Source organism: Algisphaera agarilytica (assembly GCF_014207595.1).
Lineage (GTDB): Bacteria > Planctomycetota > Phycisphaerae > Phycisphaerales > Phycisphaeraceae > Algisphaera > Algisphaera agarilytica.
In genome coordinates, this window is the sequence record NZ_JACHGY010000001.1 from 346028 (window position 1) to 461370 (window position 115343).

General features: G+C 64.0%; 97 protein-coding genes, 1 tRNA gene and 1 pseudogene (2 of these 99 running past the window's edge). 53 read left to right on the plus strand and 46 right to left on the minus strand.

The window, feature by feature from the left end; genetic code table 11:
• The 3 genes from HNQ40_RS01495 to sucD all read right to left on the minus strand — a co-directional run.
• Positions 1-888, minus strand: partial view of a hypothetical protein gene (locus HNQ40_RS01495; RefSeq protein WP_184675678.1) — the 5' portion only. It extends 1023 nt beyond the left edge of the window; 888 of the gene's 1911 nt are visible here — the first part of the coding sequence; its start codon is at positions 886-888; the stop codon falls past the left edge of the window.
• Between the two features lie 124 nt (positions 889-1012).
• The gene (locus HNQ40_RS01500) at positions 1013-2776 is read right to left on the minus strand and encodes an ATP-dependent nuclease (RefSeq protein ID WP_184675680.1); all 1764 of its coding nucleotides are present in this window, start codon (positions 2774-2776) and stop codon (positions 1013-1015) included.
• A 42-nt stretch (positions 2777-2818) separates the two neighbouring features.
• Positions 2819-3775: a succinate--CoA ligase subunit alpha gene (sucD, locus tag HNQ40_RS01505; protein ID WP_184675682.1), complete on the minus strand. Its 957-nt coding sequence runs from the start codon at positions 3773-3775 to the stop codon at positions 2819-2821.
• 215 nt (positions 3776-3990) lie between these two features.
• Here sucD and HNQ40_RS01510 point away from each other — a divergent pair, with 215 nt between their 5' ends.
• From HNQ40_RS01510 to HNQ40_RS01525, 4 genes are all read left to right on the plus strand, one after another.
• Positions 3991-4959 (plus strand): hypothetical protein, encoded by a 969-nt coding sequence (locus tag HNQ40_RS01510; RefSeq protein WP_184675684.1) that lies wholly within the window; start codon positions 3991-3993, stop codon positions 4957-4959.
• Positions 4960-4974: 15 nt separating this feature from the next.
• Positions 4975-5541: a DNA-3-methyladenine glycosylase I gene (locus HNQ40_RS01515; protein ID WP_184675686.1), complete on the plus strand. Its 567-nt coding sequence runs from the start codon at positions 4975-4977 to the stop codon at positions 5539-5541.
• A 198-nt stretch (positions 5542-5739) separates the two neighbouring features.
• The gene (locus HNQ40_RS01520; protein ID WP_184675688.1) at positions 5740-7683 is read left to right on the plus strand and encodes a putative bifunctional diguanylate cyclase/phosphodiesterase; all 1944 of its coding nucleotides are present in this window, start codon (positions 5740-5742) and stop codon (positions 7681-7683) included.
• A 107-nt stretch (positions 7684-7790) separates the two neighbouring features.
• Positions 7791-8264: a hypothetical protein gene (locus tag HNQ40_RS01525; RefSeq protein WP_184675690.1), complete on the plus strand. Its 474-nt coding sequence runs from the start codon at positions 7791-7793 to the stop codon at positions 8262-8264.
• Positions 8265-8503: 239 nt separating this feature from the next.
• Here HNQ40_RS01525 and queF read toward each other — a convergent pair whose 3' ends face one another.
• Positions 8504-8932 carry a preQ(1) synthase gene (queF, locus tag HNQ40_RS01530; RefSeq protein WP_184675692.1) on the minus strand — a complete coding sequence of 143 codons (429 nt, stop codon included), beginning with the start codon at positions 8930-8932 and terminating at the stop codon, positions 8504-8506.
• Between the two features lie 230 nt (positions 8933-9162).
• Here queF and gatC point away from each other — a divergent pair, with 230 nt between their 5' ends.
• The 5 genes from gatC (at position 9163) to HNQ40_RS01555 (ending at position 14094) form a co-directional block, all read left to right on the plus strand.
• Positions 9163-9471 (plus strand): Asp-tRNA(Asn)/Glu-tRNA(Gln) amidotransferase subunit GatC, encoded by a 309-nt coding sequence (gene gatC / locus HNQ40_RS01535; RefSeq protein WP_184675694.1) that lies wholly within the window; start codon positions 9163-9165, stop codon positions 9469-9471.
• Positions 9472-9555: 84 nt separating this feature from the next.
• The gene (locus HNQ40_RS01540) at positions 9556-10515 is read left to right on the plus strand and encodes an ROK family protein (protein WP_184675696.1); all 960 of its coding nucleotides are present in this window, start codon (positions 9556-9558) and stop codon (positions 10513-10515) included.
• Positions 10516-10934: 419 nt separating this feature from the next.
• The gene (locus HNQ40_RS01545; protein ID WP_184675698.1) at positions 10935-12137 is read left to right on the plus strand and encodes an NAD(P) transhydrogenase subunit alpha; all 1203 of its coding nucleotides are present in this window, start codon (positions 10935-10937) and stop codon (positions 12135-12137) included.
• 63 nt (positions 12138-12200) lie between these two features.
• Positions 12201-12521, plus strand: coding sequence for an NAD(P) transhydrogenase subunit alpha (locus HNQ40_RS01550; RefSeq protein WP_184675700.1), 321 nt, complete (start codon positions 12201-12203; stop codon positions 12519-12521).
• A 100-nt stretch (positions 12522-12621) separates the two neighbouring features.
• Entirely contained in the window at positions 12622-14094 is a 1473-nt protein-coding gene (locus HNQ40_RS01555; RefSeq protein WP_184675702.1) for an NAD(P)(+) transhydrogenase (Re/Si-specific) subunit beta, read from the plus strand.
• 104 nt (positions 14095-14198) lie between these two features.
• Here the strand turns inward: HNQ40_RS01555 and HNQ40_RS01560 are convergent, their stop codons facing one another.
• A complete protein-coding gene (locus HNQ40_RS01560; protein ID WP_184675704.1) occupies positions 14199-14585 on the minus strand; it encodes a DciA family protein in 387 nt (128 codons plus the stop codon).
• A 133-nt stretch (positions 14586-14718) separates the two neighbouring features.
• Here HNQ40_RS01560 and HNQ40_RS01565 point away from each other — a divergent pair, with 133 nt between their 5' ends.
• Positions 14719-15249, plus strand: coding sequence for a shikimate kinase (locus HNQ40_RS01565; RefSeq protein ID WP_184675706.1), 531 nt, complete (start codon positions 14719-14721; stop codon positions 15247-15249).
• Positions 15250-15385: 136 nt separating this feature from the next.
• On the plus strand, positions 15386-16417 hold the full coding sequence (locus HNQ40_RS01570; protein WP_184675708.1) for a DUF2235 domain-containing protein: 1032 nt from the start codon (positions 15386-15388) through the stop codon (positions 16415-16417).
• Positions 16418-16433: 16 nt separating this feature from the next.
• On the opposite strand, the gene upp is transcribed toward HNQ40_RS01570, so the two are convergent.
• From upp to HNQ40_RS01600, 6 genes are all read right to left on the minus strand, one after another.
• The gene (gene upp / locus HNQ40_RS01575) at positions 16434-17078 is read right to left on the minus strand and encodes a uracil phosphoribosyltransferase (protein ID WP_315852758.1); all 645 of its coding nucleotides are present in this window, start codon (positions 17076-17078) and stop codon (positions 16434-16436) included.
• A gap of 379 nt (positions 17079-17457) precedes the next feature.
• Positions 17458-19581, minus strand: a complete 2124-nt coding sequence (locus HNQ40_RS01580) for a hypothetical protein (RefSeq protein WP_184675710.1) — start codon at positions 19579-19581, stop codon at positions 17458-17460.
• Complete coding sequence (gene hemA, locus HNQ40_RS01585) at positions 19574-20959, minus strand: glutamyl-tRNA reductase (RefSeq protein ID WP_184675712.1); 1386 nt, start codon at positions 20957-20959, stop codon at positions 19574-19576. Before hemA ends, HNQ40_RS01580 begins: the two co-directional genes overlap by 8 nt.
• Complete coding sequence (gene ccsA, locus HNQ40_RS01590; RefSeq protein ID WP_184675720.1) at positions 20959-21843, minus strand: cytochrome c biogenesis protein CcsA; 885 nt, start codon at positions 21841-21843, stop codon at positions 20959-20961. Before ccsA ends, hemA begins: the two co-directional genes overlap by 1 nt.
• A 5-nt stretch (positions 21844-21848) precedes the next feature.
• Positions 21849-22505: a precorrin-2 dehydrogenase/sirohydrochlorin ferrochelatase family protein gene (locus HNQ40_RS01595; protein ID WP_184675722.1), complete on the minus strand. Its 657-nt coding sequence runs from the start codon at positions 22503-22505 to the stop codon at positions 21849-21851.
• A 96-nt stretch (positions 22506-22601) separates the two neighbouring features.
• Positions 22602-24641 carry a methyl-accepting chemotaxis protein gene (locus tag HNQ40_RS01600; RefSeq protein WP_184675724.1) on the minus strand — a complete coding sequence of 680 codons (2040 nt, stop codon included), beginning with the start codon at positions 24639-24641 and terminating at the stop codon, positions 22602-22604.
• Between the two features lie 381 nt (positions 24642-25022).
• Here HNQ40_RS01600 and HNQ40_RS01605 point away from each other — a divergent pair, with 381 nt between their 5' ends.
• Complete coding sequence (locus HNQ40_RS01605) at positions 25023-26426, plus strand: replication-associated recombination protein A (RefSeq protein ID WP_184675726.1); 1404 nt, start codon at positions 25023-25025, stop codon at positions 26424-26426.
• A gap of 163 nt (positions 26427-26589) precedes the next feature.
• Entirely contained in the window at positions 26590-27795 is a 1206-nt protein-coding gene (locus HNQ40_RS01610) for a L,D-transpeptidase (protein WP_184675728.1), read from the plus strand.
• Positions 27796-27884: 89 nt separating this feature from the next.
• Here HNQ40_RS01610 and HNQ40_RS18020 read toward each other — a convergent pair whose 3' ends face one another.
• From HNQ40_RS18020 to cysH, 4 genes are all read right to left on the minus strand, one after another.
• Entirely contained in the window at positions 27885-29243 is a 1359-nt protein-coding gene (locus HNQ40_RS18020; RefSeq protein WP_221435332.1) for a carbohydrate ABC transporter permease, read from the minus strand.
• A 4-nt stretch (positions 29244-29247) separates the two neighbouring features.
• Positions 29248-30132, minus strand: coding sequence for a carbohydrate ABC transporter permease (locus HNQ40_RS01620; RefSeq protein ID WP_184675730.1), 885 nt, complete (start codon positions 30130-30132; stop codon positions 29248-29250).
• Positions 30122-31543: an ABC transporter substrate-binding protein gene (locus HNQ40_RS01625; protein WP_184675732.1), complete on the minus strand. Its 1422-nt coding sequence runs from the start codon at positions 31541-31543 to the stop codon at positions 30122-30124. The genes HNQ40_RS01620 and HNQ40_RS01625 overlap by 11 nt, the downstream gene beginning before the upstream one ends.
• A gap of 109 nt (positions 31544-31652) precedes the next feature.
• Positions 31653-32423 carry a phosphoadenosine phosphosulfate reductase gene (cysH, locus tag HNQ40_RS01630; protein WP_184675734.1) on the minus strand — a complete coding sequence of 257 codons (771 nt, stop codon included), beginning with the start codon at positions 32421-32423 and terminating at the stop codon, positions 31653-31655.
• 110 nt (positions 32424-32533) lie between these two features.
• On the opposite strand from cysH, the gene folK reads away from it, so the two are divergent.
• The 3 genes from folK (at position 32534) to queD (ending at position 34433) form a co-directional block, all read left to right on the plus strand.
• The gene (gene folK, locus HNQ40_RS01635) at positions 32534-33082 is read left to right on the plus strand and encodes a 2-amino-4-hydroxy-6-hydroxymethyldihydropteridine diphosphokinase (RefSeq protein WP_184675735.1); all 549 of its coding nucleotides are present in this window, start codon (positions 32534-32536) and stop codon (positions 33080-33082) included.
• Positions 33079-33960, plus strand: a complete 882-nt coding sequence (locus tag HNQ40_RS01640; RefSeq protein WP_184675736.1) for a 7-carboxy-7-deazaguanine synthase QueE — start codon at positions 33079-33081, stop codon at positions 33958-33960. Before folK ends, HNQ40_RS01640 begins: the two co-directional genes overlap by 4 nt.
• Before the next feature lie 98 nt (positions 33961-34058).
• Positions 34059-34433 carry a 6-carboxytetrahydropterin synthase QueD gene (gene queD / locus HNQ40_RS01645; protein WP_184675737.1) on the plus strand — a complete coding sequence of 125 codons (375 nt, stop codon included), beginning with the start codon at positions 34059-34061 and terminating at the stop codon, positions 34431-34433.
• Positions 34434-34493: 60 nt separating this feature from the next.
• Here the strand turns inward: queD and HNQ40_RS01650 are convergent, their stop codons facing one another.
• Positions 34494-36347, minus strand: coding sequence for an SLC13 family permease (locus HNQ40_RS01650; protein WP_184675738.1), 1854 nt, complete (start codon positions 36345-36347; stop codon positions 34494-34496).
• Positions 36348-36814: 467 nt separating this feature from the next.
• Entirely contained in the window at positions 36815-37399 is a 585-nt protein-coding gene (locus HNQ40_RS01655) for an FHA domain-containing protein (RefSeq protein WP_184675739.1), read from the minus strand.
• A gap of 63 nt (positions 37400-37462) precedes the next feature.
• On the opposite strand from HNQ40_RS01655, the gene hemW reads away from it, so the two are divergent.
• Positions 37463-38761, plus strand: a complete 1299-nt coding sequence (gene hemW, locus HNQ40_RS01660) for a radical SAM family heme chaperone HemW (RefSeq protein ID WP_184675740.1) — start codon at positions 37463-37465, stop codon at positions 38759-38761.
• 23 nt (positions 38762-38784) lie between these two features.
• Complete coding sequence (locus tag HNQ40_RS01665) at positions 38785-39240, plus strand: nucleoside deaminase (RefSeq protein ID WP_184675742.1); 456 nt, start codon at positions 38785-38787, stop codon at positions 39238-39240.
• Positions 39241-39268: 28 nt separating this feature from the next.
• Here the strand turns inward: HNQ40_RS01665 and HNQ40_RS01670 are convergent, their stop codons facing one another.
• The 4 genes and pseudogenes from HNQ40_RS01670 to HNQ40_RS01680 all read right to left on the minus strand — a co-directional run bounded on the left by HNQ40_RS01670 (position 39269) and on the right by HNQ40_RS01680 (position 44989).
• Positions 39269-40357, minus strand: a complete 1089-nt coding sequence (locus HNQ40_RS01670) for an alkaline phosphatase D family protein (protein WP_184675744.1) — start codon at positions 40355-40357, stop codon at positions 39269-39271.
• Positions 40358-40418: 61 nt separating this feature from the next.
• Entirely contained in the window at positions 40419-41654 is a 1236-nt protein-coding gene (locus tag HNQ40_RS18680) for a hypothetical protein (RefSeq protein WP_390675666.1), read from the minus strand.
• A 57-nt stretch (positions 41655-41711) separates the two neighbouring features.
• A pseudogene (gene secA / locus HNQ40_RS01675) lies at positions 41712-44495 on the minus strand (preprotein translocase subunit SecA); the annotation flags it as partial.
• A gap of 116 nt (positions 44496-44611) precedes the next feature.
• Positions 44612-44989, minus strand: a complete 378-nt coding sequence (locus tag HNQ40_RS01680) for a hypothetical protein (RefSeq protein WP_184675748.1) — start codon at positions 44987-44989, stop codon at positions 44612-44614.
• A 127-nt stretch (positions 44990-45116) separates the two neighbouring features.
• Here HNQ40_RS01680 and HNQ40_RS01685 point away from each other — a divergent pair, with 127 nt between their 5' ends.
• The 3 genes from HNQ40_RS01685 to HNQ40_RS01695 all read left to right on the plus strand — a co-directional run bounded on the left by HNQ40_RS01685 (position 45117) and on the right by HNQ40_RS01695 (position 48503).
• The gene (locus HNQ40_RS01685; RefSeq protein WP_184675750.1) at positions 45117-46352 is read left to right on the plus strand and encodes an alkaline phosphatase family protein; all 1236 of its coding nucleotides are present in this window, start codon (positions 45117-45119) and stop codon (positions 46350-46352) included.
• Positions 46353-46425: 73 nt separating this feature from the next.
• On the plus strand, positions 46426-47625 hold the full coding sequence (sucC, locus tag HNQ40_RS01690) for an ADP-forming succinate--CoA ligase subunit beta (RefSeq protein WP_184675752.1): 1200 nt from the start codon (positions 46426-46428) through the stop codon (positions 47623-47625).
• A 137-nt stretch (positions 47626-47762) separates the two neighbouring features.
• A complete protein-coding gene (locus tag HNQ40_RS01695) occupies positions 47763-48503 on the plus strand; it encodes an SDR family oxidoreductase (RefSeq protein ID WP_184675754.1) in 741 nt (246 codons plus the stop codon).
• A gap of 115 nt (positions 48504-48618) precedes the next feature.
• On the opposite strand, the gene HNQ40_RS01700 is transcribed toward HNQ40_RS01695, so the two are convergent.
• Entirely contained in the window at positions 48619-49461 is an 843-nt protein-coding gene (locus tag HNQ40_RS01700) for an AraC family transcriptional regulator (RefSeq protein ID WP_184675756.1), read from the minus strand.
• 77 nt (positions 49462-49538) lie between these two features.
• Here HNQ40_RS01700 and HNQ40_RS01705 point away from each other — a divergent pair, with 77 nt between their 5' ends.
• The gene (locus tag HNQ40_RS01705) at positions 49539-50498 is read left to right on the plus strand and encodes a phytanoyl-CoA dioxygenase family protein (RefSeq protein WP_184675758.1); all 960 of its coding nucleotides are present in this window, start codon (positions 49539-49541) and stop codon (positions 50496-50498) included.
• Positions 50499-50556: 58 nt separating this feature from the next.
• Complete coding sequence (locus tag HNQ40_RS01710; protein ID WP_184675760.1) at positions 50557-51384, plus strand: sugar phosphate isomerase/epimerase family protein; 828 nt, start codon at positions 50557-50559, stop codon at positions 51382-51384.
• 1 nt (position 51385) lies between these two features.
• Here HNQ40_RS01710 and HNQ40_RS01715 read toward each other — a convergent pair whose 3' ends face one another.
• The 10 genes from HNQ40_RS01715 to HNQ40_RS01760 form a co-directional block, all read right to left on the minus strand.
• Complete coding sequence (locus HNQ40_RS01715) at positions 51386-52510, minus strand: agmatine deiminase family protein (protein WP_184675762.1); 1125 nt, start codon at positions 52508-52510, stop codon at positions 51386-51388.
• Positions 52511-52530: 20 nt separating this feature from the next.
• Complete coding sequence (locus HNQ40_RS01720) at positions 52531-53256, minus strand: ABC transporter ATP-binding protein (protein WP_184675764.1); 726 nt, start codon at positions 53254-53256, stop codon at positions 52531-52533.
• 24 nt (positions 53257-53280) lie between these two features.
• Entirely contained in the window at positions 53281-54126 is an 846-nt protein-coding gene (locus HNQ40_RS01725; protein WP_184675766.1) for an ABC transporter permease subunit, read from the minus strand.
• A complete protein-coding gene (locus HNQ40_RS01730; protein WP_184675768.1) occupies positions 54120-55079 on the minus strand; it encodes an ABC transporter ATP-binding protein in 960 nt (319 codons plus the stop codon). The genes HNQ40_RS01725 and HNQ40_RS01730 overlap by 7 nt, the downstream gene beginning before the upstream one ends.
• 48 nt (positions 55080-55127) lie before the next feature.
• Positions 55128-55721, minus strand: a complete 594-nt coding sequence (locus HNQ40_RS01735) for a hypothetical protein (protein ID WP_184675770.1) — start codon at positions 55719-55721, stop codon at positions 55128-55130.
• Between the two features lie 57 nt (positions 55722-55778).
• Positions 55779-57242 carry a DUF4139 domain-containing protein gene (locus HNQ40_RS01740; protein WP_184675771.1) on the minus strand — a complete coding sequence of 488 codons (1464 nt, stop codon included), beginning with the start codon at positions 57240-57242 and terminating at the stop codon, positions 55779-55781.
• A gap of 85 nt (positions 57243-57327) precedes the next feature.
• Positions 57328-58551, minus strand: coding sequence for a hypothetical protein (locus HNQ40_RS01745; protein ID WP_184675773.1), 1224 nt, complete (start codon positions 58549-58551; stop codon positions 57328-57330).
• A 144-nt stretch (positions 58552-58695) separates the two neighbouring features.
• Entirely contained in the window at positions 58696-60129 is a 1434-nt protein-coding gene (locus HNQ40_RS01750) for a metal ABC transporter permease (protein WP_184675775.1), read from the minus strand.
• A complete protein-coding gene (locus HNQ40_RS01755; protein ID WP_184675777.1) occupies positions 60101-60895 on the minus strand; it encodes a metal ABC transporter ATP-binding protein in 795 nt (264 codons plus the stop codon). The genes HNQ40_RS01750 and HNQ40_RS01755 overlap by 29 nt, the downstream gene beginning before the upstream one ends.
• A gap of 115 nt (positions 60896-61010) precedes the next feature.
• Entirely contained in the window at positions 61011-61967 is a 957-nt protein-coding gene (locus tag HNQ40_RS01760) for a metal ABC transporter substrate-binding protein (RefSeq protein WP_221435333.1), read from the minus strand.
• Positions 61968-62049: 82 nt separating this feature from the next.
• On the opposite strand from HNQ40_RS01760, the gene HNQ40_RS01765 reads away from it, so the two are divergent.
• The gene (locus HNQ40_RS01765; RefSeq protein WP_184675781.1) at positions 62050-62730 is read left to right on the plus strand and encodes a metal-dependent transcriptional regulator; all 681 of its coding nucleotides are present in this window, start codon (positions 62050-62052) and stop codon (positions 62728-62730) included.
• 9 nt (positions 62731-62739) lie between these two features.
• Here the strand turns inward: HNQ40_RS01765 and HNQ40_RS01770 are convergent, their stop codons facing one another.
• Entirely contained in the window at positions 62740-63666 is a 927-nt protein-coding gene (locus tag HNQ40_RS01770; RefSeq protein ID WP_184675783.1) for an AAA family ATPase, read from the minus strand.
• Positions 63667-63908: 242 nt separating this feature from the next.
• Between HNQ40_RS01770 and cdaA the strand changes: the two genes are divergently transcribed.
• The 8 genes from cdaA (at position 63909) to HNQ40_RS01810 (ending at position 73331) form a co-directional block, all read left to right on the plus strand.
• Complete coding sequence (gene cdaA / locus HNQ40_RS01775; protein ID WP_184675786.1) at positions 63909-64811, plus strand: diadenylate cyclase CdaA; 903 nt, start codon at positions 63909-63911, stop codon at positions 64809-64811.
• Positions 64812-64833: 22 nt separating this feature from the next.
• On the plus strand, positions 64834-65871 hold the full coding sequence (locus tag HNQ40_RS01780; RefSeq protein WP_184675788.1) for a hypothetical protein: 1038 nt from the start codon (positions 64834-64836) through the stop codon (positions 65869-65871).
• 103 nt (positions 65872-65974) lie between these two features.
• Positions 65975-67264 carry a glutamate-5-semialdehyde dehydrogenase gene (locus HNQ40_RS01785; protein WP_184675790.1) on the plus strand — a complete coding sequence of 430 codons (1290 nt, stop codon included), beginning with the start codon at positions 65975-65977 and terminating at the stop codon, positions 67262-67264.
• Between the two features lie 5 nt (positions 67265-67269).
• Complete coding sequence (locus tag HNQ40_RS01790; RefSeq protein ID WP_221435334.1) at positions 67270-67959, plus strand: HAD-IA family hydrolase; 690 nt, start codon at positions 67270-67272, stop codon at positions 67957-67959.
• A 63-nt stretch (positions 67960-68022) separates the two neighbouring features.
• Positions 68023-68850: a hypothetical protein gene (locus HNQ40_RS01795; protein WP_184675794.1), complete on the plus strand. Its 828-nt coding sequence runs from the start codon at positions 68023-68025 to the stop codon at positions 68848-68850.
• A gap of 135 nt (positions 68851-68985) precedes the next feature.
• On the plus strand, positions 68986-72105 hold the full coding sequence (locus HNQ40_RS01800) for a phosphoribosylformylglycinamidine synthase subunit PurS (RefSeq protein WP_184675796.1): 3120 nt from the start codon (positions 68986-68988) through the stop codon (positions 72103-72105).
• A gap of 164 nt (positions 72106-72269) precedes the next feature.
• Positions 72270-72677, plus strand: coding sequence for a DUF4332 domain-containing protein (locus HNQ40_RS01805; RefSeq protein WP_184675798.1), 408 nt, complete (start codon positions 72270-72272; stop codon positions 72675-72677).
• 78 nt (positions 72678-72755) lie between these two features.
• Positions 72756-73331, plus strand: a complete 576-nt coding sequence (locus HNQ40_RS01810; protein ID WP_184675800.1) for a DUF3465 domain-containing protein — start codon at positions 72756-72758, stop codon at positions 73329-73331.
• A 41-nt stretch (positions 73332-73372) separates the two neighbouring features.
• Here the strand turns inward: HNQ40_RS01810 and HNQ40_RS01815 are convergent, their stop codons facing one another.
• The gene (locus HNQ40_RS01815) at positions 73373-74035 is read right to left on the minus strand and encodes an O-methyltransferase (protein ID WP_184675802.1); all 663 of its coding nucleotides are present in this window, start codon (positions 74033-74035) and stop codon (positions 73373-73375) included.
• A gap of 165 nt (positions 74036-74200) precedes the next feature.
• On the opposite strand from HNQ40_RS01815, the gene HNQ40_RS01820 reads away from it, so the two are divergent.
• The 5 genes from HNQ40_RS01820 to HNQ40_RS01840 all read left to right on the plus strand — a co-directional run bounded on the left by HNQ40_RS01820 (position 74201) and on the right by HNQ40_RS01840 (position 80356).
• A complete protein-coding gene (locus tag HNQ40_RS01820; protein WP_184675804.1) occupies positions 74201-74698 on the plus strand; it encodes a methyltransferase domain-containing protein in 498 nt (165 codons plus the stop codon).
• Between the two features lie 227 nt (positions 74699-74925).
• Positions 74926-75903, plus strand: a complete 978-nt coding sequence (locus HNQ40_RS01825; RefSeq protein WP_184675806.1) for a tetratricopeptide repeat protein — start codon at positions 74926-74928, stop codon at positions 75901-75903.
• Complete coding sequence (locus HNQ40_RS01830) at positions 75900-77810, plus strand: hypothetical protein (RefSeq protein WP_184675808.1); 1911 nt, start codon at positions 75900-75902, stop codon at positions 77808-77810. Before HNQ40_RS01825 ends, HNQ40_RS01830 begins: the two co-directional genes overlap by 4 nt.
• A 31-nt stretch (positions 77811-77841) precedes the next feature.
• Positions 77842-79518: a carbohydrate ABC transporter permease gene (locus tag HNQ40_RS01835; protein WP_184675810.1), complete on the plus strand. Its 1677-nt coding sequence runs from the start codon at positions 77842-77844 to the stop codon at positions 79516-79518.
• 1 nt (position 79519) lies between these two features.
• Positions 79520-80356: a carbohydrate ABC transporter permease gene (locus HNQ40_RS01840; RefSeq protein WP_184675812.1), complete on the plus strand. Its 837-nt coding sequence runs from the start codon at positions 79520-79522 to the stop codon at positions 80354-80356.
• Positions 80357-80476: 120 nt separating this feature from the next.
• Here HNQ40_RS01840 and HNQ40_RS01845 read toward each other — a convergent pair whose 3' ends face one another.
• From HNQ40_RS01845 to HNQ40_RS01865, 5 genes are all read right to left on the minus strand, one after another.
• Entirely contained in the window at positions 80477-80977 is a 501-nt protein-coding gene (locus tag HNQ40_RS01845) for an MOSC domain-containing protein (RefSeq protein ID WP_184675813.1), read from the minus strand.
• Between the two features lie 135 nt (positions 80978-81112).
• Complete coding sequence (lnt, locus tag HNQ40_RS01850) at positions 81113-82783, minus strand: apolipoprotein N-acyltransferase (protein ID WP_184675815.1); 1671 nt, start codon at positions 82781-82783, stop codon at positions 81113-81115.
• Between the two features lie 138 nt (positions 82784-82921).
• Positions 82922-85717: a beta strand repeat-containing protein gene (locus HNQ40_RS01855; RefSeq protein ID WP_184675817.1), complete on the minus strand. Its 2796-nt coding sequence runs from the start codon at positions 85715-85717 to the stop codon at positions 82922-82924.
• 268 nt (positions 85718-85985) lie between these two features.
• Complete coding sequence (locus HNQ40_RS01860) at positions 85986-86819, minus strand: anti-sigma factor family protein (protein WP_184675819.1); 834 nt, start codon at positions 86817-86819, stop codon at positions 85986-85988.
• A complete protein-coding gene (locus tag HNQ40_RS01865) occupies positions 86816-87418 on the minus strand; it encodes an RNA polymerase sigma factor (protein WP_184675821.1) in 603 nt (200 codons plus the stop codon). The genes HNQ40_RS01860 and HNQ40_RS01865 overlap by 4 nt, the downstream gene beginning before the upstream one ends.
• A 377-nt stretch (positions 87419-87795) precedes the next feature.
• On the opposite strand from HNQ40_RS01865, the gene rpmF reads away from it, so the two are divergent.
• From rpmF to fabF, 7 genes are all read left to right on the plus strand, one after another.
• Complete coding sequence (gene rpmF, locus HNQ40_RS01870; RefSeq protein ID WP_184675823.1) at positions 87796-88005, plus strand: 50S ribosomal protein L32; 210 nt, start codon at positions 87796-87798, stop codon at positions 88003-88005.
• A gap of 99 nt (positions 88006-88104) precedes the next feature.
• Complete coding sequence (plsX, locus tag HNQ40_RS01875) at positions 88105-89142, plus strand: phosphate acyltransferase PlsX (RefSeq protein ID WP_184675825.1); 1038 nt, start codon at positions 88105-88107, stop codon at positions 89140-89142.
• 1 nt (position 89143) lies between these two features.
• A complete protein-coding gene (locus HNQ40_RS01880; protein ID WP_184675827.1) occupies positions 89144-90148 on the plus strand; it encodes a beta-ketoacyl-ACP synthase III in 1005 nt (334 codons plus the stop codon).
• Between the two features lie 57 nt (positions 90149-90205).
• Complete coding sequence (gene fabD, locus HNQ40_RS01885) at positions 90206-91123, plus strand: ACP S-malonyltransferase (RefSeq protein WP_184675829.1); 918 nt, start codon at positions 90206-90208, stop codon at positions 91121-91123.
• A gap of 135 nt (positions 91124-91258) precedes the next feature.
• Positions 91259-92008, plus strand: coding sequence for a 3-oxoacyl-[acyl-carrier-protein] reductase (gene fabG, locus HNQ40_RS01890; RefSeq protein WP_184675831.1), 750 nt, complete (start codon positions 91259-91261; stop codon positions 92006-92008).
• 159 nt (positions 92009-92167) lie between these two features.
• Positions 92168-92413 (plus strand): acyl carrier protein, encoded by a 246-nt coding sequence (gene acpP, locus HNQ40_RS01895; protein ID WP_184675833.1) that lies wholly within the window; start codon positions 92168-92170, stop codon positions 92411-92413.
• Positions 92414-92634: 221 nt separating this feature from the next.
• Positions 92635-93882, plus strand: a complete 1248-nt coding sequence (gene fabF / locus HNQ40_RS01900; protein ID WP_184675835.1) for a beta-ketoacyl-ACP synthase II — start codon at positions 92635-92637, stop codon at positions 93880-93882.
• Positions 93883-93988: 106 nt separating this feature from the next.
• Here fabF and HNQ40_RS01905 read toward each other — a convergent pair whose 3' ends face one another.
• Positions 93989-94918 carry a hypothetical protein gene (locus HNQ40_RS01905; protein ID WP_184675837.1) on the minus strand — a complete coding sequence of 310 codons (930 nt, stop codon included), beginning with the start codon at positions 94916-94918 and terminating at the stop codon, positions 93989-93991.
• 810 nt (positions 94919-95728) lie between these two features.
• Between HNQ40_RS01905 and HNQ40_RS01910 the strand changes: the two genes are divergently transcribed.
• The 3 genes from HNQ40_RS01910 to HNQ40_RS01920 all read left to right on the plus strand — a co-directional run bounded on the left by HNQ40_RS01910 (position 95729) and on the right by HNQ40_RS01920 (position 97667).
• Complete coding sequence (locus HNQ40_RS01910) at positions 95729-97081, plus strand: PP2C family protein-serine/threonine phosphatase (RefSeq protein WP_184675839.1); 1353 nt, start codon at positions 95729-95731, stop codon at positions 97079-97081.
• Between the two features lie 154 nt (positions 97082-97235).
• Positions 97236-97532: a Sec-independent protein translocase subunit TatA/TatB gene (locus tag HNQ40_RS18475; RefSeq protein WP_184675841.1), complete on the plus strand. Its 297-nt coding sequence runs from the start codon at positions 97236-97238 to the stop codon at positions 97530-97532.
• A gap of 61 nt (positions 97533-97593) precedes the next feature.
• A tRNA-Val gene (locus HNQ40_RS01920) sits at positions 97594-97667 on the plus strand.
• A gap of 76 nt (positions 97668-97743) precedes the next feature.
• On the opposite strand, the gene HNQ40_RS01925 is transcribed toward HNQ40_RS01920, so the two are convergent.
• From HNQ40_RS01925 to HNQ40_RS01935, 3 genes are all read right to left on the minus strand, one after another.
• Complete coding sequence (locus tag HNQ40_RS01925) at positions 97744-99594, minus strand: glycerophosphodiester phosphodiesterase family protein (protein WP_261356899.1); 1851 nt, start codon at positions 99592-99594, stop codon at positions 97744-97746.
• Between the two features lie 92 nt (positions 99595-99686).
• Positions 99687-102443, minus strand: a complete 2757-nt coding sequence (locus HNQ40_RS01930) for a phosphoenolpyruvate carboxylase (protein ID WP_184675845.1) — start codon at positions 102441-102443, stop codon at positions 99687-99689.
• Positions 102444-102688: 245 nt separating this feature from the next.
• Complete coding sequence (locus tag HNQ40_RS01935; protein ID WP_184675847.1) at positions 102689-104362, minus strand: sulfatase-like hydrolase/transferase; 1674 nt, start codon at positions 104360-104362, stop codon at positions 102689-102691.
• Between the two features lie 383 nt (positions 104363-104745).
• Between HNQ40_RS01935 and HNQ40_RS01940 the strand changes: the two genes are divergently transcribed.
• Together HNQ40_RS01940 and HNQ40_RS01945 are read left to right on the plus strand one after the other, a co-directional pair.
• Positions 104746-107181, plus strand: coding sequence for an NAD(P)-binding domain-containing protein (locus HNQ40_RS01940; protein WP_184675849.1), 2436 nt, complete (start codon positions 104746-104748; stop codon positions 107179-107181).
• Between the two features lie 59 nt (positions 107182-107240).
• Positions 107241-108029 (plus strand): hypothetical protein, encoded by a 789-nt coding sequence (locus HNQ40_RS01945; protein ID WP_184675851.1) that lies wholly within the window; start codon positions 107241-107243, stop codon positions 108027-108029.
• A gap of 127 nt (positions 108030-108156) precedes the next feature.
• Here HNQ40_RS01945 and dnaK read toward each other — a convergent pair whose 3' ends face one another.
• A complete protein-coding gene (gene dnaK / locus HNQ40_RS01950; protein ID WP_390675669.1) occupies positions 108157-110091 on the minus strand; it encodes a molecular chaperone DnaK in 1935 nt (644 codons plus the stop codon).
• A gap of 334 nt (positions 110092-110425) precedes the next feature.
• On the opposite strand from dnaK, the gene HNQ40_RS01955 reads away from it, so the two are divergent.
• The 3 genes from HNQ40_RS01955 (at position 110426) to HNQ40_RS01965 (ending at position 113359) form a co-directional block, all read left to right on the plus strand.
• The gene (locus HNQ40_RS01955; RefSeq protein ID WP_184675855.1) at positions 110426-110767 is read left to right on the plus strand and encodes an HU family DNA-binding protein; all 342 of its coding nucleotides are present in this window, start codon (positions 110426-110428) and stop codon (positions 110765-110767) included.
• A gap of 325 nt (positions 110768-111092) precedes the next feature.
• Positions 111093-112358, plus strand: coding sequence for an aspartate aminotransferase family protein (locus HNQ40_RS01960; protein ID WP_184675857.1), 1266 nt, complete (start codon positions 111093-111095; stop codon positions 112356-112358).
• A complete protein-coding gene (locus tag HNQ40_RS01965; RefSeq protein WP_184675859.1) occupies positions 112355-113359 on the plus strand; it encodes a hypothetical protein in 1005 nt (334 codons plus the stop codon). Before HNQ40_RS01960 ends, HNQ40_RS01965 begins: the two co-directional genes overlap by 4 nt.
• A 57-nt stretch (positions 113360-113416) precedes the next feature.
• Here the strand turns inward: HNQ40_RS01965 and metF are convergent, their stop codons facing one another.
• Entirely contained in the window at positions 113417-114325 is a 909-nt protein-coding gene (metF, locus tag HNQ40_RS01970) for a methylenetetrahydrofolate reductase [NAD(P)H] (RefSeq protein WP_184675861.1), read from the minus strand.
• 124 nt (positions 114326-114449) lie between these two features.
• Here metF and HNQ40_RS01975 point away from each other — a divergent pair, with 124 nt between their 5' ends.
• The gene (locus HNQ40_RS01975; RefSeq protein WP_184675863.1) at positions 114450-115187 is read left to right on the plus strand and encodes a glycosyltransferase family 2 protein; all 738 of its coding nucleotides are present in this window, start codon (positions 114450-114452) and stop codon (positions 115185-115187) included.
• Positions 115188-115271: 84 nt separating this feature from the next.
• Here HNQ40_RS01975 and HNQ40_RS01980 read toward each other — a convergent pair whose 3' ends face one another.
• Positions 115272-115343: the end of a DUF2203 domain-containing protein gene (locus HNQ40_RS01980; protein ID WP_184675865.1), read on the minus strand. 366 nt of this gene lie beyond the right edge of the window; 72 of the gene's 438 nt are visible here — the last part of the coding sequence; its start codon lies beyond the right edge, outside the window — the gene reads right to left on this strand; it ends in the stop codon at positions 115272-115274.

Consider the following 115343-nt stretch of genomic DNA (forward strand, 5'->3'; position numbering starts at 1 on the left):
GTAGCGCTCGGCGAACATCGTGTCCGAGTAGCTGCTGCCCGCGATCGGCACGAGCTGGTCGTTGCCCGTCTGCTTGCCGATCTGCCAGATCGCTTCGCACACCATCATCAGTCGGCCGAGCGTTTCGGGCACCTCATCATTGAGCACCCACGCGCGCAGCTCGGGCGTGTCGACGACGTAGCCGGTCTCGGCATCGCCGGTGCGGTCCCAGACCAGGTCGCGGTACCACGACGGCTGCGGGCTCTGCTGCATCGCCTCGACGAGCAGCGCCTTGGCGTCCGCGAAGAGGTTCTCGTTGTAAAAAATCTTGACCGAGCCCACAAAGCTGGTGGGCACCGCATAGAAGTCCTGCAGCTCGAGCACGTAGCTCGCCTGCATGCCATCAATCAACGTGTCCCGCCAGGGCCCGTTGGACAACGCGTCGGCGAGCTCGGGATCGAGCCCTTCGGGCAGGTACTGCGGCGCGTTGTACGGGTTGGGCTCCAGCCCCGCATCGCCCAGCGAGTCGAAGTACTGCGCGATGCCCGCCCCCTGCGCGATCGCCCCCTTGTCCGGCCCGCCCCGCCCGCAGATGTCCGGCGCCGTCCCGCTCACCGCGTGCACATTCAACACCTGGGCGTAGACCCGCTCGGTGATGTCGAGCTGCCGCAGTTCGACGTTGGCCTCCTTGACGTGCGGCAACGCGTTGTACTCATCCATCACATCCTGCATCGCCTCCCGGAACCCCGGCTCGAGCGACCAGTGCATGAGCTGCACCACCTTCTTCCCATCCCCCGCATTCTGGCTGAGCGCCCCCTCATCAAACGACCGCGACACCACCGAAAACAGGCTCACAACAAACCCACCCACCAGGAGCACCAGCCCGACCAGATTCATGTTGAACTTCATGCCGTTCCTCAGAGGGGAAAAGTTCGAGGGCGGCATCGCCGCTTTGAGCATGATATCCGGCCAGATGTCTGCAAACGTTAAGTTTTGCGATAGATTACTGATTCAATCATTACTGCAAGAAGAGTCACGCGTCTATCCATTCAATAAACGATTCTAGAGAATCAAAATGCGCAAGTAATTCAGTCAAGTCCGACTGTGGATTCAGAATGTCATGCGCCAACCGATTCCAGACTTTCTCATTCTTGCCCCTCTCCCCTAAATAATCCTCAATACAGCCCTTCTTCCATATCCAAACATTATGCTGCAAAAGTGATTCATGAATACTGTCAATCGCTGAAAACGCCTCTTGTGTTGATCCGAGCAATGAAAATGCTTGGGAAGCGCTCATCGATCCACCTTTACAAGGAAGCCCCCTACCATCCAGGTTGAAATCATTGCTAGCACAAAGATCTGAAAAAATTGCGACACACTTTTGGATTTCGTCGTAACAGTTGTCCAACCACTCGCAATTTTCTGCACGAAATGCAAAATCCAAATCAACAACTGCCTTATGCGGAACTGAAATCGCATCCAAAACCTTTGAGCATTTATGGACGCCGCCCGAACCGTCTGGCACCACTAAGGCTTTTTTTGCAAGTGCAAGAGTTTTTCCTGTAACCCGCTCGTACAAGGGCGGGAGGATGCGTTTTTCAGTTTTACCCTCGGCTAAAACCACGCTATCTGAAAAAAGAACCTCACTTGCATTACTCAACTCAAATATTGTTTGAGTTTGACTTGGATTGTCTTGCAGCACACCAGAAATCGCATCAGCCAATCTTTTCTTTGATCGAGTCCCATTGAGTCTGTCTCGACGAACTACCAGGGCATTAGGCACATCGTCGCGTTGAATCATTGATGCGGAATGTGTTGAAAAAACAATCTGGAATGAAGTTTCAGAAAGCGTAACCAATGCTTGCCTTACTTGTTCAACGCCCTGCGGATGCAAATATAATTCCGGTTCATCGATAAGCAGCAACGGTGCTGGCTTACTCGAATCAAAATTCTTTGCTGCCAAATAGCAAATTAATGCCATTTGTATTGTTCTCTGAGCCCCATGCCCCATATTTACGACATCACGCCAAACATCTGAGCCTTTATCCCTAACTTTCAGTGTGCCAGATTTAAAAATTTGCGATATCTCAGGCGCAGGAATATGGGCCGCAATCTCCACACCAGGAAAAAGAGCGCTGACTTGAGCGTTCGCATGCGTATCGAAATCGATGATTTCTTGCGGCCTCTGTAGTCCGTCTGCTTCAAGGCGATCACGTATGCCTTCAAGTATCTCACTCAGTTCATCGCCTTGCGATTCGCGAATCGGATCAACTATCAAGCCTAACAACTTAGAAATAGTTGTTCCCGACTTACTCTTTGCAACATCTTCAGCAGCATCATCCATCGCATCAATTGGGATGGGCTCTGGAAACATAGCTTGTATGGCTTGACGAATACCTGAAACATTCTTCCATGCGTCAGGATCATCCTCATCCGCGACGTCTAAATCACGGATCTCATATGCCGTTTTTGCTGCTGATATTCCTGGCTCTGAATGAATGGTTCTAAATCTAATAATTCCGTTTGCACAGAATGGTTCAATTTTTTTTCGATGCGTCGCTCCAAGATTAGATAGCACCTGCTCTGACATACCCTCAACCGTACCACGCACCTCAACAGCTTGATTAATATCAAAAAAATCGCCCGTTCCTAATGAGAACGGGCGAATAAGCCAAGTAATAGCCGACAGGATATTGGATTTACCTGCGTTGTTATAACCTACAAGTGGCGTAAATCGTTCTAGCGCGAAAGACTGTTTCGTTATTGATCGATAATTAAGAACATCGATCTGGGACAATCTGTAAACCGTCATTGTTCCTCCGGAAGTAAGGGAGTGAGTCTAGAGCCCCAACGCCTTCACCATCGTGCTGCCCAGGTCGGCGGGGCTTTCGGCGATGTGGCAGCCTGCTGCACGGAGGGCGTTGAGTTTGTCTTCGGCGCCGCCTTCGCCGCCGGAGATGATGGCGCCGGCGTGGCCCATGCGGCGGCCGGGGGGTGCGGTGCGGCCGGCGATGAAGGCGGTGACGGGTTTGGTGACGTTGGACTTGATGAACTCGGCGGCGGCTTCTTCGTCGGTGCCGCCGATCTCGCCGATCATGACGATGCCGTCGGTCTCCGGGTCGGCCTCGAAGAGCGGGAGCAGGTCGATGAAGTTCATGCCGCGGACGGGGTCGCCGCCGATGCCGACGGCGGTGGAGTGGCCGACGCCGCGTTCAGCGGTTTGCCAGACGGCTTCGTAGGTGAGGGTGCCGGAGCGGGAGATGATGCCGACGTTTTTGCCGGTCTTGGATTCGCTGGCGGCGACGTGGATGTAGCCGGGCATAATGCCTATCTTGCAGCCGCCGTTGGTGAGGGGCTGGTCTTTGGAGCCGGTGCCGGTGGCGCTGGGGTTACGCGGGCCGGGGGTGATGACGCCGGGGCAGTTGGGTCCGACGAGGGTGACGTCGGGGAAGCTGGCGAGGGCCTTCTTGACGCGCATCATGTCGAGGACGGGGATGTGCTCGGTGATGCAGCAGATGAGGCTGATGCCGGCGTCGGCGGCTTCGAGGATGCCGTCCGCGGCGAACGGCGGGGGCACGAAGATCATGGTGGCGTTGGCGCCGGTGGCGTCGACGGCCTCTTTGCAGGAGTTGAACACGGGCAGGCCGTTGGCGTCGGTCTGACCGCCCTTGCCGGGGGTCACGCCGCCGACCATCTGGGTGCCGTATTCGAGGCAGCCGGTGGTGTGGAACTGGCCGGCAGAGCCGGTGATGCCTTGGCAGATGACTTTGGTGTCGGCGTTGACGAGGATGCTCATGGTGATTTAGGGGCTTGGGGGCTTAGGGATTGGAGGCCTGGATTTAAGGCGGGCATCGTAGCATTCTGACGGGGGGTTGGGGGGCGGGATCGGGGAAGTCTTTGGGGACAGCGGGGTTGGGGAGGGCCGGGATGGAGAAGGGTAGGTCGCCGTGGCGGCCCCGGGTCAATGACCCGGGGCTAAAGTTGGGGCGAGGCGGGTATGCTGGCGGGGGTATGGATGACGCGATGATCCAACTCGGGAGCCGGCTGCTGGGCGCGATGGCGGAGCGCCAGGGGCTGCCGCGGCCGGACTGGCAGCGGGTGCAGATGCGCTGGTGGGCGCTGCCGAGCGAGGCGCAGCCCGCAGCGTGGACGGCGGTGGAGTGGGTCTGGCAGCACACGCTGGCGGCGTCCTGGGGCGGGGACTTCCGCGTCGTGCAGCAGGGCGAATGCATCATGACGACCGACCTGCCCGAGGAAGAGGCCCAGCGGGCGGTGGCGTTCATGGAGCGGGCCTTGGCGACCATCGAGCGCTGCGTGACGGGGTTGGGGTTGGACGACTATTCGGATGGCGGGCCGGGGCTGGACGTGGCGGTGGTGTGCCGGGAGGTGGAGGACTATCTGGATTACGTGAGCGATGCGCACGAGCCGGACTACGTCGGCGCGGTCAGCGGCGGGATGTGCCTGCACCAGGGCTCGGTGCACGTGGCGGCCCACGGCAAGACGGCGGCGACGCTCGAGCCGGTGATGGCCCACGAGCTGGCCCACAGCCGACTCGCGGGGCTGGGTTTGCCCGTGTGGCTGGAGGAAGGGCTGGTGGTGCACCTCGAAAAAGCCGTCGCGCCCAACGAAGACTTCGCCAACGACCTGCACACCATCGCGCTGCACCGCGCGTTCTGGACGCCGCGTCGGCTGGCCGATTTTTTCACCGGCGACGCGTTCTGCGGCCCCGACGATGCGCACGGCCTGCCGTATGCCTTGGCGTACCAAATGGTCGGCGAACTCATGCAAGACGACACCACGAAGCTTGCGACGCTGCTCGAAGCCGCGGCGTGGGAAGACCAGGGCATCTCGGCGTGCGAAGCGGTCTACGGCGTCCCCCCCATCGAGCTGATCCCCCGCTTCATCCGCGATGCTGCCGAGGCAAACGCGGCGGACGAGGCGATCAACGAACCGCCCCATCCCGACGACGACCCAGAGTAAGACGAGGACCGAACCATGCCGCGATGCGAATGGGCCAAGGGCGAGATTTACGAGCAGTACCACGACGAGGAATGGGGTGTGCCCTCGCGGGACGAGCGTCACCTGTTTGAGATGTTGATCCTCGAAGGGGCCCAGGCGGGGCTGAGCTGGATCACGATCCTGAACAAGCGCGAACACTACCGCAAGGTGTACGACAACTTCGATGTGAAGAAGGTCGCGCGCTACACCGAGGCGAAGCAGAAGAAGCTGCTGGCCGACCCCGGGATCGTGCGCAACCGGCTGAAGGTCGCCGCGTCGGTGCAGAACGCCAAGGCATTCCTCGCGGTGCAGGATGAGTTCGGCAGCTTTGCCGACTACGTCTGGGCATTCGTCGATCACAAGCCCATCCAGAACCGCTTCAAATCCCTGAGCGAAGTCCCCGCCAAGACCGACATCTCCGACTCACTGTCGAAAGACCTCAAGAAGCGCGGCTTCAAGTTCGTCGGCTCGACGATCATGTACGCCTTCATGCAATCCGTCGGCATGGTCAACGACCACGTGATCGATTGCCCCCGGCACCGGGCGTGTGCCGAGCTCGGTTGAGGTTTTATCGGCCGATCGCTTCAGCGCATGCGTTCTGCTGTGTGAGCGAATCGTTATCAATGTGAATAACGGGTTGTGGAGTCTCCTGTTCAAAAAAAGGGTTCTCCCTTAGCCGATAGCCATCGTTGGGTGGGCGTGTCTGCCGCGATGGGCAGCATCGAGCGCGGTGTATAGCCGCGGGCCTTGAGTGTTTCTGTTATGCCAAACGAATCCGAATCGACGCATCCCTCTTTGGCTCATGGCCGAGGACACGAAGGCGAGATGGACCTTAAACCCAACCGGCTGAAGTTGACCTGGCTGCGGGATATCTGTCGGGAGTATTGCATCCAGACCCGGGTGCAAATTCGAGAGCCGCTTGATCAGGTCATGAAGCGTTTCGAACAATCGCCGGAGCTGTTCGGCGTGCTGCTTTACGACGGCGACCGGTTCGTCGGGCCGTTGGCACGGGCGACGATCTACACCCAGCTCGCCAAGGCGTTCCAGCGTGACCTGTACCTCTACCGCCCCGTCGGCTTGTTTTACGAATACCAGGCCACCGAGCCCGCGGAGATCCTCTCGGCCGACCTCTCCCTGACCGAGGCGATCGAGCGGGTCATCGAGCGTCCCGCGTCGCGGCGGTACGACCCGGTTGTCGTCGAATTCGAAGACGGTTCGCTCTGCCTGATCGATGTGCGCGACCTGATCGGCCAGCAGTGCGGCCAACTGACTCACGCCATCAACGAAGTCGAGAACCAGCGACGCGAAGCCTACTGGGCCGCCCGTCACGACCGCCTCACCGGGCTGCCCAACCGCAAGTACGCCCTCGAGCGGCTCGAGTCCGCGCAGATCAGCGAACAGGAACGGGCGTTGCTGTTCCTGGACTTCGACCGCTTCAAACTCATCAACGACAGCCTGGGCCACGACGCGGGCGACGAGCTGTTGGTCTCGATCGCCCGGCGGATGGAAAACATCCTTGCGCCCTATGAGTCGATCGACCTGCCCGGCGTCAAGGACACCGAAGAGGCTGCGGGTCCGTGCTGCTCGATCGATTCGCCCAACGCCCGGGTCACGCCGATCCGTCTGGGCGGGGACGAGTTCTTGGTCATCGTCGATCCGATCCGGGACCACGAAGAACCCAAACGGATCGCCGAGGCGCTCCTGCGCACCATGGGCGAGCCGCACCTGATCAAGCAGCAGTCGGTGACCTCGACGCCCAGCATCGGCGTGACGTGCAGCTCGATCAGCGGGGCCGACGCGCACACGCTGATCCGCGACGCGGACACCGCGATGTACCACGCCAAATCGGAGGGCCGCAACTGCTACTGCGTGTTCGAAGCCGCGATGCACGCGGCGACCGCGCGCAAGGCCGAGGTCGAGGTCGCGCTGCGGGGGGCGATCCAGAACCGCGAACTCGAGCTGCACTATCAACCGATCATCGAGACCGACACGGGCCGGCTCAAAGGCTTTGAATCGCTCTGCCGGTGGCACCACGAACAGCTCGGACGCGTCACGCCGGGCGAGTTCATCCCGATCGCCGAAGACGCGGGGCTGATCGATCAAGTGGGCCGGCAGTGCCTGGAGCTCGCCGCCGAGCAACTCGCGTCGTGGCGGAGCCAGGGCCTGGTTGACCCGAACCTGTACATCAGTGTGAACGTGTCCAAACGTCAACTGCTGGTGCCCGACATGATCGATCACCTGGAACGCGTGATGGCCAACGCGGACCTCCCGTGTTCGTCGATCTGCCTGGAGATCACTGAGACGGCACTGGGCGATAACCGCGTGCCCGTCACGCCGATCCTCAAGAAGCTGCGTCGGCTGGGCTACCGGCTGTTCATCGACGACTTCGGCACGGGCACCTCGTCGCTGACTTCGCTGCACGATGTACCCGCCGACGTCTTGAAGATCGACCGCGGCTTCATCCTGCAGATGCAGCGCGACCTCAGCTACACCGCCATCGTCGACGCGGTGATCAACCTGGCCCGCAACCTCAAGATGACCGTGATCGCCGAGGGCATCGAGGAGTCGGCCCAGTTCATGCAGGTCCAGACCCTGGGCTGTGACGCGGTGCAGGGCTACCTGTTCTCCGCGCCGCTCCCCGCCGACAAGGCCACCGCCCTGCTGGCCGAAGGCAAGACCTTCGCCCCGCAAGACATGGCCGCCTGAGCTCGAAAAATCTGAAGCGCTCCTGCAATACGCTTGCCCCTCCCGCGTTGGACCAGCAACAGCCCCCCTTTTTTCCTTCACAGGAGCCTGCCATGATATTGCGAACTTTGTCCCTGTCTATCGCTGCGCTCGTTGCCCCCGCGTGCCTCGCCGCAGCCCCCCTTTCGGTCTCCGCCGCCTCCCCCGCCGCCATCACCAGCCCGACCGACGGCCTCGTTGCGATGGCCGAGAAAGGCGACCGGGCCGACAAGCGTGAAGACCACCGCGACCGCCGTGAAGACAAGCGCGACCGCGCGGAGGACCGGCGGGACAAGAAGGAAGATGTCCGCGATCGCCGGGAAGACGTGCGCGACAAGCGCGAAGATGTTCGTGACCGGCGCGAAGATCGCCGGGACGCCCAATCCGACGACGGCAAGCGTGACCGACTCGAAGACCGCCGCGACAAACGCGAAGACGTCCGCGACCGCCGCGAAGATCGGCGGGATGCGCGAGAAGACAAACGCGACCGTGCGGAAGATCGGCGGGACAAGCGTGAAGACGTCCGTGACCGCCGTGAAGACCGCCGCGACCGCAACGACTGATCACACGTCGAGAGAAAAGAGTTCCCTTGGTGAAGAGCCCGCGCATCCCCCGCGCGGGCTCTTTGCTTTTGTGTATTGTCTTGCTCCCTCTCCCGCCGGGAGAGGGTTGGGGTGAGGGAACACGGAGCGTGAAAACGCCACAAGCGTAATGCGGACTTACGCTCCCCCCCCGACGGGCTTCGCCCGCCACCTCCCCCGAGGGGGGAGGGGTTTCATAAGCACGCCCCGGTCGATTTGATTCAATACCCGGGCGGCAGGCGGTCGTCGTCTTCCTCGTCTTCGAAGTCGTCGCCTCCGGTGGAGCGTGGCGCGTCGTCGGGGTGTCGGCCGAGTTCCACGGTGATGCGGGAGCGGATGCCGCCACGGCCCTTCCACTCGGTGACGATCTGCATCCAGATCGGGTCCATCGAACGGTCCAGGTCCTCAGCGATCTTGTTGGTCACCGCTTCGTAGTAGATGCCCTCGTTGCGGAAGCTCTGGTAGTAGAGCTTGAGCGACTTGAGTTCGATGCAGGCATCGCGGGGGATGTACTGGAGGATGACCGAGCCGAAGTCGGGGTGGCCGGTCTCGGGGCAGACGCTGGTGAACTCATCGGAGATGTGTTCGATGACGAAGGGCCGCCCCGGGTTGGGGTTATCAAAACACTTGAGCAGGTCGCGATCGGGCATGGCGGGGAAGGGGTTGGGGGCTTAGGGGTTGGGAGTTAGGTGGGGCGATCGGGGTCGCCTCGGGCAGTTCGAAAGTCTACCGCAAGTCCGTGCGGTGGATAAAGCATAGGCCAGGACTCCCCTACTCACCCCTCACTCCTCAATCCTCACCCCTCAATCCCAAATCCCAAATCCCAAATCCCAAATCCCAAATCCCAAATCCCAAATCCGCCCAATGGTATGATTTCCCCATGAGCCAACCCATCACCGAAGACGACGTCCGCCAGGTCGCCAAGCTCAGCCGGCTGGCGTTGTCGGACGACGATATCAAGCACTTCACCGGCCAGCTCGCCGCGGTCCTGGATTACGTCGGCAAGCTCAACGAGCTGGACGTCGAGGGCGTCGAGCCGTTGTTCCACCCCTCGGACCACCACAGCGTGACCCGGGAAGACATCGAGCAGCCCGGCCTTGCCCCCGACGACGCCCTGGCCAACGCCCCCGCCCGGCAGGACAACTTCTTCAAAGTGCCCAAGGTCCTGGGCGACGGCGGCGGGGCCTGATTCCGTAGGGTGGGCACCGCCCACCCGATGGCTGGACACACGTTCGCGGTGGGCACTGCCCACCCTACGCAAGAGACTTGATCTATGGCTCATGAAACGCCCCCCACCCTGGGCATCGATCTCGGGGGAACCAACATCCAGTGCGGCGTCGTAATCGACGGCAAAGTTAAAGAACGCGACGACACCAAAACCAAAGCGGCCGAGGGTTCGGACGCGGTGATCCAACGCCTCGTCAAACTCTGCGACAAGGTGCTCGAACAGGCCTCGCTCAAACGCAAGGACCTCGGAGCGATCGGCATCGGTGCGCCGGGCGCGATCAACATCAAGAAGGGCCAGGTGATCCAGGCCGTCAACCTCGGGTGGAACGACTTCCCGCTGCGTGACGTTCTGAGCAAAGAGCTGGGTGTGCCGGTTGTGGTGGACAACGATGTGAACGTCGGCGCGTGGGGCGAGCACCAGGCGGGCGCGGGGCGCGGGTTCGATGACCTGTTCGCGGTGTTCGTCGGCACGGGCATCGGCGGCGGACTGATCCTGGACAACAAGATCTATCACGGCGCGAAACACACCGCGGGCGAGATCGGGCACACGCTGCTTCGCGCGGATGCTGGCATCGGTCGGCGCAGCGTCGAGGACCTCGCCAGCCGAACCAACATCGTGAACCTGCTCAAGCAGCTCATCGCCAGCGGGCGCGAGTCGGTGATCCCCGAACTGGTGGACGGCGACCTATCGCGTGTGCGGTCGAAGGTGCTCGGCCAAGCGATTAAACAGGAAGACCCGCTGACCATGGAAGTCGTCCACCGCGCCGCGACTTACGTGGGCATCTCGATCGCCAACACGGTGACGCTGCTGAGCCTGCCCTGCGTGGTGATGGGCGGCGGAGCGACCGAGGCGATGGGCAAGACCTGGATGAAGTGGATCCGCGAGGCGTTTGAGGCCTACGTCTTCCCCGAAGAAATGAAATCGTGCAAGATCGTGGCCAGCGAGCTGGGCGACGACGCGGGCCTGCTCGGGGCCGGAATTCTGGCCCAAAACGCCATTCCGTGATTTACATCACTCACAAAACGGGAAAAAATGCGAAAAAAAGTCGCGCCAAGCGTCCGATAGCCAGAAATTAGGCTTCCGTAAACGCTTGCGGGCGCGTAAAATGTAAAGATAGGATGACCTTAATCCTTGATTATCTTTTTCTCATCGAATAAAAATTGATGAGACTCTGCGATCAGAGGCGATAAATTAGGTAATAAAACTGCTTTCTCCCCTCCGCCCCGTTGTCGCTTATGCGGCAGCGGGGTTTTCTCTTAGGTCAATCCCCTCCACGCATCGGCTTCATCTGGCCACAAGGGATAAATCGTACGGCCTTGGTGCGACATAAACCCTTGATATGCAACGACCAGCGCATTGTCATACACTGGCGCCGCCACGCGCTGGGAGCGTGGTCCCGCCCCCCGATCCTCCCCGAGATTGCCATGCTTGTCTTTGCCCCGTTGCCGCGTGACGCCGACGAAACCCGCACCCCGCTGACGCCCAGTGTGGTTAAGAAATTGGTCGGAGAGGGCCTGGACGTGACGGTGGAGCCGGGCCTCGGTGCTAAAAGTTTTATCTCTGACCAGGACTTCACCGACGCCGGGGCGACCCTCGCGGGCCCAGGCCACCACGCCTGGGAGGACGCCGACATCGTGGTCAAGGTCGATGCGCCAACGCCCGAGCAGGTCGGCCGGATGCGTGAAGGCGCGGCGGTGGTGGGTTTGTTGTCGCCGACGTTGGAACACGACGTGGTCCGCGCCGCGGTCGGCGCGAAGGTGTCGGCCGTGTCGCTGGAGTTTGTTCCACGCACCAGCCGGGCGCAGTCGATGGATGTGCTCTCCAGCCAGGCCAACCTCGCGGGTTACAAAGCGGTGCTGCTGGGGGCGAATCATTGCCCGAAGCTGATGCCGATGATGATCACCGCGGCGGGCACGCTGAGCCCGGGACGCGTGATGGTCGTGGGCGTAGGCGTGGCGGGCCTGCAGGCGATCGCGACGGCCAAGCGCTTAGGCGCGATCGTCGAAGCGTATGACGTCCGCCCCGCCACCAAAGAACAAGTCTTGTCGCTCGGTGCACGCTTCATCGAGTTACCCAACGCCGGCGGCGGTGAGACCGAAGGCGGCTACGCCAAAGAACAGACCGACGAAGAACGCGCCCAGCAGGCCGAGCTCATGGCCAAGCACGTGACCGGGTCGGACGTCGTGGTCACCACCGCCGCGGTCTTCGGCAAAGCGCCGCCGGTGCTGATCCCCGCCGACGTCGTCGCCGACATGAAGCCCGGCAGCGTCATCGTTGACCTCGCCGCCAACGAGGCCCACGGCCGAGGCAACTGCGAACTCACTCAGCCCGGCCAGATCATCACCACCGACAACCAGGTCACCATCGTCGGCACGACCAACCTGCCCGGCACGCTCCCGGTCCACGCCAGCAGCGTCTTCGCCAACAACGTGTGGGCCCTGCTCGAAACCATGATCGAGCAACCCGAAGTCGACGAAGAATCCAACGCCGCGCCCAAGCAACCCTCGCTGAAGATCGACCTGGACGACGACATCCACGTCGGCGCCCTCATCACCCACGCCGGCCAGATCGTCAACGACCTGGTCAAAGACATGATCGATCCCGCTCCGGAACAAACAAGCGACTAACCCCCGCTCGCTCCGAAATCCGAAATCACCAATCCGAAATCCCTTTACCCTCGAGCCCCCACCATGCTCACCCACCTCACCCTCGCCGCGACCTACCCGCCCAGCGCCTTTGTCATCGGCATCGTCGTCTTCGTCCTGGCCGTGTTCATCGGCTTCGAGCTGATCTCCAAGGTGCCCTCCCGCCTGCACACCCCGCTGATGTCCGGCAGCAACGCGATCTCGGGTATCACCATCGTCGGGGCCCTGCTCTGCAGCTACTCCGGCAGCGTGTTCGGGGTCATGCTCGCGTTCCTGGGCATCGTCTTCGCCACCACCAACGTCGTCGGCGGCTACCTCGTCACCGACCGCATGCTCAAGATGTTCCAGCACAAAGAAGACAAGTAACCCAAACCCCGTTTAGCCGGCGATCGCAGATCGCCGCTCGCCCCACGCACTCCCTCCACCCGCGGATCACCCATCCGCCGCTAAACGACCAAGGCCCCCCATGACCCTTGCCACCCTCGGCCACGACCTGATCAACCTCCTGTACCTCCTCGCGGCGGTCTGCTTCATCTTCGGCCTGAAGATGCTCGGCAAGGTCGAAACCGCCGCCCGCGGCAACATGATCTCGGCCGTCGGCATGCTACTGGCCACCGTCGTCACGTTCTTCTACATCACCGGCGGCACCTGGCTCAGCCTGCTGTGGATCGTCCCGGCCCTCGCGCTCGGCTGCGTCGCGGGCACCGTCATGGCCAAGCGCGTCGAGATGACGCAGATGCCCCAGATGGTCGCCCTGCTCAACGGCTTCGGCGGCATCGCGTCGATGCTCGTCGCGCTGGCGGATTACTTCAACAAGTTCGGTAAGAAACTCTCCTACACGGACGCGGAGTTTGGTGAGGGTGTGATCTCCGCGGTCGCCGTGCAACCCTGGAGCTACGGCCTGTCCATCGGCCTGGCCGTGGCCATCGGCGGCGTGACCTTCACCGGCTCGATCATGGCCTTCGGCAAGCTGCAAGGCACATCCTGGGCCCCCGACCAGCCCGTGCAATTACCCAGACAACGGGACATCGTCTTCGGGCTGCTTGGCGCGTTGGCGCTGATGGTGTTGTTCATCATGATCTGGCCCGCCGCGTGGCCTTGGATCTTCCTGATGACGATCGTCGCGCTGGGGCTCGGCGTGCTCTTGGTCATCGGCATCGGCGGGGCCGACATGCCCGTGGTCGTCGCGCTGCTCAACAGCTACTCCGGCGTCGCCGCCGCGATGGCGGGCTTCGTCCTCAACAACTACGCCCTGATCATCACCGGCTCGCTAGTCGGCAGCTCCGGCCTGATCCTGACCAACATCATGTGCAAGGCGATGAACCGCTCGCTCATGAACGTGCTCTTCGGCGGCATGGGCGCCGCACCCGCCGGCGTGCCCGCTTCAGCGGGCATGGAAACCCAAGGCACCGCCACCGAGTCCAGCCCCGAAGACGCCGCGATCGTCCTCGAAGCCGCGTCGTCCGTCGTCGTCGTGCCCGGCTACGGCATGGCCGTCGCTCAAGCGCAACACGCCGTGAAAGAGTTCGCCGCCGAGCTCGAATCCAAGGGCATCGAAGTCACCTACGCGATCCACCCCGTCGCGGGCCGGATGCCCGGGCACATGAACGTGCTGCTCGCCGAGGCCGGCGTCGAATACGACGTGCTGCTCGACCTCGAGCCCGCCAACGCCAAGCTCGAGTCGGCCGACGTCGCTTTGGTCATCGGCGCCAACGACGTGACCAACCCCGCCGCCCGCCACGACACAGCCAGCCCGCTCTACGGCATGCCGATCCTCAACGTCGACCACGCCCGCACCGTGTTCGTCATCAAACGCAGCCTCAACCCCGGCTTCGCCGGCATCCAGAACCCGCTGTACTTCCAAGACAACACCCGCATGGTCTTCGGCGACGCGAAGAAAGTCGTCACCGAACTCGTGGGTGAACTCGAACAGCTCTGATTAAAAACTCAAATGATCACCACGAAGCGCCGCGGCTCGGCCGCGAAACGCGGCAAAGCCGCGTCGCTTCCATCCCCGATTCGCTGCCCCGCACACCGAATCGCTTACTCATCATCCATCAACCACCCCGCCGCCTCCACACGCAGCTTCACCTTGCGGAACGCTGCACCCTTGTGCCGGGTGACGAGTTCACGTTCAAGCCCTTCGCGCAGCCGACGATCCACCTCGTACAGCCGTGCACTCGAATCCACCGCCACGGTCAGCACGCCGCGTTGCAGCGCTTCGAGCCGTGTCCCCGCCGCCACCTCTTCGGGCAACAGCTCGTTCCACAACTCCACCAAATCTCCGAGCTGCTTGAACGGCCGAGCCACCTCGCGCTTGAACTGGTCCGCTAAGAACCCCAGTGACAGGTCGGGTTGCGGCTTCACCCGCCGCTCGCGCAACGCCTCCACGTGTCGGCGGGCGGTCTGGTCTTGGGGAGATTCGGACATCATCCCATCATACTGCCCCGCCTCTCCGCGGCCGCTTGCGGCTTAGCGAACAAAGTTTCTCCCGCTAAGCCGCAAGCGGCGAAATCGGATCAACGGTTTACCCCCGCCCCCCGAAATCGCCGATACTCTCGGCATGAACATCATCCTCATGGGCTATCGCGGCAGCGGCAAAACCTCCATCGGCAAGAAGATCGCCGACCAGACCTGGAAAGACTTCGTCGACACCGACACCGAGGTCGTCAAACGGTTCGACGGCCGATCGATCGCCGACATCTGGGAGACCGACGGCGAGCCCGCGTTCCGCGCCGCCGAAGTCGAAGTCGCCAAGCAGTGCCTGGGCCGGGACAACCACGTCATCGCCCTGGGCGGCGGCACGGTGATGCAGGACGGCGTGGCCGATCTGGTCAAGGCCGCGCCTGACGCCATCCGGATCTATCTGAACTGCAAGCCCGCCGTGCTCGCCGAGCGCATCGCCGCCGACGCCGCCAGCACCGCCGCCCGCCCCTCGCTCACCGGCACCGCCGCCGCGAGCAGCGTGGAAGAAATCACCGCCGTACTCGAAGAGCGCGACCCGGTTTACAAAGACGTGGCCGACGTCGTGTTCGACGTGAGCTACGTCGACATCCCCGCGGCGGTGGCGTACCTCACGCGACACCATCTCTAGCGCTTTTCCCGGACGGTGTGAGTTGAATGCGAAGCGCGAGTGTTTTTTCTAGACCTCGGCGTTCGCCCCGTTACAATTCAGTTGTAACCTTCCCTCTCCTTCTGGGACAACTTTCTCACCTATTTCTGGGGCCAACATGAAACGTATTGTGATCTGCGCGGACGGGACTTGGAACTCACCCGAATCTCGTGACGCCACGAACGTCCTCCAACTCGCCAGGGCCATCAAGCCGGTCGCCAACAACGGCACCGAGCAGGTGGTGTTTTACGATTGGGGAGTCGGCAGCGACCGGAAGAAGCTCTCCGGCGGCATCAGCGGCGTCGGTATCGACAAGAACATCATGGACTGCTACCGGTTCATCGTTCAGAACTACCGCAGCGGCGACCACCTGATGTTCTTCGGCTTCAGCCGTGGGGCGTACACCGTACGGTCGCTCGGCGGCTTCATCCGCAACTGCGGCGTGCTGAAACGCGTGCACGCCGACCGGATCGCCGAGGCGTACGACATCTACCGCGACCGCAACCCGCGTTCGTCGCACCCCGACCAACCCAAGTCCAAGGCGTTCCGCAGGAAGTACGCCCACGCCGACCGCACACCGATCGAGTTCATCGGGGCGTGGGACACGGTGGGCAGCCTGGGCGTGCCGATCTTGTTCTGGGGCTCGATCGGCGATGAAAAAATCCTCTTCCACGACACAGAACCCAGCAGCATCATCCGTCACGCCCGCCACGCGATCGCCATCGATGAGACCCGCGAAGATTTCGATTACACCGAATGGGACCACAAGCCCAACATCGATCTGAAGCAGGTCTTCTTCCCCGGGGTCCACGGCAACGTCGGCGGGGGCTACGCCGACCGCGGTTTGTCCGACGGGGCCTTCCGCTGGATCCTGGACGAAGCCAAGGCCTGCGGCCTGGCACTCGAGCCCTTCCTCATGGCCGGCCTCAAAGACCGCGCCGACGGGCACGAGCCCAACTCCCGCCGCAGCATCTTCAAGCTGAGGGGGAAGATCGTGCGAAACCTGGACAAGATCGGTCGCCAACCCGTCTTCCACCGCTCCGCAAAACAACGGTGGGACCGTGAGACTTCGCGGCGCCGCAGCCGTGCGCTCAAAGCCTACTTCCGAGAGACCGGCCTGGATTGGTCGGACGTCGAGATCGTCGGTTAGTCAGCCGACCCGCCCGTCACATCGTGCCGAAATACCGATCCCCCGCATCGCCGAGGCCGGGGACGATGTAGCCGTTGTCGTTGAGCTCACGGTCGATGCCGGCGACGATGACGGGGACGTCGGGATGAGCCGCGGTGAGGGTTTTGACGCCTTCGGGGGCGGCGAGGACGCCGACGAACTTGAGTTGGGTGCACCCGAGTTCCTTGAGGCGTTGCACGGCGGCGACGGCGCTGCCGCCGGTGGCGAGCATGGGGTCGGCGACGAGCACGAGGCTGTCGGCGACGTTGGTCGGAAGCTTCTCGTAGTACGACTCGGGCTCGAGCGTTTCTTCGTTGCGGGCCATGCCGAGGTGGCCGACCTGGGCCCCCGGGAGCAGGCGGAGCATGCCGTCGGCCAGGCCGAGCCCGGCGCGGAGGATCGGCACGATGGTGATCGTCTGGGTCATCCGCGGCGCATCCATCGTCTCGAGCGGCGTCTGGATGGTTTCGTTGGCCAGCGGCGCATCGCGGATCGCTTCGTAGGCAAGCAGGTGCCCCAGCGCCTCGACCGCCTCGCGGAAACGAAGCGCCGGCGTCTCGCGGTCGCGCAGGTCGGTCAGCAACGCCTCGATCAGCGGGTGGTTGGCGAGGGTCACATTGCCTTTGAGTTCGGGGTGGTCCACAGCGGTCCTCGATGAATGATGTCGTTGTGCGCAGGTGACGGTTGGAGTGTAACGGCAAAGCCCGGAGTTGATGAGAGATTCGGCGTCGGGGCTCAGAAAATCAGCGCATTAAAAAACCGAGCGACGCGGGATGAATGGACGAATGAAAATAACAAGGGGGTATGCGTTTGCGTTCGCTCGGCGGGGAAAACTCACCCTGATCTATCGGTGTACATCGCGTCGGTTGGACCTCCTTTCGGGGGGTAAAAGTCGCTGCCTGTCTACAACTATTATCTGAAACAGCCCGGGGCCGATCAAGAAAAATCAACCCTGAAATGCAGATCAGGGGGCAATATCAGCTAAAAAACACGCTAAAACGCAGATTTCAGTGATGGGTTTCTCAATCCGGCACGACCATGAGAACCGTGGGGGATGTCGGGCTACCCACGTGTGTCCAATCTTGAACCAGGCGGTGCAGGCGTGTCGAGGTGACGCCGTCGTCGAAGCCGTAGGTCGCGTGGAGCCGATCGAGTTCGCTGTAGCCCAGCCAGAGGTGGGTGATGCCGTCGGCCCGCAGTCGTTGCACGAGTTGCGCCGGTGTCACGTCGCCCGAAAGCTTCGCGGTGATCGGCGAGGGATCAAACGCGCTAGCGTATTCGATTTCGGGCTGCATGTAGAACAGCGACTGGTTGTTGCCCACGACCATGACCTTGCTGCCCGGGGGCAGGTCGTTGAGTTCGAGGTCTTGCATGGTGTTCATGCCGTGGGGCGCTGGCAGGCCGTCGACGAGGAACCACAGCGGTGCGGTGACGCGTTGGCCGTCGAAGGTGGCGAGTTGGGTCGCCTGGGACCAAGTGGTGATTAGCGCGGCCAGCGTGAGGGGTAGGCCGACGAGGACCGCGATCACCCCGCCTGCGGTGATGCTGGAGCTGAGTTTGCGTCCGTCGAGCTTACCCACGAGCAAGCCCGTACCGACACACAGCGGCACGATCGTCACCACGAGGAAGCGGCTCTGCAGGTGCGTCATCGACAACCACCACACGAACTGCCCGACGAGCACCACCGCCAACACAGCCGCGAGCCAGCGCGTCTTGCGGTTGATCCCCGCGCAGATTACGCCCGCTAACGCGGCGAGCCAGAACACGGGCACGCCGCCCTCGCGTTCGAAGCGTGCGATGTTTTTGGTTTCTTTGGGCGTGGGTGCGCCGCCGAGGGCGCCGTAGCCCGTGTTGCCAAGGGCCTGCCGCCAGATCGAGCTTATGCGTTCGCCCATCGGTTGGTCGAGCATGTGCGCCGCGTCCCAACGCTCGGCCCGCGCTTCATCCCAATGGGCGTAACCCATCACCGACCCCGCAAAGGGAAACACCGGGTTGCCCGTCCACGCCGCGTTGCGGGCCAGGTACGGCGACAACGCCGCAAAACCCACGACGACGCACAACACCGTGGGGGCGATCGTTTGACGGATCGGCCGATCCTTGAGCAGCCGCCACATCAACACCGCGCCCAGGGGCAGCGCCACCGTGAACGCGGCGGTGAGTTTTGCCAAGGTCGCGGCGCCCGCCAGCAGGCCGATCGAAAGCCCGGTGCGTCCACAAGGATGTGCGGACCCCGCGACCAAGCTCAGACCCACCGCCGCGAAGGCGACGACGACCATCTCGTTGTACGCCAGCGACCCCGTGACGATCACCCAGGGCACGAGCAGTACCAACGCGCCGCCCACCGCCGCGCTTGACTCCGATACGTAACTCTTCAGCAGCGACGCCACCCCCGCCGCGGCCAACAGCGCAAACGAGGCGTGAAAGAGTTGGCAGAGGTAGACCGATCCGACCGGATCGCCGCCCCGCATGGTCATCAGCGACGCGTAGGCGGATTCCATCAGCCCGGGCAGGTAGGCGTAGACGTTGTGCTCGAGCTCGACCATCTTCGCCGCAGCGACCCACTCGCGGGGGATCTGCAGGTGGTAGCTGGTCACGTCGTAACCCATCGCTTCGACCTGCCACATCGTGCCCGGCGGGCAGCACGCCGCCACGATCAACATCGCCACACCCGGGATGCCGAGCAGCCACCAGGGCGAGAGCCAATGCATGCGCTGGGTATCGGCCAACTCATCCGCCTTGGATCGCTGGGCAATGACGACCTGCACCACAAGCAACGCCACCCCAACGACACACAACCCCCAAGAGATCGCCCCGGCGTAGCCGACCACATATCCCGCGAGGTATTGCAGCAACAGAAGCACCGCCATGCCCACGCCGACCTGCGCCACGCCGCGTTGCCGCAGCGCAAAGCCAAAGCCCGCGGCACCCAGCCACCACGCGGCGAGCAGGGGCAGCGATTCCAAGACGATGACCGCAAGCCCGATGAGCGAGGCGGTTGAATCCGGTGCCGGGGTGATGCCGCCCTGGTGCACCACCCAGATGCACGCCAAGAGCCACAGGAATCCGGCCGCCGCGATCACCGCCGGCCGGCGGGACGAAGCGCGACCAGACGCCTCGGCGGGCAACGGCGGATCGGCCTCACTCATCGTCCGCTTCCGTTGCTGGGGTCGGAGGGGAAGCCTCGCCCGATCCGGGCACGTCTTCGAGATCGAACAAACGACGCAGCGCCGCCGCGTAGAAGCTGATCGGGGCTTCCTCGTCCTTGTGCTTCTTGAGATCAAGCTGGCTCAGCGGCAGGTGCAGCACCTTGTTGATCAGGCGGTGGGTGTGCTCGTCGATCAGGCTCTCGAGCTTGTCGTACTCCCCCGCCTCGTGCAGGTTCTGCATCTTGCGTTGGGTGCGGGCGCGTTCCTGGTCGCCGATGTCCAGCAGCTTGTTGCGGAGTTGGCGGACCAGCACGCCCAGGTCCTGGTGCTGCGCCGCGCCGACGCAGCGCTCGGCCGCCTCGCGCACCATCGCCTCGCAGCGGTCGATCTTCTCCCGCCGACGCGGAACGTCCGCCAACGCGCGATTCAGGTCATCAATATTGTAGAGGTAGACGTTGGGCAGACTCCCCACCGCCGGCTCCACGTCGCGCGGCACCGCCAGGTCGATGAAGAACACCGGGCGGTTGCGTCGGCGTCGCAAGAGTTTCTTGAATCGCGACGCGGTGATCACCGGCTCGGGCGATGCGGTACCGGTCAGGATGATGTCAGCCTCGACGAGGATTTCGTCGAGATCGCCCCACGGCCGGGCTCCGCCGGGGTGTTCGGCTCCGCCCTCCGAGCCGAGCCCGAGGGTCTTGGCGAGTTGGAGACCCGCCGCGGGCGAGCGGTTCACCACCCAGGTCTTGCCGGGCGACTTGCCGAGCATGCGTTGGAGCGTGGCCTTGGTGATTTCGCCAGCGCCCAGGCCCGCGACGGTCTTGTCGGAGAACGATTCGAAGAGGTTGCCCGCGAATTCGACCGCCATCGAGCTGACCGATTGCTGCAGGCCCGCGACGCCGCTCTGCTGGTGGGCCTGCTTCACGTCACGCAGGGCGCTTTGGAACACACGGTTGAGCGCGGGGCCGACGGTGCCGGCGTTCTGCGCGGCCTCGTAGGCCCGGCGGACCTGGCCGATGACTTGCGTCTCTCCGACGGCCATGGCGTCGAGTCCTGCGGTCACGCGGAACAGGTGGTGCACCGCGGGCTGCTGCTCGCGGTGGATCGACGACGCGGTGATCGTGTCCAGCGCCGTGCCGGTTTGGTCGGCGAGGAATTGCCGGAGCGAATCGATGGTCGGCTCGGAGTGGCTCGGCCGGGCGACGTACATTTCGGTGCGGTTGCAGGTGGACAGCAACACACACTCGCCGCCCGCGCCGTCGCCGTAGGACGCACGGAACGCATCGAGCACCGACGGCAGGCGGTCGGCGTTGATCGCCAAGGCCTCGCGGAGCTCGACCGGCGCGGTGCGGTGATTGATGCCCAGCAGCAGGAGTCGCATCAGGCGGGCCCTCCCGTCACGATGCCGTAGACCACCAGCAGCAGCACGAAGCCGCCGATGGCCAGCCACGCCGCACGCCGCCCGCGGAAGACGCTGGCGTAGCGCACGTTCATGACCACCGCATAGACCAGCCACGCGGCGAAGGCGAACAACACCTTGGGTGAGTACCACCAGCCGGGGCCGAGCACTTCGCCTTCGGTGCGGAGGATGACCACACCCGAGACCAGGCCGACGGTCAACAGCCCGAAGCCCAGCGACGCGGCTTGGGTGATCAGGCGTTCGAGCGATTCGAGGCTGGCCAGCCGTAGCAAGCCGCGGGGGTTGCGTTTGAGTTTGAGCTGTCGTTGGACGAACAGGTACATCACGCCCGCCATGGCCGCGACGGCGCAGCCCAGCGTGCCGAGGTAGACCCCGGCGAGGTGGACGCCGGTCCAGACCGGGCTGAGCGAGTTGAGGTTGAACGGCCGATACGTCCACGCCGAGGCGCAGATCGCCCAGGCGAGGATCAGCGTGAGCATGGGCAGGATGAACACCGCCATCCCGCCGAGGCGCGGCCGGCTCTGGATGTAGAGCCCGACGATCGCCATGAGCGAGGCGATCAACAGCAGGCCGTCGACGTGGGCCGTCAGCGGGTTCCATCCCTCGCCGATCTGCTGCCAGCGGTACACGAGCAGCCCCGCGGAGACGAGCGCAATCACCGCCACGATGGCGTTCATCAGCGCTTTGCTGGGGCGGCGCGAGTCCGGGGCCGGTTCGTTGTCGGCCGAAGGCGGTGACAGGGCCAGGCCCATGGTCGTCCGCAGTCGGACAATCGCCAGCACCGAGGCCCCCGCCGCGAGCAGGGTCAGGATGACCAGGATGGTGTTGGTGAGGGTCTGGATCATGGTGTTCAGTCGTCGGCACGGCCCTCGGCGACGGCTTGCAGCCGGGCCCGCAACGCGGAGACGCCCTGATGCTTGAGGGTCTGCATGGCCGTGTCGTCGGCGAGTTGGCGTAGCCGGCGGGCTCGCTCCGAATCATCGGGAACCGAGCTCTGGATTTTAGCACGCCACGGCCGGGCCTCGGTGAGGAGCGTGATCCAGTCGTCGTCGAGCGCCTCGAGCAACTCGGCCCGGATCGCCTTGGCCGCGGCGGCGGAGGTCTGCCCCGTGTCCACCGCCAGGGTCAGCGGGCCGCGGCGGTCGTGGGCCATCACCGTCAGATCGCCCGCCCCGGCGTTGTCGGCCCGGTTGATCAATACGCCCGCTTCTGCCGCCTCGTCGGCCACCCGCTGGTTCACGGCCGGGTTGTCCGTCGCGATCACCACGAGAAACGCCCCGTCCAGATCCCCCGCCTCGTAGCCGCGCTCGGCCCTCTCGATGAGCAGTTCGTCGAGCTTCGGGTCCATGGCCGGGGCCACCACCACGACCTGGGCCCCGCACGCCACCAGCGACGCGGCCCGACGTGCCGCGACCGCCCCGCCGCCCACGACAACGCAGCGCTGCCCCCGCAGGCGGAGCATCACCGGGAGGCAGGGCAAAACATCTTGGGCGGAACCGTCGCGCATCGGGACAGTGTAAAGCGCAGACGCGGCGCACGAAAAGCGGCGGGCCCTGCGCTCAGGGCCCGCCGCAAACGGGGGTTCTTCATGTCGTGGTTGGCGTTAGCCTTGCTCGACCATCTTCGGGTCGACCTTGAACTTGCAGACCAGACCCTGGAGGCGTTCGGCCCGCTCGGAGAGCTGCTGGGCGGCGACCGCGGCCTGGCGGGTGCCGTCGTTCGACTCCTGGATGACGCTGGCGATGTTCTCGACGTTGCGGGCGACCTCTTCGCTGGTGGCCGACTGCTCTTCGGTGGCGGCGGCGATCGATTGGATCATGCCAGCCACTTCACGGGCGTTGCTGACGATCTGGGTCAGGCTGCGACCGGCGTCTGTGGCCTTGGCCACGCCCGACTCGACCTGTTGGCTGCCGGTGTTCATACGTTCCACCGCGCTGGTGGTTTCGGACTGGATCGCCTGGATCGAGGCACCGATCTCTTCGGTCGCCTGGGTGGTCCGGTCGGCGAGCTTGCGGACCTCGTCGGCGACGACGGCGAAACCTCGGCCGTGCTCGCCGGCTCGTGCCGCTTCGATCGCGGCGTTGAGGGCCAGCAGGTTGGTCTGATCGGCGATGTCGTTGATGACCTCGATGATCTCGCCGATCTGTTCACCGCGTTTGCCCAGCTCGGCAACGCTCTTGGAAGAGGCGTCCACCGCTTCGCGGATGGCGTTGATCTCATTGATGGTCTGGTCGACGACCTCGCCGCCTTCAGACGCGGCCTGGCCGGACTGCTCGGCGTTGTTGGACGCTTCGGCGGATTTGCGGGCGACTTCGATGACCGAGGCGGACATCTCTTCGACCGCGGCGCTGATCTGGGTGACCTGCGAGGACTGCTCGTTCATGCCGGTGGAGATCTGCTCGCTGGTCGCGGCGATCTCGGTGGCGGCGGCAGCGACTTCCGAAACCGTGCAGTTCACCTCGTTGATGATCTTGGAGATGCTTTGGGCCATCTCGTTGAAGTTGCGGCCCAGGTCGCCGACCTCGTCGTTGCTTCGGATATCGACGCGGGCGGTCAGGTCGCCGTCGGCGATGCGTTGGACGGCCTCGGCGGTGCGGGACAGGGGCGGGCAGATCGTGCGACGCAGGAACCAGGCGATGCCGATCGCCGCGATCACGGTCAGCAGCGAGAGCGAGATCATCATGGTCTGCACGAAGTTCGATCGGGTGATCAGGCTGTCGATGTGCGCCTCTGCCGTCTCGGTGGATTGGTGAGCGATCTCACCGATCAGGCCATCAGCCTTGATCGCCAACGGGGTCACGGTGCCGCCGCAGATGTACTGGGCGATATTCCAATCGTCAGCCGACCGGGTCTCGATGACCTTGCCGGCAACGGCGAGGAATTCGTTGCGGTGGCTGATGTAGGCATCGAAGTCGGCACGCTGCGCCGGGGTGAACAGGTGCACGTCTTTCTTGAGCTTCTCGACCGAGCGGGCACACGCGGCGATCTCGCCGTTGAGCACGCTCAGTTGCTCTTCGTTGCCGTCGATCAGGTACTGGGTCAGGGCCGCGGTCACCTTGAGCAGGTGGGCCTCGGCGTTGCCGACGTGGTGGACCATGAGCTTGCGCTCGGCGGTCGTGGGCTCGAGGTCTTCGGCGTCCATGATGGCTTCGAGGTGCTTCTGCATCTTCTTGCCGTAGGGCAGGGCCTCGTCTTCGAAGAGCACGGTCGCCGGGGTGTTTTCGCGCTCGTGAGCGATGGCGACGATCTTGGCCTGGCTGGCCGCGAAGTCTTTGAGGGTGGTTTGGAGCTCGGCCATGGTTTGAATGGCGTGCTCGTCTCCGGCCTCGGTGACGAGGTGGATGAGTTCTTCGGTCTCGGCGTCAATCTGCTTCCAGATGTCCGCCCGCTCGGTTTTGAGCTCTTCGAGGCCCAGGATGATGTAGCCGCGGTGGGCCGAGAGGGCTGCATGGATGTGGCCGCGCAGCTCGAGGGCTTTGACCTCGGTGGGGATATCGCGGTTGACCAGGGTGTCCTGCTCGTGAGCGACGCGACGCACCTGGGTATATGTGATCCCGGAAACCACGATCAGCAACGCCACGATAATGGCAAAGCCCGCGTTCAATTTCTGCCCAACGGTCAAACGGATATTCTTCAATTTCATCGTTTCGGTTTCCTGAATCTTCAAAACGTTGGCACCGTGCCGGCGTCAATTCTTGGATATGAGCGATCCTCCATCGCTTCATGGACTTGTATCGATACTCTGGCCGGGCTCGACCAATCGACCGGATCCATCGATAAGTCAGAATTCGGACGTAACCCTCAAACAGCCGCGGACGGTGTGGACGTTTTCCAATGCTTCTACAAGCTAGACACGAAAATTATGGCGCCTGTTGCCGAAAAATGAGTTGGTTTTGGATGTTTTTCAGCCCTAGGAAGAACCTGTAAATCCAGGACCTGTCAAACGTTGCAATCCCTACGAGTGTTAACGCCGCCCGGCCACGCAATCGGCGCCTCCCTAAGGTTCACCTAATATGATCCATTGATGGCTGACCTTTGGGCCGATCAACACGCAACTAACCTCAAGGCGGCCGAGCCGTTGGCGGTGCGGATGCGCCCCCGCACCCTCGACGAGTTTGCCGGGCAGCAGCACTTTCTCGGACCCGGCATGCTGCTGCGGCGTATGCTCGAAGCCGACCGCATCACGTCGGTGCTTTTCTACGGCCCGCCCGGCACCGGCAAGACCACCCTCGCCGAGCTCATCGCCCAACACACCCAGGCCCACTTCGACCGCGGCAACGCGGCGGTGGTCGGCGTGAAAGATGTCCGGCACGTCCTCGACGGTGCACGGCGACGCCTCGAACAGGACGGCCGACGCACCATCTTCTTCCTCGACGAGATCCACCGCTTCAACAAGGCCCAGCAGGACGTGCTCCTGGGCGACGTCGAACGCGGTATCGTCACGCTCATCGGGGCGACCACCGAGAACCCATACTTCACCGTCAACAACGCGCTGGTCAGCCGTTCCCAGGTCTTCCAGTTCGAACCGCTCACCGAAGACGACATCCTCGGCGTGCTGCGGCGCGCGATCGCGGACGACCAGCGCGGGTACGGCAAGCTCGACCTGCAGATCGACGGCGACGCCCTGGACCACTGGGCCATGGCGTGTGATGGCGACGCGCGGCGGGCCCTGACCGCGCTCGAGATCGCAGTGCTTTCTGAACACGCCGACGCTAAGCCGCAAAGCGGCGAAGCGTCTGGTATCCCCTCCACCCACATCACCCTCGCCACCGCCGAAGCCTCCATCCAGCAGAAGTCCATCAACTACGACCGCGACGGCGATGAGCACTACGACGCCATCTCCGCGTTCATCAAGTCCGTCCGCGGCAGCGACCCGGATGCGGCGATCTACTGGCTGGCCCGCATGCTCGTGGCGGGCGAAGACCCGATGTTCATCGCCCGCCGCATCGCCATCCTCGCCAGCGAGGACATCGGCAACGCCGACCCCCGCGGGATCTCGGTCGCCTCGGCCTGCTACGACATCGTCCACCGCATCGGCATGCCCGAGTGCCGGATCACCCTCGCCCAGGCGACCATCTACCTCGCCACCGCCCCGAAATCCAACGCCTCCTACGCCGCGGTCAATACCGCCATGCAGGACGTCAAGCACCAGCGCACCGTCCCCGTGCCCAAGAAACTGCGTTCAGCGAAGAACCGCAAGGACGGCACCTACGCCTACGCCCACGACTCCGAAACCGGCTTCGTCGACCAGGACTACCTCGGCGTCGACAAGACCTACTACACCCCCACCGGGCGGGGCTACGAGCACCGGATCGCCGAATTTCTCCAGTGGATCGACCAGCAACGCGACGAGCCCAAGCGCGAACCTCCCACCCCTCCCGTGCGTCCCAATAATCGTGGCGAGCCCGCCGAGGTTCAGCCGAAATAACGTTTGATTGGCTGTTCTTCCCCCTCTCCCCCCGGGAGAGGGCCGGGGTGAGGGTAGCCGAGGTACCAACACGCTGGCCTTTGATCAATAAACTCTAAACCGCCTTCACCCTAACCCTCTCACGAAGGGAGAGGGACCAAGCCAACCCCCAAAGACTCCGCCTATGCAATCCCAATCCCCCCGCCGCAACATGAGCTCCCGCCGCCGCAAAGGCATGGGCAAAGCGCCCAAGATCCTCCTGCTCGCGGCGGTCCTGGTCGGGGTGGTGTATTTCTTCTGGGGCGGCGACTCGGGCAACTCCCCCGTGGCCGACGCCGCGGACCGTCCTGCCGAAAGCATCGCCTCGACGGACCTGCCCACGCTCGATTCCCCGCGGACCGACCTGATCATCACCCCCCCGCTGCCGGACGCGAGCCGGGACACCACCCCCACCCCCCGTCCGCAGATCCGCCCGATCGAGCCGCTACCCGAACCCCAGCCCGCCCGCGTCGAGCCGACGCCCGAGCCGCCCGCCCCGGTCGAGGCCGACCCCGAGATCGTCCGTACGGTCAAGGAACTGACCGAAGCGATCCCCGCGCCCAAGCCGTTCACCTCCGGCGCCGACGCCGCGACGCTGTACAACCGCGGCGACGAGCTCATCGCCGACGGCCAACTGATCGAGGGCCGTTCGCTCTTGTCCCGGCTCCTGTTTGCCGAGAACCTCAAGCTCTCCGCCGCCGACGCGGACGCCGTCCGCCAACGCCTCGCCGAAGTCAACCGCGAACTGCTGTGGACCCGCCAGATTACCGACGGCGACACCATCACCAAGCCCTTCCAAAACGACGGCAAGTACCTCAGCCAGATCGGCGTGCAGCACCGCGTGCCCTACCAACTGCTCGAGCGCATCAACAACATGGACGCCCGCAACCTGCAGAAGGACCAGATCATCAAGGTGATCCAGGGCCCGCTGCACGCCCGGGTGAGCAAGACGCGTTTCGTGATGGACGTCTACGCGATCGACGCCCAAGGGATGCCCGTGTTCGTGCAGAGCTTCCCCGTGGGCCTGGGCAAGAACACGCCCATGGGCAACTGGGAAGTCATCAAGGGCAGCAAGGTCCAGAACCCCTCGTGGAAAGACGAACTCAACGGCGACTACTTCGCCTCCGACGACCCGGAAAACCCCATCGGCGAATACTGGATCGCCATCGAAGGCCTCGACGACGACAACCGCGACAAACGCGGCTTCGGCATCCACGGCACGATCGAGCCCGACTCCATCGGCAAGGAAGAATCCCGCGGCTGCATCCGCCTGCTCGACGACGACATCGAGATGGTCTACTACATGCTGACCGACCACAGCCAGGGCAGCACGGTGCAGATCGTTCCTTGATCGAAAACACAGCGACGCGTGGCGTCGCAGCTATTTAGAAAAGCACACAGTTCTATAGATTAGCTGCGACGCCACGCGTCGCTGCCCTTCTATCCCTTCAACCCGCTCATCGAGATGCCCTCGATGAACATGCGTTGGGCCATGAAGAACAGGATGATGATCGGGGCGACCACCAGCGTGCTCGCGGCCATGAGGTAGTGCCACTGCGTGCCGCCCTGCTGGCTCTGGAAGAACTGCAAGCCCAGCGCGAGGGTGTAGTCCTTCTGGTCGGTCAGGTAGATCAGCGGGCCGAGGAAGTCGTTCCACGTGCCCAGGAACTGGAACAACGCCACAACGGTAATCGCGGGCTTGCACAGCGGCAGGATGACCTGCAGAAAGATACGGAACTCGCTGCAGCCGTCGATGCGGGCCGCCTCAGACAATTCCTTCGGGATCGTGCGGAAGAACTGCCGCAGCAGGAACACGTTGAACGCCCCGGCAAAAAACGTGGGCACCCACAACGGCTTGAGCGTGCCGATCCAGCCCAGGTCGCGGAACACGCCGTACAGCGGCACCATGATCACCGGGAACGGGATCATCATCGTGCCGAGCACCACGTAGAAAATCTTGTCCCGGCCGGGCCACTCGATGCGCGAGAAGCCGTACGCCACCACCGAACACGAGCACACCGTGCCGAGCACGGTCAGGAAGCACAGCACCAGCGTGTTACGCAGGTACCGGCCGAACTGCCCCATCTCTTTGATCGACCCGGCGAAGTTGCCCCACTGCGGCACGACCGATTCGTGGATGTCGCCGTAGGGAAGCTCGAGCGTTTGGGTCTTGACATACGCGTGTTCCTGCCGCTGGTTCCACCGCACGTACGCCCGGGTGACCTGCTCACGCGGGAGCGTGAGCGTGACCGAGTCGCTGTACGAGCGATTGACCGCGTCGTGTGTCGTGCCGTAGATCTTGACCAGCTCGGCCTCGGGTACGGTCTGGCGACGCAGCCCACCGTCTTCATCGATCACCGCAACGAGCACCTGGCCCTCGGCTGAGGCCGCGTTTTCTGAATCGTGATCGAGGCGGCGTACCGGGTTGGTCTTGCCCTCGCGGGTCCACTCCCAGTGGTGGCTCATCTCGACGGTGACGGTGTCCGCCTCGGCGTCATCGCGGCGCATCCGCACCGGGATGCGCTGGCCCTCGCGCTCGACGCCCCACTGGAACGCCGCGGTGACCGGCACCGGCGTCTGGTCCGTGGCGTCCTCCGGCACCTTGCCCAGGCCGATCTCCAACGTCTCGCCGTCGACCGTCGCGGTCCACTGCTTGGGCGTCCACTTCGGCGGCATCGACATGGTTTGATCGATCGGCTTCAGGGCCGTGGAGATCATCCACAAGAGCGGCACCATGAAGATCAGCGAGCCGATCGTCAGCACCACGAAGCGGAAGAGTTGTACACCTGTTCGCGGCATGGCTTTACTCTCCGGCGTAGTAGACGTGACGGCCCATGGCCCGCGTCGCGAGCCAGGTCAGGAACATAATGATGAAGAACAACACGATCGCCATCGCACAGGCGTAACCCATGTTGCCGTAGAGGAACGCGTTCTCGTAGATGTAGACCGCAAACAGCAACGCCGAGCGGTTCTCCCCGCCGCCGGGCAGCATCACGAACGGCTTCACGAATTCCTGGATCGACCCGATGATCCCGATGATCAAGTTGAAGTAGATCACCGGCGAAACCATGGGCACGCTGATGTGCCAAAACTGGCCGAGCGGATTGGCGCCGTCGAGATCCGCCGACTCGTACAACGACTTGGGCACGTCCTGCAGCCCCGCCAGGAACAGCACCATCGCCCCGCCCACCTGCCAGACCGACGAAAGGATCAGCGTGGGCTTGGTCCACGACGCGTCGGCCAGCCACTGCGGGCCCTCGATCCCGATGAGCGACAGGCCGTAGTTCATCAGGCCCAGGTCGCCGTTGAACAGCCACATCCACACCATCGCCACCGCGACCAGCGGCACGATCGACGGGATATAGAAAAACGTCCGGAAGAACGACCGGCCCGCGATCGGCCGGTTCAGCAAGACCGCGATGACCAACGCCAACATCAGCCCCAGCGGCACTGAAAACAACGCGTAGAACAGCGTGTTGTAGATGGCTTTCCAGAACACGTCGTCCGACATCATGTCGGTGTAGTTCATCGGGCCGACCCACACCGCGCTGCGCAGCACGTCGTAGTCGCAGAACGAGTAGTACACCGCCATACAGATCGGGTAGATGCCGAACAGGGCGAAGCCGATCAGCCAGGGGCTGATGAACAGCAGGCCCATGCCGAGTTTTCGTCGTTCGTTACGGGTCACCCTGCCTCCATTCGCGCATCCGCATCTCGCCGGTCTGCTCCCAGCGCCGGTTCGAGCGGTCCAGCTTCCACTGCGCCCGCTCCCCGGCGTAACGCAGCGCCTCTTCGGGCGTCGCCAAACCGCCGGCCGCCTTGCTGTAGGCGTTGACCATCTCGATGTTGTATTCCTCGGCCACGGGCACCTTGGGCAGGACCCGGGCGTTAGGGCTGTTGGCCAGATCGATGAACGTTTGGATGTACGGATGCGGGTGCAGGTCGATGAACTCGTCGCTGTACTCGCGCATCGGGCTGAACTTGCGTTGGCCCATGCACAGCTTCTCGATGTTGCGCTGCTCGTTGACGAAGCGGATGAACTCGAACGCCTCGTCGGGGTTCTTCGCACCCTTGGGGATGACCAGGATGTCGGTGTTCACCAGCGTCGTGTTCGGCCGAACCGCGGGGTCTTCCACGGGAAACGCGGTGGCGGCCCACTCGAGCTGCGGGGCGAACTGATCGATAAAGTTGTACATCCACACGCCCTGCAGCACCATGGCGATCCGCTCGTCGAGAAACGGGTTCTGCGGCGAGGCGAAGTTGCCGGTGAACGAAGCACCGAACTTGCGCATGTTGTCGATGCCGTACTTCTCGTAGAAGCCGGCGTACCACTCGACCGCGGCGATGTTCTCGGGGCTGGTGGCGGTGAGGTTGCCCTCGCCGTCCCACAGCTTTGCGCCGAACCAGAAGCCGTTGTACCCCGTCCACCAGCCCGGCTCGTTGGGCGTGAAACCCATCTCGATGATCTCGAAGTCCTTGGCCTGTTTCTCGGCGTCGGTCAGCTCGCTGTAACGCGCCCGCACTGTCTCGCCGCCGCGTCGCAGCTCGACGACGGTGAGCACCTCGTTCATGGCTTCGAGCTCGGCCATGCTCGTCGGCGGCTTCTCCGGATCAAGCCCGGCCTCGCGGAACATGCGTTTGTTCCAGTGCAGCCCGATCGACGCGGGGGTCGAGGGCAGCGCCCAGACGATCCCGCGGTACTGAAGCATCCGCCAGATCGCGGGGATGTACTCCTCGCCGGTGATGCCCGCTTCTTCGAGGTACGGCGTCAGCGGCGTGAGCGCCCCCTTCTCGGCGTAGGGCGCGATCTGCCGTTCCCACAGCCCCGCGACGTCCGGCGGACGACCGCCCGCGGTGGCCAGCACAAACTTCTGATCGATCTGGCTGACGGCGAGCATCTTCACGAAGATGCGGTCCTGCGACGCGTTGAAATCGTCGACCACCGCCTGCATGGCTTCCTTCTCGAAGCCCTGCCAGTGTTCCCAATAGTTCACGATGACCCGGCCGTCTTCGGTAAATTCACGCTCGGCCTCGGAGCAACCCGGCGATCCGCCAAGCAGCAAGGCCAAACACATAACGGCCGAAGGGAAGAACTTCATAGAGAAAACGCGAGCTCCGAACGAGTCTGAGACAGGATGCGTCAGAGTACATCGCTCACCAAAGCCCGGCAAGATGAATTTATGCGACCGATCGGCCGAACCGAGCGGATCAGAGACCCGAGCTGAATCGGCTGTCGTCTTCCTGCTGGGTGGTGGGCAGGTGCAGACCGCACTCCTGCTTCAGCCCGCCGAACCGGCCGGAGCGCTCGTCCTCGCCCGCGGTGATCGGGCGGGTGCTGTGCCAATCGCCGATGCTGGCGTAGCCCTTTTCGTACAGCGGGTGGTACGGCAGGTCGTGCTTCTTGGTGAGGTATTCGTGGACGTCTTTCGTGGTCCACTCGAGGATCGGCGCGACTTTGTATCGGCCGTCCTGCCCCTCGACCCGGCGGAGGTTCGCGCGGTGGTTGGTCTGCTGGCGACGCAGGCCCGCGAGGGTCGCGGTGACGCCGAGCTCTTCGAGGGCACGGTTCATCGGCTGGACCTTGCGGAGCAGGTCGTAGCGGTTGAGGTCCTCGGGGTTGTCCGAGTCCCAGAGCTGGCCGTGGCGGGCGACGAACCAGCTCGGGCTTTCCTGGGCGGCGTAGACCTTGAGGTTCAGTTTGAGACGCTCGGTGAGCTCGTCGGCGAACTGGTAGGTTTCCTGGAAGTGGAAGCCTGTGTCGATGAAGATCACTGGGATGTCGGGGACGACCTGGGTGACCAGGTGCAGCATCACCGCGGACTGGACGCCGAAGCTGGTGGACATAACCAGGCCATCGCCGAAGGTGTCGGCCGCCCACTGGATGGTCTGCTGGGGGGTGGCGTTATCGAGCTGGGCGTTGGCCGCGTCGAGGTCGACGGGCTGGCCGGGGGCGGCGGGTTGGCTGGGGATGCGGGTCATGGGTCTGGCCTTGGGGCGAACGGGACATGATAGCCCAAGCCGTGGCCTTCGGGAATCGGACGATTCTCAATCGATTCCGGGGGGCCGGGCACCGCGTACAATCGTGGGCCATGCCTCCGTATTCCCCCGAACCCGAAAACCCGGCCGACGGCTCGGGCCCCGCCACCGCCTACATCGCCCTGGGCTCGAACCTCGGCGACCGCCGGGCCCACCTCGACGCCGCCCTGGCCGCGATCGGCGAGCTGCCCGGCGTCGGCGAAGTCACGCCCAGCACGTACTACGAGACCGCCCCCGTCGGCCCGCAGGACCAGGGCATGTTCCTCAACGCCGCCGCCCGTGTCGCCACCGCGAGCACCCCGGAAGCGTTCCTGGAGCAGCTCCTCACCCTGGAACGTCGGCTCGGCCGACCGCCCCGCGAGGAACGCCGGCACTGGGGTCCGCGCGAGATCGACCTCGACCTGCTGCTCCACGGCAACACCGTACTGGACCTGCCCGGCCTGACACTCCCCCACCCCCGACTCCACGAACGGGCCTTCGTCCTCCGCCCGCTCTGCGACATCGCCGCGGAAGTCCCCCACCCGCTGTTCCGCCAGACGATGCGAGAGTTGTTGGCCGAGGTCGAGCGTGACGCCGAGGCGCAGGCGGAGGTGTCGCCGTGACCAAGCCCGCGAAATCCCTCGACGAGCAGACGCTGCTGATCAACGAGATTTTTTATTCGGTGCAGGGCGAATCGACCTACGCCGGGCTGCCCTGCGTGTTCGTTCGGCTGCGCGGGTGCCACCTGCGGTGTGCGTATTGCGACACCGAGTACGCCTTCCACGAGGGCGAGAAGCAGAGCTTGCAGGCCATTATCGATGAGGTCGAGTCGGTCTCCGCAACCAACCCCTCCCCCCCCGGGGGAGGTGGCCCGCGAAGCGGGTCGGAGGGGGATGTTGGTGTCGTGATGGCGGCCGGAGATGAAGATCAATCCGAGCCAAACAGCGCTCCGACCGCCCTCACCCCATCCCTCTCCCGGGGGGAGAGGGGGTTAAACCAAACGCAATCAAGCTGCGACCTCGTCGAGATCACCGGCGGCGAGCCCCTGCTCCAACGCAACGTCCACCCGCTCATGACCGCCCTCTGCGACGCGGGCAAGACCGTGCTCATCGAGACCAGCGGGGCGTGCGACATCTCGGTGTGTGACCCGCGCGTCATCCGCATCATGGACCTCAAGACCCCCGGCAGTGGCGAGGCCCACCGCAACGACTGGAACAATATCGCCCACCTCAACGAGCGTGACGAGGTGAAGTTTGTCCTCACCAGCCGGGGCGACTACGAGTGGATGGTCAAGCAGCTTGAGGAGCACCGGCTGCACGAGCGGGTGAATGCCGTGCTGGTCAGCGCGGTGCATAAGGTCGAGCCGGGCAAGGAGATCGCGGGGTGTCTGGGGCTCTCGATCACCGAGCTGGCCGGATGGCTGTTGCAAGACCGGCTGCCCGTCCGCCTCCAGACCCAGCTGCACAAACTGATCTGGGACCCGTCCGCGCGCGGCGTGTAACGCCGCGCCCTTGGCGAGTGATGAGTGAACAGTGACGAGTGATGAGTTCAGTTCCACTCATCACTGCTCACTCGTCACTCATCACTTAAACTACGTTTATGAAGACCCGCATCATCCGTAAGTTCAGTTTCGACGCTGCCCACCAGCTCTTCACCATGCCCGAGTGGCACAAGTGCCGGCGGATGCACGGGCACACCTACCTCTGCGAGGTCGTCTGCGAGGGCGAGGTCGATCCCGAGGTTGGTTTCTTCCTGGACTACGGCGACCTAAAAACCAAGATCGACCCCATCGTTCAGCAACTCGACCACCACTACCTCAACGACATCCCCGGCCTGCAGGTCCCCACCGCCGAGATGATCGCCAAGTGGATCTACGAAAAACTCAAACCCGAATTGCCCTCGCTGGCGATCCTGCGGCTTTGGGAAACGCCGAACAACGGCGTGGAATACGCGCCTTCGGCGAGTGATGCGTGAACAGTGACGAGTGATGAGTTCTTTTTTCACTCATCACTGTTCACTCGTTACTCATCACTCTTATTGGATGGGCCAAACCAGCGGCGCGATGGTGAGGGTGATGATCATCACCAGGATGTTCAACGGCAGCCCGACTCGGACGAAGTCGCTGAAGCGGTAGCCTCCGACGCCGTAGACCATGAGGTTGGTTTGGTAGGCGGTGGGCGTGGCGAAGCTGGCGGCGGCGGTCATCATGAGCGCGATGGCGAAGGGCTCGAAGTTGAGCCCGGCCGACATCGCCGCGGCTTTGGCGACGGGGAACATCAGGGCGACCGTTCCGATCGGGCCGATGAGCGAGGTGAGCATCATCGCGGCGAGGTAGACCGCAGCGAGAATCGCGACCGGGCCGAGCCCGGAGAAGGACTCGACCAGCAGATTGGCCACCGACACCGCGGCGCTCGTGGACTCCAATGCGGCGCCCACGCCCAACGCCCCGCCCATCGCGAGCAGGACGCGCCAGTTCACCGACTGCCGGGCCTGGTCGGGCGTGCAGCAACCGGTGAGCACCATCCCGCCCGCGGCGAGCAATGCCGCGGTCACCAGCCGCATCGGGGTTAGCGTCGTCAGCAGCACCATCGCGGCGAGCAGGCCCAGCGCGATCCAAGCCCGGTCGTGCCGTGCCGCCTCGGAGCCCTCCACCGCGGAGACGAGGATGAAGTCCTGCCGGTTGCGTTGCTGCGAAACGAATCGCGGGTGTGTGTCGAGCAGCAGCGTATCGCCGGCCCGGAGGCGGACGTCGCCCAACCGCTTGTTGAGGTGCGCCCCGCCGCGGTAGGCGGCGATGACCGCAGCGCCGTACTGCGTGCGGAAGCCGCCCTCACGGATCGTCTTGCCGATCATCGGGTGCTGCGGCGCGATGACCGCTTCGACCAACCGGCGGTTGGGGCGGGGGTCGTCGAGCTTGAACACTTCGTCGGTCGCGGGGGCCAGGCCACGGATCTTCTGGAGGTCGACCACCGAGTCCACAACGCCGGCAAAGATCAGGCGGTCGCCCACACGCAGCGTCTGCTCGGGCCCGACCGCAACCATGCGGTCGCCCCCGCGGTCGATCTCGACCAAGTACGCCCCGGGCAGGTTCCGCAGGCCCGCCTTTTCGACGGTCTGCCCCGCGAACGGGGCATCGGCGGTGACCATCATCTCAACGGTGAAGCTGCGGCCGGCCTCGTCGTCATCCGGCTGGAACGCACTGACGCTGGTCCGCCGCTCGGGCAACAACTTGTCGGAGAGCAGCAAGAGATAGCCGAGTCCAACCAGAGCCGCCGGCACGCCGACGAGGCTGATGGTGAACATGCCCAGCGTCATGTCGGCGCGTTGCCCGGTGGTTTCGAGGATGGGACCCAGGGCTTCGCCGTTGGCCTGGGCCGAGCGGACCATGCCGTCGACAAAGACGTTCGTAGCGGTGCCGATGAGCGTGCAGCTGCCGCCCATGATCGCGGCGTAGGACAGCGGGATCAGCAGCTTCGAGGGCGACAGGCCCGTCTTCTTGCACCAGTCGTTCACCACGGGGATGAACATCGCCACGATCGGGGTGTTGTTCAGAAACGCGCTGAGCCCCGACACGGCCGGCAACATGCGCACCTGAGCTCCGCGGACCGACTTGGGCTGGCCAAGCAGCCGACGGGTCAGCAGCTCCATCGCGCCGGTGCGCGAAAGCCCCTCGGCGATGACGAACAGCACGCCGATGGTCACCACCGCCTCGTTTCCGAAGCCCGAGACCGCCCGGGCCGCCGACGGGAAAGCGTCCGAGAACAAACCCATCGCCACCAACAGCGTCATCCCCCCCAGCAGCACCGTATCGGGCCCGGCAACGGCGCGCAGCATCGCGAACGCCATCAAGGCGATCACGCCAAGCGTCAACCACGCTTCCCAACCCATCGCTGTGCTCCACGAGCATCTCTGAAGCTCAGACGACCGCAACGCCGCGGCCGTCACCCGCTATCTATCGGCGATCCCGGAGTTTACCCCCAACCGCAGACGCCACAAACCGCCCCACAGACCAAAAATCGCCCTCCGCCCGCCCCGGCGGGTTAAGTCCACCAGCAGGCGGTTCGATATGCACATTGGTGGTCTATTTTCGAAGGCCCCTGTGAGGCTATTTCTATGTCACCCAGTGCTGTACGGCTTCTGTGCCCGAATCTCAAGTGTCGAACGATTCTCTCCGTGCCCGAGAGCGCCCGAGGTAAGACCGTTCGTTGCCGCAACTGTGGCATGCGGATCCAGGTGCCCGAACCCAAACCGGTTGCCCCGACCCCCGAGGAAGCCGACGCCACGCAGAGCAAATGACAAACCGCGTGCACGGCTATTGCCGGGCACGCTCATGCGTCACGAAACCCAAAAAACAATTAATCGTCGTCGTCCAGATCATCGAAATCGAATTCGATGATGCTGCTGCCGCTGTCGCCCGGTGAGCGCTGGGCCTGCTCTTCCTGGGCCATGGCTTCGAGCGCTTCGAACGGGTCGTTGTCGTCGTCCCCGAGGTCCACCGTTGGCATGGAATCGTCGGCCTGGGCGTCGGCGGCGACGGCCACCTCCGCGTCGCGTGCCGCCAAGGGTTGCTCGGGCGACACCGTGGCCCCCGAGTCGTGCGAGCTGGCCGAGGCCACGATCGTGCGAACCGGGTTGATGTCGGCCGGAACACCGTCAACGACCAGGGTGAACACCACCGGACCCACCACCACCTCATCGCCCGCAGAAAGCTCGGCTTCCTGAACCCGGATACTGTTGTGGTACGTGCCGTTGCTCGAACCCAAATCGCGGAGCTTGACCTGTTCGCCCGACACCGTGATTTCGCAGTGTTGCCGCGATACGCTGGACAGCGGTATCCGAAGCTCGCAACTGTTTTTACGACCGATCACCAGCGAGCCAGCCCGGAGTGGGAAGTCCCGGCGGGTCCCATCGGCTTTAAACATGACCAGTGAGGCTTCCATAACGATCCTAGAGAGACGGGAAAGAACAAAAGACGCCCCGCAGCTATCCTGAAGTGTAACGCCGTGGAACACCCCCAGCAAGCCATCTCGTCCCCTTTCCGCAAGGGTTTCTCGCCCCAGACCGCGGTCGATGCGCTGTACCTGCACCTGCCGTTTTGCTTCCACAAATGCCACTACTGCGATTTCTACAGCGTGGTCGAGCAGCCCGGGCATGACCGCCAGGCCGCATTCACCGAAGCCCTGATCGCCGAGCTACGCCAGTGGGCCGAGCACCTGGACACACTCGCCCCCCAAACGATCTTCGCCGGGGGCGGCACGCCGACGTACCTCCGCCCCGAACTGTGGGGCCAACTGCTCGAAGCGATGCACCGCCTGGGTCTGCTTGATCGGTGCGAGGAGTTCACGGTCGAAGCCAACCCCGAAACGGTGACCCCCGAGCTCATGCAGCAACTCGCCGCCGGCGGGGTCAACCGCGTGTCGATCGGGGCCCAATCGTTTCAGCGTGAATCGCTCCAGGCCCTCGAGCGTTGGCACGACCCCGACAACGTGCCGCGCGCGGTCGAGGCTTGCCGGGCTGCGGGACTCGACAACTTTTCGCTCGACCTGATATTCGCCATCCCCGGCCAAACCCTGGACATGCTGGACGACGACCTGTCCCGACTGGTCGCGCTGAGCCCTAAGCACCTCTCGACCTACGGCCTGACCTACGAGCCCAACACCGCCCTCACCGCCCGCCTCCGCGTCGGCAAGGTCACGCCCATCGACGAAGACACCCAGCGCGAGATGTACCAGCACGTGCTCGACCGCTTGGAAGCCGAGGGGTTTGAGCACTACGAGGTTTCGAACTGGGCGAGGACGGGGATTTCGGATTTGGGATTGGGGATTTCGGATTTACCAGACGCAAGCGTTGGCGTAGAGCAACCGCCAGCGAGCGATTCGGTTCCCGAAATCCGAAATCCAAAATCCGAAATCTCCTCCCGCTGCCTCCACAACCTCGCCTACTGGCAGAACCGCAACTGGCTCGGAGCGGGGCCCGCCGCGGCGTCGCACCTCGACGGCCAACGCTGGCGCAACACACCCAACCTCGCGACCTACCTCGCCTCCTGCCCCGACCCGGAAACCCAGGACCACGAGCAACTCCCCGAACACGAACGCACCGGCGAACGGCTGATGCTCGGCCTGCGGCTTTCGGACGGCCTACCGTTGGATTGGATCGAAACACATCTGCCCGCCGACGACCGCCGACGCCGAGCGATCGATGAGATGATCGACATCGACATGCTCGAACGCACCGACACGCACCTGCGTCTGACCCGCCGCGGCCTGTTCGTTGCCGATAGCGTGATCGCCAAACTCCTCTAGCGCCGGACTCTTTGCACTACGCCATGCCACTTGACGATGACCATTACATGCGTGCCGCGATCCAGGTCGCCCGTGGCAACCCGGCCGCGCCGTTCGGCGCCGTGCTAATCGATCCCGCCACCCACGAAACCCTCGCGGTCGGGCTCAACGACTCCAAGCGCGACCCCACGCAACACGGCGAGATCGACGTGCTGCAAAAAGCCGCCGCGGCCCACGGCCGCGCGAAGATCAAGGGGGCCACGCTCTACACCACCGCCGAGCCGTGCCCGATGTGCATGACCGCCTGCGTCTGGGCCGAGGTCGGCCGGGTGGTGTACGGCACGTCGATCCCGCACCTGGCCGCGACCGGTTGGCGTCAACTCGACCTACGCGCATCCGAGATCGCCGACCGGGCGGGGTGGTCAACCGATCGGGTGGTCGGCGGGGTTCTGGCGGCCGAGTGTGACCCGATGTTCGACGCCGCGATCCGATCCAGTTAGTCCTGGAGCATGACTTCAAAAAACCGAGTTAACGCCCGGCGAAGCCTAGCTCAGACAAGACGATCGACTGCGACGCAAACACCGCCCCGCGGTCGTCGAGCCATTCGAAGGTCAGCGCTGGCTGGTCGGCCCAATCGATGCGGAGCAATGCGAAGTGGCTCATCCGCCGCACCTCGCCGACGCGGTACCGGTTGGGCTCGTTGACGGCCCGCTCCGGCTGATTCATCCCCGACGAGGTCGCGTCCCACATGGGATACGGCGTGGCCGGGTCCGTATCACGGGACAACTCGGCGAGGTGCCGATCGCCGCTGAGAAACACCACGCCCTCGGCCCGGGTCTCGCCGATCAAGCCATACAGCCGTTCGAGTTCGTGCGGGAAGTTGCCCCAGCACTCCCAGCCGTGTTCCCGGGCGACGACCTGGATGCTAGACACGATCACCCGGACGTCGGCGGGCTGGCGCAGCTGCTCTTCGAGCCATGCCCATTGCGCTTCGCCCAGCAGCGTCCGCGAGGTGTCGGCCATCGGGAGATACGGGCCGCCCCGGCGTTGGCTGCGTGGCACCTCGCTGCGTTCGGGTTGGTCTCGGAACCACCGCGTGTCCAGCACGATGAATTGCACCCGCTGGCCTTCGGGCCCGAGCGTTGTGGCGTGGTAGACCCCGTCGCGGTCGGCGGGGATGAGCGCGGCCGAGTCGGGGAAGAAACGGATCAGCTCCGCCCGGCCGGTTTCTTTGAGTTCCCATTCGACACCCGCGTCGTTCTTGCCGAAGTCGTGGTCGTCGTAGGTCGCCAGCACCAGCGGCACCTCGTCCCGAACGCGCGGCCAGTACGGCTGGGCTTCGAGCTCGTCGTAGTACGGACGGAACTGCTCGGCCCGCGTGGGCACCTCCGGGATGTCGACGTACACGTTGTCACCCATCATGACCAAGACGTCGGGCTGCGCCGCGAGCAGGTGGTCGAACGTTGGGGCCGGATAGCGGGTCTTCAGACACGAGGCGAACGCGATCACACTGGGCGGCTCGACAGCCTGCACTTCGGGCCCGGGCTCGGCCGTGCAACCCCAAGCCGTCGCCATGGCGACCAACAGAACACTCAACCGTTCGGTGCATCGGTGCATCGTGGGACTCCGAAAAAGTGAACCCATGTTATACACCCGATTGGCTAATGCATCGTGAGCGTCATCGGCTCTTGCGTTTGCGTTGCTTCCGGGGTGCGGAGCTCTGTTCGTGACGTTCGCGGGCCTCGGCGGCACGGCGCTGTTTACGCGTCATGTTAGCGCCGCTGTCCGGTCGCGTCCCGGCGCGGTCGGCGGCGGCCTGCGCGGCCTGCTGCTCGTCGCTACCCCGCACGGCCGCGGCCGCGGCGGCGGCCATCGACGCCGAGGGAGCTTGCGGAGCGGCGGCACCCGCGCCGGGGTGGCTCGCCTGCTGGTTCTCGCCGTAGGCGTTGTTGAGCCGGACGTTGGGCGTCAGCCGGGCACGGAAGATCAGGTCGGTGACCTGGTCACGCGTCGAACGCTGCATCTCTTCGAATTGAGCCGCGCCTTCGCGCTTGTACTCGATCTTCGGGTCCTTCTCGGCGTAGCCACGCAGGCCGACCGATTCCTTGGCCTGGTCCATCGCGTAGAGGTGGTCCTTCCAGCTCTTGTCGAGCACCTGCAGCAGCACGAACCGCTCGAGCCGGGTCAACTCACTGATAAACGCGGCACGGCCCTTGTCGTAGACGAAGTCTTCGAGCTGTTCCGCAGGCACGGCTTCGAGCTCGCCCTCGCCGAGGACCGCGCCGTAGCGTTCGGCGAGTTTGGCCGTTAGGCCTTCAGGGTCGTTGCGGTACTTCGCGGCGATCTCGTTGGCTTCCTTGTCGAGCTTGCCGTCTTTGGCCAGCCAGGCTTCCTGCTCGGAGATGATCATCTGGAACAGATCCTGGCCGCTCTTCTCTTTGATCTCTTCGTCCGTCACCTCGACCTGGTAGCGCGACTTCATGAGGCCCTTGAGCTGTTCGATCGCCCAGTTCTGGTCCTGTTGTGCGCCCTGCATGATGACCTCCATCGCGAACTCGCAAGGGTAGGTCAACTCACGGCGGGAATAGGTTTCCCGAGCCTTCTCGAGGATCATCGGGCCGGCGGTCGTGACGTCAACTTCTTTGAGTTCTTCGACGGGCAGCTCCAGGCCGAACTTCTGCTGGGCCCACTCCGACAGCTCGCGCTGCGGGATCTCCTTGTCGAGGAACTTGGCCAGACCCGACAGGTCTTTCTGGTCGATCTGCTCCTGCGCCGCCTGGGTCAGCTCGGCCGCGACGTCGGTGGGGTTCATCGAACGCAGCTTGCTGGCGGGTAGGTTCACGTCGAAACGCGACATCGCCCAGCCCGACAGGCCCTTGAGGTCCCAGTCTTCGGGCAGCGAGTCGTTGGACATGTATTCGCCCAGCGTCACGTCGATGATCTGCGCGACGTCGGCCCGGGCCGACTTGCGGACGATGTCCTGCAACTCGTTGAGGTCTTCCAGACGCAGACGTGCCGGGTCAACCGAGACGTCCAGCGTGCTACGGCACCACTCGGCGGCCTGCTGCTGCACGTAGCCCGAGTCGAGATACGTGCCGACCGCGTCGTCCACAGAGTCGCCGATGTATTCAAAGATCATCTCGCTGACGTTTCGGCCTTCGAGCACTTCCTGGCGGGTGCCGTAGAAGGCGTTGCGTTGGTGCTCCATGACCTCGTCGTATTCGAGCAGGTTCTTGCGGATCTCGTAGTTGCGTTCCTCGACCTTGCGCTGGGCCCGGCCGACGGACTTGGAGACCATGCCGTGCTCGATGGCGTCGCCTTCTTTCATGCCAAGCTTCGACAGCAAGACCTTGGTCTTGCCGCCGGCGAACATCTTCATGAGGTCGTCTTCGAGCGACAGGAAGAATCGCGACGACCCCTGGTCGCCCTGACGACCGGCACGGCCGCGGAGCTGGTTGTCGATGCGGCGCGACTCGTGGCGTTCGGTGCCGACGATGTGGAGCCCGCCCATCTTCTCGACGTGGTCCCACAACTCGAGGCGGTGGCGTTTGTAGTCGGGCAGGCCGTCGAGCGTCTGGAGGCAGTCGTCCATGGACATGCCCGCGGACTTCTTGGAGTCGACGTAGGCGTCCTGCTCGCACCAGTGGCGGAGGAGCTTGAGCTTGAGCTCGTCGTCGCTCATCGACTCGGCTTCCTTCTTCGGAACCGCCAGAACGCTGGTGGCTTGGTGGCGGTACGACAGCGCGACGAGTTCGTCGTCGCTCATCGAGGCGTCGGCCTGGCGCGGTAGCAGGTTGCGCGTCTGCCAGTGCTTGACGAGGTCTTCCCGGCCGATGGGCTGCAGCTTGATGTCCGTGCCGCGGCCGGCCATGTTGGTGGCGATCATCACGGCGCCGAGCTGGCCGGCGTCTTCGACGATGTTGCCTTCACGTTCGGCGTTCTCGGCCTTGGCGTTGAGCACCTCGTGCTGGATGCCGTACTTCTTCGAAAGCATCTGGCTGAGCATCTCCGAGCGGTCAACGCTGGTCGTACCGACGAGCACCGGGCGCCCCCAGTCGTGGACGCGCTTGATCTCGTCGACGATGGCGTTCCACTTGTCCTTCTCGCTCATGAAGATCAGGTCTTCGCGGTCGATCCGTTGGATGGGCTTGTTGGTGGGGATGCTGATCACGTCCAGGCCGTAGATCTCGTGGAACTCGGTGGCCTCGGTGATCGCGGTACCGGTCATGCCGGCCAGGCGTTTGTAAAGCTTGAAGAAGTTCTGGATGGTGACCGTGGCGAGGGTCTGGGTTTCCTCTTTGATCTTCACGCCTTCTTTGGACTCGACTGCCTGGTGCAGGCCGTCGGACCATTGACGGCCAACCATGAGGCGGCCGGTGAACTCGTCGACGATGACGACCTCGCCGTTCTGCACGACGTACTGCTGGCCGTTCTTGTACACGGCGTGGGCACGGATCGCGTTGTTGATCAGGTGCGGCAGGTCCATGTTGTTGCCGACGTAGAAGCTGCCGACGCCGGCGACCTTCTGGGCCTCGGCGGTGCCTTCGTGGGTGAGGTGGGCGGCCTTCTTGTCCATCTCGACTTCGAAGTACTGCGTGTGCTGGTCGCGCGCCTCTTCGAGCTTGGGCAGCTCTTCGATGAGCTGCTTCATCTCGTCGCGGTACTTCTGGGCCTGGTTCTTGTCCCGGGCGTTGCGGGCGTCGCCCTCCAGACCCTTGATGCGGTTGTCACAGGCCTCGACCTTCTGGTTGGCCGCTTCCCACTCACGGTTCTTGGACATGAGGTGCTTGGCGATCTGGTTGGCGATGTCGTAGCGCGGGGCGTCGTTGTTCGCGGGGCCGGAGATGATCAGCGGGGTACGGGCCTCGTCGATGAGGATGGAGTCGACTTCGTCGATGATGCAGAAGTCGCGGACCTTCTGGACCTGCTGGGTCGGGTCGGTCTTCATGTTGTCGCGGAGGTAGTCGAAGCCCAGCTCGGAGTTGGTGCCGTAGAGCACGTCGCAGCGATACGCCTCGGCCTTGAGGTGCGGGGGCTGCTGGTGCTGGGGGTGGATGCTGCCGACGGTCAGGCCCAGGAAGTAGTAGAACGGGAAGACCCAGTCTCGGTCACGCTTCACGAGGTAGTTGTTCACGGTCACGACGTGGCACTGCAGGCTGTCGCAGCAGGCGACGTAGCACGCCAGCGGGGCCACGATCGTCTTGCCCTCACCGGTACGCATCTCGGCGATCTTACCCTCACCCAGAACCATGCCGCCCAGGAGCTGGACGTCGAACGGCCGGGCGCGGAACGGCGGCTTACTCTCGGGGTAGAGCGCGCGGATCGCTTCGTAGAACTCGTTGGGCACGTCGATCTGCAGGTAGCCGGGCGCGGGCTCGCCGCCGGGCACGGGGTCGGGTTCCGTGGCGTCGGCCTCGGCCTTGAGCTGGGCGTAGAGCGGCTGGATGTCACTCGGCAGCACCGAGGGATCGAACTTGTACTCGTCGTTGAACACGCTGCGGATGCCGACCGCCCGGTCCATACCCTCGCGGGCCACGGCCATGATCTCCCGCAGGAGCGTGTCCTTGGATTCGCCCTTGGACGAACGCTCGCGGAACTCGGCGGTCTTGGCCCGCAGCTCGGCGTCGGTGAGTTGGCGGGTCTGTTCTTCGAGCGCGTTGATCTGCGCGACACGTTTGTTGTAGGTTTTGATGACGCGCTCGTTGCGCGAACCGAACACTTTGGCGAAGCCTTTGCCGACGGCTTGGACGACCATGGGGGAGCTCTCTTTCGAGGGAGACGGCCCGCGCGGCAGGCGCGTGGCCGTGGGTGGATAGCGATGAAAATGTGGGTGGCCGACGCTCGGCGCACCGTCACTGAGTCAAAACAACATCAGGACAGCGCAGCGGGCGGGGGCAGGTTCAGCAGCGAGAGGTGCGGCAGAAGCGAGACGACCGGGCGGTCGTTTTCGGGAACAAACGTGGGGGCGGGGTAAGCCGGCAGATCGAGCGTCGTCGCGGGGGAATCCACCACGGCGGCGGTCTGGCCGGCCAGAGTCTTGGCCGCCTCGTTGAGGCAGGCCATGAACGAGGCCACGGCCTCGTCCGTCTCGGCGGTGATGCGTCGGTCGGCCGGGTGGGTCGACACCGCCAGCCCGCCGGTCGACACACTCACGCATACCGCGGTGGCGACAACCAGGAGCGCCATGGTGGCGCTCAGGTCACGCGGGTTCGCGGGTTTGGCGGAGGATGGGCCGAGGCTCGGTCGCATGCCTGAATTATCGGCAGGCCCCCGCCGCGGGTCAAGAAAGCCCACCCCGAAGTCCGCCGATGTCCGATAGGGACTCTCGGGGCAGCCGATCAACTCCGGGTGTGCCCCGAAATGGAGAGCCGTGGGTATGGCGGAATCGAAATTATTGGTGCTCTACGTTCCCAGCCTGGACCGGCGGTGGCTGGACCCCGGGCTGACGCCTTTCGTCTGCGAAGCCCTCGCCCGCCACGGCGAGACACTGCTGCACACCCACCCCTCGCCCGAACTGCTGGCCACGATGATCACCGGGACCTGGCCGCACGAGCACGGCTGCTGGCAAGTCAGCCGGCTGCCCCCCGCTCCCCGGACCGCGCTGCAGAAGCTGATAGACTGTCTCCCCCATCGCTGGACCACCACGTTCCAGTGCCTCCGCCACCGGCTCAACCCCGAGTTCGATGTGCCCACCGTCGAGCCCCGGCGAAGACGACAGCTGAAATTCCACCGCATCAAGAACATGCGCCGCAAAGGCGGCGACGCCCAGGAGATCCGGCTGGACGTGCCCACGGTGTTCGACCTCCTGGGTAGCGAGGCCAGCCGGTTCCACACTGTGTTCTCCTTCGACATCCACCCGAAACTCGCCGACCTGATCGACGGCGAACCGGTGCTGGACATGATCGAGCTCTACACGCTGGACCTGTTTAGCCACTGGAACATCGACCGCCCCGAAGCGATGCGTCAGCAGATCGCTGAGGTCGATCGCCAACTTGCCGAGACCACCGCCAAGGCCGACGCGCTGGGCGTCACCACGCTGCTGGTCGTCGACCACGGCCACGAGCCCACCCGCAACACCATCGACCTGGCGAAAGTGCTGCGCGAAACCGGGGTGCCCGAAGACGAGTACCTCTTCTACGCCGAGGTGGGCAACGCCCGGCTGTGGTACGACACCGACCGGGCCCGCCAAGTGATCGAGTCGGCCTTGCGGGAGTTGGAACACGCGACCTACCTCACCGCCGAGGAGATGGCCAAGCACCATATCCACTTCCCGCCGGAGTCGGGCTTCGGCGACGGCTACCTCAACAGCCACGCCGGCACGATCCTGTTCCCCCACGACTTCTACCACCCGCTGGTCAACGCCTACATGGCCCGCAAGACCACCGAGCAGGTCGGCCGAAAGATCAGCCCGATCCACCGCGGCAACCACGGCGGCCTGCCCGACCAGCACCCCGTCGACACCGGCTACCTCGTTCCGCTCAACGGCAGCTTCGCCCCGTTGCCGAATGAAGCGTCGATCATCGACGTCGCCCCGACGATGTTCTCGCTGCTGGGCAAAGAAACGCCCGAAGGAATGGCCGGCCGGATCCTTCTCGAACGCGCGACAACCTAGACCTGCCAAAAACAGACAAAACACAGGTAAAACCGGCCCCGCACCCTGTGGTGATCCTGCTATCATCCCCGGCATGAAGATCCACGAATACCAGTCGCGTGAACTCCTCGAGAAGTTCGGCGTTCCCGTCCCCGGCGGCATTGTCGTCGATAACGCCGACCAGGCCGCCGAGGCCTTCGACAAGCTCGCCGCGGACGGCACCACGCTTGCCGTGGTCAAGGCCCAGGTCCACGCCGGCGGCCGTGGCAAAGGCGGCGGGGTGAAGCTGGTCAAGTCGGCCGACGAAGCCAAAGACGCCGCGGCGACCATCCTCAGCAAGCCGCTGGTCACCCCCCAGACCGGCCCCGAAGGCGTGCCCGTCAACAAGCTGCTGATCGCTTCGGGCGTGGATATCGAAAAAGAGTACTACCTCGGCATCGTCGTGGACCGTGCTCAAGGCTGCCCCGTGCTGATGGGCTCGGCCGAGGGCGGCATGGACATCGAAGAGGTCGCCGCGACGACCCCCGAGAAGATCATCAAGGAACCGATTGATCCGGTCGCCGGCCTCCAGCCGTACCAGGCCCGCAAGGTCGCCTTCGCCATGGGCTTCAAGGGCAAGCAGGTCGGCCAGGCCGTGAAGGTCATGGGCGCCCTCACCAAGCTCTTCCTCGGCACCGACGCTAGCCTCGTGGAGATCAACCCGCTGATCGTCACCCCCGCCAGCGAAGAACACCCCGACGGCCAGGTCCTGGCGATCGACGCGAAGATCGACTTCGACGACAACGCCATGTTCCGCCACAAGGACATCAAGGCCCTCGAAGACCCCGCCGAGGTCGACCCCGCCGAGGCCAAGGCCGCGGAGTACGGCCTGTCGTACATCAACCTCGACGGCAACATCGGCTGCCTCGTCAACGGTGCCGGCCTCGCGATGGCCACCATGGACATCATCAAGCTCCACGGCGGCGAACCCGCCAACTTCCTCGATGTCGGCGGCAGCGCTTCGGAAGAAGCCGTGACCGAGGCCTTCCGCATCATCCTCGCCGACGACGGTGTGAAGGGCATCCTCGTCAACATCTTCGGCGGCATCGCCAAGTGCGACACCATCGCCAACGCCATCGTCGCCGCCGCCAAACAGGTAGGCTTCAGCGTGCCGCTGGTCGTCCGCCTCGAAGGCACCAACGTCGAACCCGCCCGCGTGATCCTCGAAAACGCCAAGGCCGACATCCCCACGATGATCGTCGGCAGCGACCTCACCGACGCCGCCCAGAAGATCACCGCAGCCATCGCGGCGTGATCGAAACGTGGGGTTCATTGAATCCTCACACCACAATCTGAAAAACTTCAGCCCCGGCCGGGAATACTCGGCCGGATCTGTCTATTGTGTCCACGCATTGAACACGACCCGTCCGAATACCTCACCAGAGCAAACCCATGAGACTCGACCTCACCGGCAAAACCGCTCTCGTCACCGGCGCCAACCGCGGCATCGGGAAATCCATCGTCGAAGCCTTCCTCGCCGCCGGCGTGGCCAAGGTCTACGCCGCCGCCCGCCAACCCGAATCGGTCCAACCCCTGATCGATGAGTACGGCGATAAGGTCGTTGCGATCGCGCTCGACCTCGTGGACGCCGACTCGATCGCCGCCGCCGCCCAAACCGCCAGCGACGTCGACATCGTGGTCAACAACGGCGGCGTGCTCAAGAACGGCAACCCGCTCGACGACAACGTGCTGGACAACATCGACTTCGAGTTCGACGTCAACGTCAAGGGCCTGGTCCGCGTCGCCCAGGCCTTCGCCCCCGTGCTCAAAGCCAACGGCGGCGGGGCCTTGGCCCAACTCAACTCGATCGCCTCGATCCGCAACTTCGCGCCCTTCACCAGCTACGCCGCCTCCAAGGCCGCCGCCTACTCGCTCACCCAGGGCCTGCGTGAAGCCCTGGCCGAGCAGAACACCCTGGTCGTCAGCGTCCACCCCGGCCCGATCGCCACCGACATGGGCGACGACGCGGGCTTCGAAGGCGCCCCGCCCGCCACCGTGGTCGCCGACGCCCTGGTCGCTGGCCTGCAAGAAGGCACCTTCCACGTCTTCCCCGACGCGATGGCCAAGGACTTCTGGGGCGCATACGAAGGCTACGCCCAGGCGATCATCGAGCCGGCACTCTCCGAAGGGTAAGCCTGCACACCGCACTAACGATCAAAGCCCCCACGCAATCTCTAATTGCGCGGGGGCTTTATGTTTGGTACCGGTCACAAGCAGACTTCGGAAGCAACACTCTTTCGATGAATGCTTACCCCTCGGTTGCCCATGCTTGCTGGCGTAGCGCCCGGGGCGACTGGCCGTGTCGTTCTTTGCAGCGTCTTGAAAAATGGAATGGGTTGGCGAAGCCCACGCGGTAGGCGATCTCGCTGATGGTCAGGCCGGTGCTGCGCAGGAGCTCGACGCCCTGATCGACGCGGGTCTCCCACAGCAGACGCATCGGGGTGGTGTCGAGTTGTTCACGGCACAGCCGTACGAGATGATTCGTGGAAACCGAACACGCGGCGGCTAGGTCTTCGAGCGTGAGGGGCTCGGCGAACTGCTCCGCGATGGTGGAGCGCATCGAGAGCAAAGCGGGGTGCAATGGCGCCACGCGACCGGCCTCGTCGAGCCCCTCATCCATCAGATACGCCTCGAAGTACGCCAACGCCAGATGCGCCCAGGCGGTTTCGGCCGCGGGGTCGGTGCTGCGTACCAACTGCATCGCCGAGTCAAACAGCTGCCGCATCAGCTTCGACTCTCGGCGTATGGGGGAAGCGGCCGCCCGCTTCTGCTTCAACCATTTGGTGATCGCAGATCGCTTGTCGAACGTGAGGGCCACCCAGCGGTGGGTCGAGACTTCATCGGGATCGAAGGCGTATTGTTCGTGACCGCCGGGCCACTGACACACCACCTCGCCGACACGGACCGGCTGCTCCCGCCCGTCGGTCGTGACCCGCAACGAGCCGCGGTCGAGGATGACCATCTGCACATCCTGCTGGATACGTGGGCCGCAGACCCCGCCCGGCGCGTAATCGACCTGCGACCAGGCCGCTTGGCTGGGCAGCGGGCAATCAATTTTGGATATGTTTTTTGGATTGGCAGACATGGCCATGACGAAAGGATACGCGATAATTTCAATATTGAAATGGCAAGACGCCAAAAAACATTTCTGTTGCGAGAATCAATTTCATGCCCACCTCATCCACCCGCTCGCCCGACACTCTCGACGGCATCCACTCCGGCTTCCTCACCCCCGAGGCCCAGGCGTTCTACGCCGAACAGGGCTACCTGATCGTGGAGAACGCGGTTTCACCCGAGCAGCTTGCCGCAATCAACGACGAAACGCTCCGGATGTGCCGCGGCGAACTGGGCCGGTTCGACGGCTGGACCGGGCCGCACGACGGGCAGAGCGACCTCGACGTGCTCCGGCAATATCTGTGCATCCACTTCCCGCACAAACTCTCACCCCTGATGCACGAGCAGCTCGCCCACCCGGCGATCGTGGAAACGCTTACCGGCGTCATCGGACCCGACGTCAAGTGCATGCAGTCGATGCTCTTCATCAAGGCCGCGGGCAAGCCCGGCCAGGCCTGGCACCAGGACGAAGACTACATCCCCACCCGCGACCGCTCACTCACAGGCGCGTGGATCGCCCTCGACGACGCCACCGTCGACAACGGATGCCTCTGGGTGATCCCCGGCTCGCACAAGCCCGGCGTGCTTTGGCCACAGAAATTCCAGAAGAGCCAGGACTTCGACTGCACCCACGAGAGCTACGGCTATCCCTACACCGATGAAGACGCCGTGCCGGTCGAGGTGAAGGCCGGCAGCATCGTGTTCTTCAACGGCTATCTCCTCCACCGCTCATTGCCCAACCGCGCACCCGAGGGCACGTTCCGTCGGGTGCTGGTCAACCACTACATGAGCGCCTCGTCGCTGCTGCCCTGGATCAACGGCAGCATCGAAGAGCACGACACCTTCCTCGACGACGACCGATCCATTGCCAAGACCGACGTGCGCGACATCGTCATGATTGCGGGCAATGACCCCTACGCCTGGATGGGGATCAAGGAGCGGAACGAGCCTCACGTCCGACCCACCGGCGAGGGCGGGTGCTCGCGAGGCGAGACCAAGTCCGAAATCGAGTAACCTCGCCGTGGGTGGCGCTGTCGTTGCCCGCCACGCATACCCCGCACAGGAACCTGTCTTGGAAACCATCAGCTACCGCCACGTCTGGGGCATGAACACCATCGACACCACCACGGTCGAGCGCGTGGCGGCAGAGGGCTGGGACGGCATCGAGGCGGGCGTGGGCTGGCTGGAAAAGATCGACCCCGAGGCAAAGCGAATCGCCGAGCGGGGCTTGGGGTTGGTTGCTCAGGTGTACACCGTCAGGCCCGACGACGCCCCCGACCCGATCGCCGCGCACCTCGACGCGATGCGGCAGCAACTCGAAACCGCCCTGCCCTATCAGCCCCGGCTGATCAACATCCACACGGGCGAAGACGCCTGGGGTTTCGCCGAGATGGTCGGCTTCTTCGAGAACGCCTTGGCGATGGCGCAGGAGTTGGGCCTCAACGTGGCCTTCGAAACCCACCGCTCGCGCTGCCTGTTCCACCCGCGGATCACCATGGACATCCTGCGTGAGCTGCCCGACCTGCAGATCAACGCGGACCTCAGCCACTTCACCTGCGTCTGTGAACGGGTTGAGCAGATCGACGACTACGGCCTGATCGACCTGCTCGCCCGGCACACCGCCTACGTGCACTGCCGGGTCGGCCACAGCCAGGGCCCACAGGTCAGCGACCCGCGCATCGAACAGTGGGCCGAGACACGAGAAGTCTTCGAAGGATGGTGGGTGCGCCTGGCCCGGGGCATGCAAGCCCGCGGCCTACCGTTCTCCTACTGCCCCGAGTTCGGCCCGCCGCCGTACCTCCCGCTCGACCCGCACACCGGCAAGCCCGTCGCCGACCTCGAAGAGATCGTGAACTGGCAGCGCGGCCGTATCGACTCGCTGATTCAAGCGCTCGATTGATTCACGTTTTGGGTTGCTGCTGGGTGGCGCAGTGGATGCCGCCGCCGTACTCGCCCAGCGTGTCGGTGTTGAGCATGACCACCTCGCGTCCGGGGTACAGCTCAGACAGAATCGCTTTGGCGTTTTCATCCGCCGCAGCATCACCAAACTCCGAAGCGATGACCGCGCCGTTGCACACGTAGTAATTCACGTAGCTGCCGGCAAAATCCACCGAGTCGATGCGCGGGCGGGTCGGGCCGGACACCACCACGATCTCGAGCTTCCGGCCCCGGGCGTCCCGGGCGGCCTGGAGGATGTCATGGGTCTCGAAGGCCGAGACCGACCAGGGGTCGCCCGGATCGAGCTGGCCCGGGAGTTGAATGAGTACGACGCCAGGCTCGACGAAACGGGCCAGCGAATCGATGTGGTAGTCGGTGATGTCGGCGCCGGCCACGCCCGGGGCCCAGATCATCCGCTCGGCGCCAAAAGCCTGGAGCAGCCGCGCTTCGATCTCGTCGCGGTTCAGCCCGGGGTTGCGGTTGGGATTCACCCAGGAACTCTCGTGGGCCATGAGGGTGCCCGCGCCGTCGGTCTCGATGCCGCCGCCCTCGCCCACCACGCCGCTGTCGAAGACCTCAAGGTTCATGCGCTCGGCCACGCGTTTCAAAACGTCGCCGTCGCGGCGGTGGGTCTGCTTGTTGCCCCAGCCGTTGAAGTTCAGTTCGGCGATCGCAAGATCGCCCTCGGCCGAGCACACAAACGTCGGCCCGCTGTCGCGACACCACAAGTCATCCGTCGGGATGTCCCAGTGTTCGACGCCGCGGTCCAGCTGCTTGCGGAGGCGTTCGCGTTCTTTGACCGAAGCGAGCATCACCACCGGCTCGTAGCGGGCAATCGTGTTAGCGATCTGCGCAATCGAGGCCTGCGCCTGCCGCAGCCAGCGTGCGCCGCCGTACACGCGTGAGTTCGACGGCCACTGCATAAACGTCCGCTCGTGCGGATCGGACTCAATCGGCATCCGGTAGCGTTTCGGCTGCACGTTCTTTTGTCCCTCTTCTCCCGCAGGTTGGGCATGGCCACGGCCGACCCAAAGCCCCGCTGTCGTCAGGGCCAGGCTGTGTTTCACAAACGCTCGGCGGCTCGGCATGCGTTACCCCTCGTTTCGATTCAGGTCGCCTGGGCCGCGACCGCCGCGGACTTGCCGCCTGCTTCGTCGCGGTCGATCAGGCCGTCGCGGAGACGGACGACGCGTTCGCAGTGGTGGGCGACTTCCTCGTCGTGGGTGATGACCACCACGGTCTGGCCGTTGTTGTGCAGCTCTTCGAAGATCTCGAGGATCGCGTCGCCGGTCTTGGTGTCGAGCGCCCCCGTCGGCTCGTCGGCCAGCAGGATGCTCGGCTCGTTCACCAGCGCCCGGGCGATCGCCACACGCTGCTGCTGACCGCCCGACAGCTCCGACGGCCGGTGGTCCATCCGCTCGGCCAGCTGCACCTTGTCCAACGCCACGGCCGCCAGTTCTCGGCGTCTGGCCGGGGAGATGCCCTGGTAGAACAACGGCACCGCGACGTTTTCCTGCACGCTGAGTTGGGGGATGAGGTTGAAGGCCTGGAAGACGAAACCCAGCCGCTTGCCCCGGACTTTGGACAGCCGTTCGTCGCTCATCGTGGCGACGTCTTCGCCGTCGAGCAGGTACTTGCCCGAGGTCGGCCGGTCGAGGCAGCCGATGATGTTCATCATCGTGGACTTGCCGCTGCCCGAGGGGCCCATGATCGCGATGTACTGCCCGCGCGGGATCACCAGATCGACCCCCGCCAAGGCGTGCACCGGCGGGGCGAGCTTGGACTTCTGGTAGACCTTGGTGACCTGCTGGATCTCGGCGACAGCTTCAGACATCCACAGATTATACCCACCCCGGCCTCAGCCTTTGAGGTCCCGGCCCGCGAAGTGCGTCACGCCCACCACCACAAACGTGCTCATCAACCCCACCAGCCACGCCACGCTCTGCACGATCTCGTGCCACGGCGGGTAGGCGTGGTAGGTCCGCACCCAGAATCCGATGTGGTAACTCATGAACAAATGCCGGAGCTCCGCGAAGTACGGCAGGTTCATCAACACCACATCCACAAAAAACACCGACAACGTCAGGATCGTCGCCGCCGCGGGCTTCATCTTGAAACACGAAAACATAAACCCCATTGCCGCGATGGTCAGCGTGGCAAAACTCAGACACGCGATGCTGCGTGTGTAACGCCAAAGCCCCTCGCCGGCGTCGTAGAACGCGAAGAGCTCTTCATCGGGGAAGAAGATGAACAACTTGCCCAACCCGCCCCGGTACAGGCTCGCGCAGCACAACGCCGTCACCCCCAGAAAACACACCAGCACCAGCGTGTACAACACGCACGCGGCGAACTTGATCATCAGCAGCCGAACCCGACCGATCGGCCGCGACAGGATCATCCGCATCGTGCCGTCCTCGACCTCCTTGGCCACGATATCCCCGGCGATCAGGGCGACGTAGAGCCCACCCAGAAACGTAAAAGAAAACGCGATGACCACGATCGCCAGCGTCAGCCCCATGTAGTGGTCGTCGAAACCCAGGCCGTTCTGTTCGAGCAGTTCGGCAATCGAGGCCTTGGCCCGGGGGTGCTGCAACAGCGCGAGGATCATCACCTGCAACACGACGAACGCACCGAACCCGATGTACGTCCGCTTGCGGGCAAAGAGTTTGAACAACTCATCGTTAAATTGACGGACGATCAGCAAGGGGCTCCCCCTTCCTGGGCCACGCGCTGGTCTTGTTGCGGCCCAATACCCTCCGAAGACACCCCAACGGTCCGCATGTAAAACGCCTCGAGCGTAGGCCGAACCGGGTCCAAACGATGCACCGCAAAGCCCGACTCCACCAGACACCGATTGACCGCCGCAGGGTCGGCGGCCTTGCTCAAGACCACACGGTTCGGCCGAGACGGGTCATGCGTCTCATGGATCAAACCGGCCTCGCGCAAGCGGACCAGCGCTTCATCACGCCGGTCTACTTCGAGGTCGAGCTCGGCCGCGCCGGTGTTGACCGCGTCCCACTCGCCCTCGAATACCCGCCGGCCCTGGTGCAACACCGCCACGCGGTCGCAGACCTGCTCGACCTCGCTGAGCAGGTGCGAGCTGAACAAGATGGTCATGCCCTGGTCTTGATTCAATCGGCGGATCGTCCCGCGGAACTCGGCGATGCCCTGCGGGTCCAGGCCGTCGGTCGGCTCGTCGAGGATCAGCATCTCCGGGCGGTGCAGCAACGCCTGCCCCAACGCCAGACGCTGACGCATGCCGTGGGAGTAAGTGCCCACCGGATCATCGATCCGACCTGCCAGCCCGACCTGCTCGACGACCTCGTCCAGCCGCGACTCGGCCACCCGCTTGGAGTAGTGAGCAAAGATGCGCAGGTTCCGCCGACCAGTCAGGTAGTCGTAGAAGCACGGCGATTCGAAGATCGCCCCGACGCCCGACAGCGCCGCACGCCGACGACGCAGGACATCCGCACCGTTCAGCACCACCCGGCCCGCGTCGGGGAAGACTTGGCCGAGCATCATGCCCAGCGTCGTGCTCTTGCCCGCGCCGTTGTGCCCGAGCAGGCCGTACACCTCGCCCCGGCGGACCGTCAGCGAGAGGTCTTGCACCGCGGGCCGGCCGGCAAAGGCTTTGCTAACCGCGTCGACTTCGATCATGGGGGGTGTAGACTCGACGGGCGGGCTCCTGATCCATCAAGAAAAGTGCTATCGCGTCTGCATCGCACGCAAGACCTGCTGCATCACGGGCAGCAGATCGAGCTGCGCCTCGGGGTCTTCGGTTTCCGAAAACGCGCTGACGCTGGACTCAACCCACGCGCTAAACGTGGAGCGGTCGGTGTCTTCTGCGATCCAGCCGGCGTGCTTGAACTCGCGGCGTAGGCGGTCGATCGCCAAACGTTTCTGCGTGTCGTCCATCTCCCGGAAGGCTTGGATCATCGGCTCAAGGCCGGGCGGCATGATGTCGCGCACAAACGCTCGCTGCTCGGCCGGCGTCATGCTGGCGAAAGACGCTTCGATGGCTTCGATCAACTGCGGGTCCAGCCGATCATCGAGCGAGAGCTGCTGGATGCGTTCGGCCAATCGCTCGAGCTGCGGCGCCCGCCACCCCCGATCGCCGGGGATTTCGGCGGCCTTCTGGGCTTCAACCGCCACTTTCCCGGAGGTCGGTTTCTTCGCCTTGGCCACCCCCACAGTAAGGCCCACCCCGGCCCAGACCACGATCAGCACGCCCAACCCCGTCAACCAGCGACGCCAGTCGCGTGGCGAGATCTTCCTGAGGCGGTCGTGGGCTTTGGGCATGGCACTAGGACGTTAGCCGACCTCCCGGAGTTCGGCCAACTCGCAAGTCGCCCCGCGTCATTCAACCGGGCCGGCAAAGATGTTGAGCGCTGCCGGGTCGTCGTCGACGATCTCGACGCGGTTCTGCTTCGAGTTTGCTCCTTGCCGGGTGCTGACCTGGTAGACCGCGTCGTAGCGCTCACCGGGTTGAAGCGTTCCGCCGAAGACGACGTTGTGGTTGTCGTAGCGGGTGGCGTCGAGCCGGCTGGTGAAGGTGGCATCGCCGTAAACCGCTTGGCGGATCTCCACGTCGATCGGCCGGGGCGTGTCGTTGCGGACACGGCGGGCCATCACCTGATGCTGATCCCAACCCGCCACGGACGATTTGTCTTTGATCTGCACCCCCGGTTGGTCCACACGGGTCAGCACCTTGATGCCCTGCTGCCGCATCCAGAGGTTGTCGCGGAAGGTGCGTTGGGTGATGAGCTCGAAGCCGACGTTGGGATCGACGCCGAGGTTGAGCTCCAGGTCGTCACCGATGGGGATGTACTTGACCTGCTGCCGAGCGAGGAACGACAGCCCCCGGCCGTCCTCCTTCTGCCGGAACACGCGGACCTGCCCGTCGGGCAACGGCGAGGTGCCCATCTCCGATTCGGTGTCGTTGGTCATGAGGAAGAGGCGGACCAGCCGTTCGCCGTACTGCTGCGGGCGGTAGCGGTATTGCACCTCAAGCGGCGCAGCGTCGGCGGCAAAACTCGGCAGACGCTTGCGGGAATTGGTGGGGATGTCTTCGGTGCCTTCGATGGTGAAGATGAAGTACTCGCTGAGGCCTTGTTTGACGATCTGCTTGGGGGTGCCGGCGTATCCCCCTCCGCCATACGGGTCAGCCATCGCGGCCTCGGCGGCGACCACGTTCTGCCGGGCCGCCCGCAGCTTAAATGCGTCCACCTCTTCTCGGTCCAGCCGACTGACATCGCGGCCCGAACGGCGGGCGAGCTCAGCGATCTGCTCGACGAGGTTGATCGTGCCGACCACAAGACGGACCTGTGCATCCTCGTAGTCCTCCCCGGAGTTGTTGACGACGGTGACGAAACCCTCCACGCTCGCGGCGGACTCGTCGGCGTTGGCGATGACGGTGTAGTCGGCCGACCACGACACGCCGGAGGTGAAGTAGCTGATCTCGATGACCGCTTCCCCGGCGTGCTCGCTGCCCACGTTCCAGACCAAGACCTGCGGGCGGTCGTGCGGGAAGGTCGTGTCCAGCACGTCGAGTTTCTCGGCGTGGTTGAGGAAGCGCAGCTGCACCGACGTCGGGTCGATGAGCGTATTGGCCCAGGAGAACTGCAGCGGGTTGTTGCCGGGCTTAAACACGACCTTGCGCGTCTCGCGGACCAGCGTGAGGTCGGCCGAGTTGTAGATCGTCAGTTGCACTGTGTCACGGTCGGGCACGGTCGAGAGGTCGATGTTCTTGCCCGAGGCGGTTGAATCGCCAAGGGTGCCAAGCAAGCCAAGGAAAACCAAGAAGAGCACAAAGTATTTCATGAGAGTCTCGTTTCGTCGCCAAGCGACAGAGCGTTTTATGGGTTGAAGAATGCTTATTTCCGAAATCAAAAATCCGAAATCTGCATCACCACTGGTTCTTAAACACCAGTTCCAGCAGGACCGTCACCGTCTCGGCCTCGTCGCCGTCGCGTTGGGGCAGGTCCACCGAGAACGTCACCTGGTTCTGATCCGTCTCGTCGGCCACGAGGTCGCCGTCGTCGAGCGTGGTGGCCTGGCCGACCACCCACTCGGCGGGTTGGCTGGCGTGTAGTCCGAACTCGCGCCGCAGCATCTCGATCTGCTCGGCGAGCTTCAGCGTGACCGGCTCGTCTTTGAAGTTTTCGATCTCGTATTTCATCACCACCCGCCGGTCGTACAGGTTGCCCGCGAGGCGGTCGTCCTGACGCGACTCGAGCGTACGCTTGACCACGATGTCCTGGGCGACGCCGAGGAACAGGTCGGCGTGGTTGCCGATGGGCGTGTGCTTGGCGAAGTCTTCGCCGAGGAACGCGGTGGTGGCGTCTGGCTCGGGCGAGTCTTTCTGGAAGATGCGGACCTTCCCAGCAGGCAACGCTTCCTGTCCCAGGCCGAGTTCCTCGGTGTTCTCGATGCGGTAGTGCATCGGGACGCGGAGCTTGTTCTGGGATTGGTCGAGCCAGCCGAAGCGGTGCAGGTCGGCGGTGTAGGTCTTGGTGACCGGGACGTTCTCAAAACGCTGCACAAGCATCTGCTTGGTCTCGTTGACGCCGATGGGCTTGAGGAAGGCGTCGCCCAGCCCGGCATAGATCTCGGTGTCGTCGTAGGCTTCGCCGGCGAAGTTCTGCACGCGGATGTACTGACTCAGTGTCAGCGTCGACTCGTCGTTCTCGGCGATCGCTCGGTAGTTGAACCCCTTGGTCAACCCGCCGATGAGGTAACTGATGCGGACGGCCACCGACGTCGACGAACTGCTGGACACCTGCCACACCAAGGCGTTTTCACCCGGGGGATAGGTGACCGACAGCACGTTGACCTCGGGCTGCTCGCCGATGACTTGCGGGACGTTGGGATCGGTACCCAACACACGAAACACGATCGTGCTCGGGTCGATCTGCGTGTTGGCCCAGGAGAAATCGACCTGATTCACGCCCTGGACCAGCGGGACGATGCGTTCTTCTTCGACCAGCGTGGCGGTGGCGTGATCGAGCTGGATCTCGACCCGCTCGCGCACGGGCAGCGTGATCAGCTTGATCCGCGCCTCGGCCGGCGTCGGGACGAACACCACGCCCACCAAACAACACAACAGCAGCAAACGGCAGCTCGATTTCATCAGAATGTTCTCCACGGAGTAGGGTCGTTTCACCATGCGATAGACGCGCGAACCTCTGACAGGTTCCCACCGATGAAAAAGAAATGAAAGTGCTGATCTTCCCGCGCCCCGGAGACCGCCCTGCCGCCCGCGTGAAGGTAGGGTTTAGCCTTCGTGCGGGAACAACGGGGAGCGGGGCTCGTCTTCGTCGTCCTCGTTTCGGCGGGGGATCGCCGAGCCGTGGGGGTCGACGTCGGGTCGGCCCAGGGTTTCATCCAGACGCTCGGCCAGGTCGTGGGCGTGCTCCAGACGCTCGGCCTCGTCGTGCACCTCTTCCGGGGACACGCCCATGCGGTCGGCGAGGTAGGTCTCCCACAGGCGGTGGGCCCGGACCATCGTCTCGGCGTGGCGGACACCCGCGGGGGTCAGCGTAAACTGATCGCCCTGATCGACCACCAGTTCCTCGCCCCGCAGACGACGCAGCGCCGAGGCGACACGTTTGGTGGTGAGCTGGGTCTGCAGGACCAGCGTGTCGTGGAACCGGCCCGAGGGCTGGGGGCCCAGGCGGTAGATCGCCTTGAGCACGTCTTCGTTCTCGACGTGGCGGGCGAGCTTGTAGCGTCGGATGCGGTCGAACACGACGCCGTGCCCGGGGCTGAAGATCACCGACAGCGCAAACAGGCCGACCGCGACCAGCACCATCGCCGGGCCGGTCGGCGAGTTGGCGACGAAGGCGAGCGACATCCCCAGCGCCGCCGACACCGCCCCGAAGACGCCCGCCAACACAAGCATGGCCCAGAAGCGGTTGGTGAGCTGATACGCCGCCGAGGCCGGGGTGATCACCATCGCCACGACCAGCACGACGCCCGTGGTCTTGAGCCCCGCCACCACGGTGACCGAGAGCATGCCCATGATGAGGTAGTGCATCGCCGCGACGCTGACGCCCATCGCCGCGGCGACCAGCGGGTCGAAGCTGACCAGCTTCAGCCGGTAGTACAGCAGGCCCACGATCACCAGGACCGACGGGCAGATGATCGCCATCATCTTCAGGTCTTCGGGCAGGATCGCCAGCGGGTCGCCGAAGAGGAAGCACTTGAGGTCGAAGTGAGTGCTCTGCGGCAGCGCGCTGATCATGACGATGCCCAGCGCAAACATCGAGGTGAACACAATGCCGATGGATGAGTCTTCCTTGGTCCGGCTGAACCTCACCACCAGGTTGATCAGCACCGCGGTGAGCAGACCCGTGATGGTCGCGCCGATGAGCAGCAAGATCGGGGGGGAGATCTGATCGATCACCGCAGCGATCTTCGGCCCCGCCCAGGCCGCCGCCGCGTTGGTGACTTCGCCGCTGTCGTTGAGGCCCCACTGCGCCCACGCGATGCCCCCGATCATGAACGCCAGCACCACGCCCGGCAAGACCGCGTGCGCCAGCGCATCGCCGATCAGCGCCATGCGCCGCAGCACCACGAAACAGCCGAGCACGCCGCAGGCCACGCCCACGAGCATGCTGCAGACCGTCTCGGCGATCCACTGCTCGGACCACGGCGCCAGCCACTGGCTGTGGTCCCAATCAAGTAGTGCGAGCAAGGTGGGGGTCACCCGTGACTCTCCGTTGTCTGAGGGTTTCGTCCGCTTCGTCCAGCAACGACAGCCGGCCGCCGTAAGTCGCGCGGAGGTTTTCTTCGGTCACCACCACGTCCGGCGAGCCGAACGCGATAACCCGCTGGTTCAGTAGCAGCACCCGGTCGAACCGGTCGAGGATCGACAGGTCGTGATTCACCACCAAGAGCGCTTTGCCTTCCACGGCCATTTGATCAATGAGCGCGAAGATCGCTTTCTCCGTCGCCGCGTCGACCCCGGCAAAAGGTTCGTCCAGCAGCAGCAGTTCCGCGCCCTGGCACAGCGCCCGGGCGAGAAACACCCGGCGTTGCTGTCCGCCGGAGAGCTGGCGGATGTGGCGCTTCTCGAATTTCGCCATGCCGACTTTTTCGAGGGCGATATGGGCACGCTCGCGGTCTTCCTTGGTGGGTCGGCCGAACCAGCCCTTCTGGCCGTACCGCCCCATCAGCACGACCTCGCGGACGGTGATCGGGAAGTCCCAGTCCACGCCCTCGGTCTGCGGCACGTAGGCGATGCGGGAACGCACATCATCCACTGCTTCGCCGAACACACGGACCTGCCCGAAGTCGGGCTGGATCAAACCGAGCAGCGACTTGAGCAGCGTCGACTTGCCCGCGCCGTTGGGCCCGACGATTCCCAACATCTGCCCGGGCTCGAGCGAGAACGACACCGAGCGCAGCACCGGGCGTGCGTCGTAGGCCACCGTCACATCGGTGGCTTGCAGGGGTAGGGGCGAAACAGTCATAGACAATTATTAGCCACAGATTTCACAGAGTTACGCAGATTCCAAGAATCCATCGGCGGCTTCTTGCATCAAATCTTAATCAGCGTGATCGGTGAAATCTGCGGCAACCAACCAATCATTTCAACGCGTCCACCACCGTATTCACGTTGTGCTTCATCATGGTGATGTACGTGTCCGCCCCGCTGCCGGGCATGCCGAGCGAGTCACTGTAGAGCGTCCCGCCGACTTTGGCCCCGGTTTGCTCGGCGACCTTCTCGACGATCGAGTTGAGCGTGGGCGAGGTCGAGCTCTCGATGAACAACGCCTGGACGTTGCGCTCTTTCACCATGGCTTCGAGCGCCGCAATGTCCTGGGGCCGCGGGGCCTGCTCTGTGCTGATGCCGATGACGCCGTGGACCTCGATCTTGTTCGCATTGCCGAAGTAGTTGAAAGCGTCGTGGCTGGTGACGATGACCCGCTGCGACTCGGGCACCTCGGCGAAGCGCTCGGTCATCCAGGTTTGCAGTTCGTCGAGCTCGGTAAAGTACGCCGTGGCCCGCGATTCATAGTCGGCCTGGTTGCCGGGGTCGATGGCGATCAGCCCGTCGCGGACCGACGTGACGTAGTGCTTCCACAGCTCGATATCCATCCAGCAGTGCGGGTCGGGAGCGCCTTCGTAGTCTTCCGAGCCCAGCGTCTCGATCGCGTCGTGCTCGGCGGCGTAGACGACCTTGCCCTTGGCGTTGCCTTCGATGACGCCGTGGAGCGTGGCTTCGAGGTTCAGGCCGTTGGCGATGACCAGGTCAGCCGAAGCGATCGCCTGGGCGTCGCGGGGCAGGACTTCGTAGACGTGGGGGTCTTGGCCGGGCCGCATGATGCCCACCACCTCAACGTGGTCGCCCGCCAGGGTGCGGGCCAGGTCGTCGAGCATCGTGGTGGTGGTCACGACCGAAGGTTTGGCTTCGGCACCCGATCCACCGGTGGCCGACGGCTCTTCACCGTCGCCACAACCCACCTGAATCAGCCCCATGAGCAACACCACCAGCCCGGCGAAGAACTGCGAGTACCCAATACGTTTATTTTGATTAATCAAAGTCATATCTTTGACGATAGAATATCAGTGCGTTAATGTCAACCGAACCCTGTGAAACTTCCACCGCCTGAGCCTGACGACCATGCCCAGCGTTACCGTTGAGAACTATTTGAAACAGGTCTGTCTCGAGCAGTCCCGGCGTGGCGGCGACGAACTCGTGCCGATGGGCCGACTCGCCGAGGCTGTTGGGGTGACGCCGGGCACCGCGACCACGATGGTGAAGTCGCTCGCCGAGGCCGACCTGCTGCGATACGCCCCGCGGGCCGGGGTGGAATTGACCCCCGCCGGGCGACGGCTGGCCCACCGGGTACTCCGCCGACACCGTCTGGTCGAACTCTTTCTCGTCGAGGTCCTGCACATGGACTGGTCCGAGGTCCACGAGGAAGCCGAGGAACTCGAGCACACCATCTCCGACAAAGTGCTCGACCGCATCGACGAACTGCTGGGCCACCCCGCCACCGACCCGCACGGCTCACCGATCCCGCGGGCCGATCAACCGCTGATCCGCGAAGACTCGGTTGCCCTCGCCTCGGCTCCGGTCGAACAAACGCTCACCGTCACGCGCATCGTGGACCACGACCCCGAGTTCCTGCGCTTCGCCGAAGCGAACGGCCTCATGCCCGGGGCCAAGACCAGGATCACCCAACACCTCCCCCACGCCGATGCGGTCACCGTCGAAACCGAAAACCATGAGCCGGTGACGCTCGGGCTCGCGGCCGCGGCACGGGTGCTCGTGCAATCGGAAGACGACGACGTAACCTGACCGCTCGGATCAAACCGGGCTGGGCACGGTTTCCAGGATTTCTTTGAGCACGCGGTGGCTCGCCACGCCGTCGGCCTCGTGCATGTAGGTCTTGGTCACGCAGCGGTGAGCGAAGACGGGGTTCACGTTGCTGGTGACATCTTCGGGGGTGGCGTAGTCACGGCCGTGCACGAGTGCGGTGGCTTTGACCGCACGGATGAGCGCCAACGAACCCCGCGGGCTGACGCCGATCTGGAGCTGGTCGTGGGTGCGCGTGGCGTTGGCGATGGCGACCACGTAGTCCACCAGCGTCGAATCGACCGACACCGCCTCGGCTTGTTTCTGCAGCTCGACGAGTTCCTGGGCGGTCATCACCGGCTTGAGTTCCGCCAACGCGGTGCGGCGCGGGTCGAGGGTCAACACGCGGGCCTCGTCGGCCGGGCTGGGGTAGCCCAGGCTGATCCGCATGAGGAAGCGGTCGAGCTGCGACTCGGGCAGGAAGTAGGTGCCCTCAAACTCAACAGGGTTCTGCGTGGCGATCACGATAAACGGGTCGAGCAGCTTGCGGGTGATGCCGTCCATCGAGACCTGCGACTCGTTCATCGCTTCGAGCAGGGCCGACTGCGTCCGCGGGGTGGTGCGGTTGATCTCGTCGGCGAGGACGACGTTGGAAAAGATCGGGCCCGCCTTGAAGCTGAACTCGGCCTTCTGCTGGTCCCAGATGGTGACGCCCAGGATGTCGGCCGGGAGCATGTCGGGGGTGAGCTGGATGCGCGAGAGGCTGCCGTCGAGCGACTTGGACAGCGCGATCGCGAGCGTGGTCTTGCCCACGCCCGGCACATCCTCGATCAACACGTGGCCCTTGGCGAGCAGACAAATGATCACCTTGTCGATCGCCTGTTGGTTGCCCAGGAAGCAGGACTGGATGTTGGAGCGCAGGCGTTCGAGTTGGTGCATGTGACGTGGCCGGGGATCGGGGAACGGGGGAAGCGGACCGAGAAGTCCGCCATCGATCGGCGGTTGGGTCAGTATAACGCCACCACGCATGGTATCTTGCATCGGTTGGAGCTATCAGCGCAGCGGTGATTATCGGAGTGGTCCCGAATCGACCCGATTCCGGTCCCCCGCCCCCCGACCTGCCGATAGTTTCTTGTGGGCACGACCACCCGCTCTCGCCATCCGTTTCACCACCCCGCCCCATGCCAAGACGCCTGCTGAATAACCTGTTGGAGAACCTCGAGCAGGTCTGGGCGCGTGTTCAGAACTACCTGGAGACCGAGTTGTGGGCGGTGTGTTTCGAGCTCGCGGTGATCTGGGTGGTGGTGTATCTGATCCTGCGGTTCCTGCGCGGCACGCGCGGGGCCCGGGTCATCAAGGGCGTGGCGATCATCCTGATCATCGGCACGCTCTCCATCCAAATCGTCGGCGGCGCCGATCAGCTCGAACGCCTGAGCTTCCTGTATTCCGGCTTCCTGGGCTTCATCTCGTTCGCGTTGGTGATCGTGTTCCAGCCGGAGATCCGCCGGGCGCTGGTGCGCTTGGGCGAGGCCCGGTTCTTCCGCCAAGCGGGGCTGCGTAAAGCCCGCGTCGTTGAAGAACTGCTCGGGTCGATCCAATACCTCTCACGCAACAAGGTCGGGGCGCTCATCGCGATCGAACGGCAAGTGGGCCTGGGCGGGATCGTCGAAGCCGGCATCCGCGTCGATGCCGACGTGACCAAGGAACTGCTCAACACGATCTTCTGGCCCGGCTCGGCGTTGCACGACATGGGCGTGGTCCTCCGCGGCGACCGCATCGTCGCCGCGGGTGTGCAGTTCCCCCTGGCCGAGGGCGACAGCGTCGAGCAAGAGCTCGGGTCTCGCCACCGCGCCGCCATCGGGCTCTCCAGCGAAGTCGATGCGCTGATCCTGGTCGTCTCCGAAGAGACCGGCACCATCAGCGTCGCCGAACGCGGCACGCTCACCCGCCACCTGACCATCGAAGACCTCCGCCGGGTCCTCACCAAGGGCATGACCGAGGTCACCCTCGACGAACCCAGCGCGATCGACGAGGAAGACCCGTCCTCCAGCACCAGCAGCTCCTCGGCCAAGCCCGCCGCCTAATCGCTACCCAAGCAGCCCGATCATGGCCCAACGCAAGTTCCACGAAAAAGTCGAGACCTGGATCGTCGTCACCATCATCTCGGTGCTCGTCTGGCTCTACGCCGAGGCCACTGTCCTCAAGCAGGAGACCGGCAAGACGGTCCAGCTGCTCATCAACGAGCCCACCGACCGCTACGCCATCACCCCCGAAACCGAGGGCCTTCTGGTGAACTACCGCGCCTCGAGCGGGCAGATCCAGCGGTTCAATGCCATCACCGGCGTCCCCCTCATCCACGAGATCGACCCCACCGGCATCACCGAGCCCACCGACCGCACGATCATCCTCGACGAGGCGTTGATCCGTGCGGGCCTGGGCGAGATCGGGATCACCGAGCTCGACGTCGAGCCCGCGACGCTCACCGTGACCATCGAACCCCTGGAAACCATCGAGCTTCCGATCGAGGTCCAGGCCAGCAACCTCAAGCTCAGCGGCAACCCCGTTGCGGAGCCGGCGAGCGTCTCGATCACCGGCCCGATGAGTATGGTCTCTCAGCTCGAAGGCCTGTACATCATTGCCAACCTCGCAAACGCCAACACCGTCGAAGGCACGGGCCTTGAGCGTGTCGCCACCAACGTCCCCCTGACCTTCCCCAGCCAATACGACCCAAGCAAGCCCGGGGCCAAAGACGATGCTCCGAAAAACGGCATCCGGGTCAACTACACCCTCGAGAACGACACCGTCACCACCACCCTCGACCGCGTCCCGCTCCACATCAACCTCCCGGTTGAGCTGCAGCTCCGCTACACCGTCCGCCCCGAGGACCGCTCCAACTTCCTCCGCGACGTCGAACTGCAGGGGCCGGCCGACGTCATCGCCCGGATCGCCGCCAGAGACCCCGACCTCCCGGTCATCCGGGCCGAGCTGACCATCACCGAGCCCGAGAAGCTCGATGTCACCCAAGCCCAACAAGTCATCAATGAACGGCCCAAGATCATCGCCCCGGCTGGAGTCACCCCGGTCCAGGTGCCCGAAGTCATGCCCGTCACCGTCCGCCGACGCGACAACGCCCCGGGCAACTGATCCGGCACCGAACATTTCGCTGGCGTGAGGTGGATCGCCGCTCTCGCCAAACCCCGCCCCGAATTAGACCCATCGCCCCCGCCCCGGCTACGATGCGGGTCTGATGACCACCGCCACCCCCACCGCCGACACCACCGACGTGCCCGCCTACTGCCTGGGCTTGGCCCAAGCCGCCCGCGCTGCGGGCCTCGCGATGGCCACCGTGCCCGGCAGCGTCCGCGACGACGCCCTGCGCTACACCGCCGACGCCCTGGTCGCCGCGACCGAAACGCTCAAGGCCGCCAACGCCAAGGACCTCGAAGCCGGCCGCGCCAACGGCCTGGCCTCGGCCATGCTCGACCGCCTCGAGCTCAACGACGACCGTATCGCCAACATGGCCGACGCCGTCCGCCAGATCGCCGACCAGCCCGACCCCGTCGGCCGCATCCTCGAGGGCCGGGTCCTGTCCAACGGCATCCGCCTGGAGAAAGTCCGCGTGCCCCTGGGCACCGTGCTGATCATCTTCGAGTCTCGCCCCAACGTGACCTGCGACGCCGCCGCCCTCTGCCTCAAGTCCGGCAACGCCGCGATCCTCCGCGGCGGCAAGGAAGCCCTGCACTCCAACGCTGCGATCGCCGCGTGCGTCAAGCAAGGCCTCGATAAAGCCGGCGTTCCCGCAGACGCCGTGCAACTCGTCGGCACCACCGACCGTTCCGCCGTGGGCGAACTGCTCAAGCTCGACGAACTGATCGACGTCTGCATCCCCCGGGGCGGCGAGTCGCTGATCCGCGCCGTGGTCGAGCAGTCGCGCATCCCCGTCATCAAGCACTACACGGGCAACTGCCACGTCTACGTCGACGCCACCGCCGACCACGACATGGCCGTGGACATCTGCCTCAACGCCAAGACCCAGCGTACTGGCGTCTGCAACGCCACCGAGACCATCCTCTTCCACCAGGACTGCGTCGCGAACGGCCTGGTCCGCAAGGTCGGCGAAGCCCTGCTGGCCAAGGGCGTCGAGCTCCGCGCCGACACCCGCAGCATGAGCGAGCTGCCCGACTCCCGGCCCGCCGAGGAGTCCGACTGGTCGGCCGAGTACCTCGACATGATCGTCGCACTCCGCGTGGTCGATTCGCTCGATGACGCGGTCGCCCACATCAACCGCTACGGCAGCAAGCACACCGACGCCATCCTCACCACCGACCTCGCCGCGTCGAACCGCTTCGTGCAGTCCGTCGACACCGCCAACGTGATGGTCAACTGCTCCACCCGCTTCTCCGACGGCCAGCAGTACGGCCTGGGCGCCGAGATCGGCATCTCCACCGACAAACTCCACAGCCGCGGCCCCATGGGTGCCGAAGACCTGACGACCTACAAATGGGTCGCCCGGGGCGACGGGCAAGTGCGGGGGTGATGGCCTTGGACTCCACACCCCAACCCCAAAACCCGAAACCCGAAATCGACCTCGTCATGTTTGACCTCGGCCGGGTGTTGCTGCGCATCGCTGACGACTGGGACCACGCCGCCCTGCTCGCGAACCTGCCCGAGTTGGCGGGCCTCACGGGCGACCTGTCGACCAAGGCTGCGCGCGGCAGCCACCACCCGCTCGCCGAGCTGTTCGACCACTTTGAGACCGGCAAGGTCACCGTCGTCGAGTTCTTCGCCACCGCCGCCAAGCTTGCTGATGTGAAGGTGGATGAGGTTCGCCGTGTGACCGAAGCGGTGTTGATCGAGGCGTTTCCGGGCGCGATCGCGCTGCTCGACAGACTCTCGCTGGAACCGGTGAAGGTGGGGTGCCTGAGCAACACCAACGCCCACCACTGGCAGATGTTCACCAGCCGTGAGCACGCCGCGTACCTGCCGATCGAGCTGTTCGACTACCCGCTAGGCAGCCAGATCGTCGGCCTGGCCAAGCCCGACCCCGCGATCTACCAATACGTCGAAGACGGCACCGAGATCCCGCCGGCGAACATCCTGTTCTTCGACGACCTGCAGGAAAACATCGACGCCGCCCTCGCCCGCGGCTGGCAGGCCGAGCTCGTCTCCCGCGACACCGACAACCCAATCCCTGCGGTCATCGCGAAGCTCGAAGCCTATGGTGTGCTATAGGCCCCACCCTCCCACAAGCCGAGGGCTGCGGAGCCCCACCGGGCGACAAAGCCCCGGATCACCATGACCACTCCACCCCCCGCTCCCGCCAAACAACCCGAACGCCCGGGCCTCACCGTCAAGGGCCCGTGGATCGTCGCCGCGACACTGAGCTTGTTTGTGATCGTGCCGCTGATCGTCGTGGTGATCGTGATGCTCACCGACCAGGAAAAAAAGCCCGACCCGCCGCTGGACTGGTCGCAACGCAAAACCTGGCCGCGCACCTTCTACACCACGTTCAAATCGCTCGAGCGCGGCATGATGTCCAACGCCCGGACCAACGAGGTCTACAAAGACCTGGGCTTCCACGTCCCGCCGGATGAACAACTCGCGGTGATCCGCTGTATGACGCTCGCCAAACAGCCCGCGGAGCTGTTCCTCAGCGAGGCCACAAAGCAGAAGCTCGAAGCCGAGGTCGCGGCGTTGCCCGAGTTGTTCTACGCCCACTACCTCCTGGCCACCTGGCACGCCGCGCACGGAGACGACGTTGCCGCCGAGCCGCACTACACCGCCGCCTTCGCCAACGCCCCCGCGGCGCTGATGCGTCACCACGTCACCCCCGACGGCGAATCGGCCGCGCACACCCCCGTACCCACGCTCGCCATCGCCGCCGACCAGATCATTGACGATGAACTCGACCGCTCGCTGGTGCTGGTGTTCCCGAGCCTGACCACCGACGCCGACGGCACCATCTACCTGCCGATGTACAAAGCCATCCTGCGCTTCGAAGACCCAGCCCTACCGCCGGGCGTGGCGGACCTCCGCGAGAAGTACCGCTGGTTCACCTTCGCCGGCCGGATCGGACGCATGCCCGACGAAACCCTGCCCGCCCCCGCGGTCGGCTCGCCGTAAACCTGGCCCACCAAGCCGTCGCTTGCGTCAGCTGCGAAATCCCAATTCCGAAATCCGGAACCGCTCTGCATCACGGCTCGGGCAAGGCAGACCGCCAACTCCACAGCCAACTCCGATGTGCCGTATCATCCCCGCATGACCGCCCTCGATCACGCCGTTTCTCCCGCCACCCGCCGTGTCCTCCGCGTTGAAATCCGCCCCAAACCCGGCGAAATCGACGCCCACGGCCACGCCACGCTGGGCCTCGCCCAGACCCACCTCGGCCCCGCCGTCACCGCCGCCCACACCACCGCGGTCTTCCTGATCGAAGCCCCGCTCACCGACGAACAGTCGCAGCAGGTCGCTGGCGAGTTGCTGTCCGACCCGGTCAACCAAGTCGCCGTGATCGGTGCCGAGGACGCCGCGCCGGGTTCCGCCGTGGCCGAGGTGCACTACCTGCCCGGCGTGATGGACCCCGTGGCCGAGTCCACCCAGGACGCCATCCGCGAGATGCTGCCCAGCCTCGGCAAGGACGAGGTCCAGGTCCGCACCGGCACCCGCTTCGACTTCGAGACCTCCTCGCCGATCGACGACGCCAAGCTCCGCGCCTTCGCCGAGTCGCAGCTCGCCAACACGGTCGTACAGTCGGTCCACCTGGAGCACTACCACCCCGCCGAGTTCGTCCACGGCACGCCCTACGACTTCAACCTCACCCACATCCCCATCCGCGACCTCGACGACGCCGCGCTCGAGGTGATGTCGCGTGAGGCCCACCTGTTCCTCTCGCTCGATGAGATGCGCGAGATCCAGAACTACTACCGCGACGCCGGCCGTGAACCCACCGACGTCGAGCTCGAGACCCTCGCCCAGACCTGGTCCGAGCACTGCGTGCACAAGACGCTCAAGTCCACCGTGTCGTACACCGGCTCGTCCGAGTCGCTGGACATCTTCCGCGGCAAGGCCGGGCACGAGGTCAACGACGACGGGACCGTCACCATCCACAACCTCCTCAAGACCACCGTCGCCGCCGCGACCTTCGACCTCAAGGACAAGTGGAAAGGCACCGACCGCGAAGACTGGCTCGTCAGCGTCTTCGACGACAACGCCGGCATCGTGAAATTCGACGACACCGACGGCGTCGCGATCAAAGTCGAAACCCACAACCACCCCTCGGCCCTCGAGCCCTACGGCGGCGCCGCCACCGGCATCGGCGGATGCATCCGCGACATCATGGGAACCGGCCTCGCCGCCAAACCCATCGCCAACACCGACACTTTCTGCGTCGCCTTCCCCGATGCCGACCCCGAAGACCTGCCCAATGGCGTGATCCATCCCAAGCGCACGCTCCAACGCGTCGTCGACGGTGTCCGTGACTACGGCAACCGCATGGGCATCCCCACCGTCAACGGTGCGGTCTACTTCCACGACGACTTCGTCGCCAACCCGCTGGTCTACGCCGGCTGCGTCGGCATCATCCCCCTCGACAAGTGCTTCGGCACCGCCCAGCCCGGCGACCGGATCATCATCCTCGGCGGCGCGACCGGCCGTGACGGCATCCACGGCGCTACGTTCAGTTCCGCCGAGCTCACCGACACCCACGCCGACGAGTTCAGCCACGCCGTGCAGATCGGCAACGCGATCACCGAGAAGAAAACCCTCGACGTCATCCTCCAGGCCCGCGACTACGTCGACCCCCAAACCAACGAAGCCCGCTGCCTGTTCACCGCGATCAGTGACTGCGGCGCAGGCGGGTTCAGCTCCGCCGTCGGCGAGATGGCCGAGAAGGTCGGCGCCAAAGTCACCCTCGACACCGCCCCGACCAAGTACGACGGCCTGACCTACACCGAGGTCTGGATCAGCGAAGCCCAGGAACGCATGCCCCTGGCCGTGCCCGCCGAGAACGTCGAAGCGCTGCGCCAGCTCGCCGAAGCCGAGGACGTGCCCTTCTGCGACCTCGGCGAATTCGGCTACGAAGAAGACGGCGTACCCACCCTCCAACTCACCTGGCACGGCCAGGAAGTCGGCAAGCTCGCCATGCCGTTCATGCACGACGGCATCCCCACGCCGACGCGCCAGGCAACGTGGCCTGCGGCCACGAGTGATGAGTCCGCAGTGAACAGTGATGAGTGGAAAGGCAACGCCTCCGCCGCACTCGGCACTGTTCACTCGTCCCTCGTCACTCTGCTATCGCACCCCAACCTCGCCAGCAAGCACTGGATCATCCGCCAGTACGACCACGAGGTCCAGGCCGGTAGCGTCGTGAAGCCGCTCGTCGGCCCCGGGCAGGACGGCCCGTCCGACGGCGCGGTGCTACGTCCCAAACTCGACTCGAACAAGGGCGTGAGCCTCAGCAACGGCCTCGCACCGTACCTCTCGGAGAAAGCCACCGCCGACGGGACCGCGACCGATGGCGATTCGTACTGGGCGACCCTCGCAGCGCTCGACGAAGCCGTACGAAATGCCGTGTGCGTCGGTGCCGACCCGCGTCACCTCGCCATCCTCGACAACTTCTGCTGGCCGCGCTGCGACGACCCGGCCCAGCTCGGGTCGCTCGTCCGCGCCGCCGAGGCGTGCTACGACGGCGCGATGGCCTACGAAACGCCCTTCGTCTCCGGCAAGGACTCGCTGTCCAACCAGTTCACCACCGAAGACGGGAAGCTCATCACCATCCCGCCGACGATGCTGATCTCGGCCATGGGCATGGTCGACGACATCACCAAGGCCCGCACGATGGACGCCAAGGCCGCGGGCAACGCGCTGCTCGTCGTCGGCAACACCACCCCGAACCTCGGCGGCTCGCACCTCGCCGCTTGCGGCCTCGCGCCCGCCACCGCCGACCGCCGCATCCCGCGCGTCGACCTCGAAGCCGGCCCGAAACACGCCGCCGCCGTCGCCGCGCTGATCGATCAGCGCCTCGTCGCCTCGGCCCACGACTGCTCCGAGGGTGGCCTACTGCCCGCCGCCGCCGAGATGGCTTTCGCCGGCCGCATCGGCCTCGATCTCGACCTCACCAACCTGCCCGCCGCATCGGGCACCGAACTCGACCTGACCGCCAAGTGTTTCGCCGAGACCCCCAGCCGCTACCTGCTGGAGATCGAGCCGGGCAAACTCGACGCCGCGATCAAGTCGCTACGCGACGCGGGCATCCCCTTCGCGCAGGTCGGCACGTTCACCAACCACGACGACCTCACCCTCCGCACCGCGGACCAGGGCCAACTCTTCGCCGCTTCGCTCGACGAGTTGCGCGAGGCTTGGCTCAAACCTCTCGACTGGTAGGCGACGTCGATAACGCTTCAAAAACAAAGCTGTCCGGATAACCCTGATTTTCCTCTCGGGGGTGCCCAAACGACGAACCATGCTTTACACTTGTTTGACATCGCTCGGCGTGCGGGCGGGTCATCCATTTCATTACCTCAACATCATCCAAATCGAGGAACCCCATGAGTTACAAGATCGACGAAATCGAAGGCATCGGCCCCGCGAAAAAAGAAGCGCTGGCCAAGGCCGACATCGCCACCACCGACGCCCTGCTCGAGAAGGGTGCCGACCCCGCCGGCCGTAAAGCCGTCGCCGAGGCTTCGGGCCTGTCGGAAAAAGAAATCCTTAAGTTCTGCAACATGGCCGACCTGATGCGGATCAAGGGCGTGGGCGAGGAGTACTCCGAGCTGCTCGAAGCCGCCGGCGTCGACACCGTCAAGGAACTGAAGATGCGTCGGGCCGACAACCTCACCGCCAAGATGGCCGAGGTCAACGAAGGCAAGAACCTGGTCCGCTCGCTGCCCAGCGAAAGCGTGGTGGCCGGCTGGATCGAGCAGGCCGGCGAACTGCCCGCGGTCCTGACCTACTGATCCGTTTCATGCGGACCCCCTGAAATCCCAGCCCGCACATGGTGACCATCATGTGCGGGTTTTTTCGAGAGCATCACCATGCCCAAGAAACCCAGCCCCCAGACGATGCGCGTGCTCAAGCAGATCCTGCTGCTGGCCTTGCCGTTGATCATCAAGGCCCTCAAGAACCGCAAAGCTCAGGGCGGCAGCAACGTCACCGTGACCGACCGCACGCCGCGCGTCGAAGACCAGGCCCCGCGCACCAAGGCCCGCAAGCGTGAAAGTGCCGAGCCCCTGCCTGCCCCGGCCGACATCAAGGGCACCACCGCCCCGGCCAAACACAAGCCCTCGCCGATCGCCGACCTGCACCGCCGCAAGAAATCGGACGTGATCATCACCGACACCGGCGTCATCGTGCACGTCCTGCCGGATGACAACGAGGGCTCACGCCACCAGCGCTTCCTCGTCGAGGTCGATCACACCGACATCACGATCAAGGTCGCCCACAACATCGACCTCGCCCCCCGCGTCCCGGCCCGCGAGGGCGATCGGCTGATCTTCAAGGGCGAGTACGAATACAACGACCTGGGCGGCGCGCTGCACTGGACCCACCACGACCCCAAGAAGTGGCGCCCCGGCGGCTGGATCGAACACGAAGGCAAACGCTACGAGTAACGCACGCCGCAACGCCCCTTCACACGCACGCCTCTTGCGGCTTAGCGCTTCCGCACCAACAACAACCCGTCCCCCAGCAGCAGCATGCCCGCTTCAACCTGCTCGTCCTCGAAGGCGCGCTGATTCACTTCGCGTATCGCAACGGTGTCCGCGTCCTGCACGTCTTGCCGGGCGACCGCGCCGTGGCGCAACGCGTTGTCGAACACCATGAGCCCGCCGGGCCGGAGGAGTTCCAGGCCCAGGTCGTAGTACGTGGGGTAGCCGGTCTTGTCCGCGTCGATGAAGCCGAAGTCGAACGCCCCCGCGTCGCCCGCCCCGATCATGGTGCGCAGTGTCTGCGACGCGTCGCCGATGCGCAGGTCGATGCGGTCCGCCACGCCCGCTTCTTCCCAGAACGGCCGACCCACCGCGGGCCAGGTATCGCTGACATCGCAACAGACCAACTCGCCGTCGTCGGGCAACGCCTCGGCCACGCGCAACGCGCTGTAGCCGGTGAACGTCCCCACCTCGAACGCGCGCCGTGCGCCGGTGAGCTTGACCAGCATCGCCAACACCCGCGCCGCCTCCGGGGACGATTTCATCTCGGCCTCGGGCAGGCGGTCGGATGCCTCGCTCAGTCGCCGCTGAATATCGGTTTCGCTCCCCGCCAAGGGGCCGAGGTAGTCTGCGAGATCGCCCTGAACCAGAAAGCTGCGTGTAGACATGGCTTCATGCTATCCCACGCCGGGGCCGACCGTGCCACAAACCTGCAAGTTCAGCACCCTATGAGTTTTGGGTTATTCCCCATCCGGCCGCCCATCGGTTCAAGGACCCGCACATATATTATTCATAGTCCTAACCTCCCCAATGACCCCGACCCGGGCCCCGCCATGATCTACTTCTCGTTCTTCGTGCTGTTCTTGGTGGTCCTGCTGATCGTGCTCCACGAGATCAGCTACAAGCTGGTCAAGACCCGCATCCTCCGCATGCGGAAGTGGGACCTCAACATCTGCTGCGGCCACTCCGACGGCGGCGGGCTCAACGTCGACATCTTCCAGCACGACCCCGGCCCGGGGAACTTCCAGAAGATCGACGACATCTACAGCCTGCCCTTCGACGACAAGCAGTTCGAGCACACCCTCTGCTCGCACACCATCGAGCACGTGGACGACCCCGAGGCGTTCTTCGCGGAGCTGCGTCGGGTGAGCAAGAACGTCACGATCGTGGTGCCGCCGCTGTGGGACCCCGCTGCGGTCTTCAACGTCTTTGAGCACCGCCACATCTTCCTGAACGTCCGCAAGATGTTCGTCAACGAGCTGCCGCCGTACGTGAAACTGCCGATGGCCGAGACGATTCAGGAACGCCTAGGCCAGAAGATCCGCGGCTGATCGCGATCTCGCCCGACCCATTTTTTAAAATTTCCGATGAACCACCGACCCACCCCGGGGCGTTCATTTACCGGGATTTAAATATATAAACCAAGATCACGATGCCGGGCGACGATAGGCCGCACCATGTCTTGTCCTGACTTCGCCATGTGCTGGTCGGACCATGCTTTAAAACCCCTCGCATCAGGGTAGGCGAGTGGCGCAACAGCGATTATACTCACCCCCTCATGTCGTATTCAGCCATCACTGATGTTCGGATCGGCTTCCTGGTTGCAGCGCTGCTTGTCGTACTCATTCACCCGCCAAGCCATAGCCAGGAAAGCGAGTCACTCAACCTTCTTCTTGAAGAAGCGTCGAAAGAGTTGACCTATTTCAATTTCGATTTGGCGTACAAGCTCTACGGCCAGGCCGTGGACAAAGCCGGCAGCCCGGGTTCGGACGTGTGGCTTCAAGCGACGTTCGGCCGAGCGCTCTCGGCCCAACACCGATCGCCCGCCACACGCGATCTGATCGAAGAAGCGATCGAGGGCTACCAATCCATCGCGGACCAGGCGCCCCAGACGCCCTTCGCGGCCCGCAGTGTGTTGAACCTCGGGCGGATCGACGAGATCCGCGACTACCTCGGCGACGAGATCGATCTCGAAGGCGCACGCGAACACTACCGCCGGGTCTTCGAAACCTGGCCCGACCTGGACGCCGCGGATCAGGCCGCGTTGTTTTACGCGGGCACCTACTTCCAGGACTTCAAGAACCTCGACGGCGTGAAGCTCGGCCTGGAGTTTCTCGAGGGCTGGATCACCGACCGCGACGACCGCGACGGCGCCTCGATGACCTGGGAAGTCATGGGCCAGGTGCGTTACCACCACCTGCAAGACTACGCGGGCGCCGTCCGCTGCTTCATCAAGGCAGACGATCTGGGGCTCACCGACCCGAACGGCGCGGGCGTGCTTTACTGGCAACTCGGCCAGGCCGCGCAGAACGAGCTCGACGATCTGCCGACCGCGATCCGCTACTACCAGAAGATCATCACCGACGCCCCCCGCAGCGGCCGCGCGTTTAACGCTCAGCTCGCCCTCGAAGACCTGCAGGAAAAACGGCCCGACCTCAACATCGAGATCCCCGAGGTGCAGCTCTTCCTCGCCAAGCCCGAGGAACTCCTGGAGAACGAGGACAACGCTTCCGGTGAGACGGGGGACACGCCATGAAATTCAATATGAACCTCGTCGGCCTGGTGCTCCTGCTGGGCGGATTTCTCATCAGCCTGTTTACGGTGGTGTCGCGTTCGTTCGAAGAAGGCGCACTCAGCCAGAACAACGAGAGCGGCAAGAAGGTCATCCAGCTGATGCACTGGCAGCTCGAGCCGGGCTACCGCGAGGCGATGCAGAACGCGATGGACGCGTACAACGCCCTGCCCCACGTCCAGGAAGCCAACGTTGAGGTCCGCCAACTCGACATCACCGAGCGGGTCTACGCCCAGGTGCTCAACGTCCACGCCGTCAGCGGCACCGCGCCGGACCTCTGCGAACGCGGCGGGCCGGACAAGGGCGCGATTGCGCAGGGCGCGGGCATCGCGAAGTATTTTGATTCGCTGGGTGACGAAGGGCTGATGCCCAATCCCTACAACGCCCCGGAGTATCTGCCCGAGGGTCAGGACCCCGAGCTCGCCGACGCGTTGTCCAACGGCCCGTGGCGTGACACGCTGATCGACGGGATGCAGGCGAGCTACGTCTTCGAGCTGCAGGACTTCTACGCCGTGCCCACCAGCTTCGTCGGCTCGGTCAAGATCTTCTACAACGAGAACCTCTTCGCCCAGGCCAAGGCCCTGCTCGCCGAGGCGATGCAGCAGAGCCCGCAGCCGCAGTGGTACCAGGACCTGATCTGGGACACCTCCGGCGGGCAGGAGACCGGCTACGTGGCCGACACCCCCGAGCTCCGCGAGTGGGTGCTCAGCGACGCCGAGCCCGAGACGCTCGGCCGATTGCTGATGGTGTGCGAAGCGCTCTGGCAGGTCGCCGAGCAGACCGGCAACGACCAGCTCGTGCCCATCTCCGGCAGCAGCTACTCGGACCTGATGTTTGCCGAGCGGTACAGCGTGCCGTTCACCTCGAACATCGCCGACAAGATCAACTACGACCAGGACAACTGGATCAGCGGCTACGAGTCGTGGCTGGGTTGGCTGTCCGAACGCTGGAGCTTCGAGGACCCGTCGCACGTGGCGTACTTCGACTGCCTCCGCGAGATCTGCAAGCAGTTCCCGCCGGGCTTCCTCGGCCTGGACCGCGAGCAGGCCCGTCGTCGTTTTGTCACCGCCCAGGCCGGCATGATCGCCACCGGTGCGTGGGACGCCAAGAGCCTGTTCGAAGCCGCGCAGGGCACCGTCGTCACCGAAGACAACCCGCTGCGTCCCAGCGAAACCGCGACCGAGTTCCGCGGCAAGCCCCACAAGAACCACCGCTTCGGCGTCCAGATCATGGACTTCCCCATGCCCGGCCCCAACGAGCGGTGGCACGAGTTCATCACCTACCCCGCCAGCGACGCCCAGGCCAACGGCAGCGGTCAGTACATGATCTCGCAGCGCTCGCCCAACAAAGAATGGGCGCTGGACTTCCTCTACTTCCTCACCAGCTACTCGGTGAACGTGGAGTTCAACCGCACCTCCGAGTGGCTGCCCATCGTCATCGGCGGCCAACCCAAAGCCGAGCTGGCTGCCTTCATCCCCGACCCCGACGGGTTCTCCACCGGCGACCGCCCCTACCCCCAGGACGGCCAGGCCGGCAACCTCCGCACCCGGTACATCGGGCAATTCAAAAACTACCTGTCGGGCGACATCGACTACGACGAGTTTGTCCAACTCATCCACGAATCCGCCATGGACAACCGGACCGGGGCACGGCGCGTGATGTACGACGTCTGGCAACAGCAACGCGACCAGGTCCGAAGTGTCGAAGCGCTCATCGCGGTGCAGTCGGCCCGTGAACTGCTCCAAGGCCAAGCCGACGCGCCCCTGAAGGTCACCCAAAGCACCCGCCAGTCCGCGTTGCTGATGAACGCGACCCGGCTGCGTCACTACTGGCACATGGATTTCCCCGACGAACCGTTCCCCGAGTATTGAGCCCGGCCGCTCCTCGCCCCCACGCCTGTTCATGACCACACTCCCCTCCCAACCCGCGCCGCCCGACTCCGACGCGCCCGCCAAACCGGCGCCGCGTCGCAACAAGTGGCTCAATAAATCCAAGACCTACGTCTTCCTCTATGCGTTGCTGCTGCCCACGCTGCTGAGCATGGGCGTGTTCGGCTACTACCCCAAGGTCGACGTGCTGTTCAAGTCCGTCTACCGCTGGACGCCGGGCAGCATCCTGGAATACGTCGGCAGCAAGAACTACCTCGACGCGTTTGCCGACCCGATCTTCTGGCAGTCGTTCAAAGTCGTGGCCATCATGCTGGTGGCCAACCTCTTCAAGATGTGGCCGGGCATCATCGTGGCGATCGCGCTGCACCGGCTGCTGAGCGACCGCTGGCGGTACATCTATCAGGTGTGTTTCGTGATCCCGATGGTCGTGCCGATGATGGTGTGGCTGCTGGTGTGGAAGAGCTTCTTCGACCCGGACTTCGGCATCCTGAACAAGCTGTTGAACCTGACCGGCGTGATGCCGATCCTGGGCTGGATGGACGGGACGAATGTCCCACAACAAGCCGAAGCGGTGACCTCGGTAACCGCTGCAGGCACGACTGTTGTCGAAACGGTCGAATACGAAACCTATACAGGCGCCATGCCAATCATCGCGGGTTGGTTAGACCCGATACTGAACGGCTTCTACCGGGTGAATGAAATCGGCCAGCCCATCCTCTACGAAACCGCGAACGGATTACAGCCACAGCTCATTTTCCCGGGTATCCAGCAGATCTTCGGCGGGGTCTGGGCGATGATGCTCGTGGGCGGGGTCTGCCTCACGCTCATGGCCCAACGCCTGGACCACAAGCAACGCTGGGTCGGCTACGGCCTGGTGCTGCTGATGGCGGGGCTCATGCCCTGGCTCGCGGTTAACGCGCTGGGCAGCATGGCCGGGGCCATCCTCTCGCTGGCGATCTTCATCGGACTGATCATCGGGATGGCCCGGACGCTGGGTGCGGGCTGGGTGATCTGGCCGTTCCTCCTGCTCTACGGCATCTGGGCCTGCCACGGCGAGCCGGTCTGGCGTCTGCCGGTCATGATGGGCGCGGCGATCGGGTTCAGCGAACTGGTCAGCGCCAAGACCAGCCGACTGATCGGCCCCGAGATCCTCCGCTGGGTCGGCATCCTGTTGCTGACCGTGGGCGGCCTCATGATCTGCTTCGGCCTGATCTGGACCGAGCCCACCAACCAGTTCACCGGCGGCCGACCCGCGTGGCTGGGCAACCAGGACCTCATCCTCCCCGCCCTGATCCTCTGGGGCTTCCCTTGGGTCGGCACCGTGGGCGTGCTCATCTACCTCGCCGGCCTGCAGCAGATATCCACCGACGTGTACGAAGCCGCCCAGCTCGACGGCGTCGGCCCCATCGGCAAGCTGTTCAAAATCGAACTGCCCCTCATCATGACCCAGGTGCGGATCAACCTGATCATGATGACCATCGGCACCCTCACCGGCTACGAGTTCTACTTCATCCTGCTCGGCCCCGAGGGCGGCCCCGGCAACGTCGGCATGGTGCCCGGCCTCTACATGTTCAAGTCGGCGTTCTTCGACATGCGATACGGCTACGCCTGTGCCCTGGGCATGGTGCTGTTCGTCGTCATCCTGCTGCTGACCATCGTCTATCAGAAGTACGTGAAGGTGGATAAATAAGATGCCCCAGAAAGTCAGCAAATCCGCCGAAGTCTTCAAGCACTCGATCATCCTCTTCGTGATCGCCTGTGCCCTCTACCCGCTGCTGGTCACCGTCATCATCAGCTTCAAGACCAACGCCCAGTACGAGGCCAACCCGTTCTGGTTCGACCCCATCAGCACTTGGAACTGGGGCAACTGGTCCAAGGCCTGGGACACCGTCAGCCCCTACATCGCCAACTCCATCGTCGTCTCGGTTTCCGCGACCTCGATCGGCCTGGTCATGATCATCCTCTCGTCCTACGCGCTGGCCCGCTACCGCTTCCCCGGACGCAACATCATCTACTACGGCATCATCGCCTCGATGTTTCTGCCCGGCACCGCCGCGACGCTCGTCACCGTGTTCTGGCTGATCCGCAACCTCGGGCTCGTGAACAACCTCTGGGCCCTGATCATCGTCGGGGCGGCGGGCGCTCAGGTCGTGGGCATCTTCATCCTCAAGCAGTTCATCGAAGACATCCCCAAAGAGCTCTTCGAGTCGGCCCAGATCGACGGCGCTAACCACATCCGCCAGATCACCAACATCGTCCTGCCGATGTCCGGCCCGGTGCTGGCGATCATCGCGATCCTCAAGTTCCTGGGCCACTGGAACGAGGTCATGCTCGCCATGATCGTCATGCGTGACGACAACAAACTCACCATCCCCGTGGGCCTGCTCCGCCTCGAAGGCGAGTACGTCAAGCAATGGGGCGAGATGATGGCCGGCTACGCCATGGCGTCCATCCCGCTGATCATCCTGTTCGTCTTCACCATGCGGTGGTTCGTGAAGGGCATCGCCGCGGGTGCGGTGAAGGGGTGATCCGGTTTTCGGATTTCGGATTTCGGATTTCGGACAGAATCAAACAACTGAAAGCCCGCGGATGGCGCAGCCTTCCGCGGGTTCTTTTTTCTACTCCCTATCTCCCAACTCCCTACCCCCCTAAACAACCCCCACCTCATCTCCCACCCCAAACGCCCCCGCCTCCACCACCGTCGCGGTGATGCCCCCGTGCCCGCGGACCGCGTTGTAGCCGCCCGGGCCCAGCGCCGCTTCCATCTTGCTGCACGGCTGACACAAGCCCGTGTACTCCAACACCGCCCCGCCGACGCGGAAACGCTTGCCTTTCAGCGCGAGCAGGTTCACCCCCGACACCACGATGTTTCGCCGCAGCAGCCCCGGCAGTTCTTCGAGCGACACATCGTTTCGCTGCGCACACGCCGCGATCACGGGCAGGTGTTCGTGTTGGATCAAGGTGACTTGCCGTTTGCTGCCGGGCTTGCCGGCGTAGCGATCGCCGTCGAGGCCTTGCTCGGGGGAGACTTGGGATTGCTCGAGCGAAGCCATCGGCTCACCGCGTCCCGGACGCACGCCGATCCATTCCACCCGCCCCACCTGCGGCAGGGTGTCGAGCAGCTTCTTCATCGGGCTGGACTCATCCATCACGCGATCCAATATGCGGCAGGGTGCCGTGGTCAAACGAGCGTAGCGAGAGCCGGCCACGCATCATGGGAACCGTCGTGGCCGGCGCTTCGCTTGACCACGGCACCCCAAAGTGAACCAACACCGAATGAACCATCACGCGATCCGGTGCTTGGCCAGGGGTCGGCCGAAGATCGCCCCGAACACCGTCGCGCCCAGCGTGAACAACACCAGCAACACCCACGGCCAGCCGCCGAGCGCCGCGTAGAGCGTCGTCCGCGGGTCAGTCTTCATCGTGTGCGCCAGGACGCCCGACTCGTACTGACCCAGCCGTGCCCGGCAGCGTCCCGTTGAATCGATGAACGTGCTGATCCCGGTGTTCACGCTGCGGGCCATCGGCACGCGGTTCTCGATGCAACGCAGGCTCGCGAGCTGGGCGTGTTGGCGTCGCATGCTCTTGCCCGAGTACCAGCCATCGTTGGTGAGGTTGACCAGCGCGTCGAGGCGCTTGCCTTCGTCGCCGTAGACCATCTTCCGGCAGACCGAGGCGATCACGTCTTCGTAGCAGATCGGCGTGCCCACCTGCCAGCCGCCGGGCAGCGTGAACACCACCGGGCCGTCGCCCGCCGTGAGTGCGTAGCCCGGCCAGACCTGCATCTTCTCCATCAAGCCTTCGATGAAGCCCGGCCCGGGGACGTACTCGCCCATGGGCACGCGGTGCTGTTTGTAGTACGGCGAACCCACGAGCGAGCCTTCCGCGTTCACCAGGTGCGCCGCGTTGTACCGGCGTTCGCCGTCGGCGCCCCACTCCCGGCCGCTGGCCCCCACGATGGTGGTCACGCCATCGCGCACCACCAGCCCGCGGGCCAGGCCCGAAATCTGCGACGCGAAGGGGTCGGTTTCGCCGTAGCGGATGATGGCCTCGTCGGTGATCGCGAACGGGATGATCGTTTCGGGCCACACCACCGCGTCCGGCCCGGCGGGGACTTCCAGCCCCTCGGCCGTGGTCACCCGCTTGGGCCCCGCGACCGCCGCCGCGGCGTGCAGTTCCATCAGCTTCTCAAAGTCCGCCACGATCGATTGCTCGGTCACCCGGGCCTTGTTGTCCTGCAAGAGGTTGGTCTGCACCACCGCGATCGTCGGGCCCTCGGCCGTGAGGCCGTCGGTCTGCGCGATGCGCCACTGCCCGTAGCCCCACGCCCCAACGAGCACCACCGCCGCCAGCCCGATCGCCGGGCGCGGCACCTTCCGCTTGATCGCCAGGTCCACGATCGCCCCGTTGACCAACGCCACGACCAGCCCCACTGTGTGCTGCCCGAACAGGTCGGCCGTCTGCACCACGCGGCCTACATCATCGACATCCCACTTCGCCTGCGACTGGGCCAACGAGTACCACGCAAACCCGCCCGCCGGCCAGACCGAGCGCAGCACCTCGATGCTCACCCAGCACAACGGCAGCGCAAACACCATCGGCCAGCGCAGCTTCTGGTGCAGCACGCCTATCGCCAGGATGCTCAGCGCCACGTTCAGCCCCAGCCACACCCCCAGCACCGGCGGTGCTGCGGGCGAGATCGGCCCCAGCCAACGCAGCATCCACCACCACCACACCCCGAACACCACCGCCGAGGTCCAGAACAGCCGCCGCCAGTCCCGCGTCCGGGCCGCCGCGATCCCCGCGGGCACCAGCGCAACGTACGCCAGGACACTCCAACCGGGCCGCGGAAACGCCAGCATCAGCAAGACCCCCGCCAAGGCAAACGCCCCGAGGTGCTGCCACCGCGACGTCCGTTTCCGAGTCGCAAACACAAACCGGGATGCATTGCTCACCGTTGCCATATCTCCAGAATACCAGTTCAAGCTACAAGAGAACCGAAGTTCCGCTCCATGAATAACGACAAAAAGCCGCCGCAGCGGTCAGGGACGCTGCGACGGCCAAGGAATCTCCCCACGACGGGATGAATTGGGTTAGCCGCGACGACGACCCATCATGGCGATGCTGCCCAGGCCAAGCAGGATCAACGAAGCGGGCTCGGGGACCGCCGCGATGCTGACGCTGCCGCCCACCAGCAGATCGCTGGTGTTCAGAACGACCGGTCCCGAGTTGATCGACGAGAAGTTGCCCGTGAGCGCCGGGATATCGAAGTCCAGCAGGTCGAAGGTTTGGCCGACCACCAGGCTCTCGATATCGGTAAAGGTCAGGTTGAGCTGGCCGTCCAAGTCCAGAAGGCCGCCGACGACATCGACCGTCTCGAACTCCGTGAGGCTGTCAATGGTGAGGCCGATCACGCTGGTCTCCTCGAGGTCGAGGTTGCCCGAAGCCAAGGAGATGCCGCCGTTGATGGTGCCGGCGTTAACGACCGATCCGCCGAGGTTGACGCCTTGTTGCACAAGGACGGCCGGGGCGGCGTCCGCAGTAATAAGGCCACTGATCTGGTTCACGATGTTACCGCTAAAGGTCGCTCCGGGGGCGGGGGCAAAGAGGCGGATGCCCGCGTCGACCGGCTGGTCGCCGCTGCCCGCGATCAGGCCGGCGTTCACAATCGATCCAAGCTGGATGTCGTCAGACACAGTACCCACCTGAACCGATACACCCGACCCTGCGCCACCGCGGGCATCGATGCTGCCCGAGGCGAGGTTGGTGAGGCTGAAGCTGTCGGCGGTGCCGTCGACGTAGAACGTGCCGTTGCGTTGACGCCCGGTCGCAAGGATGTCGCCGGCGTTGTTGACCGTAAGGCCGATGCCGTCGAGGTTGAACGCACGGCTATCGGAGCTGATGGTGCCGGTGTTGTTCACCACGCCGCCGGTGTGGTCACCACCGCCTGCGGGCGTGGGGTTGCCGAAGTACACACCGTTATGCACACCGGAGATGGTGCCGGCATTGTTGAGCGTGCCCTGGAAGTTGACACCGTTGACCGCACGGAAGCCGCCGACCGTACCGTTCGCTCCCTCGCTGGAAATGTCGCCGGTGTTGGTAATCGTGCCGGTGAACAGGCCGGTCGTGGTTCCGTCGAGAGCGCCGCCAACGCGGGTCCGTTCGAGGCGGATGCCGTCACCCGCGGTCGCCAAGCCGGCGCCCGCGTTGCCGCGGCCGAGAAGCTGACCAGAGTTATTGATGGTGAAGTCGTTGCCGGCTTCGTCGAGCTCAACCGAGAAGCCCGCACCTTCCAGCCCTTCGCCGGCGTCGATGACACCGCCGTTGTTGAGGGTGAAGTCTTGAGCGGTCGAGTCGGCGTAGACCGTGCCGTTGCGCTGATTACCGGTGCCGAGGATCAGGCCGTCGTTGTTGACGGTCAGGCCGGTGCCGTCGATGTTCAGGGCACGGCTGTTCGAGCTGATGATGCCGGTGTTGTTAACCACACCGTTGGAGTAGTCGGCACCTTGGCTGTTGACGGCGTTGCCGAAGTACAAGCCGTTCTGAACACCGGAGATGACGCCGGAGTTATTCAGCCCGCCGTCGAACGAGATGCCGTTGACAAAGCGGACGCCGGCGACGGTCCCGTTAGCGCCTTCGGAGGCGATGGTGCCGCTGTTACTTAGGTTCACCTCGGCGGTACCGATGTTCCCGACGTTACCGATGCGAACGCCGTCACCCGCTGCCGAGGAGCCAGCGCTCGCGTTGCCGCGGCCCTGGATGGTCCCTGCGTTGGTCAGGCCGAAGGTATTGGCCCCGTCCACCGCCCCGCCGATCTCAGCGCCAAAGCCCGAGCCTTCGTTGCCTTCACCTGCATCGATGGTTCCGCCCGTAAGGTTGTTGACCGTGTAATCGTCGGCGGTGCCGTCGACATAGAACGTGCCGTTACGCTGGTTACCGGTGCCGATAATCTCGCCGGCGTTATTAACCGTCAAGCCGATGCCGTCGAGGTTGAACGCGCGGCTATCGGAGCTGATGGTGCCGGTGTTGTTCACCACGCCGTCGGTGTGGTCGCCGCCGCCCGCGGGCGTGGGGTTACCGAAATACACGCCGTTCTGGGTGCCGGTGATCGTGCCGGAGTTGTCCAGTTGTCCCTGAAAACTGACACCATTGACGGCACGGAAGCCGCCGACGGTGCCATTGGCACCTTCCGAAGTGATCTCACCGGTATTGGTTATCGATCCCGTAAACAGACCGGTCGTGGTGCCGTCGAGGGCGCCGCCAGCGCGGGTCCGTTCTAGACGGATGCCGTCACCCGCAGTCGCGGCACCGGCGGAGGCATTGCCCCGGCCGGCGATGGTGCCGGCGTTGGTGATACTGGCGTCGGTGCCGCCCGCAGCCAGCTCGAGCGAGATGCCCGCGCCGTCGTTGTGTTGGCCCGCGTCGATGGTGCCGCCTTGCTGATTATCGATCGAAAAGTTGTTGGCTGAAATATTGGAGTAGATCGTGCCGTTGCGCTGATCGCCGGTGCCGATAATCTGGCCGGCGTTACTCACCGCAACCGTGCCGCCGATGTTGATGGCCCGGCTGTCGGAACGGATGATGCCGGGACCGAGGTTGGTGACAGTGCCCGAGCCCAGGCCGTTCACGAAGTTGATGGCGTTGAGGCCACCTTCGATGTTACCTGCGTTGATGACGGTCGTATCGGCCGCGGTGATGATCGCATTGAGCTCCGCCGTGATGAAGCCCCCCTGGCCGTTACTGATTACCACGCCGTCCGCTCCCGCGGGTATGTCAACCGCGTTGTCTTGCAGAACCTGAATCCAGGTGGACGACTCGTCGGTGACCGTAACGGTGTCGTCCGCCGATGGCGAGACCTGTGCGAGCGAGACGGGCGCGATGACGGACATCAGCCCGCAACTCCATAGCAAACGTTTGGTCGTAAATGAAATCATGGTCTTTTCGTTCCTTGGGAAAAGGTGAGGGGCTGACACAGGCACGACGGATCGCGTCGGGCATCTACGACCTGATTCCCGTTGGGCCGCCTTTCATTGCAGCGGGTCAAAAAAAATTGACACGGGTCAGCCGAGCCTTCGAACCGCGCAACAAAAAACCGCCTGCTCATAGCGAGGCGGCTAAAGCCAGGTAGGCAAGATCGAACGGGGAGTCGCCGGGACGCTACGGCCCGTCAGTCGGCTGAATCAACGGCAGGATCTTGGGCGTATCGAATGGAGTCACTTCGTAAAACACCAAGCCCTGGATTTCTTCTTTGTGGACTTCAAGCCCGGCCGAACGCGACCCCCGCAGACGTCGGGCCTGGTCGGCCTGGTCGATCACCACGGCGACATTTTCGCCTTCCACTTTGGCCATCAAGATGATCTCGTCCTTGCTGAGGACCTCGCCGCCCAGAGACGCGGGATAGCTCCAACCCAACAACTCGACCTGGGGGACGTCCGGCGCAAACGCCAAGGACACACCGACCGCATTCTGCATCTCCACCGGGAACTGCTCGGGTGAGCAAGTACGGGGCGCGACGAAACCGGATTCCTCCAGCATCGCGTACATCTCGCCAGCCCTCAGGCGGGGGTCGCTGTCCCAGGGCGACAGCCATTGCCCGGCGAGGTAGACCGTCGTGACCACGGCGATACACGCGGCGATCTTCAGAGCTTGCGCCCATACCGAAGAGGTTGATCGCTTCGCCGGCGGAGTATCCTGCGCAGCCGGTGCGGTGTCTGAACCCGCGAGCCGTAGGGAAGGCGGGGCTTGGCCGGGCTCAACGCCCGCTTGCTCCGCGGCGATGGCTTTCATGACCGCATCCGAAGCGGCATGGGCATCCTGAGCCAGCCAGCCAGCTTCGGCCTGTTCATACTTAGTGAACTGTTCCAACAAAGCCGCGAGGTCGGGTTCGGCTTCGAGGCGGCGTTCGAATTGCTCTCGATCCTCTGCGGACATCAACCCGTCGAGGTATTGATTGATGGCTTCGAAATCGGATTCGTGGGGGAACTTGCTCATGATTCCCCCTTTTCGTGCGAAGGCATCTTAGAGGGTGCCGGTACGCTGGCTAGCCGACTTAAAATACGGTTTCGGCTGCGGTGGACGTGGCTCATCACCGTGCCCGGGGCCAACCCCAAAGCATCGGTGATTTCTGCGTAGCTGCATTTATCCAAACATCTCATAAAAAAGCAGGCTCGGGCATCATCACTCAAATCGAGCAGCGCTGCTGCCAAATCGTCGTCGATGCCCAAGCGGTCACCGATGGCTTCTGAGGTGGTGTGAGACTCGGCGTTAAGGGCTTGGACATCGATGCCCCGGGGCTCGGTGTCCGGCGGGGACGCCGACGGGGCCACGGCAGACGCATCCTTGGAGAGTATCGCAGCGCGTCGCCCGGTGTCGCGCTGGTGACGCAGGGCAAGGTTACGGACGATTTGCCCAGTCCACGCCCCAAAGCTTGTGCCTTCGGTGAAGTCGTTACGCTTTTTCCATGCAACCAGCCCGGCTTCTTGAACTAAGTCTTGGGCCGTGTCTCGTTGGCGGCAGATCGCGAAGGCGATCGCCATCAGCCTTGGGCTAACCGCACGGAAGTGGGCTTCAAAGGCTTCGGGATCAAGCATCGAACTTGTTCCGTAAACGCATAAATAGCTTTCGAAAATAGCGTAATAACGATGGCGGCTTAAAACCGGTATGGAACAGTAACTACTCACGCTATAGCCTTATTCCACTCATCTCCGGTTAACATGCACCTGATTCAAGAACAATCGATCTAATAGTTGAGTTCAGCTGCGGGAGATTTACGGCGAGACACACCTGTAGGACACCCCGACGCATCGACCATTTGATTGATGGTCGCCGGTTCACCTTGACGCAAACACCGGTTCTGACTACTCTTTACGGCTCGCTACGGCGAATCCCGAACAAAATACCCCGGATACGACCCGGACGACACCCTCGCCCGGCCCGCTAAGTCCCTCGCCCACAAGGACCTGCAAACATGCTCCCCGTTCAACGCAAAACCCGTACGCAGACCCGCAAGGGCCGTTCGCACCACGCCCTGACCGACGCTCAACTCGTCACCTGCCCCCACAGCGGCGAAGCCAAGAAGCCCCACACCGCTTGCCGCGAAACCGGCTACGTGCCCCCGAACGGCAACCGCCCCGGTTTCTTCCTCGACATCAAGCTGTTCCGTAAAAAGAACAAGTAAACTCTTGTCGTGTTCCCGGCATTCGGCCGGGATGGTCTCGGGCGATCGGGGGGATGTACGGCTCCGAGTTGCCCGCTGAACCCCCTCGGAGTTTCTCCTGTGCGAATTGCGCTTGACGTCATGGGCGGCGACAACGCCCCCGACGCGATCCTGGATGGCGGGCTGAACGCCGCGGAAGTCTTGTCCGATGACGACCAATTGGTCCTGATCGGCGACGAAGAAATTATCCGCGAAGGCCTCCGCGAAGCCGGGCTCCACAACGACTCCCGCTTCGTCATCGAAGCCACCACCCAAGTCATCGAGATGGGCGACTCGCCCGTCACCGCTTTGCGTGCAAAGCCCGACAGCTCCATCGTCAAGATGGGTTGGCTCGGCAGCGCCAAGAAAGCCAAAGACCAACACTGCCAGGCGATCATCTCCGCCGGCAACACCGGTGCCTGTGTCGCCGCGGCCCAGATGTCGATGCGTCGCCTCCCCGGCGTCCACCGCCCGGGCATCGCGATCGTCCTGCCGACCTTCCACGGCCCGGTCGTGGTCTGCGACGTGGGCGCAAACCCCGAGCCCAAGCCGTCGCACCTCTACCAGTACTCGATCATGGCTGGCGTCTACGCCGAGAAAGTCCTGGGCATCGAGAACCCTAAGGTCGGCGTGATGAACATCGGCGGCGAAGAGGGCAAGGGCACCCCCCTGGTCAAGGAAACCAGCCGACTCTGCCGCGAAGACGAAACGCTCAACTACGCCGGCAACGTCGAAGGACGTGAGCTGTTCAACGGCAAGGCGAACGTCGTCGTGACCGAAGGCTTCACCGGCAACGTTGTGCTGAAGCTGGCCGAGGGTTTGAGCGCCGGCATCTTCCAGACGATCACCCGCGAGGCGATGGAGATCGACATGGACCTGGCCATGCGGTTCGAGCCCGTGGTCAAGAGCATCTACAAGAAGCACGACTACCACGAGTACGGCGGCGCCCCCCTCTTGGGTGCCAACGGCTTGTGCATGATCTGTCACGGCAGCTCCGAGGCCCGCACGATCACCAACGCGATCAAGAAGGCCAAGATGTATCACGAGCTGAAGGTCAACGACGCCATCATCGAAGCGCTGGCCGAGCACGAAGGCGGCGAGAAATCTGGGGATCAGTGAGATGACCGAGCGTGGCAAGCCCCGAGCCAAGGGCGTAGCAATCGTGGGGACCGGCGTCTCGCTGCCCGACAAAGTCCTGACCAACGACGACCTGGCCAAGATCGTCGACACCAACGACGAGTGGATCACCCAACGCACCGGCATCAAGACCCGGCGCATTGTCGATAGCGATACCAACGTCCGCGATCTCGCGCGTGACGCCTTGCAGTCGGCCCTCGACGACGCCAAGCTCCCGGCGACCGAGCTCGACCTGGTCATCCTCGCCACGATCACGCCCGAGATGGTCTGCCCGAACACCGCCGCCCGCGTGGTTGCGGAACTCGGTGCCGCCCCCGCCGGCGCGATGGACCTCTCCGCCGCGTGCTCGGGTTTTGTGTATGCCCTGAACGTCGCGTCGAGCCTGATCGAGACCGGGCAGTACAAGACCATCGGTGTCGTGGGGGCCGAGACGCTGTCGAAGATCGTGGACTACGAAGACCGCCGGACGTGCATTCTGTTTGGCGACGGCGCGGGCGCCGCAGTAGTCACCGCCGTGGACGACCCGACGCGTGGCTGCCTGCACCAGTCGATGCACTCCAACGGGAACCTGTGGGGCGAGCTCTACGTGCCCGAGCAGGACGCCCACCTCCCCGAGAACAACACCTTCACCGGCGCGTTCAACACGCTGCAGATGAACGGCCGCGAGGTCTACAAGTTCGCCGTGACCACCACGTCCAAGATGATGCAGCAAACCCTCGACGCGGCGGGCGTCAAGGCCGAAGACCTGGCGCTGGTCGTGTCGCACCAATCCAACAAACGCATCCTCGAGTCGGCCCGCGACCGCTTCGGCCTGCCCGAGGACAAGCTGTACATCAACATCGACCGCTTCGGCAACACCTCCGCCGCCAGCGCCCCCATCTGCCTGCACGAAGCGTACGAGCAAGGCAAAATCAAAGAAGGCGACCTCGTGTTGTTCTGCGCCATCGGCGGCGGGATGACGTGGACCACGTCGCTGTGGCGGATGTAGATCCATCAAGGAGGGGGTTGGGGCTTGGCTCCAACCAAAAAGAACGGAGTCAGAATTATGAGCGATCAGACAACACTGCTGTGTCCTGGACAAGGCGCCCAAGCCGTCGGTATGGGTAAAGGTTGGTTCGACGCCTTCCCCGTCGCGGCTCAAACTTTCGCCGCCGCCGATGACGCGCTTGGCTTCTCGCTCAGCGGCCTCTGCTTCGAGGGCCCGGCCGAGCAACTCAACCGCACCGACATGGCCCAGTGCGCGATCTACACCGCGTCGGTCGCCTGCTTCCAGGCCCTGCTTGAGTCCGGCGAAGTCGGCACCTTCACCGCGACCGCCGGCCTCAGCCTCGGCGAGTTCACCGCCCTGCACCTCGCCGGCGCGTACGATTTCGTTGAAGGCCTCAACCTCGTCAAGCTGCGTGGCCAAGCCATGCAAGACGCCGCCGAGGCCAGCGAAGGCTCGATGGTTGCCGTCACCGGCGACGTCACCGAAGACGCCATCAACGAGCTCTGCGACAAGGCACGCGGCGACTCGGTCCTGGTCCCCGCCAACTTCAACTCGCCGATGCAGGTCGTCGTCAGCGGCTCGGTCGATGCCTGCGAGCGTGCGGTCGACGTCGCCAGCGAGATGGGCTTCAAGCCCACGCCGCTCACCGTCGCCGGCGCGTTCCACAGCCCGCTCATGCAGCCCGCCGCCGACCGCCTCAGCGAAGCGCTCGACAAGGTCCAGTGGAACACGCCCAACGTCCCGGTGATCTCCAACGTCACCGGCGAGCCGCACGACATCAACGACGTCGACTCGATCAAGGCCAACCTCGTCGCCCAGCTCACCAGCCCCGTGCGGTGGAGCCAGTCGATGCAGTGGGCCGCCGCCAACCTGCCCGGCCGCTACGTCGAGCTGGCCCCGGGTAAAGTGTTGTCCGGCCTGATGCGCCGCATCGACCGCGGCACCAAAGTCGAAAACTTCAACGAACCCAAATAAAACCAACCACGAAGACGCGAAGGCTCAAAGACACGAAGAAGAGCCGTAATAGTTTTGAACCTAAACCGGATAGATTTCTTTGTGCCTTCGCGTCTTCGTGCCTTCGTGATTAACACGCCTGAATGAAAGACCACCATGACTGACTCCACCCAGCAACGCGTCGCCATCGTCACCGGCGCTTCCCGCGGCATCGGCGCCGCCATCGCCAAGGCCCTCGCCGCCGACGGCAAGCACGTCGTCTGCGTCGCCCGCAACGCCGAGAAGCTCGAAGCCGTCAAGGCCGAGATCGAAGCCGCTGGCGGTGCCGCCTCGGTCAAGACCTGCGACATCTCCGATTCCCAGTCCATCATCGACCTCATCGAGGGCGTCGCCGAGGAACACGGCCGCCTCGACATCCTGGTCAACAACGCCGGCATCACCAAGGACAACCTGCTGATGCGGATGACCGACGAAGAGTTCGACGACGTCATCCAGACCAACCTCCGCAGCGTCTTCGTCGCCTGCCGCGCCGCGGCCCGCACCATGGTCCGCGGCAAGTTCGGTCGGGTGATCAACCTCGGCAGCGTCTCGGGCGTCGTCGGCAACGCCGGCCAGGCGAACTACGCCGCCGCCAAGGCCGGCCTCGCGGGCTTCACCAAGTCCTTCGGCAAGGAACTGGGCAAGAAAAACATCACCGCCAACGTCGTCGCCCCCGGCTTCATCGAAACCGACATGACCGACGTCCTCCCCGACAAGATCAAGGACGGCGTCAAGCTCGCCACCGCCGTGGGCCGCATGGGCCAGCCCGAAGAGATCGCCGCCGCCGTGGCCTTCCTCGCCTCCGACGGCGCCAGCTACGTCACCGGCCAGGTCCTCGCCGTCGACGGCGGCATGACCATGAGCTAAGGCCGTCCCCCACCCCCCTCGGCTGGCACAAATCCGCCCGTAAAGCTATATTTCTGATCTGTTAATCGCGGCCTGCACCGCTGCACCTACACCTGACCCCCGGAACACCCGGGACCCCGACACCCCCGGAATCCCGGACATCAATTAGGAGCCGACACCATGGACGAATCTGAAATCAAAGAGAAGGTCATCGCGATCGTCGCCGAGCAAATGGGCGTCGAAAAGGGCGAGATCTCCCTCGAGACCAACTTCGTGAACGACCTCAACGCCGACAGCCTCGACACCGTCGAGCTCGTCATGGAATTCGAAGACGAATTCGAAACCTCCATCCCCGATGAAGAAGCCGAGAAGATCCAAACCGTGGGTCAGGCCGTCGACTTCATCAAGGAAAACATGGACAAGTAATCCAGCCTCGGCTGGCTCACCCCCTCGGCCCGCCCCGCGGTGATGATGTGTTCGGCATCGGGTTCAAGGTCGCACGGCTACAATGTGAGCCTCGGCCCCGCCCCGCCGACCGCCCCACCACCCGGGGCGGTTTGTATCTGGCAATGTCCGCCCGGCTCCACGGTTGCAACCCAACCCAATACGAACCGAGGCACCCCCGCTTCCCTTTCCCCTGAATGCTTATGAGCGATCGACGTGTAGTCATCACCGGGCTCGGCTGGGTCACCAGCATGGGCAACGACGTCAACGACGTCTGGCAGCAACTCCTGAACGGCACCAGCGGCATCAAGACCGTCACCCGTTTCGACACCACCGAATACCCCGTGAAGTTCGGCGGCGAGTGCACCGAATGGGACGGCCCACCGCAAATGGACCCGCCCAACCGCAAGCAAGCGACCAAGAAGATGGACCGCTTCGCCCAGTTCGCCGTCAGCGCTGCCATCGACGCGGTCAACGACGCCGGCATCGACTTCGCCAGCGAAAACCCCTGGCGCTGCGGCTCGATCATCGGCACCGGCATCGGCGGCATGGAAGAGTTCTGCGGCGGCTACCGCAAGCTCATCGCCAAGGGCCCGTCACGCGTCAGCCCGTTCATGGTGCCCAAGCTCATGTGCAACGCCGGCTCGGGCAACGTCTCGATCCACTTCGGCATCAAGGGCCCCAACTCCGCCGTCGCCTCCGCCTGCGCCTCCGCCGCCCACGCCATCGGTGAGGCCGTCGAGTGCATCCGCCACGACGCCGCCGACGTCATGATCACCGGCGGCTCCGAAGCCGCGCTCAACGACCTGGGCATGGCCTGCTTCGTCGCTCTCAAAGCCCTCTCGAAACGCAACGACGCCATCACCGAGGCCTCCCGCCCCTGGGACGCCGACCGCGACGGCTTCGTCCTCTCCGAGGGTGCCGGCATCATCCTCCTCGAGGAATACGAACACGCCAAAGCCCGCGGCGCCAAGATCTACGGCGAGCTCAAGGGCTTCGGCCAATCCGCCGACGGCTCCCACATCACCGCCCCGCTCGAAGACGGCGCCGGTGCCTCCCACGCCATGAACCAGGCCCTCGCCGACGCCGGCCTGAGCCCCAGCGACATCGGCTACATCAACGCTCACGGCACCTCCACCGGCCTGGGCGACCTCGCCGAGACCCGCGCCATCCAAAAGTCCTTCGGCGAAGACACCAAGATACCCGTGTCCTCCACCAAGTCCATGACCGGCCACACCCTCGGCGCCTCCGGCGGCATCGAAGCCGTCATCCTCGCCAAGGTCCTTGAGACCGGCAAAGTCCCCCCCACCATCAACCTCCATAACCCCAGCGAAGGCTGCACCCTCGACTACGTCCCCAACGAAGCCCGCGACCTGGAAGTCACCCACGCCATGTCCAACAGCTTCGGCTTCGGCGGACACAACGTGAGCCTCGTGATGAGCAAGGTGTGAAGCAGGGAGTTGGGAGTAGGCAGTAGGGAGTAGGAAAACCAAACACAAACCAAAGCCCGCGGATGGCAACGCCTTCCGCGGGTTTTCGTTTGCCGAACTGTCAATATCAAGTTAAAGGGACTTCATTCTGCACAATACCCAAGGCATCAGAATCAACAAATCGTTGTGCCAAATGTTTAATCCCTTTCCGGGACAGGTAACTTGCCGCACGAGATTCAACAGGCTTTGGAAGTGAGAGAGCACTCGAGCAAACCGATAAATTATTCGAACATTCCTCCCAAGGCAGTTGCTCAATATTCTCCTTGTTCCAGCCAAAGCCAAGAACAAATATCCGCTTAGCCCATACAAACCAATTTCCAAGCTCTGAACTATCTTGGCGACTCCGTTCAGTCTCTGCGATAGTCCGAATACTCTCTGCAGACTTATTTATTGCATTCATCTGGTTGTAGGGGGAAGCGTGTCTTCGTATCCGCCCAAGCTCTTGAAGGTGACCGTAAACGTGATGAACGGGAAACGGTGAGAATTCTTCCTGGTCATCGATCCCGTATTCAGCTTTAAACTTGTAATCTTGAAATCGCTCAATAAGCGTGTCGTAATTGAATGTAACAAACCGCACCTGATTCTTCGCAACCAACTCATTCACGTTTCGGCAATCTTCAGACATACGGTTAAACAAATATTGCATCCAATCGCCTTTAATTGGACCTGCCGCAGCTATCATGCTCTCGCTCTCCAATTGCTTGCCAATTAGCACACCAGCGAGAATTTTTTTTGCGTACACACCGAATTTCTCGCCATTATCGCTCGAATACAAGAACTGATCGATTGAATCGCATTTAGAAGAACTGAACCTCTCAATCAGAGTGTCAACAGCTATGCGTTCTGGGTCTTCTCCCCAGATATCATGATTCCGCGAGCGTTTAAACACACTCCAGCCATTTTGTATGATCTGACCCCTCAGAGCCAGGGTCGATGGCATCGAATAAGGGATACTTGCGCCTGCACCAATGATAAATAGCGTGGGCTCTTCAATCATTTATGATTACCTTCCCAAGTAAAATACACCCCGAACACTCCCGGCGAATTATTAGAAGTTATACCTCGTTAATTCAGCATCGCCCAATGGGGAAGAAAACGCCGGGTGGCCGGGGCAGTATGCCTCGGAACGGTTGATCGGGATGTCGGGGCTTTCAGATTCCGGGGCATCGCGATGCTCTGCCCCGGCCACCCGAGGTGAGCGACACTTCGGTGCGCACGGCTGTTCACATTCAACTCCCTTCAATCCAAAAAATTTTCGCGTGCTACCCAACGGCCCTGCCGCGGTTTGCGAAATCCATCGCCGATTTGGTGCGCACATCTGTGACCTGGCACCCCCTATTGGAGGGGAGGATTTTTCGGCACCCCGCGGCGGCGGGACGGTTGCAGGCAAGGACCGTTCCGTGAGATGCGTGGGGAAGGCCGGGCTCGCGTTTTGAAGCGTGGGGGTTTCGGCGTTCGTCGGTGAGTCACCTTGCCGACAACAGACACGATGGACCGTGGCGTAATCGCGCGGCCACCCCCCGCACGCGGGTCGAGGACGTTGGCTTGAAGTGAACTTCGCGACACGGGCCGATGCGTGTGGCGGGGTTGAGCCGGGCGTTCGCTCTTTGGCAATTTGGGAATTGGGGGTTGGGGGCTTAGGGGCTTGGACTGCGTGATGAGCGTTGCTTGTAGGTCAGGCATGCTTGCCTGACGCCGGGCAATAGAGACTTCGCGTCAGGCAGGCATGCCTGACCTACGGGCTACGAGATCGTTGGGAATTCGTGGGGGTGTCGTCTTGCGGGAGATGGCGGGCCTATCATGGGGCATGTCGTCCACGGAAAATCCATTCTTCAGCACCACGCCGAGCGAGGCCCAGGGGTCGTCGGAGGTGGAGGCGTCGGGCGAGACGCCGGACAAACTCACGGCGATGGTTGAGATGGTGCGGGAGCTGTCGGCCCAGACCGACGCTCAGCAGATGGTCAGCGACTTCGGCGACCGCTTTCGGCGGATGTTTACCTACGAGGGGTTCATCGCGCTGAGTCGGCGGGGGTTGGAGTCGCCTTGGTATCGGATCACGCGGAGTTCGCTGTGGACGACGCCGATCAATCCGTGGAAGCAGAAGGACCAACTGCCCGTGCTCAACGGCGGGTTCCTGGGCGAGCTGTTGTACGGCGACGTGCCGGTGATCATCAACGACTTTCGGCCGAACCCCGACGACCCGGCGTACGAACACCTCAAAGACTTCCGTTCGCTGCAGGCGGTGCCGCACTACCACGAGGGCGTGGGCACGAACATGGCGATCAACTTCAGCACCCGGCCCGGTGCGTTTGACCTCGGCAAGCTGCCGGACAACGTGCTGACGCACAACCTGTTTGGGCGGACGACCAACAACATGGTCTTGTCGCAGCAGCTCAAGGAAGCCAACGATGCGTTGGACGCGGAGCTGAAGGTGGTGGGCGATATCCAGCGGTCGCTGCTGCCGCATACGCTGCCGACGATCGAGCACATGGAGTTGGCGGCGCACTACCACACCGCGACCCGCGCGGGCGGCGACTACTACGACCTGTTCCCGCTGGCGGATGGCAAGTGGGGCATCCTCGTCGCAGACGTGTCGGGCCACGGCACGCCGGCCGCGGTGGTGATGGCGGCGACGCACGCGATTGCCCACGCGTACACCGGGCCGGACGGACACGAGCCTTGTGCGCCGTGTGCGATGTTGAGTTACCTCAACTCCCGGCTGGTCGGCAAATACGACGCAGACACGGTGATGTTCGTCACGGCGTTCTACGCCATCTTCGACCCCGCGACGCGGACGCTGACGTATTCCGCGGCCGGCCACCCCCCGCCGAGGCTGTACCGGGACGGCGAGCTGACCGCGCTGGACCAGGTCGGCGGGCTGCCGTTGGGCATCATCGATCAGTCTGACTACCACTCGGCGACGGTCCAGCTCCAGCCGGGCGACCGGATCACGCTGTTCACCGACGGGATCACCGAGGCCTTCGACCCCAGCCGTAAGCAGTACGGCGAGGCACGCCTGGACGCGGTGCTGCAGCAGGCGGGCATGTCCCAGGCCAAGCCGGAGGACGCCATCCACGTCCTGCTGGACGACGTCCACGCCTTCGCCCACGGCATGCCCAATGACGACGATCAGACGATCCTGGCCCTGCAGGTCACCTGAGCCGGCCAACACCCCCGCCCGGCACCGGCATAGTCCGCAAATCTTGCCTCAACGCCCAGAAACGCCGATTTGAGGGGGTAAATCTGGCTTTCGCCGCAACGATGTGCAATAATATCCGTACAGGTTCGTAACCCCGCATAACCAAGGCCAAATCATGAGCTTTTCCTCCATCCAGACCACCCTCGCTCTCGGCATGCCCGGCCCCATGGAGTGGATCATCATCGGCATCATCGGCGTGCTGATCTTCGGCAAGCGCCTGCCCTCCGTCGGCAAGTCGCTGGGCCAAGGCATCGTCGAATTCAAGAAGGGCTTGTCGGGCGTCAAAGACGAGCTCGACGACGCCGTGAACGCCACCAAGAGCCTCGACGACCCCTCGTCCAGCAACGCCTCGACGATGGACACCCCCGAAACCAAGGCCGAGACCCCCAGCACCCCGCCCCACTCGGCTTGACCGACGCGTCGCCCTCGCTATGGTGTACGGCCGCCCCGAGTTGATCGCTCAACTCCATCACGGGCGATTAGCTCAGCTGGCTAGAGCGCACGCTTCACACGCGTGAGGTCACAGGTTCGAGTCCTGTATCGCCCACTCCACCGCACCCCTCTGCATCACGCGTTTGGGTGCGGTTTTTCTTTGGGTCTTGGGAACTCGCGCCCAGCCACCGCTAGCGATTCAATCCCAGGCGGGCCGTGAGGTCGAGAATCACGCGTTGGGCGAAGCCCAGGGCTTTGCGTTCTTCGAGCACCTGGCGAGCGGCCGCCGGGTCGTCGGTGATCAGGACATCGACGCCGCGGCTAATCAGAGACGACATCAACACCGGGTCGTTGACCGTCCACGCGTGGACTTCCTGGCCCCGCGTGTGAGCGCGGCGGATAAAGGTGCGGGTCGCCAAGCCGTGATGGACGGCGAAGAAATCCACGTCCGCCGTGCTCAGGTCGCCGAAGGTCTTGGCGGCGAGCAGGCCCACGGTCCAATCCGGCCGGAGCTCCCGCACCTTCTGTACCGCGGGGGCGTGCAACGACATGATGACGATTTGGTCCACCATCTGGTGGCGCTCGACCAAATCGATGACCCGCTGCTCGAGTTCGATATCGTGGCCGTAGTACTTCAGTTCGATGTTGACCCGGATTCGATCGCGGGCCGACTCCAAGACGTCACTCAGGGCCGGGACCGAGTTGACTCGGTTGGCTGCGATCCCGTCGCCCGTCAGGTTGACGGCTTGCAACTGCTCCAGCGTGCTGTCCCAGACCTTGGTTGCCGGCCCGCCAAACCGCAGCAGGTCCTGGTCGTGCACCACCGCCACGACGCCGTCGCGGGTCTCCTGCACGTCTAACTCGATGAAGTCGGCGCCGGCCTCGATCGCCAATTCAAAGGCCGCCATCGTGTTTTCGGTCGCCGCCAGGGAAGCGCCGCGGTGTGCCGTAATCGTCACGCGGTCTTCGAGGTTAACGCTCTGAACCGCCCACAGCCCGGTCACGCCGGCGACCAGCGCTGCGCCGACCGCCCACCACGCCACCCGCCGAGGCCGCAGCGTGAACCATCGAGTGGCCGCGGCTTCGCGTGGCTCCTGAACCACCTGGCCCGTGCCCCCCAGCGCGCGGTAGGTCCGCAACAGACAGACCGCCAGCGACATGCTGATCACCAGCGCGATCAGTAGTTGGCCGATGAACCAGATCCCCATCGCCGTGCCCGAGAGGAGCACCACGCTCCACAGCGAGTCGCCGGCGGCGTCGAGCACCACGCGGGTCACAAAGACGGTGATCGCGGTCAGAACGCTAGACACGATCCAGATCGTCAGCAGCCAAACCCCGCCCCACCGCAGCAGCCACCACTGCCGGTCACGCGTCATGGCGGCGCTGCGGCGAAGCGATTCGAGAGGCCCGGCGGCATCGAGCATGATCAGGGGCAGGCTCATCGACCAACGCAATGCGAGCCAGAGCCAAACCAGCATCATCCCGAGGAGCAGGCCCCCGATGATGGCGGCGGCGGCATAAAACGCCGGCGGCTTTTCCGCCAGGTAGTAGTTGATGTCGTACGCGGTCAAAAGGGATTGGAACGCGACCAAGCCCCCGATCAAGAACGGTGCCGCCGTGACCACCAGGGCCCCGATCACCGCTGCGGATACCCGAAACAGGGTGCTGCCGTGCATCACCGCCGCAACCACCGCAGCGATACCGCCGGCCATGCCCCCGCCTTCCGGCGAAGCAACGACCCGCACCATCGCCCCGAGGCCGATCCCCACGGTGGCGACCCCGACCCCACCCAGCAGCAGCAGCGCCACCCAACCTAAGGGGTGCAGAAAAAACCCCGCGATCTCGGCGTCGGTCAACAACGGCTGGCCGGTCCAAACCAGGTAAAGCCGCCAAGCCAACGCCGTCAACGGCGCCGCGACCACCAGCACCAATGCTTTGATGAGCAAATCCACACTCAGCAAAGCGAGCCAATTACTTCTCAATTCACGAACGATCTCACTCAAAGAACGAGAGAGCGAGATGTGTGTGTCTTCTGTCGGCATATCCACGCCCGCGTTTCACCGGCAGTGTACCTGACCGGCGCAGACGCAGGCGAAACACTTGCCTCCCCCCAACGACTTACAACCTTTGGAGACTACCCCGTCACGCCCAGGCCCGCGGCGATGGTGTTGACGCTGAGCAGGAGCGAGGGGAGCTTGGCCTTCGCCTGGTCGTCCTTGTTCTGGGCGACCAGCGACCGCCAGTGCTTCAACATCTCGATCTGGCACTGGTGCACCGGGATGAGAGCTTCGTCGCGCATCGAGAGCACCGCGTGGATGCGTGGGCGGGCTTCGGCCAAGGGGGAGCCGTAGAGGTGTTCGAGCAGCTTGCCGGTCAACGCATACTCTTGCTCGATGCATTCCAACAGCGGGTCGCGCGTCGCGGGGTCTTCGACCAAGGCGGCGTAGTCGCGGATGCGGTCGGGGGACGCCATCATCCACGCCGTCGCCACGTTGCTGACGAGGTAGTGGAACGGCGGCCAGCGGTCGTCGGTTTCGCTCTTGGCGCGGACGAGTCGCTGCATCGCGTCCGGATCGTTGGTCGCCAGTTCGTTCATCGCGCTGCCGAAGCCGAACCAGCCGGGCAGCATGAAGCGGGATTGGTTCCACGCAAAGACCCAGGGGATCGCACGCAGGTCGGCCAGGGTGCGGCGTCCGGAGCGCCGGGGCGGACGCGAGCCGATCCGGCTGGCCTCGATGACATCGATGGGCGTCGCCGCGGCGAAGAACTGGATGAAGCCCGGCGCTTCGAGCAACCCCCGGTAGGCCTGCCGGCTGCTTTCGCTGAGCCGGTCCATCACTTCGGAAAGGCCGTCGCCAACAGAGTTGGGGTGGTGGTCCCGGATGCGGGCGGCCAGCGCACCGGCGCCGAGGAACTCGAGGTGGTGCGCCGCGGTGACGCGGTTGGCGTACTTCTGCGAGATCGTCTCGCCCTGTTCGGTCACCCGAAGCCGTCCACTCGCACTGCGACGCGGCAGCGCGCGGACAAAGCGGTGCGTCGGGCCCGATCCCCGGCCGATGGAGCCGCCCCGGCCGTGGAAGAACCGGATATCGACGCCGTGCTTGGCCGCGACTTCCACGATCGCCTGCTGCGAGCGGTGGAGGCCCCAGAAGCTCGCGACGATGCCGCCGTCTTTGCTGCTGTCGCTGTAGCCGATCATGACCTGTTGCACGGGGCGTTCGCCGCCGCGCTCGAGGCGTTGCCGATTCAGGCTCGTCTGAACGAGTGGGTTCGTCAGGTAGTCGTCGAGGATGTCGGGCGCGGCTTCGAGGTCGTCGATGGTTTCGAACAACGGCACCACTTCGAGGGGGCACCAGTGCTCCCCCGCTTCGTCACGCAGCAAGCCGGCATCGCGGGCTAGCAGATACACCGCCAGCAGGTCTTCGGCGTTGCGGGTCATGCTGACGATCAAGGCGCCCAGGCCTTCGGTGCCGAAGCGTTCGGCGTGGCTGGACAACGCGCGATACGCCTGCAGCACCGCGTGGGCTTCGCCCTCGGGTACGTCCCGTTCGCCGGTGAAGGGCCGCACGGTGGCGAGTTCCCGATCGAGCATCGGCCGACGCTTATCGCGTGGCCAGTCCGGATACGTCTCGGCGTCGGGCACGCCGGCACGCTGCAACAACGCGGACAGCGCCCGGTCGTGGAACGCGCTGTTCTGCCGCACGTCCAGGACCGCCATGTGCAGGCCGAAGCAGTTCACCGACACGAGCACGGGATCGACTTCCCGCTCGGCCAGCCGACTCGCCCCGACTTCGACCAGGGAAGAACGCAGCCGTTGGAGGTCTTCGATCAGGTCCGACGCCCCCGCGTAGCCGCCGGCCTCGGGGTCGCGCTTCAGCCGGACCCGCATCAGGTTGATCCACTGACGCCACGGCTCTTCTGAGTTGCGGCCGCGTGCTTTCTTGCCGGCCTTGCCCAGCATTTCGACACGCTCTTCGATCGCAGCGGGCAGCGAAGACGGCACGGGTTGCCGCCCCACCGCCAGACTCAGGCGGGACGCGAGCCCGGCGAGTTCGTCGTCGAACAGATCACACGCGGTCTGGCGCAGCAGCGCCAGCGTTTCCTCGGTGACCTCGGCGGTGACGCCCGGGTGGCCGTCGCGGTCGCCGCCGACCCAGGTGCCGAAACGGATCTTGGGCAACGCCGCGCTGCCCTCGAGCAGTTCGGGCGGCAGGCCGCAGCTCCGCCAGGCGTCGCGCACCCGCCGAGAGGCCCAGGGCAGCACGTCGGGGAAGACGTCACGCAGGAAATACAAAGCGAGGCTGCGCTCGTCGGCGAGGCGCGGCTTTTCGAGGTAGATCTCGCCGGTCCGCCACAGCCGCTCGAGGCAGCTCTCGATGCTGGCCTCGAAGTCAGCGCGTTCGGCCGGGGTCCACATGCTGTTTTCGAGTTCAACGATGTGGCGGTAGAGCTGGCGGTGTTGCTCCAACACCGTTTGGCGTTTGCTCTCGGTCGGGTGTGCGGTGAGCACCGGCTCGACCTCGATCGCCGACAGCCACTCGGCCATCTCCCGCGGCTCGACGCCGTGGGTCTTGCCCTTGACGAACGCCTGCTCCCAGCTGCCCGACTCGGTGGACTTGGCGCCGGTGACCTCGGCGTGGCGGCGTTCCTGGGCGACCGCGTTTTCCTCGGCGTGGCTCAGCAAACGGAACGCGATCGCCGCCGCCTGGAGGCAGTCCTCGATCTTCTCGGCGGGGAAATACGGGTCAACGGCCGCCTCCGACCCGCGCCACAACGGCTGCCAGGGCAGGTGCTCGGCCACGGGACGGGCCCCGACACTCTCCAGCACACGATCAAACGCCGTCATCAGAACCCGGAGGCTCTCCAGCGCATGGTCAGATTCCTCGAACATCAGAGCGTCCCTCAAACGGTGGATAGATCACACGGGCCGGCCGGGCTGGCCGCACCTGTCCCCCAGAAGACGCCACACTATATCGCTCGAATCCGTCCGCGTACGGGCCAATCGCCATCAATTTCGCACGCCCATGGGGGCCGGTGCGGTCTACAGCGTCGTGCCGGCTGTACCGGGCATCAAGGCCGCTATGCGGACACAGCGTGGGGTGGTTTCTCGGTGAAAGCGTATTCGGCGATCGGACCCTACTTGTTATCGCCGGGACGGAGCTCGAGGAGCTCGCCGTACTCGACGATGCCCATGTCCTGCTTCCAGTCTTCACACATCTTCGCCAGCTTCTGCACCAGCTTCGGCTTGGCCTCGGCGAGGTTGTTCAGCTCGGCGGGGTCCTGGTCGAGGTCATAAAGCTCGTAGGCGATGCCCGGGCGGTTGAGGGTTTGGGTGTACCAGCCGGGCTCGATGAGAAGCTTCCAGCGGCCCTGGTAGATGACGCTCTGCTGGCCCTTGTCGTTGAAGAAGATGGCTTCGGCCGGCGGGCGGGGCTGGCCCTGAAGGACGGAAAGCATGTTGCGGCCGGGGAGGGTCTCGGTGGGTTGGCCGCGGAACGTCTCGGGGTACTCGACCCCCGCCAGCTCCAGGCACATCGGCAGGATGTCGCCGACCCAGACCTGTTCGTGGGACATCGACCCCGGCTCGATACGGTTCGGCCAGGAGGCGATGAAGTGGGTTTTGGTCCCGCCCTCCCAGAGCAAGGCCTTCATCCCGCGGTACGGGGTGTTGAAGATGTTGTCGAGGTGCGAGGCGTTGCCGTTGTCGGAAAAGTAGAGGACGAGGGTGTTGTCGAGTTCGCCGGTTTGCTCGAGCGTGTCCATCAGCCGGCCGACGCCTTCGTCGACCTTTTCCATCATCGCGGCGTGGAGGGCCATCTGCAGGCGGAATTCATCTTCCTTGCCGGGGTTGATCCACGCGGGCTTGTAATCCAGGTGCTTCGCGTAGAGGCCTTGTGTTTGCACGCCTTTGTGACGCGTTGCCTCGACCGCGCGGATGTCTGCGTACTTTTTGAGGTATTTCTGAACCAGCTCTTCGGGGGCCTGCAGCGGCTTGTGGGGTGCGCGGTGGGCGACGTACAAGAAGAACGGCGGTGCATCGTCGCCGGCGGCGTCTTCGATCATCTCGATCGCGCGGTCGGTGACGCCGTCGGTGGCGTAGAAGGCTTTGCCGGTCTTGCCGTGGTTGACGTTGTAGCGCTGCTGCCACTTGGAAAAACAGTGCATCGTGTAGACGCGGTCGTAGGTGAGCTTGGCGGGCTTGTTGCCTTCACGCATCGGGTGGGGTTGGCCCGGCACGAAGAACAGGCTGTCCTGTGCACCGTAAAGCCCGAAGTATTCGTCGAAGCCGCGCTGCAGGGGCAGGGCCAGCCAATCCAACTCGATCTCTTCTTTCGTCAGCTCCCAGCCGGGGTGGTAGCGCTTCCACACTTCCTGCTGTTTGGTGTCGACCTTCATGGTGCTGCCGCCCAGGTGCCACTTGCCGGACATGAGCGTGCGGTACCCGGCGTCCTTGAGTAGTTCGGACAGCAGCGGGGTGTTGTAGGGCAGTCGGCCGCGGTGGGCGGGGTACGGCATCTCGCGCCCCCAATCACCGACGACCCCGCCGCCGAAGCCGACGCGAGCGCAATCCAGACCCGTCAGGAGCGTGGCACGCGTCGGGCTGCATCGGCCGTTGGAGTAGAAGTTGCTGAGGCGGATGCCCTGCTCGGCAAGCCGATCGAGGTGGGGCGTGTCGATCTCTCCGCCGAAGGAGCCGAGGTCGGAGTAGCCGGCGTCGTCCGTCATGATGACCACGATGTTGGGTCGGTCATCGGCACGGACCGATCCGGCCAAGACCATCAAGCAGACCAATAAAAGAGCTTTAAACATGATGTTTTAGAGAGGGGTTGGGGGATTTTGAATCGGATCGATTCACGCAGATCGCATCAAATTACGGTTAACATTCTACAATCTTTCGCCGTTTTGGGAAGTGAAACGGCGGAAAGTGGCTCGGCGCAGCCCAGACGATTTCAGACTTCGACTCCCTATTTCAATGCTCCGGCGAGACGCCTGTCTGGATGGGATCCGACCTGCGTAGCCCCGCTCGTTTTGGCCAAGACATGTCCGGAATGGATTCCGTCTAAGAGCGAGGGGAATATTCTGCGGTAAGTTCAGCTTTGTTATTGACGTAGAGAGAGGTTGGCCTGAGCATCTTCGGTAGGATGGGCCTGCGCTTAAGCGATGCAATTATTTTTTGGCGATAGGACTGCGCGATGACAACGAATCCACTGGCTTGGTACACCCGCTGGCTCCACACACGCTGGCCGGCGGGGACGGTGGAGAAACTGCCCGTGGTCCAGCCCGACGGCTCGACCAACGTGCCCGGGTTTTACATCGTCGGTGACCTGACCGGGATCCCGCTCCTGAAATTCTCCGCCGACACCGGCACGCGGGCGGTGATGACCATCGCCAACGACCCGGGCTTCGCCAAGCGGACGGTGGCCGACCCGGCGGTGCGCGACATCGCGATCGTCGGCGGCGGGGTGTCGGGGTTCGCCGCAGCCAAGGAAGCGAAGAAGCGCGACCTGACGTACGAGCTGTTTGAGGCGGCCGAGCCGTTCTCGACGATCTCGAACTTCCCCAAAGGCAAGCCGATCTTCACCTACCCGACCGACATGACCCCGGCGGGCGACCTGCAGTTCCACGACAAAGCCGAGATCAAGGAAGGCCTGCTCGAAGACCTGCACGAGCAAACCCTCGACCAAGGCATCACGCCGACCTACGCCCGTATCGAAAAGATCACCAAGTCCGGCGGCGTCTTCGAGCTGCACGTCGCGGGCGGCGAGAACATTAAAGCCCACCGCGTCATCGTCGGCATCGGGCGGTCGGGCAACTTCCGCAAGCTCAACATCCCCGGCGAAGAACTCGACAAGGTCTACAACCGCCTGCACGACCCCAAAGACTTCTGCGGCCAGGACATCCTTGTCGTCGGCGGCGGCGACAGCGCGATGGAAACCGCGATCGCGCTGGCGACCTGCGGCAGCAAGGTCACGCTGAGCTACCGCAAGCCCGAGTTCAGCCGGCCCAAGCCCGAGAACATCGAGAAGATCCAGGCGTTGGCGGTGGACCCCGAAGCGGACATCGATGTCGAAACCGTGGACGGCGATCGCGTGACCACGCCCTCGGGCGCCTACCTCGGTCCGAAGCCGCAGCCCCCGGGCACAATCAACCTGATGATGGCTTCGCAGCCCACAGAAATCCGTGAGAACGAAGTCGTCATCAAAGACGCCAAGGGCAACGAACAGACGATCCCCAACAACTCGGTCTTCGAGATGATCGGCCGTGAACCCCCGCTGGACTTCTTCCGCAAGTCAGGCGTGCGCATCAGCGGCGACCGCGGCGCATGGTGGTGGACGTGGCTGATCGTGTTCGTGCTGTTCTGCGCGTGGATCTACCACTGGAAGGGTGACTACAACATCCCCTTCGGCCTGAAAGATAAGTTCAACGAATCGTTCCTAGGCCTAAACCCCGGCGTGTTCTGGGACTGGGTCAAGGAATCCACCGGCGGGTACTTCAGCCGGGAAGGCTCACTCGGCCACACGCTTGCGATCAGTGCTTCGGGGCGAAGTTTCTATTACACGTTGGCGTATGCGTCCTGCGTGGTGATCTTCGGGGTGCGTCGGATCAAGCGGCGGAAGACGCCGTACATCAAGCTGCAGACTTTGACGCTGATGGCGATCCAGGTGCTGCCATTGTTCCTGTTGCCGGAGATCTTCTTCCCGTGGATGGGGCACAACGGTTGGTTTGATGGCGGCATCGGTGCGTGGTTTGCGAACACGTTCTTCCCCGAGGTGAGCTATGGGCACGGGCGTGAGTATTGGCGGGCGTATGGCTTCGTCCTCGCCTGGCCACTCATGGCGTGGAACTGGTTCACCAACGAGCCGATCTGGGGCTGGCTGATCCTGGGCTTCCTGCAGACGTTCGTCGCGATCCCGATCATGATCCGCTACTGGGGCAAGGGCGCGTACTGCGGCTGGATCTGCTCCTGCGGCGCTCTGGCGGAGACGCTCGGCGACACCCACCGCCACAAGATGCCGCACGGCCCGTTCTGGAACCGGCTGAACATGGTCGGGCAAGTCTTCCTGTGGTTTGCTGCCGCGATCATGCTGTTCCGCATCGCGGGCTGGGTCTTGCCCGACGGCGTTGACGCAAACGGAAAGACCGTGCCCAACTTCGCCGACGCCACGTTCAAGTACCTCGCCAAGGGCGACGGCCTGCCGCTGTTGAACTTCTCCTACATGGTCGACCTCATGTGGGCGGGCGTGCTGGGTGTTGGGTTGTACTTCCACTTTTCCGGGCGGGTGTGGTGCCGGTTTGCGTGTCCGCTGGCCGCGCTGATGCACATCTACACGCGGCTGTTCAGCCGGTTTGCGATCATCGCCGATAAGAAGAAGTGCATCTCGTGCAACGTGTGTACGAGCGTGTGCCACCAGGGTATCGACATCATGAACTTCGCCAACAAGGGCCTGCCGATGAAGGACGTCGAGTGCGTGCGTTGCTCGGCGTGCGTGCAGAGCTGCCCGACGGGCGTGCTGTCCTTCGGTCAGATCGACGGCGACAACAACGTGATCGCCAAAGACCCCGCGTGGTTGGCGGCGTCGCCCGTGCAGATGGCGGAGCTGACGATCAACGGGAAGAAATCCTCGTAAGCGTGCCTACGATGTCGGACCCGAATGGGCTGGCCCAACCACTTCCAGGAGATTCATCGATGCACCGCACCCTCACCGCACTCACCGCCCCGCTGCTGCTTGGCCTCACCGCCACCGCGTTCGCAGGCGACCACGACGCCTCGCCTTCGCACCGCATCGCGACGCTCGAGGCCACGCACGGCGGCGAAACGTACAACGCTCAAGACGCGATCCAGGCCGACTTCGAGGTCAACTTCGGCCCGATGAACCTCGTCGGCCAGATGGCGTTTACCCCGTCGATGAGCAAGGCCAACGTCGTGCTCAACGACGGCACGACCATGATCTTCGACGGCCAGACCGCCTGGCTTTCGCCCGCCGACGCGCAGGTGCCCGGGCCGCCCGCGCGGTTCCACGTGTTGACCTGGCCGTACTTCGTGGCGGCACCGTTCAAGCTGGACGACCCCGGCACGAACCACAGCGACGCGGGCAAGCTCGCGGTGAAAGACACCGACGACATGCGCATCGGCACGAAGATCGCCTTCGACGCCGGCGTGGGTGATGCGCCCGACGACTGGTACATCGCCTTCACCGACGATCAGGGCCGAATGGATGCGTTGGCGTACATCGTGTCCTACGGCAAGTCGAAGGAAGAAGCCGAGGCGCAAGCGAGCATCGTCCTCTACTCCGATTTTGTCGAGGTCGATGGCGTGTCGTTCGCCACAACGTGGGACTTCCACTTCTGGGACCCGCAGGCCGGCATTGGTGACAAGAAAGGTTCGGCCAAGCTGTCGAACATCCAGTTCGTCACCCCCGACGCTGCGGCGTTTACCAAGCCCGAAGGGGCCGCTGAAGCCAAAGCGCCGGAGTAAGGCCGCTTCTCCCAACGCACGCGGGGCACTTCGTGCCGCCCGCTAAATGATTCATCACGTTTAAATGAAAAGCCCGCCGGTGATTCGCTCACCGGCGGGCTTTGTTGGTTGTACTTAAGAGACGGCGTCAGTCTTTGACTTCGTACTCGGCGTCGATCACGTCGTCGCCGTCCGCGGCACCGGCACCTTCGGCGGCACCCGCGGCCGCTCCGGCTGCAGCACCTGCCGCACCGGCTCCGCCTTCGGCGGCGGTCGCTTCATACACGGCCTTGCCGAGCTCCATGCTCTCGGTGTTGAGCGTCTCGAGCGCCTTCTTGATGGCGTCGGCGTCGTCTTCCTTGAGCTTCTCTTCGACGTTGGACACGGCCGACTCGATCTTGCCGCGGACCTCGGCGTCGATCTTGTCGCCGTGCTCTTCGAGCTGCTTGTTGGTGCCGTGCACGACGGCCTCGGCCTGGTTCTTCAGGTCGACCAGCTCACGCTTGGCCTTGTCGGCCTCGGCGTTGGCTTCGGCGTCGGCTTTCATCTTCTCGATCTCGGCTTCGTCGAGGCCCGACGAGCCCTTGATCTCGATGTTCTGCGTCTTGCCGGTGCCCTTGTCGGTGGCGACCACGTTGAGGATGCCGTTGGCGTCGAGGGCGAACTCGACCTCGATCTGCGGCATGCCGCGCGGGGCGGGCGGGATGTCGGCGAGGTTGAACTGACCCAGCGTGCGGTTGTCCTTGGCGAATTCGCGTTCGCCCTGGAGCACGTGGATGGTCACCTCGGTCTGGTTGTCCGCCGCCGTGGAGAAGGTTTCCTTCTTGCTGGTGGGGATGGTGGTGTTCTTCTCGATGAGCTTGGTCATCACGCCGCCCATGGTCTCGATGCCCAGCGACAGCGGGGTCACGTCGAGCAGCAGCACGTCCTTCACGTCGCCCTGTAGCACGCCGCCCTGGATCGCGGCACCGAGCGCCACGACTTCATCCGGGTTGATCGACTTGTTGGGCTCCTTGCCGAAGATCTCTTGCGCCAAGGCCTGCACCTTGGGGATACGGCTCGAGCCGCCGACGAGGACGACCTCATCGACATCGCCGGCCTTGAGCCCGGCGTCACGCAGCGCGGTCTCGCAGGGGTGGCGCAGCCGGTCGAACAGGCTCTCGCAGAGCTGCTCGAACTTGGTGCGGGTGATGGAGATCATCAGGTGCTTGGGGCCTTCGTTGGTCGCGGTGATGAACGGCAGGTTGACAGTGGTCTCCTGGCCGTTGGACAGCTCCATCTTGGCCTTCTCGGCGGCTTCCTTGAGGCGTTGCAAAGCCATCGCGTCGTCGCGGAGGTCGATGCCGTCGGACTTCTTGAACTCGTCGGCGAGGAAGTCGATGAGCGCTTGGTCCCAGTCGTCGCCGCCGAGGTGGCCGTCGCCGTTGGTCGCGAGCACTTCGAACACGCCGTCGCCGACGTCGAGGATCGACACGTCGAACGTGCCGCCGCCGAGGTCGAAAACCGCGATTTTCTCGTTGGTCTTCTTATCAAGTCCGTAGGCCAGCGCCGCGGCGGTGGGCTCGTTGATGATGCGGTCCACTTGCAGGCCCGCGATCTCGCCGGCTTCCTTGGTGGCTTGGCGCTGCGAGTCGTTGAAGTAGGCGGGCACGGTGATGACGGCCTTCTCGACCTTCTCGCCGAGGTAGTCTTCCGCGGTCTTCTTGAGGTTCTGCAGGACCATCGCCGAGATCTCTTGCGGCGTGTAGTCCTTGCCCTTGACGTTCACCTTGACGAGTTCCTCGGCGCCGCCGACGACTTCGTAGGGGACCATCTTCTGTTCGCTTTCGACCTCGCTGTGGCGACGGCCCATGAAGCGTTTGATGGAGAAGATCGTGCCCTTGGGGTTGGTGATTTGTTGTTGGCGTGCGGGTTGGCCGACGAGGCGTTCGTCCTTGTCGGTGAACGCGACGATCGACGGGGTGGTGCGGTTGCCCGAGCTGTTGATCAGCACCTTGGGGCTGCCGGCTTCCATAACGGCGACGACGGAGTTGGTCGTGCCCAGGTCGATTCCGATGGTTTTAGACATCGTGTGATTCCTTATGCATTGAGTGTTGCGGTCGTATCTTGGGGGCCAAGGCGCACCTCGGCCGTAGGTATTCTGGCAAACCCGGTGCCAGTCATACCCCCCTGGCGGGCGCTCAGGGGCGGTTTCGGGGCGGACGGGCTGCCAGCGGATCGGAGACGGGGGCGAGGTTCTGCCAATTTGGCAAGCTTCGGGGGCAGCCCTGACTTGACGCCGAACGCGGAAAAGTGCAGTATTTCAAGACAAAATCCGATTTACGGGTACCGTGCCGCGACCGGCACACGTCAATCCAACTGTCACGGATGACCCCCGACTCGACCCGTAGTCCAACCCCCTGCTAGGAGAGCACCACATGGCTAAGAAGAAAGTAACCAAGAAGAAAGCCGCCGCGAAGAAGCCCCCGACGAAGAGCGAAGTCTACGCCGCCGTCGCCGACGCCACCGACCTGCCCAAGAAGAAGGTCGCCGAAGTGATGGACGCCCTGGCCGCCGAGATGGCCAAGAGCCTGAAGAAGAACGGCGTGTTCAGCCTCGTCGGTCTGGCCAAGATGACCGTCGTCAAGAAGCCCGCCGTCAAGGGCGGCAAACTCGTCCGCAACCCGTTCACCGGCGAAATGGTGCCCCAGAAGCCCAAGCCCGCCAGCAAGAACGTCCGTATCCGCCCCATGAAGGCGCTCAAGGACATGATCAACTAAACCAGGGGTTGATCACCCTTTCAGTTTTGAATCCGTGACAAAATTCGAAGACCCCTGGCACGCTCCGATCGCCAGGGGTTTTCTTATTGAAACTTTAAACTTGCACTTGAACATATGAACGAAACCGATGTGATTCCCCTCCCTTGAGGGAGGGGTTAGGGGAGGGTGCCGAATACTCGAAGCCGTACGACTCCCCAGCACCCCCACCCGGCCTCCCCCTCAAGGGGGAGGAGTCAAGACTTTCCCCGATCGTTGAGCCGACCGCTGTTCGGAACCGCCGACCATTCAAGTACCATACGTATCTCTTTCCGCAGGAACCCCCGCCGTGACCACCACCACGCCCCCCACCGATTCCACCCAGGCCATCATCGATCGGCACGACACCTTCATGTCGATCAACTACGGCCGGTACCCCATCGCCATTGCCGAAGGCCAGGGCTGCACGCTCCGCGACACGGATGGCAAGACCTACCTCGACCTGTTCGCCGGGTTCGGTGCGCCGGTGCTCGGCCACTGCCACCCCGATCTCGTGGATGCCGTCACCGAGCAAGCCAAGAAGCTCTGGCACGTCGGCAACCTGTTCCACACCGAACCACAGACCCGCGCCGCGCAAGCGATCAGCGAGCTCGGCTTCGGCGGGCGGTCGTTCTTCTGCCACAGCGGCGCGGACGCCAACGAGTCGGCCATCAAACTCGCACGTCTCTACGGCAAAGCAAACCGCGGCAAGTCCACCGGCGAGTTCGGCCGGTACAAAGTGATCTCCTGCACCAAAAGCTTCCACGGCCGATCGTTCGCCACCATGGGCGCGACCGCCAACCCGAAAGTCCGCGAAGGCTTCGGCCCGTTCCTGCCCGGCTACGCCAACGTCGCCTACAACGACATCGACGCCGTTAAAGCCGAGTTGGATGACGACACCGTCGCCATCATCGCCGAGCCTATCCAGGGCGAGGGCGGCGTGAACGTGCCCGACCCCGACTACTTCAAACAGCTCCGCGCCCTCTGCGACGAGCACGACTTGCTGCTGATCTGTGACGAGGTCTGGACCGGCTGCGGCCGAACGGGCAAGGTGTTTGCCTACCAGCACTGGGGCATCGAGCCCGACATCATGACGCTGGGCAAGGGCGTTGGCGGCGGGCTCGCGGTCGGCGTGATGTGTGCTCAGCCGCGCGTCGCCGAGCTGTACAACGCCAAGACCCAGGGCGGCGTGAAACACGCCACCACCCTCGGCGGCAACTGCCTGTCCATGGCCGTTACCGCCCGCATCTTCGAGGTGTTGCAGCGTGACAGCCTTGTGGAGCAGGCCGAGGCGCTCGGCAACGCCGCGATGGAGCGGCTGCGTGCGTTCGCCCAGTCCAACACAGCGGTGAAAGACGTGCGTGGCCGTGGATTGTTCATCGGTATCGAACTCGATCCCTCGGCCGACGGTGCCTGGTTCGGCAGCGCCACGGACGTGGTCAACCGCTGCCTCGAGCAGGGCCTGATGATCAACGGCACGCAAGGCGATACCCTGCGAATCGCCCCGCCGGTGACGATCACCTCGGATGAACTGGATCGCGGGCTGGATCAACTCGAACAGGTCATCGCGGGATGAATTCAATCACGGCTTCCATGACGAAGGGTTTGTGGTGCACGCTTGCGGCGGGCTTGCTGCTGGTGGGCTGTGCGACCGAGCCTGAGATGCCCGAGGGCACGATCCGTCCGCTCGACCCCGGAACCGCCGAGGCGGACTCGGACATCGTGCTGCCGGGCAACAAGCCGGTGCGGTGGGTGTCCCGGCGGGTGTCGCTGCCGTTGGGGACATCGACCGAAGACGCCTGGCTGTTGGCCAACGAAGGCGTACTCGACGACCTCGCCCGGGCGGTGTGGAACGCCAACGGCCTGCGCGTCGGCGTGCTGCCCGCACCGCGTGGCCCCGAGTTCGCCAAAACGCTGGCCGACACGATCGATCAGCGCGACACGCAGATCCTCAGCTACAGCTTCCTCGAGGATGTGCGCGAGTCGCCCCCGCTGCGGGCCGAGTTCTTCGCCGACCTGACCGTGCCCCCCCGCCCGGTCACTCTGGAGTACTTCACGAAGGGCCGGCTGCGCATGCTCATGTCATCCCAACCCCTGGGCAACGGCAGCACCCGCGTCACGCTCACGCCGCAACACTACCTGCGTAAAACCACCCTGCTGCCCCAAACCCCCCAGGAACGCGAACTCGACGGCCGGGTCTTCGATGAACTCTCGGTCGAGATCGATGTGGCCAGCAACCAGATCCTGCTGCTTGGTTTTTATCAACCGCCCCCGCCGGTGGTGGAGGGCGAAGGGGAATCGGAGCCGTCTGACGATGCCCCCGAACCGACGGGCGAAAGCAACGAGCCTACCGCCACGCCCGAGAGCTTGCCTCGCCCCGCGGATGATCTGGGTGAGTCGACCATCAGCATCGATCAGCCCGAAGCCCAACCCCCGGTTGAAGCCGAGACTCAGACCGAGACCACCGAAGAAGAAGTCGACGAAATCCCGCCGTTGAATCTGGGCCGTGGCCTGTTCACCACGGGGATCAAGGACGACGATCTGCAGATGCTGTTTCTCTTCCGGCCGCTGCGCTGAGCCGCTTGCGGCTTAGCCCTGCGACCGGTTTCCCGCTAAGCCGCAAGCGGCCGACCGTCACTGCCCCAGCGCCACCGAGTCGGCCGCGCCCAGGCTGCGGTAGATCTGGCGGGTCGCGTCGGACTTGTTGAGCGTGTAGAAGTGGATGCCCGCGACCTTGTTGTCCAAGAGGTCACGGCACTGCTCGGTCGCCCAGTGAACGCCGACGTTGGCCACCGCTTCTTCGTCGTCGCCGCAACGCTTGATCGCACGCAGCAGCGACGCGGGGTAACGCGAACCCGCGGCGAGCTCGGCCATCCGCTTCATCCCCTTCGCTGAGGTGATCGGCATGATGCCCGCGATGATCGGCACGTGGATCCCCGCCAACTCGCAACGCTCGCGGAAGTCGTAGAAGTCGTGGTTGTCGAAGAACAGCTGCGTGCAGATGTAATCCGCCCCGGCGTCGACCTTGGCCTTGAGGTAATCCATCTCCAGCATCCGGTTGGGCGTGCCGGGGTGGCCTTCGGGGAAGCCTGCGACGCCGATGCCGAAGCCGCGCGGGTCGGGGTGGCCCTTGAACTCGCGGATGAATTTCACCAGGTCGGCCGCGTGTTGGAAGTAGTCGTCCGCCTTCGAGTAGTTCTCGAGGTTGCGAGGCGGGTCGCCGCCGAGGGCCAGCAGGTTGCTCACGCCGATGGAGGCGTAACGCTCGAGGACCTCCTGGATGTCGGAGTCGCTGTGGCAGACGCAGGTGAGGTGCGGCACCGCCGAGGTGTCGGTGGTGGTCTTAATGCGCTCGACCAGGTCGTGGGTCAGCTCCCGGGTCGATCCCCCCGCCCCGTAGGTCACCGACACGAAGGCCGGCTTCAGCGAGCCGAGGTCCGCGATGGTGCTATAGAGCGCCTCGGACGCTTCCGCCGACTTGGGCGGGAAGAATTCGAACGAGAACGTGGTTGAATGCTGAGCGAAGAGGTCTTGAATGTGCATCGAGGTCGCCTGGGTCTATTTCATCCGTTCATCCGGATTGAATGATATTGATTCTGCCTACCCCGTGTCAAGGACCATCGACCGATCCCGCCCCGCAGCCCGCGAATTCGACTAAGGTAACTCCATGCAGACCGATTTGGTCATTCCCGCCCGCAACGAAGAAGAGAATCTGCCCGCCCTGGTCGCGGCGATCGATGCGGTCCGCGCCGAGGCGGGCCTGCGTCGCGTGGTCCTGGCGGACAACGGCTCGACCGATGCCACCGCTGAGCTCGCCCGCCAAGGCGGTTTCGAGGTGGTCTTCGAGGAACAGCCCGGCTACGGCGCGGCTTGCCTCGCGGCGTTGAGCCACCTCCAGGCCGACCCGCCGGACATGGTCGCGTTCCTGGATGCCGACCTGGCCGACGACCCCGAACAGCTCGCCCGGCTGATCGCCCCGATCGCGCAGGGCAGTGCCGACCTAACGCTGGGGCAACGCCAGAAGTTTGCCGAGCCGGGTGCGCTCGACCCGCACCAGCGCTTCGGCAACTGGTTGGCGGTCACGCTCCTGCGGGTGATCACTGGACACGCCTACCGCGACCTCGGGCCGATGCGGGTCATCCGCTGGCGCAGCCTCGAGAAGCTCGCCATGGCCGACCGCACCTGGGGCTGGACCGTCGAGATGCAGTACAAAGCCGCACGGTATGGCCTACGCCTCGCGGAGATCGACGTGCCCTACCGAAAACGCCGAGCGGGCAAGAGCAAGATCAGCGGCTCGCTGATGGGCAGCTTCAAGGCCGGCACGAAGATCATCAGCACCCTCGCTCACCTGTGGTGGACCACGCCACGCCGACAAGCCAGCCCCGAAGCAGTTCGCGAAGGCTGATTCCTATTCCAAATCAAAAAACAAAGCCCACGCATAAGGGTGGTCATGCATGGGCTTCCTGATCGTTGTTTATTTCGTTTCGGCTTACGCCGCTTCGTTGTCGATCAGCGAGTCGACCATGAAGTGTTCGTCGTCGTCGTTCTCGGGGTAGTACCA

Excerpts from the sequence above, each read along its gene's own strand:
- HNQ40_RS01600 (WP_184675724.1), bottom strand. The coding sequence starts at position 24,641 with ATGAAATTGAAGAATATCCGTTTGACCGTTGGGCAGAAATTGAACGCG.
- rpmF (WP_184675823.1), top strand. The coding sequence starts at position 87,796 with ATGCTCCCCGTTCAACGCAAAACCCGTACGCAGACCCGCAAGGGCCGT.
- HNQ40_RS01650 (WP_184675738.1), bottom strand. The coding sequence starts at position 36,347 with ATGGGTTGGGAAGCGTGGTTGACGCTTGGCGTGATCGCCTTGATGGCG.
- HNQ40_RS01700 (WP_184675756.1), bottom strand. The coding sequence starts at position 49,461 with ATGGCCATGTCTGCCAATCCAAAAAACATATCCAAAATTGATTGCCCG.
- sucC (WP_184675752.1), top strand. The coding sequence starts at position 46,426 with ATGAAGATCCACGAATACCAGTCGCGTGAACTCCTCGAGAAGTTCGGC.
- HNQ40_RS01910 (WP_184675839.1), top strand. The coding sequence starts at position 95,729 with ATGTCGTCCACGGAAAATCCATTCTTCAGCACCACGCCGAGCGAGGCC.
- HNQ40_RS01560 (WP_184675704.1), bottom strand. The coding sequence starts at position 14,585 with ATGTCCGAATCTCCCCAAGACCAGACCGCCCGCCGACACGTGGAGGCG.
- HNQ40_RS01705 (WP_184675758.1), top strand. The coding sequence starts at position 49,539 with ATGCCCACCTCATCCACCCGCTCGCCCGACACTCTCGACGGCATCCAC.
- cysH (WP_184675734.1), bottom strand. The coding sequence starts at position 32,423 with ATGACCCGCATCCCCAGCCAACCCGCCGCCCCCGGCCAGCCCGTCGAC.
- HNQ40_RS01930 (WP_184675845.1), bottom strand. The coding sequence starts at position 102,443 with ATGTTCGAGGAATCTGACCATGCGCTGGAGAGCCTCCGGGTTCTGATG.
- HNQ40_RS01940 (WP_184675849.1), top strand. The coding sequence starts at position 104,746 with ATGACAACGAATCCACTGGCTTGGTACACCCGCTGGCTCCACACACGC.
- HNQ40_RS01820 (WP_184675804.1), top strand. The coding sequence starts at position 74,201 with ATGATCTACTTCTCGTTCTTCGTGCTGTTCTTGGTGGTCCTGCTGATC.
- HNQ40_RS01835 (WP_184675810.1), top strand. The coding sequence starts at position 77,842 with ATGACCACACTCCCCTCCCAACCCGCGCCGCCCGACTCCGACGCGCCC.
- HNQ40_RS01745 (WP_184675773.1), bottom strand. The coding sequence starts at position 58,551 with ATGAAATCGAGCTGCCGTTTGCTGCTGTTGTGTTGTTTGGTGGGCGTG.
- HNQ40_RS01625 (WP_184675732.1), bottom strand. The coding sequence starts at position 31,543 with ATGAAGTTCTTCCCTTCGGCCGTTATGTGTTTGGCCTTGCTGCTTGGC.
- HNQ40_RS01955 (WP_184675855.1), top strand. The coding sequence starts at position 110,426 with ATGGCTAAGAAGAAAGTAACCAAGAAGAAAGCCGCCGCGAAGAAGCCC.
- hemA (WP_184675712.1), bottom strand. The coding sequence starts at position 20,959 with ATGCGACTCCTGCTGCTGGGCATCAATCACCGCACCGCGCCGGTCGAG.
- HNQ40_RS01540 (WP_184675696.1), top strand. The coding sequence starts at position 9,556 with ATGGCTCATGAAACGCCCCCCACCCTGGGCATCGATCTCGGGGGAACC.
- gatC (WP_184675694.1), top strand. The coding sequence starts at position 9,163 with ATGAGCCAACCCATCACCGAAGACGACGTCCGCCAGGTCGCCAAGCTC.
- HNQ40_RS01685 (WP_184675750.1), top strand. The coding sequence starts at position 45,117 with ATGGCGGAATCGAAATTATTGGTGCTCTACGTTCCCAGCCTGGACCGG.
- HNQ40_RS01740 (WP_184675771.1), bottom strand. The coding sequence starts at position 57,242 with ATGAAATACTTTGTGCTCTTCTTGGTTTTCCTTGGCTTGCTTGGCACC.
- HNQ40_RS01695 (WP_184675754.1), top strand. The coding sequence starts at position 47,763 with ATGAGACTCGACCTCACCGGCAAAACCGCTCTCGTCACCGGCGCCAAC.
- HNQ40_RS01595 (WP_184675722.1), bottom strand. The coding sequence starts at position 22,505 with ATGCGCGACGGTTCCGCCCAAGATGTTTTGCCCTGCCTCCCGGTGATG.
- HNQ40_RS01815 (WP_184675802.1), bottom strand. The coding sequence starts at position 74,035 with ATGTCTACACGCAGCTTTCTGGTTCAGGGCGATCTCGCAGACTACCTC.
- HNQ40_RS18475 (WP_184675841.1), top strand. The coding sequence starts at position 97,236 with ATGAGCTTTTCCTCCATCCAGACCACCCTCGCTCTCGGCATGCCCGGC.
- HNQ40_RS01515 (WP_184675686.1), top strand. The coding sequence starts at position 4,975 with ATGCCGCGATGCGAATGGGCCAAGGGCGAGATTTACGAGCAGTACCAC.
- folK (WP_184675735.1), top strand. The coding sequence starts at position 32,534 with ATGCCTCCGTATTCCCCCGAACCCGAAAACCCGGCCGACGGCTCGGGC.
- HNQ40_RS01550 (WP_184675700.1), top strand. The coding sequence starts at position 12,201 with ATGCTCACCCACCTCACCCTCGCCGCGACCTACCCGCCCAGCGCCTTT.
- HNQ40_RS18680 (WP_390675666.1), bottom strand. The coding sequence starts at position 41,654 with ATGTCCAACGACTCGCTGCCCGAAGACTGGGACCTCAAGGGCCTGTCG.
- HNQ40_RS01935 (WP_184675847.1), bottom strand. The coding sequence starts at position 104,362 with ATGTTTAAAGCTCTTTTATTGGTCTGCTTGATGGTCTTGGCCGGATCG.
- HNQ40_RS01520 (WP_184675688.1), top strand. The coding sequence starts at position 5,740 with ATGCCAAACGAATCCGAATCGACGCATCCCTCTTTGGCTCATGGCCGA.
- HNQ40_RS01655 (WP_184675739.1), bottom strand. The coding sequence starts at position 37,399 with ATGGAAGCCTCACTGGTCATGTTTAAAGCCGATGGGACCCGCCGGGAC.
- acpP (WP_184675833.1), top strand. The coding sequence starts at position 92,168 with ATGGACGAATCTGAAATCAAAGAGAAGGTCATCGCGATCGTCGCCGAG.
- HNQ40_RS01975 (WP_184675863.1), top strand. The coding sequence starts at position 114,450 with ATGCAGACCGATTTGGTCATTCCCGCCCGCAACGAAGAAGAGAATCTG.
- HNQ40_RS01800 (WP_184675796.1), top strand. The coding sequence starts at position 68,986 with ATGACCGCCCTCGATCACGCCGTTTCTCCCGCCACCCGCCGTGTCCTC.
- HNQ40_RS01570 (WP_184675708.1), top strand. The coding sequence starts at position 15,386 with ATGAAACGTATTGTGATCTGCGCGGACGGGACTTGGAACTCACCCGAA.
- queF (WP_184675692.1), bottom strand. The coding sequence starts at position 8,932 with ATGCCCGATCGCGACCTGCTCAAGTGTTTTGATAACCCCAACCCGGGG.
- HNQ40_RS01770 (WP_184675783.1), bottom strand. The coding sequence starts at position 63,666 with ATGCACCAACTCGAACGCCTGCGCTCCAACATCCAGTCCTGCTTCCTG.
- HNQ40_RS01830 (WP_184675808.1), top strand. The coding sequence starts at position 75,900 with ATGAAATTCAATATGAACCTCGTCGGCCTGGTGCTCCTGCTGGGCGGA.
- HNQ40_RS01735 (WP_184675770.1), bottom strand. The coding sequence starts at position 55,721 with ATGCCCAAAGCCCACGACCGCCTCAGGAAGATCTCGCCACGCGACTGG.
- metF (WP_184675861.1), bottom strand. The coding sequence starts at position 114,325 with ATGCACATTCAAGACCTCTTCGCTCAGCATTCAACCACGTTCTCGTTC.
- HNQ40_RS01905 (WP_184675837.1), bottom strand. The coding sequence starts at position 94,918 with ATGATTGAAGAGCCCACGCTATTTATCATTGGTGCAGGCGCAAGTATC.
- HNQ40_RS01680 (WP_184675748.1), bottom strand. The coding sequence starts at position 44,989 with ATGCGACCGAGCCTCGGCCCATCCTCCGCCAAACCCGCGAACCCGCGT.
- HNQ40_RS01865 (WP_184675821.1), bottom strand. The coding sequence starts at position 87,418 with ATGCTTGATCCCGAAGCCTTTGAAGCCCACTTCCGTGCGGTTAGCCCA.
- HNQ40_RS01945 (WP_184675851.1), top strand. The coding sequence starts at position 107,241 with ATGCACCGCACCCTCACCGCACTCACCGCCCCGCTGCTGCTTGGCCTC.
- HNQ40_RS18020 (WP_221435332.1), bottom strand. The coding sequence starts at position 29,243 with ATGCCGCGAACAGGTGTACAACTCTTCCGCTTCGTGGTGCTGACGATC.
- HNQ40_RS01565 (WP_184675706.1), top strand. The coding sequence starts at position 14,719 with ATGAACATCATCCTCATGGGCTATCGCGGCAGCGGCAAAACCTCCATC.
- fabD (WP_184675829.1), top strand. The coding sequence starts at position 90,206 with ATGAGCGATCAGACAACACTGCTGTGTCCTGGACAAGGCGCCCAAGCC.
- HNQ40_RS01765 (WP_184675781.1), top strand. The coding sequence starts at position 62,050 with ATGCCCAGCGTTACCGTTGAGAACTATTTGAAACAGGTCTGTCTCGAG.
- HNQ40_RS01845 (WP_184675813.1), bottom strand. The coding sequence starts at position 80,977 with ATGGATGAGTCCAGCCCGATGAAGAAGCTGCTCGACACCCTGCCGCAG.
- HNQ40_RS01670 (WP_184675744.1), bottom strand. The coding sequence starts at position 40,357 with ATGCACCGATGCACCGAACGGTTGAGTGTTCTGTTGGTCGCCATGGCG.
- HNQ40_RS01755 (WP_184675777.1), bottom strand. The coding sequence starts at position 60,895 with ATGACTGTTTCGCCCCTACCCCTGCAAGCCACCGATGTGACGGTGGCC.
- HNQ40_RS01925 (WP_261356899.1), bottom strand. The coding sequence starts at position 99,594 with ATGCCGACAGAAGACACACACATCTCGCTCTCTCGTTCTTTGAGTGAG.
- HNQ40_RS01545 (WP_184675698.1), top strand. The coding sequence starts at position 10,935 with ATGCTTGTCTTTGCCCCGTTGCCGCGTGACGCCGACGAAACCCGCACC.
- cdaA (WP_184675786.1), top strand. The coding sequence starts at position 63,909 with ATGCCAAGACGCCTGCTGAATAACCTGTTGGAGAACCTCGAGCAGGTC.
- HNQ40_RS01720 (WP_184675764.1), bottom strand. The coding sequence starts at position 53,256 with ATGTCTGAAGCTGTCGCCGAGATCCAGCAGGTCACCAAGGTCTACCAG.
- fabF (WP_184675835.1), top strand. The coding sequence starts at position 92,635 with ATGAGCGATCGACGTGTAGTCATCACCGGGCTCGGCTGGGTCACCAGC.
- HNQ40_RS01880 (WP_184675827.1), top strand. The coding sequence starts at position 89,144 with ATGACCGAGCGTGGCAAGCCCCGAGCCAAGGGCGTAGCAATCGTGGGG.
- HNQ40_RS01555 (WP_184675702.1), top strand. The coding sequence starts at position 12,622 with ATGACCCTTGCCACCCTCGGCCACGACCTGATCAACCTCCTGTACCTC.
- HNQ40_RS01785 (WP_184675790.1), top strand. The coding sequence starts at position 65,975 with ATGACCACCGCCACCCCCACCGCCGACACCACCGACGTGCCCGCCTAC.
- HNQ40_RS01810 (WP_184675800.1), top strand. The coding sequence starts at position 72,756 with ATGCCCAAGAAACCCAGCCCCCAGACGATGCGCGTGCTCAAGCAGATC.
- sucD (WP_184675682.1), bottom strand. The coding sequence starts at position 3,775 with ATGAGCATCCTCGTCAACGCCGACACCAAAGTCATCTGCCAAGGCATC.
- HNQ40_RS01580 (WP_184675710.1), bottom strand. The coding sequence starts at position 19,581 with ATGAGTGAGGCCGATCCGCCGTTGCCCGCCGAGGCGTCTGGTCGCGCT.
- HNQ40_RS01715 (WP_184675762.1), bottom strand. The coding sequence starts at position 52,510 with ATGCCGAGCCGCCGAGCGTTTGTGAAACACAGCCTGGCCCTGACGACA.
- HNQ40_RS01825 (WP_184675806.1), top strand. The coding sequence starts at position 74,926 with ATGTCGTATTCAGCCATCACTGATGTTCGGATCGGCTTCCTGGTTGCA.
- HNQ40_RS01605 (WP_184675726.1), top strand. The coding sequence starts at position 25,023 with ATGGCTGACCTTTGGGCCGATCAACACGCAACTAACCTCAAGGCGGCC.
- HNQ40_RS01860 (WP_184675819.1), bottom strand. The coding sequence starts at position 86,819 with ATGAGCAAGTTCCCCCACGAATCCGATTTCGAAGCCATCAATCAATAC.
- ccsA (WP_184675720.1), bottom strand. The coding sequence starts at position 21,843 with ATGATCCAGACCCTCACCAACACCATCCTGGTCATCCTGACCCTGCTC.
- HNQ40_RS01665 (WP_184675742.1), top strand. The coding sequence starts at position 38,785 with ATGCCACTTGACGATGACCATTACATGCGTGCCGCGATCCAGGTCGCC.
- HNQ40_RS01855 (WP_184675817.1), bottom strand. The coding sequence starts at position 85,717 with ATGTCCGTCATCGCGCCCGTCTCGCTCGCACAGGTCTCGCCATCGGCG.
- queD (WP_184675737.1), top strand. The coding sequence starts at position 34,059 with ATGAAGACCCGCATCATCCGTAAGTTCAGTTTCGACGCTGCCCACCAG.
- fabG (WP_184675831.1), top strand. The coding sequence starts at position 91,259 with ATGACTGACTCCACCCAGCAACGCGTCGCCATCGTCACCGGCGCTTCC.
- HNQ40_RS01965 (WP_184675859.1), top strand. The coding sequence starts at position 112,355 with ATGAATTCAATCACGGCTTCCATGACGAAGGGTTTGTGGTGCACGCTT.
- HNQ40_RS01610 (WP_184675728.1), top strand. The coding sequence starts at position 26,590 with ATGCAATCCCAATCCCCCCGCCGCAACATGAGCTCCCGCCGCCGCAAA.
- HNQ40_RS01840 (WP_184675812.1), top strand. The coding sequence starts at position 79,520 with ATGCCCCAGAAAGTCAGCAAATCCGCCGAAGTCTTCAAGCACTCGATC.
- HNQ40_RS01805 (WP_184675798.1), top strand. The coding sequence starts at position 72,270 with ATGAGTTACAAGATCGACGAAATCGAAGGCATCGGCCCCGCGAAAAAA.
- HNQ40_RS01510 (WP_184675684.1), top strand. The coding sequence starts at position 3,991 with ATGGATGACGCGATGATCCAACTCGGGAGCCGGCTGCTGGGCGCGATG.
- HNQ40_RS01780 (WP_184675788.1), top strand. The coding sequence starts at position 64,834 with ATGGCCCAACGCAAGTTCCACGAAAAAGTCGAGACCTGGATCGTCGTC.
- HNQ40_RS01795 (WP_184675794.1), top strand. The coding sequence starts at position 68,023 with ATGACCACTCCACCCCCCGCTCCCGCCAAACAACCCGAACGCCCGGGC.
- HNQ40_RS01730 (WP_184675768.1), bottom strand. The coding sequence starts at position 55,079 with ATGATCGAAGTCGACGCGGTTAGCAAAGCCTTTGCCGGCCGGCCCGCG.